The organism is Hydrogenovibrio halophilus DSM 15072, assembly GCF_000384235.1.
GTDB lineage: Bacteria > Pseudomonadota > Gammaproteobacteria > Thiomicrospirales > Thiomicrospiraceae > Hydrogenovibrio > Hydrogenovibrio halophilus.
Map to the genome: position 1 here is coordinate 1 of NZ_KB913033.1, position 115,343 is coordinate 115,343.

A 115,343-nucleotide genomic window follows, 5' to 3' on the forward strand; every position below is an offset into this window, starting at 1 on the left:
GTTCTTCGCGTTGCATCGAATTAAACCACATGCTCCACCGCTTGTGCGGGCCCCCGTCAATTCCTTTGAGTTTTAATCTTGCGACCGTACTCCCCAGGCGGTCAACTTATCGCGTTAGCTGCGCTACTAATCTTTTTAATAAGACCAACAGCTAGTTGACATCGTTTACGGCATGGACTACCGGGGTATCTAATCCCGTTCGCTACCCACGCTTTCGCACCTCAGCGTCAGTTTTAAGCCAGCAAGGCGCCTTCGCCACTGATGTTCCTCCAGATATCTACGCATTTCACTGCTACACCTGGAATTCCCCTTGCCTCTCTTAAACTCTAGACTGCCAGTATCGGATGCAATTCCTAGGTTGAGCCCAGGGCTTTCACAACCGACTTAACAGTCCGCCTACGCGCGCTTTACGCCCAGTAATTCCGAATAACGCTTGCACCCTCTGTATTACCGCGGCTGCTGGCACAGAGTTAGCCGGTGCTTCTTCTGTGGCTAATGTCACAGCACTTGATTATTAATCAAGCACCTTTCTTCACCACTGAAAGTGCTTTACAACCCTCGGGCCTTCTTCACACACGCGGCATGGCTGCATCAAGGTTTCCCTCATTGTGCAATATTCCCCACTGCTGCCTCCCGTAGGAGTCTGGGCCGTGTCTCAGTCCCAGTGTGGCTGATCATCCTCTCAAACCAGCTATAGATCGTCGCCTTGGTAGGCCTTTACCCTACCAACCAGCTAATCTAACGTGGGCTCATCCTTTAGCGATACCTTTCAAGAAGAGGGCACCTTTACTCCGTAGAGCACATCCGGTATTAGCCTGCGTTTCCACAGGTTGTCCCCGACTAAAGGGCAGATTCCCACGCGTTACTCACCCGTCCGCCACTCGACGCCCAAGATCGCCCCCCGAAGGGTTTGTTCTTGTCGTTTCCGTCCGACTTGCATGTGTTAGGCCTGCCGCCAGCGTTCATTCTGAGCCAGGATCAAACTCTTCAGTTTAATCATGATTCGACGTTTTTTAGTGAGCTCGCCGTGCTCTGTAAAACGCTCGGAATTGACGAGTAAATGCATTAACATATACTTCGTCTCGAGCAATTTATGCGGGTCACTCACCTTAGGGAGTTTCCACATAAATTGTCTCTGAATTACCTGTTTTTTAAAGATCTTGGGTCTTTCTCTTCTCAAGCAACTCGCCCTTTGACGTGTCCCTCAAGAGCTGCGTATTCTAGTGCGAGTGACCGTTGCAGTCAAGCGTCTTTTTGAAGTTTTTTTGATGTTTTTGCTTCAGGTCTGTGTCTTTCTTAAACCTTCGCTTTTCACATCGCTTCTCAGACCAAAACGGGGCGCATTAAAACCGTTTATTCAACTTGCTTCTCTGCGCCTTGTCCGGCCTGACTGGCTCACTCGCTGAGCAGGTGGCGTATTCTAGCCTTTCTGACTTGGAACGCAAGGGGTTTTTTGGAAACTTTTGGAGGGATTCTGCCCGGTGTTCTGACTCGCCCATCAGCTGAATCAGCATACGGCCATTCCACAACAAGGGGTTAGCGTTGTATTTTCGGTCTTTTTCATCTTTTCTGTGAAATCTGGCTACCATCTGACAGTAAGATAAACAGTAAAATAAACCAAACAATTTTATTATTTGGCATTGGAGGCCGGGATGAAAAGGGTTGATTCAGGACGTCGTGAACTGATTAAGAAACTGATTGCTCTGGGGCTGGCTGGCAGCCCGCTGTCTCAAGCCGCTTTGGCTTCTGACCCCAAAACCACCAGGCCTGGTCAATTTCGTACCGGGGTTGTGCTTGATCCGTTGTTTTTCAAGCACAACATGCCCGACCATCCTGAAGGGGCCGATCGTTTAAAGGCCATTGATCAGGAATTGGAGGCTCAAGGGCTCTGGGATCAGCTCACGCCCATCCAGTCGAAACTGGCCACAGAAGAGGAGTTGCTGTGGGCGCATGATCCGGGCTACATAGATGAAATCCGTGCCATGAGCAACCAGGCCGGTGATTCTGTGGACTATTATGATCCTTATGCAGGCGACACCTACATCAATGCGCACAGTTTTGATGCGGCCAGAATGGCGGCGGGCAGTCACATCAACATGAACCTGGCAGTGTATGACCGAACCATTGATCATGGCTTTTCGCTTTTACGTCCGCCCGGCCATCATGCCCTAAAAAACAAGGCCATGGGTTTTTGCATTTTCAATTCCGACATCATTGCCGCCAAAGCACTGCAAAAATACCGAGGGGTCAAAAAAATTGCGATCATTGATTTTGATGTGCATCACGGCAATGGCACACAAGATTTGTCGGATGCCGACGAAAACATCATGGCGATTTCGATCCATCAACACCCTTTCTGGCCCATGACGGGTGGCGCAGACTTCACAGGCAACGATCAGGCCAAAGGCACAGTGGTCAATCTGCCGTTTCAGGAAGGTGCGGGCGACACCACTTACCTGAATGTGTACGATGAAATCATTCACCCCAAACTTGAAGCCTTTGAACCCGAACAGATCATTGTGTTCGCAGGCTACGATGCGCATTGGCTGGATCCGCTGGCTCAGCATCGAGTATCGGTACTGGGCTTTAACCGCCTAGTCAAAAAATGTCTGGCGTCGGCCAAGACACTGTGTCAGGGCCGGATTAGCTTTTCCCTGGGCGGCGGCTACGAACTGGAACCTTTGGCCAAATGCACGGCCGGGACGCTTCATACTTTGCTGAACAACCCGGAACAGACCCAAAACCCCATCGGGCTACCTTCATTGGGCGAAGAAGATTTCAGCGAGCAAATCGCTCAACTGAAGTCCCATCACCTGGATTAACTCATGCAACGAAAACCGACGTTCCTATCCGGCGCTTGGCTGAGTACGCTTTTGCTTCTCTCAGCCAGTCCTTTATGGGCACAAACACCCCTGCCACCTTTGTTCGACAGCCATTCGCATTATTCAAAAGCCGATGCCGAGCGGTTCACACCAGAGGACATTGCCGACAAATATGAACGACTCAATATCATCGGTGCCATGATTTCGAGCACACCCACTGAAAAGACCGAGGCCCTGCACCAGGTGATGCCGGACAGAATCGCCCCCTTCCTGAGCCTTTACCCCAACAGGGCGCACAAACCCGTGTGGATGCAAAGACTGAGCACACTGGAGGACATCGAAGCCAAATTGGACCGATTTCCCTATCAGGGCATTGGTGAATTTCACATTTTCAGGCAGGAAGCCTACAGTCCGGTTCTGGAGCGTGTGGTGCGCATTGCCGAAGAGCGAAACCTGTCTCTGCAGATTCATGGGGATGCGACCATTATCAACCGGGTTTACCAGCTTGCGCCCGACCTGACGGTGATCTGGGCGCATTTGGGAACCGTACCGGTGCCGGAATATCTGGACCGGGTACTGGCTCGCCATCCAAACCTTTATATCGACACCTCGGTTCGCGACAAGCTTTTTACGGATGAACACGGCCAGCTCAGGCCAAAATGGCGGGATTTTTTCATCAAGAACCAGGACAGGTTGCTGGCTGCGGTGGACACCTACAGCACCCAGCGCTGGGAACGCCTTGACCAGGCGGTGGCCAACATACGCCAGTGGCTGAATCAACTGCCTGAGCCAGCTCGCAGCAAGCTGGCCTGGCAAAATGGCATAAAAGTGTACAAAATGCCTCTTCTCGAACCTTAAACAAAACCGTCATCCAACCAGACTGTGACCTTTATAAAAATTCGCTATAATCCCCAGCTAATTTGAACTTTTCTGAAAGGTGGGTCCATGAAAATTGCCGTTGCGGGAACGGGCTACGTCGGACTGTCTCTGGCTGTGTTGCTGGCCCAGCATCATGAGGTTGTGGCTCTTGATATCGTTAAAGAAAAAGTCGCCCTCATTAACAACAAAATCTCACCGATTGCTGACACCGAAATCGAAGATTTTCTGAAGAACAAGCCTCTTGACCTGACCGCCACGACAGAGCCGACTACCGCGTATCTGAATGCGGATTTTGTCGTGATTGCCACGCCGACCGATTACGATACCGTCACCAATACGTTTAACACCAAAACCGTGGAAAGCGTCATTGAAAAGGTCTTGTCGATCAACCCCAATGCCGTGATGGTGGTCAAATCCACCATTCCGGTCGGTTACACCCTGGACATCAAAGCCAAATTCAAAAGTGACAACATATTGTTCTCACCCGAATTCCTCCGTGAAGGCAAAGCGCTTTGGGACAATCTTTACCCCTCAAGAATTGTGATTGGAGAACAGTCTGAACGTGCTCAAACTTTTGCCAATCTGCTTATTGAAGGGGCAGCCAAACCTGAAAGCGAAATTCCGGTATTGTTTACCGACTCCACCGAGGCTGAAGGTATCAAGCTGTTTGCCAATACTTATTTGGCCTTGCGCGTCGCCTACTTCAATGAACTCGACACCTACTGCGAAACCCATGGATTGAGCACCAAACAGGTCATTGAAGGCGTCGGTCTCGATCCTCGAATCGGTGACCATTACAACAACCCGAGCTTTGGTTATGGTGGCTACTGTCTGCCCAAAGACACCAAGCAACTGCTCGCCAACTATCAGGAAGTGCCACAAAATCTGATTCAGGCGATTGTGGAGGCCAACACCACCCGCAAAGATTTTATTGCCGACCAAATCATCAAACGCGCCCCCAAAATCGTGGGCGTTCACCGATTGATTATGAAGCAAGGCTCCGACAATTTCCGCGCCAGCGCCATCCAAGGGGTGATGAAGCGCATCAAAGCCAAGGGCATTGAGGTGATTGTCTACGAGCCGGTGCTCGAACAGGACGAGTTTTTCCACTCCAAGGTTTACCATGACCTGGAAGCGTTCAAAGCCGACTCCGATGTCATCCTCGCCAACCGCCTGACCGACGACATTTTCGATGTCAAAGACAAGGTGTATACTAGAGACTTGTTTGGTAAGGACTGAGCAGGGGGTTACATGTACGCCATTCAAATCGAAAACCCAGAGTTAGAAAAACTTGCGATTGATGTCTTTGGAAAAACACCAATTCAAGAAGATTCTGATTTGTATGAATTTCTAACTCAAAAAAAGATTCAAAAAGATCTGGAAGAAAGCATGGAGCAAGCACTAAACGGCGACACCATGAGCATGGATGACGCATTTAAGAAGACTTGCCCAGAACATGGTGTTTAGTGTTTTTCAATTTCACAACCAGAGCACAGAAATCGCTCTCAGACATCGCTTATTTTTCAAACGACGTCTAATATGCATCAAAATTGAAGGGAAAGTGAAATGAGTCTACCAGATGAAATCAAAGTGGTCTCAGCCGATTATTTGGGAGATTTCGCGCTCAAAACCCATTTCAGTGATGGTCATCATCAAACTGTCCACTTTAAAAATTTTATTTTTCAACATGCCCATTCAGACATCCAAAAGTACAAAGATGAGTCCGCATTCAAAAATTTTCAGATTTCTGATGGTGACTTGATTTGGGATGATTACGAACTGTGTTTTCCGATTGCAGATTTATACGAAAACAAAAACATCGAAATCCCACACAATAAAAATGTCGCTTAAAACCGTCCAGGACAAAGACCTTAAATAAAAAGCCATGCGACTCAGAACGAACGAAATCGACACCATCAAGGGCACCATTCACGCCCTGTTACCGGACGTTACCATCAAGCTGTTTGGTTCACGGGTGGATGACGAACAAAAAGGTGGCGACGTGGATTTGCTGATTATCTCGGAACAACCGGTTGAGCGCCCAGCGTGGACAAAAGCGCAAATCGAAGCCAGATTAACCCGCGCCTTTCATGGCCGTAAAGTCGATATCGTGTTGGACGCACCCAATCTTGTTCACGGCACCATTCATCAAATCGCACGTACTGAAGGGATTTTAATCAGTTAAATGAACAGTGAAAAACAACATGAAAGGCTTGAGTTTCTTTTCCGGGTGGTTGAAAAAGAAATCCATCACCTAAAATTTGCTATGGAGCAGGTATTTTCTCAAAGGATAACACCACAAACGGTTCAGAAGCTGGAACAACTGCCAGAGCTTGCCCTTAAGATTGAAGGATTTACCAGCCGTTTCTGCCGACTTCAAGACACATTGGGAGATAAGCTTCTACCTGCCCTTTTGCATTCTTTGGGCGAGCCCAAAGCACCCTTACTTATTAACCTGGATAAAGCAGAAAAATACGGTTGGCTGGATTCAAGCGATGACTGGTTAAGCCTGCGCTCGCTGCGCAATCAAATGGTCCACGAATACATCGAAGATCCAACCCTGTTTTTAGATGCCATTGAAGCAGCAAGAGCCGCTACCCCAATGCTGGTTTCTTTCTCAGAAAAACTTAAACAAACATACACTAACCAAAGTTCCAAATGAATACACAACTAGCCCCACAATCCATTCTCGTCACTGGCAGTGCCGGCTTCATTGGTTTTTACCTGGTCAAACAGCTACTCAAGCAGGGGCACCAAGTGACTGGCATTGATAACCTTAATGACTACTATGACCCGCAACTGAAAACCGACCGTCTTGACGACCTGAAGCAGTTGATTGCAAGCGACACTCTACCGGCGTCGGCTGAGTATGCGTTTTTTGAACTGGATCTGGCCGACCGGGATGGGGTAAAAAAGTTGTTTGAGGACCATGGTTTCGACATCGCCGTCAATTTGGGCGCCCAGGCAGGCGTGCGTTATTCAATCGAAAACCCACATGCGTATGTGGATGCGAATCTGGTTGGGTTTGTGAATATTCTGGAAGGCTGTCGCCAGCAAAAGATCAAGCATTTGGTCTACGCCAGCTCCAGCTCCGTTTATGGCATGAATTGCAAACAACCGTTCAGCACGGATGACCGAGTGGATTATCCCATTAGCCTCTATGCCGCCACCAAAAAGTCCAACGAACTGATGGCCCACACCTACAGCCATCTATACAACCTGCCAACCACCGGCTTGCGCTTTTTTACCGTGTATGGCCCTTTTGGGCGTCCTGACATGGCCTATTTCAAATTCACCAAAGCCATCTTGGAAGGCAAACAAATCGATGTGTACAACAATGGCGAAATGAAACGCGACTTTACCTATATCGATGACATCATCGAAGGGGTCACACGGGTCATGGACCGGATCCCTGCGCCGACCTCTCCGCGTCACCCTGAACTGGATTCAGGGTCTCAAAAAGGCAACAACCTATCCAATGCGGTCGCTCCCTACAAGATTTACAACATCGGCAATAACCAACCCGTCACGCTCAGACGCTTTATCACAGCGATTGAAACCGCCTGCGGACAAAAAGCCAATGAAAATCTGATGCCCATGCAACCCGGTGATGTGCCCATCACCTACGCCGATGTGGATGATTTAATGGCCGATACCGGTTTCAAGCCCTCCACCAGCATTGAAGACGGGATTGCCAAATTTGTTGAGTGGTACAAAGCGTACTATCCGTCATGAACCGCACACGCTGAGCTCATCGTTTGAAACCTTCTAACACCACAATGGACAAGGCTTCCAAACAGATACACCTGAAAGACGCTGACCTGATTGGTGAGGGGCGCGACCGCTTGTGCTTCCAGCACCCGTCCGACCCCAGTTTGTGCATCAAAGTAGCCAAAAAAAAAGAAAAACAAACTGCGAGAGAAATTCGCTACCTGAACTATCTGCATAAAAAGCAAAGAGACCTAACCTACATCAGCGACTACCACCACAGCGTCAAAACCAATTACGGCAAAGGGCATGTGTTTGACTTGATCACCGATCAAAACGGTTCGGTTGCGCCTTCTCTTTACCAGTTACTTAGTGCCAACCAGCTCACCCCCGAACAACTCAACGAAGCCCTCTCCACCCTTTCAGAATATCTCAGCCGAGAAAACCTTTGCGTGTTTGACCTCAGTCCTCGTAATCTGGCCGCCAAACAAAACCAGCAGGGCCAATACCGCTTGTACATGATTGATGGAATCGGCCTTGCTTCGCCAGACCCATTTACTTTTCGAATGCCTCTTTTAACAAAGCGATTGATGGGAAAAAGATGGAGAAGATTAATAAAAAAAATAACAGTGACAGTCTCTCACTCAAGCACTGACTTATCCGTACGTAGTGACGTGAAAGACTTTTGATTTAACAAAGAGAATGCCACTAACAATGTTAAAAAAAGTCCAACATGGGCTGAATAAGTTGAATACTGAAGTGGGCTTTCTGGCATAAAAAGCAATATCGTTGCTGATGTAAAAACCAAACCCGCTACCCAAATTGCTTTACTCTCACCTCTGGATTTCTTGAGCCCCCTTAAAAAGAATCCCAACAGAAAAATAAAGATCAAAACAATCAAAATAAACGGAATTAAACCAAAATTTATCCAAGTCATCAAAAACTGGTTGTGAATTTGCGAAAAATGAAAGCCATTTGAACTAACATTATATTTTTCTGTGAGCAGCTGTGCTGTCTTCGACGTTAAATTTGATTCAAAATCATCTGCGCCATGCCCTAAAAAAGGTTGTTCTTTTATTAGATCAATGCCGACTTCATACATGACTAGGCGCCTGCCGACACTTGTCTCTACATTTTCTTCTGTCAGATATTGTTCGACATCACTCCAAGCCTGCACAACACGCTTTTGCATAACTTCGCCAACAAACGTTACCCCTATTAAAGCCAAAATTGAAACTATGCCACCGACTAAAAATAGTTTTTTTTCAAAAGAAAACTTGGCTTTTGAAATCAAATACAAATAAAAACCGCCCCAACCTATTATTGCTTCGGGCCAACCGATCCATGCGGTTCTAGACTGTGATAAAACAACAGCAAGAAAATTTATCAATGTCATAACACACCACAGCACTAAAACCTTCTTACCTTGCCGGTATGCCCACACAAAACCACCAAGCATCAAAATAAACAAAGCATTGGCATAGACACCGAATTTTATCGGATTGCTGTAGGCCCGACCTAAGCGAGCTTCTCCTTCAAACACTTTCCAACCATAATGGGTCAATTCCATCGTGATGGGCACCAACAAAACAAAACTGGAAACTAATAGAAAATACCAAAAAAAGTCTTCCGCAGGCTTCGTCAATAAAATCGCAGCCAAAACGACCAGAAACCCAATAAACAGTGCCGTTATCCTTAATACTGAACGACTTTCTTCTAATAAAGGCGCATGAAATAAACTAATAGCGAAAACCGATATGACATAACTTAAAATTAATCCCCCCCAAACCAAAACTGATTTTTGAGTCAAGTCATCCCAGCTTTCCGCTTTTAGTAAATAGACTAAAACCACCAAGAAAAACCCAAACAAAAGTTCAAAGTTGTAAGGAACTGTTCCTCTTAAAACATACCCAGAAAACAAAAGTATCATGGCTAAAAATAGCCACCAAGCTAGTTTAGGATGTGGACAAATATCACCAATAATAATTTTCATCATCTTCAACATGTATTTTTCAGACATTTAAGTGCAGGAAATAAATATCGCTTCCACTGCTTGTCAAAATTCGATTTATTAAGGCGTAAACAGACTGCCAAGACATAGCAGATTGCCAACCACATTCTCTCTTGCTCTGACCAGTTCAGCGTTTGGGCAACAGATTCCATAAAATGCCCCAGCGGCTTTTTCTGCTTGGACAAGAAGAAAGCCAAATCCCATTGACGCAGGCCATATTCAAAATACTGGCAATCGATCAGTTTGGGCTGGCCTTGAGCATCAAACAGAATATTGGCGGGTTTGAAATCACCGTGGATCAGGCCAAACGCCGATGCGTCCAAAGGCGGCGCAGACTGCAAAAAAGCCAACAACTTTGCCTGCACTTCATCAATCGAGGCAATGTTTTCAGGGCATCGCTGCTTTAGCTGATCAAAAAACCCTCGCAAAAAGGTTCGGCTTGACTCCGACTGGGGCTGTTTGACCCAATGAACCATCATATCCCGAATCGGCGTTCCATCGTTTAGCGGCGGATAATCCGTTCCTGCCCCTGCGCCAGGCTGGCCAAAAACGGAGTTCCCTAACTCGCCCATTTTCTGATATAGCCGCAACGCATCGCCCAATGTCACTTTTCCAGGCGATAACCTTTCTGTCGTCAACTGGGCCAGGGAAGTATCTGCCAATGTGCCATGACTGATCAACCTCGGCACCAACTCGGCGCCAGAAGCTTGCTGGCACACCCGTTCAAGAAAAAACCGTTCACGGTCAAGTAAAACGGGCGGTGCCAGCTTCGTCAACCATTCCTGTCGCCCGTTCAAACCGCCATAGTGCCACACAAATCCGGCATTGTTTGCCCCGCCCAGCATGCAATAAACCGAAGTCATCGCTTCCACTTCAGGCGAAACCTGCTGGATTTGTGAACGCAAAGACGGCAAGACAGACGACAGGGGTTTTTCAGTGTCACCAGACATTGCAAATCGACTCGCTGCCTTCTCTCTCTGAGCAGGTCGGTCAAGCCAGTAAACGCGCAATGAGTCGATCCAGGCACGCAAGGAAAAATTCACAAAGTCCCCATGCCTTTCGTTCTGGCCAACAAAGTTTCAACCATGGCAGCATTGTCATCACGGGCCTGGTTTAAAAACCGATCCATCGCCATCGCTTCTTCTTTGGAGAAGCTTGCCCAGTCCTGCGGATTGAGCGTCAACAATGACTTGGATGGCATCACTCGATCCGTGTGGCCAAACACCTCTTTGAGCAAAAACGAGATTTTGGGGGTATTCGACTCCAACGCCACAAAAGGAATCTTGTTTTTCAGGCACATGGTGACCGTATGATAACGACCGGTCACCACCAGTTCACAGCCTGATAAAAACGCTTCAAACTCCGCCGGATCCAGTGATTTATTTCGATCCCGAAAAAACCATTTCACGGTTTCAACAATGGTTTTTCTGGGGCGTTTCCAGAAGTTGTAATTATCAGGTCGTGCGACCACCATGGATCGGTACGGACACTGCCAGTGTTTTTTAAATTTCTTCAGCCACGGCACATCCGTCTGCATGACCGAATCAACCACACAAATGCGGCCTGACTCAGGCTGATAAGGCACAGACGGTTCAAACGCAAAGGTCAAATCCATGACCAAGCGCGCCGCAACACCCTGCTGAGTCAGTGTTTCAAAACTTGCTCTGTCACGCACATAAATCTCATCAAAATCGTTTAAATGCGCAATACAGTTGTCTTCATTGGCATAAAGCGTGGCATTGATTAAGTAACAGGGCCGTTTTAACGTCTGATGCGAAAAGGCGGCAAATTCCAACAGGGCCTGTGCCTGCCACCGGCGTGGCGCATGGTGAATCGTCCCTTCCCCGTTGACCAGAATCATGTCCACCTCTGGCATGGCTTCGATTTTGTCTTTGTGTTTGCGCCAATCCTGGCTGACAGGCCAGGTCCAGATCACTTCGGCCCCGTGCTTTTGAAGCAGTCTTTCCAAATTGCTCATCACCATCAAGCAGCCATAGTGGCGCGTAGGGCGAGTGTCGTTAATAATGGCGACTTTCATGATGCCTCGCTCTGCCGGGTCGGCACAATAGTGAGCTGCTCTCTGGGCAACGCCGCCTTGATAAACGCCGCCTCCTGATCACCATCATGCGGATGCGGCTTTTGCAGTCCCAACCAAAGCCGCAATCGTTCTAACAACGAATAGCGTTTGTGCCAACTGTCACTCTGAAAAAAATCGAACCCATAAAGCGTCAAATGCCCTTCTCCGATGACGCGACGAATCATGTCCACCGCCATACAGCCGGTGGACGGTCGCGCCCCCAGTGCTTCATGCAGTGACTGCCACCAATCGACCGGGTAAAAATACAGCTGTTGCCGCGTTGCGTCGGTGAGCAGATCACGACTTTTGGGCGACATATACATCACTCTGGGCAAGGTCGCGACCATGTCATTGATTTCTTTTTTTGCGCCCGAAACACAGAGCAAATCGGTCCGTGCGCCAACCGCCTCCTGCATCGACTCCGGCAACTGCCAGGCAAAATTCATGCGGATCACCACATCGTGCTCATCCACCGGAAAGGACTGCCCCAACACTTTCCGAGAGTTTCCGACCAAGGCAATGTTTTTATTGGCCAAAAACTCAGCCACCTGTTCAAACGATTTGGACATGCTCATCCTCTTCGGGTTCTTTGATTTCAATACCGACCTCTCGGCACAGACGCTTCATCCGTTCTGCGTTGTCGTCAAAGCTTGACGCCATCCAGCGTACGGGCTTATTGGTCAAGTATTGGGCCAACAAAATGGTCGTGGAAAAATCACCGACCACTTCACAATCTGCCAAAAAAGGCAACAGCACCTCAAAACTCAAGTTCGACGGCAACACGTCAAACCCGGCCTCTTTCAAACCAAGCAGGTCCTGACTTCCGGCCGCTGGATGATATTTTACCGCGAAGCGTTTGCCCAGTTGCACTTGGCGATTCAAGTCGGCCAGTATTTTCGTTCGATAACCATCAATGCGACTGAAAATCCGGTGATTGGGCAAAGTGAACAACCCATCCAAACGTTCAAGCCTGGCCGTCTCCCATTGATGCTCAGACAAAACCGCCCTCGCCATGGGTTCAAATGCGCGCAACCCAGCCTCTTTTTGAAGCTGATCTGTCATCAATGGCAAACAACGCTTGGACGGCAAATTACGCTGCCCCAACTCTGGGTACATCAGCCACGCTTCATCCACCCAGCGGCTGGCGCCCACCGTTTCCGGTGTGTCATACCAGCGACCAAACACCCACTTTTTGACCGCATTGTCGACCACCCTTTCGGACCAGGCTTTTGAAGCGGCCCGACCCAGATAACTGAAGACGCCGTCGTCCAGAAACACGCCTGTGCAATGAGTGTCTTGCTGTTTGGCCAACTGCTTGGCCGTTTTCAAAACAAACTGCCCCAGCACACTGCGATCATTGCCAATCAGCACCCGTGCTGGCCGGTGTTCGGCACACCAGGCCTCTGTCATGGCAAAACGTTTTTTCCGCTGTCGCCATTTGGCCCAGCCTTTTGCTTCGCGCCCGGCCAGCAATTGCCATTGGACAAACGGCGTGGTAACCCGATCCAGCAAGGGCGTAAACACCATAGGTTTTTCAGAGTATTGGTCAATCAACCACAAGTGCGCGTCACGCTCGTCTTTTTGCCGGTCGGCCAGCAACCAGGCCCAGAAAAAGTGCAGCGGTGACGACACCAAGTACAGATCAATCGGCTTGTTTGAACGGTTTTGCATCATAAATCCTGAATGGCGCCAACGGTTTTGACCCCCATGGTTTGCATCAGCGGAATAAATTGACGGGAAAAGGCATCTTCTTCGTTCAACAGCGCATAAGAAGTCAAATCGGGCCGCAACCATTTTGCCGTCAGAAGCGCTGTGCCCACATCACCGATGATGCGAGCATTCTCAGGCAAGGCAGGCAAAAGCATTTCAAACGCCAGATTTGAGGGCAAGACCATGACATTGGCATCGCTCATCAGCCCCAGTGCATCCTGCCCCGCCTGCCGCGGATGGTATTTTACCGCCACCTGCTCACCGGCATCGACCAGACGTTTGACCAACGCCTGAACTTGTTGGGCATAGCCGCGGATTTTTTTCTGATTATTGGGATGCGGAATCAAAACCAGCGTCTGCACCGTTTGCATGGACGCTTGATCCACGCCATGTTTTTCCATCAAGGCCCCGCAAAACGTCTGCACGGGTGGGGCCAAAAACAAATCTTCGCTCAACGCCTGCGTGGTTTTTTGCTGCAATGGCTTAACCGCGGCCTTCGGACGAAACAACCAGGCCTGGTCAATCCAATCGGACGCCCCCACCGTTTGCGGTTCCTGCCACCAAAAACCGTACACCAGCTTTTTCAACAGGGCATTCACCCCGTCTTTGAACCAATGATGAGGACGACCGGCATACGAATAAAGCCCATCATCCAGATACCAGCCTTGAGGACGAGCGGCCTGCTGGGTAATTCGATGCATCACATATTGAAACTCCACCCGTCGGTCACTGCCCGTGGCCACGACGTGCGGCAGCCCATTTTGAGCCTGAAACTGTGACAGCCATTGATCAATCTGGAGAAAGTTCTGTCGTCGCTCAGCAAGCTTGCCACGTCCAACCCCGTTTTTCACCAGGCCTGGTAAGATTTGAACCGAATCAAAAGGGGCATCCTCCCAGGCAAGCAAGCTTTCGTAATAAGGATTGGCGCGAGTATTGGCCTGATCAATCAACCAAAGCGCCGAGTGCGTCTCTGGCATGGATTGACGCTGATGCACCGCCAGAGCCACACTGACCAGCATATTTAAGGGAGTAGAAGGAAGGTACAAGCATGAGTGGTTCATCACGTAATCGAGCTCCATGCTCTGATATTGACCGAAGCATGCAAAACCCTCAAGATCAGAATGTTCCCCCCCCTTGCACGATAGAAAATCAAATAGTCTTCATAGATCAGCAAACGCCCGTCTATCGGTATCTGCTTACGACGACACTCAACTCCCATATCCGGGAATAGTGCCAAAAGCTCGATTTTGTTTTTCAGGTTGTTTAAAAAGGTCTTCGCATGCGATTTCTGGTCACGAGCGATATAGGCAAAAATTTTCTCCAAGTCCTGAACGGCCCGATCGGAATAGTTAATCAACATATCGTGCTTTAAGCTCAGCGAAAACCTCCTCGTGACTCTTTTCACTGACAGGCGAATGCGCACCCTCTTGAAGGGTTTCAAGCAGTTCTTCGGAAGCTTCGGAAGACGCTTTTGGCATCACAATCACTTCCACTTCTTCGTAATCAAAGCCTTCAGGCAACTGAAACTGCACAGATCGGTTTTTCACTTTTACAAATTCTCTCAACGCTTGCATCACATTTCCCTGGTTGTTTTAAGTGGCTTTTATGACAATCTAGCACCTTAGGGCACATGCCGCAATACATCTGTAACACCCAGTCTTTCCAACGAACGCTCTGCCTGACCGGGTGCAAACTGCTTGAGATATTGCGGCCCCAATGGCGACACCAACCGCGCGACTTTGGGGCCTAACGCGCCGACCAGCTTCGGGTCGGTCACCCGATAAAGCACCACCATCGGCACATCCAGCGCGGCGGCCACATGCGAAAGTCCGGTGTCTACGGAAACCACAAATTCGGAAAATTTGAGCAGCCTGGCCATGTCCGTCAGCGCCAGACGCTTCTCCGGCACCCAGGCCTGGTCAAAAACCAGATTGGCTTTTTCAACCAATCGCTTGGCACGCGCTTTTTCTTCCTCATCGCCCCAGGGCAACACCACTTTCAGGCCCTTATCGGCCTGATGACGAATCAACGCAACCCAATAACGCTCTGGCCAGAGCTTGGTGTCCCAGGTGGTGCCATGCAACCCGACCCAATAGGGCGCGTCATTCAGCTGTGTGTGCAAAAACTCAGGTTTTGACCAGGCCTGGTGGTCCAGCCCGTACTCAACTTTGGTTTCATTCAAATCAGGCAGGTCGTAACCCAGTGACTGCGCCATCAGGCATCGCAAGCGGGTAATGGCATGCTGATCTTTGGCGACTCGAACCTTGCGATCATAAAACCAGCTGGCCAAAGGTTCGCGCGCAGAGTGCCAATCGAACCCGACCTTTTCGCCCTCTGCTTTGCGCACAACCCAGGCGCTTTTCAGCAAGCCTTGCGCATCCACGACCAGATCATAATGGTTTTGCTTGAGTGCCTTAAAAAAGGCGCTTCGCTCAAGCCGGGTATCTCGCTGAAACCAGCCTTTGCGCCAACGACGCAAGCCAATCGGATACACATTTTTCACCACCGGGTGCCAAGAGGGAATCTCGGCAAACCCCTCCTCCACCACCCAGTCCACCTGCAAGTCTGGTATGGCTCGCATCGCATCGGTCAAAGCAGGAAAGGAATGAAACACATCGCCCATCGACGACATTTTGATCAGCAATATCCGCATCCAGCTATTCCACTGTCACAGATTTGGCGAGGTTTCTGGGTTGATCCACGTCGGTGCCTTTGATCAGCGCGACATGATAACTGAGCAGTTGCAGAGGGATATTAAACGTAATCGGCGCGGTAATACGTCCGACATTGGTGGTCGCCTTGACCACTTCAAAATCGCCATGCGCGTCCACACAGGACTTCTCATCCTCAAACACAATCATCTGCCCGCCTCGTGCTTTGACTTCCTGCAAATTGCTCTTAAGCTTTTCCAGCAGTTCATCATTGGGCGCGATCGCTATCACCGGAATGTGCTCATCCACCAAAGCCAACGGCCCGTGCTTAAGCTCCCCTGCCGGATAAGCTTCGGCGTGAATATAGCTGATTTCTTTCAGCTTTAACGCCCCTTCCAGAGCAATGGGATACATGGTGCCTCGCCCCAAAAACAAAGCGGAGGTTTTGTCGGCAAAGCCATTGGCAATCTTGGCAATCAGATCTTCGTTTTCCAAGGTGTTTTTGACCAGGCCTGGTAATTTTTGCAGGCCCTGCACAATTTTTTGCTCCTGCTCAGAGGACATGCGACCCTGCGTTTTGCCAACGGCCGTGATCAACAATGCCAGCGCCACCAGTTGCGTGGTAAACGCTTTGGTCGACGCCACACCGATTTCCGGGCCAGCATGGGTCAGGAAAGTCATGTCCGATTCTCGGGTCAGACTCGACTCGGGCACATTGCAGATCGTCAGAGTAGGCAGATTTTTTTCCTGTTTAAGCTGCTTGATTTGCTGCAAAGCAGCGAGGGTATCCGCGGTTTCGCCCGATTGACTGAGGGTGACAATCAACGTATTGTTACGCACGACCGGATTACGGTAGCGATATTCACTGGCCACCTCCACCTGACACGGCAGACCGATAATGTCTTCAAACCAATATCTTGCCACCAATCCGGCATGATAACTGGTGCCGCAGGCAATGATCTGCACCTGCTCAACCGATTCAAACCAGCGTTCGGCCTCATTGCCGAACGCATTGACCAGCACCGCATCCTGAGTGATGCGTCCTTCGAGCGTGTCGGTCACCGCCTGAGGTTGTTCAAAAATTTCTTTGTGCATGTAATGGCGGTGTTCGCCTAACTCGACCGAACTGGCGGTCAACGAAGACTGCTTGACAGGGCGTTCAACTACCTTCCCCTGTTTGTCATAGACGGTGATGGCATCACGACGAATTTCGGCGACATCACCGTCTTCCAGAAAAATAAACCGTTGCGTCACCGGCAAAAGCGCAGACACATCCGAAGCAATAAAGTGTTCACCAATCCCCACACCAATCACCAGCGGACTGCCCTTGCGCGCCGCCACCAGTGTCTCGGGGTCATGAATGGAAACCACGCCCAAAGCATAAGCCCCTTCAAACTGCTCAACCGCCTGCATAACGGCTTTAAGCAAACAACCGGTGTGTTCCCTGTGTCGATGAATGCAGTGCGCCACCACCTCTGTATCGGTCTGTGAGGTAAAACGGTACCCCAAATCGATCTGACGGGCTTTCAACGACTGGTAATTTTCGATGATGCCGTTATGGACGACGGCAATGCTTTGATTGCAAATATGAGGGTGGGCATTATTTTCTGCCGGCGCACCATGCGTGGCCCAGCGCGTATGAGCTATGCCAATCTGCCCCTTAAACTCGCCTTGGTCAAACGCATCAATTTTTTCTTCGAGCGCTGCGATCTTGCCTAATCCGCGTATCCTCAGAATTTCAGACTGCTGCGAAGACTCAGGCAATCCAGAATCGTTGAGAACCGCCATACCGGACGAATCGTAACCACGGTACTCCAGGCGCTTCAATCCTTCCAAAAGGATCGGAACCAAATTTCTCTCTGCCACACCGCCAACAATGCCGCACATAAACGCCATCCAAGATCGTTAAAATAATCTTTTATTTTAACAAAAAACACGGCCTGAAGCTGACTTGAAGACCACTTTCAAAAATTGGAAGCGGATTTAAGGGCGGTATGACACCGACTCAAACAAATTGGCCACATTTTCCGGCAGCCCTGTGAGCAGTTCCGCACCGGGTCGGGCCAGCAAAAAGCCTTGGGCGTAGTCAATGCCAAGTTCCTGCACCAACCTCAATGTCTCTTCGTTTTCAATGAACTCGGCCACGGTTTGAATGCCCAGCGTTTTGGCCATGGACACCGCGCTTTCCACAAACGCCAAATCAATCTTGTTTTTGGTCATGTTATTGATGAATTCCCCTTCGATTTTGATGTAATCGACCGGGAAGCGCTTGAGGTATTGGAAAGAGGAAAAGCCGGAACCAAAGTCATCGATGGCAAAGCGGAAGCCTTCGGCGCGCAATTCACCCACAAACTTTTCCAGCAGCGTAATGTTGTGCACGGTTTCGCGCTCGGTGATTTCAAACACAATGCGCTCGTGGTCGATCTGATATTTATTCGTCAGTGCCAGCACTTTCTGAATGAACTCACCAGCCACAATGGCTTTGGGCGAAAGATTGATAAACAGCCGGCCGACATAGCCTTTTTCATTCATTTCAGCCAGAGCCTTATCAATCAGAATCAGATCCATTTGATTGACCAGTCCCATGTGTTCGGCGGTTTCAATAAAACGCCCGGCACTGACCAACTCGGATTCCTGACGCAGACGCATCAACAACTCATGCACTTCCACCGAGCCGTCCTGCATATTCACAATGGGCTGATAATGCGCTTCGATCGGCTCGCCGGTTTCGATGGCGTCCATAATGAACACACTTTGATCATTGGATTCCCGATAGACCTCAACCAGATCGTCCTCTTCCGGAAAGGACAGCGCGTTTTTGCCGGTGTCCTTGGCGCGATAAAGCATGTTGTCCGCCACCATGAACAAGTCTTCCTTGTTGTCGGCATGGCCGGGATAGATCCCGACACCGATGGAGCAGGTAATGCAGACCGTGCGCCCCTGTGGTGAGGTCAGACGGATTTCCCCGGCATTTTCCAGCACGGATCTGGCCACGCGAACGGCTTCCTCTCCGTTGGTTTCGGGCAGAATCACGCAAAACTCATCACCGCCATAACGGGCAAAAATGTCGCCTTCCCGCAGTGCCTTGCGCACGACCTTGGCAAACTCAATCAGCATCTCATCCCCAAAACTGTGCCCATACTGGTCATTGATCAGCTTGAAGTTGTCGAAATCGATCATCAACAAGGCAAACTCATAGCCGTGGTTGTGCGCCCGCCCGACTTCGTAGGAAAGCATTTCGTGAAACACGCGTTGGTTGAACAAATGCGTGAGTGGGTCACGCGTGGCATAGTATTCCAGTTCTTTGGTGAATTTATTGATCGCTTTGATCGAACCGATGACATTGACCAGCGTGGTCAGAATGCTCTCAACCACAATCGAACGTGAGGAATCCCGCGGAGGAAGCGTTTCAACCCCCAGTCCGACCACACCGCCGATTTTCGGTCGGTCAAGCACCAGGCTTTTGCTCTGGGTTTTGATCTCATCGGTCACCTGCAGCTTCTGAGAGGTGGCGTAGGTGTGATTGACCTTGAACACGGAATTCTCATCAAAAATGGACACCTGTGCCAGGGTCTCCTTGGCATAAGCTTCCACTTCCTTCTTGACCTCGTCCGTGGGGTGTCCAAGCCAGAAAATCTCGATCACATACTGTTCGGAATCATCGGTACGGAATACCACAAACAGGGTGTACAGCGGCAGAATCTTGTTAATTTCTTCCATCAGAATGCTGATGTGGTGCTTCCAGTCCTTGATGATTTCCGAAGACAGCACCAGCCGATCAAGCAACTGAATTTCAAAATCCAGAATGTCGCGATCAATCGCGATGTTTTTGATCTTGTCGCCCAGCTGATTCAGGCTGATGTTCAGTTGGTTGAATTCGGCGTATTCAAAAACCGCCTGCCCATGCGAAAGGTTTTTGATGTCGTCCACCTGTTGAATCGAGAGCACGCGATCATTGAGTTCTTCCACACTGCGGACCAGACTGTTGGAAAAACGCTGTCCGACCCACCAAGCCAGTAAAATCGGGATGGGCAGCAGCAACAGCATCCAGATCACAAACTCCACTCGGGCCGGTTGCAGCACCGCGCCCAGATCCTGTTCAATCGCCATCACCCCCAGTACGTCACCGACCTCGGCATTGACATGGCATTTCAGACAGGTCTGATTGGCTTCCAGAGGCTGCAAGATACGAATCCAGTCTTCTTCTTCGACCACGGTTTTTTGGGGATTGGCCAGAACCTGATCAATGTAGGGCTGAATCGACGAAGACAGCATCGAATCCAGTTTCCCGAATTGTTCATTGACTGGTTCGGCACGATAAATCGAATAAGAAAGGCCCTGTTCGTCATAGGTTTCCCAGATTTCCTGACGAAAATCCAGCAGTTGCGAGCGACTCCAGCCCTGACTCATGATCTGGTACATATTGTCGAACGACAGTCGACTCAGAGCCTGAGCATTTTCAGCACTTTGGTTGTAGAAGGTTTTGGAGACAATCTGTGAGGCGGCCAACAGGGTCAAACCGAAAATGGTGATCGCTGTCACCATTGCCCCAATCAGCAAGGTGCGGCTGAGTTTTTTTCTGGGTTTGATATGGGAAAGTGGGGTCGGCATCTTGGCTCCAGAGTCACACTCGAAATGTTGCTGACCGCTTTGGAAGAATCACGTCCGAACAGCCGCCAGGCAAATGTTTTCAACATTCTAACGACCTTGCGCGGACATTGCATGAACGCCAGACGCAAATCCCACGGAATTTGATTTAGATCAAGCCATTACCTTTATATCAACCAAGCCATTGCGGCCAGAACTGCATCAACCGCTGCTTGAATCGATGTGGGGCCTGTTGCATCGCCACGGCTTCGGGCTCCCCTTTTTCGGTCTCGTCATTGATGCTGTGAAGCCGCTGAAAACAGTGCTTCAAAACGTCCGTATCCTCCAACCGCCCGCACAGGGCGTAGGTGGGAACCTGGAAATCTGCCGCCAATCTGGCCATCGCCACCGGCAACTTGCCTTGCAGGCTCTGCGCATCCAGTTTGCCTTCGCCCGTTATGACGCCATCAATGGGCTGTGAAGCCAGACAGGAAGCCAGCTCCAGGCGCTCGGCCAACAGTTCAAACCCCGGCACGAGCCTGGCCGACAAGGCCCCAACAAACCCACCGGCCATGCCACCGGCTGCGCCGGCACCGGCAAGGTGCGTGATCTCTTGCCCAAAGCTTTGCGCCAACACTTCGGCCAGTCTGGCAAGGCCGAATTCCAGCGCCCCAGCTGTCTCTGGCGTGACCCCTTTTTGCGGACCAAACACCGCCGTAGCACCATGGTCACCTAACAACGGATTGGTGACATCGCACGCCAAAAGCCAGTCCAGCGACTGCAGATCGGACACATTTTTTACCAGGCCTGGTAAAAAACCCACTTCCGCCAGATCCACCAATTGCGCGGGTGAGGTGATGACCTGCCCCAAGCCGTCTTTGAATTCGAACCCCAGTGCGCTCAGAGCGCCCATCCCGCCATCATTGGTGGCACTGCCACCCAGCCCCAGAACAATCGACCTGGCGCCCTTATTGATGGCGTGAGCCAGCACCTGTCCGGTGCCATAACTGCTCGCCGACATGGGATCACGCTCGTCCCGCGTCAGTCTTGGCAAACCGCTGGCCTGAGCCATTTCCACAAACGCGGTCCGGCTGGAGGCCTGCCAGCCATAGATCACCTTCACAGGCCGGCCCAACGGGTCCTGAGCATACAGTTCCTCCTTTTCTGCCAGGCCTGCATGCAAAAATGCCTCAACGAAGCCTTCGCCGCCGTCCGACATCGGACGCTCGATCAACGCCACTGGCAGTTGCAGTGCATCACGCACCGCCCGCACCTGCTCACAGAAGGCAACCGCACTGATCGAACCTTTGAACGAATCGGGCGCAATCAGCCAGGTCTGAGGCGTGTTTTGCAAAGTCACTTGCGTCATCAATCCGTCTCCGGGGCCCACAGGGCCGACACATCGTCCACGGTCTCCGGCATCAGCCACACCGATTGATAAGGTTGCATCACATAACGGGTTTCAGTGGCCGCGACCCCGCCATTGTCGAGCAGATTGACCCAGTAACTGGCTTTGTCCATGCCGTCGATCAGCGACAGATCCAGTATTTTGATCTCGGACGTCAGATTGTGAATCGCCAGCAGCGGGAAACGCAAGGCGCTTTTACCGCTCCCATCCCGCCACAAGGCAAAAAAATCCGACCCCAGATCCAGCACCGTTTGCGGCGTGTCCGGATGAAAGGCTTTGTGTTTTTTGCGGCGCTGCAGAATATTGGTCAGGCGTTTGAGCACCTCCGCATTGGAGGTGCGCCCACTTTCAATCAAGGCCTCCAACGTCTCCAGCGGCCAGCGTCGGCGATTGATCGAGCGGGTACGCCCGGTGCGTTCCACCCCTTCCTTGTCATTGGGCGTGGCCACCATGGAATGAATGTAAAACGCCGGAATCCCCTGCAACGTCATCATAATGTTCTGCGAGCAGATAAAGCGATCCACCTGCCATTGGTCCGGGCCATCCGAATGGGCGGTTTCGCGAAACGCCGAAAACAGGGCGATATTGATTTCATAGGGACTTTGCGAACCATCCGGATTGGATTTATTGGTCACAAATCCGCCCAAGCGTTTCATATTGGTGATCAGATCGTCCACTTCACGCTGAGGCAAAATCCCTTCCACCGGACGCAGGCCGATGCCATCATGCGAAGCGGTAAAATTCAAAAAGGTGCAGCCGGAGGGTGGCGGAGCCAGATTCTGCGCCCAGTCGGTCAAGTACTGGCCGTCGCCCCGATGCAGCGCATGCAGCAGCAAAGGTGCCAGGGCAAACTGATACACCATGTGCGCTTCGTCCTGCTCGCCGAAATACGACAGATTTTCCGCATGCGGCACATTGGTCTCGGTCAGCAGCAGATTGTGCGGGGCCACCAGCGTCATCACATCGCGCATCAGTTTCACCACCTCATGCGTCTGCGGCAAGTGAATGCAATGGGAGCCCAGCTCTTTCCACAAAAAAGCAATCGCATCCAGCCGGATGGTGCGCGCACCCTTGTCGATGTACAGCAACAGCACCTCAAGCATGCGCAGCAGCACTTCCGGGTTCTGAAAATTCAGATCGATCTGATCCTGGCTGAAGGTCGCCCACACCATTTTGCGTCCGCGATGAGTGTAGGCCGGCACCAGCAAAGGCGTGTTGCGCGGGCGCGTCACTTTGGACACGTCCTCATCTCCGTGCATTTCAATAAAGAATTGATCATAAGGCGGCCGATTGGCCTTGAAATCGGTAAACCAGAGGCTCTCGCGCGAGATATGGTTGATCACCAGATCAAACATCAGGTCGTAGGATTTCTCCAACCGTTCAACGTGCGACCAATCCCCCAGGTCCGGGTTGACGTGGGTGTAGTCGATCACCGAAAACCCGTCGTCCGAGCTGTAAGGAAAAAACGGCAGAATGTGCACATGGCTGATGCTTTTGCGGATGTATTTTTTCAAAAAGACCGACAACGTCTCCAGAGGCGCTTCTTTCTGTGCTTCGCCCCGACCGTCACTTTCACCGGACTCATCCCGGTAAAGGGTGTCGCCATAAGTAATCAAAAAGACGTCTTTTTGCGACCACTTGGGATGGTCCGCTTCCGACAGCGATTCGCTCGGGCACCGGCGCTTTTCAAGCAACGGTAGCAAACGTGCAAAGATTTCCTGCGCCTGCGTTTCGCCATACAAGCGTTCAAGCCGTTGCTGAATCTGGGTCAGCAATCCCTCGACCGCCTCATTTTTTGCGGTCCCGTTTTTTTTTGCGCTCATAGCCTTGATCCTTTTCCCACTGACTCACTCCGCTCGTGTCCGTGACAGGACTCAGTCCGCGTTATCGGCTTCGACGGCGGCATGAATTTCCGCCAGAATGCCCGGTTCGGCGCTGATCACCCGGTTCCAGTTGGGCATAAACGGAATTTCGCCGGGCGAAGCCATAAAATCGTCGCCCGCAGACAGAATGTTTTCCGCAAACAACTCAATCACTTTTTCTTCCGCATGCAAATCCACGCGCAACCCGTTCATTTCGGCATCAAACGCGTAAGATTCCAACTGATCCAGTGCGGTGCGATAGTATCTGGCCCTCAAGGTACGCAAGGTGGATTGGGAAAACGCATGACCGCGCACCGCCAGCTTACGGAACAAGGATTTGGCAATGTCCTGACTCATGCGCGACAGACCGGCCTGCTTATCCTCAAACGAGACGGTCTGATGCTTGTGATCGTAAACATCGGCAATGTCGACCTGACACACCCGGCGGGTGGAATAATTCTGGCGCACTTCCGACAGCACCCCAATTTCCAGCCCCCAGTCGGACGGAATGCGCAACTCCTTCAGGCACTGAAAATCCATGGCAAACTCACCCGCCAACGGATAACGAAAGCTGTCCAGATAACTCAGCAATTCGTCCTGACCCACCACGCCTTTGAGCGCGCGCAACAAAGGCGTGACCAGCAAACGCGACACCCGGCCATTGAGCTTGCCCTCGGCATAACGCGGATAATAGCCTTTGGAAAACACAAAGTTAAAGGTCGGATGCGCCACCGGATACAGCAGCCGTGCCAGCAGACCCCGGTCATAGGTGAGCACGTCGCAATCATGCAAAGCCACCACCTGCGCTTTTTCCGAGGCAAGCAAAAAACCGAAACAATTCCAGACATTGCTGCCTTTGCCACGTTCTTTCGGTGCCAGTTCCTCCGCCCGAAGGCGTTCCGTGATGGCCTGCATCCGCGGCCCGTCGTTCCAGACAATCCGCGCCTTGTCGCCCAGATCGGCAAAATAGCGCTTGGCATGGGCAAACTGTTCGGCATTGGCCTGATCCAGCCCGATCACGATCTGATTCAAATACGGCACCTGGGTCAACTCTTTGACAATGTGCTTCAACGCCGGCCCTTCCAATTCGCTGTAAAGCGAGGGCAAAATCAAACCCAAAGGTTTTTTCTGGCCGAAACGACACAATTCCGCCTCCAGCTCCTCCACAGGTCGGTCGGTGATGTTGTGAAACGTGGTCACCGTGCCATTTTGAAAAAAATCACTCATACGCTTCTCCCCGGAAGTCTAATAATACGGCTTTTACCCCTTCCACCCAGCCTTGCGGTGCCGGCTGAGTGGTGACAAACGCATGCTCGATGCCGCTCAAAGGCTGCGTTCGGCTGGGGTTGGTCACAATGATCGGCTGATCGGCATAGCGCAGCATGGCCAGATCGTTTTCACCATCGCCCAAAGCGATCACTTTGCAGGACTCGCCATTGGAAAAATAGGTACGATTCAGCCAGAAATGCATGGCATCGGCTTTGTCGTGTCGCCCCATCACGTGATAAAAGCGCCCGCCCTTCTGCAGTTGAAATCCCTCGAGTGCCAGTGCTTTTTCAAACGCCTGCAAGGCCTCGTCCGAATCCTGCCATAAAATCGGTTCACTGACCTCACGCTCCATCGCCAGCACCGCCTCACTTTCTGAAAGCCGGGTGTGATTCATGACCTCGGACACCGACCAGTCACCAAACCCTTCAAACTGCCAGGCCTGCTTGTCACGTAAAAACGTCAGCAAACTGCGAATCGCCGTGTAAGGCTGGCCAATCATCAGTGGCTGGCTTTGGTCAGGCGGCAGAATCACCCCGCCGTTTTCGCCAATCAACGGGCCGGACAACATCAGCTTGTGTTGCCACTGGCGCAGCTCGGCCAGGGTTTTGCTTGAATTGAGCACCACCGGAATCTGCCGTTTCTCAAGCTGAGCCAGCAAGGGCAACACCGATTCAAACGCATAATTATCATGGCCCAGTAAGGTGCCGTCCAAATCGGTGAAGATGATCCACTCTGACACATCCGTTCTCCTTTTCCATGCCCGTCCTCACAAGGAGGACGAACGCTCGGGCCTGATGTTCCAGCGGCCATAAAACGCCAGTGCCAGAATGATCAGGGCAATCCCAATAATCAGATACAGCGCATGCAGCATTTGCGTCGGATCATTCAGCGCAATCTTGAACACCACCATCAGGGCCTCAATCGACAACGCAATAATGATCGCAATCAAAAATTTCGACAGCAGCCTGGATTCGTCCTTTTTGTCGGCATAAGCCTTGAAAAAGACCTCGCGTTCCAACAGTGTTTTTGCCAGATCAAAAATCGCCAGGCCCATGGTCAGGGCCACTATCGGCTTGAACACGCTTTCCAGGTCATAATTGCCTTCCACCAGCCACTGCCAGAAATAATCGTAAAAGGCGTAACCGATCGACATCAGCGAGAAAAACATCAGCGACAACCCGATACCGAAATAAAAACTTTTGGTGACTTTGTTGAACAGCGGGTGCAACTCCACCAGCCCCAGACGCCGCAGAACTTCCACCACCGAAAAATCAAAGAAATAGTGGGTGTCGCCCTCCCTGATCATCATGGTGATGCAGGACTTGCCCGTGGCCGAACTGATGTAAGGCGCGGTCAGACTCACCTCCTGATCCTGGGTGTGTACGCGCGTCATCAGATACTGTCGGTTTTTGCCAATCGCCTCCTCCATGATGGCCCCGCTGTATATGTTGGGAGAAGTTTGAATGTAATTCAGGTCCGTGGTGTAAACCAGTTCCAGTGAGGGGAACACACTGTAGAACTGCTTCAGGTTCTGGACACCCGGGTTCATCAAATGACAATTGTTGCGCAAGGTCTCAACCAGAAATTTTTCAATTTCGGATTGATACTCATTGTAGAGTCGAATAAATTCCTGCATGTTTGTGCCTTTATGAGCGATTCAAGCAAATAGCTCTTCACTTAAAAAACAATGAAATATGAATGATTCTCAAATCACTATAACGCTTTGTCCTGCACCAGTGCCACTCAAATTCTGCTTTGTGCAAAACAGAAAAACCGTTGATCAAAAGGGGGTTTCTAGGTTTCGCGCGAAGGACACTCTGTGCTTTTGAGCAGATTCTGCGCAAACACCACCAGCTTCTGGCCTTCGTTCATGGCCTGACGGCGCATTAAGTGATAGGCCTCGTTTTCATTCAGCTTTTGGGTCTGCATCAACCGCCCTTTTGCCTGTTCAATCAGGGCACGTTGTTGCAATTTTTCCCTCAGCTGGGCGTTTTCCTGCGTCAATCGCTTGAGCTTTCTGTGCCCGATTTCCGCCTCGTTCAACACTTCGTGCAATCCATCGCGGCCACAACAGAAACAGACGCCTCTGGCCCTCAGGGCTTCTTTGAGCGTCGCCAGTCCATGCGTCAACCGCTCCTTCTGATACGCGCACACCACAGGGTTGGCCAGGTGCGCGTTCAAGGCTTCATGTGCGGTCGCCATGGTGGGAAACGCCTGCAAACGGTTTTGCAGCGCGACAGCCTGATCCATATTCAACTCATCCAACCGCCACAAAACCGGCTGATCGGACTGAATCTGTGTCGGTTCTGGCAAGGGGTCGAGTTCCCAGCCGTTTTGGACAAGGGTTTTATACCAGGCCTGGTCGTTTTCAGCGTCTTCGCTGTGCCACCAAAGGGGTTTCACCAATCCATTCCTCCTGCATCCATTTAACAGACAACAACAGAATGCGTACCACTCAAATCAAACAATGAAAAAACAATCACTTAAACAAAAACCGTCACAACACCAGAAACGGATTGCACCAAAATAAACTGAAAATCACCAAATATGACTTACAGGAAATCAGCCCTTTTACCCCAGAGTAACCAGTAAAGTAAAATGCTAAGATTTGAAGCGTTATCGGCGTAAAGGAATCAACATGTCAACGACATACCGTGAACATTACACTCGCCAAGACCACGAAAACTGGGAAGGTGACTGGGAGTTGATTGATGGCGCACCCTATGCGATGTCGCCGTCGCCTGGCTTTTCACACCAACGTCTTGAAAAAGTTTTGTTGATTGCCATTGATCACATTCTTAAACAATGCGACCGGTGTGAAGCCGTTTCTGAAATCGACTGGTCGCCCAATGAAGACACGGTTGTTCGACCCGATGTTTTGGTGGTTTGTGATCAGACAGGCGAATTCGTGCGCAAAACGCCGGAATTGATTGCCGAAGTGGTCTCGCCAACCAGTGCTTTTCGCGATGAAAAAATGAAATTTGAGTTGTATCAGCAGGAAGGGGTCAAAACCTATTTGCTGGTCTACCCGGAAGAGCGGCGCGTCAAAATTTTTCGCTGGCACGAAGGTCGGTTGATCAAGGACGGCGATTATGCGAATGAGAGCATCACCCTTGAAATTCAGGATTGTCAGGGTCGGGTCGATTTAAGCCAGCTCTGGCGCAAGCCGTGATTCAGATCGCGTCGATGGCCTGACGCAATTGCTTCAGTGCCAGATCCAGGGTCTGGGTGGGCACAGCAATGTTAAGACGGGCAAAACCGCGCCCGGCCTCGCCAAAGCTCAAACCGTCGTTCAAACCCAATCCGGCCTGATCCACCAGAAAGCGTTGAATGGCCGGATGGTCGGGAAACACCCGCGAAAAATCCAACCAGATCAGAAACGATGCTTGCGGTCGCATCACCCGAACGCGCGGCCAGTAAAGCGCAAAAAACGCTTCCACGCGTTCGATATTGGCCAGCAGATGCCGTTGCAGATGCGGCAGATAATCCCGCCCGGCCTGCGAATAGGCCGCTTCCAACGCCACCAGGGCAAACAGGTTCAAATCCGTCATCGAATGCTGTTGCAGCACGCGGAGATAAGCCGCACGCCAATCCGGGTTGGCCATGATCGCATAGCCGATTTGCAGTCCTCCCAGATTAAAGGTTTTGCCGGGCGAACTCAGGGTGACCACACTCTGCGCCACCTCCGCGGACAAACTGGCGATCGGCACATGGCTGTCCGGGACATACACCAGATCGGAATGGATTTCATCACTGACGATTTTGACCCCGTGACGCAGACAAATCTCTGCCAATCGCGCCAGTTCGTCCTGCTTCCACACCCGTCCGGAGGGGTTTTGCGGATGGCAGAACAAAAACAGCGCCACCTGGTGTTCAATGACCAACCGTTCAAATTGTTCAAAATCGATTTCGTAACGGCCATTTTCGAGCACCAGCGGCGCTTCCACCAACTGACGATCATTCAAGCCGGGAGCCTGTCGAAATGGCGGATACACAGGCGTCTGCACCAAAACCGCATCGCCCGACTGGCTGAGCGCCTGTACCGCCAGCATAAAACCATTGGCCACATTGTGAGTCCATAATATCTGCTCAGGCTCAACCGACAACCCTTTGTCGGCCTGCCAATCGATCACGGCCTGATAAGCCGATGTGGGCGTTTGCACATACCCCAGAAGGGGATGGGACAGACGTTTGTTCAGAGCCGCAACAATGAAATCCGGGGTGGGCAAATCCTGATCGGCCACCCACATCGGCAGCACATCCGCCCGACCGAACAGTTTTTCACGCAGATCGTATTTTTCGGAAGCGGTGCCTTCGCGATCAATACGGTATTTGAAAGCGTCCTGATACATTTTTACCCCGACTCTTATCGTCTAAGCCCGTTTTTTCCAGACCGTCACTTGCGACAGGGTGTGCTGGAATCGACGTGCGGTTTCGCGAATCACAAAAGGCAGATCCTGCGGTGCGCCCACCGGATCAAACTCCGTCTCCAGAATCGCGTGCAAGCCTTCCAGGGTGGTGACGTTTTCCCCCGAGGCCGCATCCTTGTAGCCGCCCAGCCAGTGCGCCTTGTCGGTAAAGGCTTCCGACCAGGTGTAAGGCGATCCGATCACCAACAGGCCATTGGGATTCATGCGTGAGCCGATTTCGTTCAGGAACTTGGCTGGCTCGTACATGCGGTCAATCAGGTTCATGGCCACCACCAGATCGTAACCGTTGAAAATCGGTTTCAGATTGGCCGCATCCTGCTGCAGAAACTCGCAACGATCGGCGTTTTCTGACAGGCCCAGTTCTTCCAGAACCCGTTCTTTGAATGCCATGATTTCCCCTTCCCTGGGGATGGTATAAAGCAGGTGGCCCCGGTTTTGCATTTCGATGGCTTTTTGAATGAAACGCGCCGAAAAGTCCAGACCGGTGACACGGTCAAAGTGTCTGGCCAGCTCAAAACAACCGCGCCCCACCGAACAGCCGACTTCCAGCACGTTCAAATCACTGCGGCCACTCAGGTCATCGTCCCGTTGGGCCGCATTCACGGCCAGTTGTGCATAGGCTTTGGGGAAATTATCGACATCAAAATAACGATCGCCATAATGGAATTCGCAATATTGCGCGACCTGAGTGTCGGTCTCATAGGTGGAAAATTCGGTCTGTACCGGCGCATCGGAGGCAATGTAGCGAAAACCGGCATGTTGGAAAAAATGGCGGCGAAACGCGTAACGCGAATGGCCGTTGATTTCATTGCCGGTCGAAATCCAGCAGCCGCCTTTGAACAGGTTGTGTTCGTTGTCAAAAGTCGGCGTGGTGAAATCGTCATACAAGGGATGCACCTCAAAACCTTCGTACGGATACATCGGCGTGAGCGTCCATTGCCAGACATTGCCCACCACATCGTAAAAACCGTCGGTTTCAAATTGATCCACCGGGGTTGAAGACGCGTATTGCTGCAAGTTCAGGTTCGCTTTGTGCTGATGCGCCAGCGCATTGGTTTCATCGCGCAAACGCACATACTCGTCTTCGCTGGGCAGACGAATCGGCTTGCCGGTTTTTTCCGCTTTCCAGTTGCAGAAGGCCTCGGCTTCGTGAAAGTTGACTTCCACCGGCCAGTTCCAGGGCATGGGAATTTCGCGGGTCATGCATCGCAGGTGCCAGTCGTCGGCCTTTTTCACCCAAAAGGTCGGATGCTTGTCCGGAGTGAATTCACGCCAACGGTTGCCTTCTTGCGACCAGAACCGGCCCTGTTCATAGCCGCCATCTTCGACAAAAGCCAGAAATTCCTGGTTGGAGGTCAGAAATCTGGCGGCCTGAAACCCAGACACGTCCGCCTGATGAAAACCGTATTCGTTGTCCCAACCGTAAGTCTCAGCGGGGTCGTGATGATCGATTTTGACCAGGCCTGGTGAAATCGGCAACAGCGTATTCTCGGGGGCTTCGCCATGATGCGGACACACCGGAAACAGCTCGTGGTCCCTGACCGAACTCAGTGGCAGCTGGCGAATCAGCACCGAAGAGGTTTCGATGTGGATTCGCTCATGCTCGATCCCCATCATCACTGGCCACATCGGGCTTTGCCAGTCGATGGGCATCGAAAAAGGCACGCGATCGATCAAATCATTGACCGCCTGTCTGACTTGGGCGCGGTAGGTACGGACCTCTTCCACGCTCGGCCAATCATAATGGGCCTCATTCAAGTCATCCCACGACATCTCATCCACACCGATCGCGCACATGGACTCAATCTCCGGATTGATACGCTCAGGCAGGAGCCCGGCCAGCACCAGTTTATTGGTGAAAAAGGTGGCGGTGTGACCAAAATAGAAAATCAACGGATGGCGCAAAGAACAGGGGCGCTGAAAAAAGACGTCATCCGAAACCAGGGTGTCAAACAGGGTTTCGTAAGCTTCCCAGGTTTCATTGAAATAGGTTTTGATTTCGGCCCGTTTGGCCTCGACTTCGCCCCGGGTCAGGATCACCGGTTTGGAAATGAGTTGCTGTGGCGATAGCATAAAGGAACCTCTTCTGTTCATTTTTATGCCAATTGTATAGCATACGTATAATAAATTCCCGGCTTTTTGAACGGGGTTCGGCCGCGTCAGGGACGATCAAAGCCCAAGCAGAACCCCGGTTTTATCAAGCGCTCGCTCTTGCGGCTGACACAACGTCATATTGCCGGCAGACACCCCCTCTGTTTTCATCAAATAGGTTTCCACCTGCTCCTGCCGCCTTTTGGCCAGTTGCATCAATTTCTGTTCCAGCGCTTCGCCGCTCAGATTTTTCTGCGTCCAATAGGCGCGGTCCGTCTCAGTGAAGTAACCACAGACGTTCAACAACAAGTCAGACTGTTTTTGCACCACCTCGGCCACCTGCCCCAGATATTGGCGCATGGCCTCACTCAAGCCGGGCTTGCCGGGTTCGAACACCACCGGCTCGAAGGTGATGGCCGTGGCTTTGTCAAAGGCGTATTTCGCCGCCAGATAGATGGCGCCATAGGGTTGGAGCGTCAATGTCAACATGGTTTTGGTACCACTGCGGACCGCTTTGAACAAAGCGGTCTGAATCACGCTGTTCAGACGAAATTCGGGGCTGTCCAAACGTCCATGGATAGGCATGTTCAACTCGACCCGGTTATTTTTGTCTTTTAACAAATTCAAACCGACTTTTATGCTGCTGAATCCCGAAATGCTCTCAGCCGATCCCATCTGAAAACCGTTCAAACGCAGCGTGTTCTTGGATTCCAGTTCGGCCTTCTGAATACGGCCTTCGGATTCCATGGACAAACGGCCGCGTTGCACCGGCAACCCCAGACCTTGTTTGATCAACGGAGAATAAGGATACAAATCCAGGTCATTGAATTCAAACTGGTAACGGGTTTCTTGCAGTGGCGCCAGCAACGTCATCTCAGACGTGCCATCAAACAATGCCTGTTCATTCAGTTTGCCGGAGAGGGCAATGGCCGTGGTGAGGTCGGGATGCGCCTGATCAACAGGCCCCACACTGATCCGGTCAAAACGGGCTTTCGTTGGGATGGGTGAGCCATCCACCCAATGACGGAGCGTGACGTTCAGATCGATGACCTTTGCCCCTTCGGCCCTCCATGACAGGGTCTCTGACGAGGACTGCGATCCATCAGTGGCTTCGGCGTTTTCAGGCTCTCCCCCCTTTTCTGAAGAAGGGGACAGACCCAACAAAGGCCGCAAGCCGCGCCACTGCGCCAACTGATTACCTTCGTGAAGATCCAGCGTCACTTTTCCACCTTTTAGCGTCGCGGTCTCTGTCCGAATCTGCCGGGTCTGATCGGCCTGATGGAATTCGGCCTTTGGCAATGAAAAGGCGTTAAGCGTCAACCAGGTCTCAAGCTTGTCGGTATTTTGGGCGGCATCGGGGTTTTTCAGTGCCGAAAGGCTGAGTGCCTGCGCCTCGATTTGCGCCAACGATCCCTTCAGGCTGGAAGCGGTTTCGCCCAAGGAGAATTCAATGTCGTAATCCGAAGCAAGGCTGTCCAGGCTGGCCCAGACAGGCCCCGTTTCGGCTGAGGCATCGTCTGTCTGCAATCGGGCCGCCTCCATCACACTGGCCAGTGTCAGGCGAGTCATCGACAAATGCCCGTTTGAGATAATAGGTGATGGCGCCGACTGGTCGGTGGCAAAACCGCCCGAAACCCGGCCTTGCCAGTGTAGTTGTTCGAACTGCGGCTGAAACGTCGCCGCCAGTGCGGAAAAGCGGGTCACCGTGGCGTCACCCTGAGCCTGCCATTGGCCGCCCGCTTCGGGGTCGGTTTCATTCGGCGCCAGACCCATCCTGCCCTGCCAGTTCAAACGTTTGAGAGCAACCTGCGAAGACGACGGGTCCGTGAAAGCCAACCCGTCCAACTGCAGCGTTTGCTCCGAATCGAGCTGTGGTTGTTCTGTCCCCAGACTGGCTGAGGCCTGGCCTTCCCAGCGCACCCCTTTCAGATCCAGTGTCAATGGGGCTTGGCTGGCCTCCACCCCAGAAAGGTCGATGCGAGTCTGATCGATTTCCAGCGACACAGCATCCGCTTCCCGACTTGCCAGCGAAAGTTGCCCTTCATAATCCATTGCATCCCAGCGCAGCTTCTGACCCGGATCCGACTGTAGATCGCCCTGTTTGATCTCAAGCCGATGGTCGGCATGGAACTGCCATGACAGAGCCGAAGACGAAGCATCCGCGTCCGTCTGCCAGCTGCCCTGCCAGTTTAAACTGCGCCACGCCAGTGTTTGCGAGGCACGCTTCGCCATGCCTTCTCGCAAGGACAGTTGCCCCTTGCCTGTGATCTGTGGTTGGGCACTGTCCAAAATGGTTTCGATTTTTCCCGACCAGTTCAACCGATCCAGGGTCAAAAGCAGCGGCTGGGCGATAAGGCTGTCCGAAGCGAGCCGAAGTTGACCCAGTGTCAGATCGCCATCCCAGTCAAATGACTGCGAGGCTCTCTGCCACGCAAAGTGCCCATCGGCACTGACCAGCCCTTCCAGCGTTGAGACATCGGGCGAGAGAAAGCCTTGCCAGAGTGACAGGTCCAGACCGGACAGATCCAGTGTGCCTGACACAGCGGGCAGGGTTGCAAAAGGCGTGGCGACCAGTTCCAGACTGATATCCGCGTCCGATGCCTGAGCTTGCGTCAGGCTCGCGTCCATCGTCAAACGGGCAGCGGAATCGGGCGTCCAGGTTTGCAGGCCGCTCAAGTCAATCTGATGCAGATGAAAAGTTCTGGAAGCGGACTCCGTGTTTATGGTCACACGCAAGCGATCGATGTCCAGATTTTGCACTCCCAGTCCCCACTGGCTGAAAAAAGACGCCGCTTTCTCGCCCGGAGCTGGCTCTGCCTCAGCGTCTTTTTCCGCAATGGGCACGCCCGCGACACGCACCAGCCGGGAAGCAGAACCCAGCTCAATCACCAGCTCCGCATTTTGCAGACGCAATCGTTGCAAAAGCCAGTTTTTATCCCACAGATCGCCCCAACTCAGATCCATATGCAAGCGTTCAAACGACAGGGAAGGCGTTTCGTCGGTTGTCACAGACAAACCCGAAACCGTAACCCGACCATCCCACCAGGCCAATGCCACCTGCTCGATGGCCACCTTGGCCTGCGTCTGCTGCTGCAGCTTCCAGATCATGGCATGCTTGAGCGCCCAAGGAGCCAATGCCCAAAGCAGCACCAGCACGGCCAGGCCGAGCAGCCAGCCGCGTTGTTTGTTGATTATTTGCCAAAGATGGCTCATGAAATATCACCAGACCTGGTTGTTTTCAGTGCTGTTTCAGTGTAATTGAGGGACGTCTTTTGCACAAAGCAAAAGACGCAAGCGGTTCACGGGGTGTAATAAAACTCATAATCAGCCGCCCGCCCGGACTGATCCGGCCAGGACTTCAGCAAAGTACGGGCTTTCATCGGCTGTACCGGTCGGGCGTTGTTGCCCAGATAATCCTGCAAACGTTGAAGCTGGCTGACCGACGCCTCAAGCGGCTGGTCAAACACCATCCAGTAAACCCCTTCATCGCAAGGCGGGTGGGTCAAGGAACCGTGATATTTGTAGAATTTGCGCGCGCCGGGAATGAAATTGGCCGGTGGCAATTTGACCGATTGGTTGACCTTTTCCTGATTGATCTCACCGGGCAAATTCTCCAACACAGTGGCCAGATGCTCATGTTCGTCGCCTTCACGGAACAGAACGGCCACCACCACATGGTTGCCTTCCCCGTCCTTGTGCACCAGTTGCAATTCTGCCGGATAGGCAAAACCGTCTTTGTGATGCTCCGAAGGCGTGTGGAATTCGTAATGAGTCAGTTCATAACGCCGATTCTGCAGACGAATATAACTGCCCACCGGAATATTGACCTTGAGGCGTTTGCCATCAAATTCGGTTTTCAACACGGTTTCGCGGTAATGAATGTCAAACCCGGGCAACCCGGTGGTCCCAACCGCTCCCTGCCGTTTGATGTCGATGGGCGACTGAGCCTGGCCCGAGCCACACAGGGCATAAGCCTCTGACAGTTCGGCCCAATGGCGCGGTGCCTTGTCATCATGGTAGCCCCATTCCGGCGGGGCCTCGTTTTCGGCGTTTTTCTGATCCTGGTCTGCATCCCCGTTTTTGCCATCGTTGGGCATGCCGCCCTTGTCCACCTCAGGCTGGTCTCGCGAAGGGTCATTTTCATCGCCACGCTCTTCGCCCTGGCTCTGCCCTTGCGCCTCGGCGCCAAGGTTCAGCAGCGACTCTTCGGCCGCGACCCCACCCGAAAACCCGAGCAGGCCGACCAGACTCAGAGCCAGCCAGTCAGATCGAGCAGATCGATAAACAGATAACCGTGTCCAACTCAACGTCATGAGCGATTCCTTTTACGATTTCCTTCAGACATCCGGGTAACAGCCAGGTGCTTTTCTGGCCTGCAGAACGGCTTCAAACGCGTCCAATTCCGATTTCTGCAACGCAAACACCCCTTCGCCACCCTGTTCAAACTCGAACCAGTAAAATGGCAATTCCGGGTACGCCTGCTGCAAATAATACTGACTGACGCCCACCTCGACAATCAAGGTACCATCCTCGGTCAGATGCTGGCTGGCCTCGGCCAGAATACGCCGAGCCAGATCCAGCCCATCCTCTCCGGCCGCCAATCCCAGTGTCGGTTCCTGCTGAAATTCCGGCGGCAGATGTGCCATTTCAATCGCATCCACATAGGGCGGATTGGAAACAATCAGATCGTACTGGCGTCCGGCCAACGCCGAAAACAGGTCCGATTCGATCACGGACACCACGTCTTCCAGCTGATAACGGGCCACATTGCGCCGGGCCACGGCCAACGCCTCCGGGGATATGTCGGCCAGATCCACTTCTGCCTGGGGACAGGCCTGCAGGCTGGCGATGCCAATGCAACCGCTGCCGGTGCACAGATCCAGAATTCGTGTTACCTGATCCGGATCGACCCAGGGTTGATAGCGCTCGGCAATCAATTCGGCAATCGGCGAGCGTGGAACCAACACCGATTCGTTGACATAAAAACGCAACCCGGCAAAGTTGGCTTCACCGATCAGATAGGCCGACGGTTCTCGGCTTTCAATCCGATGACGAAACAGATCGGTCACCTGCTGTTTTTCCTGCAGCGTGAGCCGCGCATGATAATAAGCTTCGGGCAAATCCCAGGGCAAAGCCAGGGTATGAAACACCAACAGTTTTGCTTCGGCAAACGCGTTGTCGGTGCCATGACCAAAAGACAGTTCCGCCCGTTGAAACAGGGTCGCCCCCCAGCGAATGAAATCATTGACGCTTTCCAGGGTTTCGGATTGATACAGAAAATTGGTCATAACCCGCTCAGTCACCCATTGTTTGGTTTTTTGGCGTGTTTGGGCCGGAAGGCTTTGCATACCCGCTCGTCGGTTTCCAGATAGGCCCCTTCGATCAGGTCAATGCAATAAGGCACAGCCGGGAACACGGCTTCCAGACACTCGGCAATCGCCGACGGCTTGCCCGGCAGATTGATGATCAGGGAGTGGCCCCGAGTGCCCGCGATCTGGCGTGACAGGATGGCCGTGGGCACATATTGCAATGACACGGCTCGCATCTGTTCAGCAAACCCATCCAGAATTTTGTCGCAGGCGGCGGCCGTGGCTTCGGGCGTGACATCGCGTTTGGCCGGGCCTGTACCGCCAGTGGTCAGAATCAGATCGCAACCGATTTTGTCGGCCAGCTTTTTCAATGTCGATTCAATCAGTGCCTGATCGTCCGCAATCACATGCGAGTATGGCTCCCAGTCACAGGTCAACGCCTTTTGAATCCATTGTTTCATCGCCGGGCCGCCCAGATCCTCGTATTCACCTCGGCTGGCGCGATCCGAGACAGTGACAAAGCCGATTTTCGCAACTCGGGGTTCGGTCATAGTGCCTCCATATAACCCGAACATTTCACAAATTTGCACCGATCTCGCTTGCCCCTTGATTCCACAAGAAATATTTTCTCAGTTGGTCGTAATCACGGATACGACGCGCCTTCGAAAATTTCCTTGTGCAAACAAGTTCCTGCGCGACCTCAGCACAAATTCATGAAACATTCGGGATAAATACCGATCATTGTAACGAGACCGCCCCGCCTTTGCTCGGTTTTTTCCATCCCCCTCTCCTCAATCCCCCGCACGGGGTTGAAAGCCGCCGAATCTCCCCCATATACACAACATTGCAATCGACAACAAGAAAATTGGACTTATGGCGGATCAGGATCACAACAACCCCAACCCTGAACACAACCCGGATCAGGCAAACGATCACACGACGGACACGTCATCGGAAAACACCTACAAAAACGGTTCGGCCTACCAGCAGGAAGACATGGAAGTCGAGTTCACCGAATTTTACGATGGCATTTCCGAAGCCATCCCCGAGCTGGCGCCGGAAGACGGCTCCGGGATGTCCGACTCGGCTGACTCCGAAGAGGAAGTCCTGGACGACGACGCCATTCAAGGCGAACACATTGCCCATGACGACGAGGCAGAAGAAGCCGAAGAGATCGACACGGATGAACAGCGTGTGTTTGATCAGGGATCGTTACAGGAAGCGGCCAAAGCCATTACCAGTCTGGTTGCGGCCAACCGTTCCCGTCCGGGAAGACTGTTTCTGCTGCCGATCAAGGAGCGTCCATTTTTCCCCGGCCAGACACTGCCAATCGTCCTTGACCGCGAAGCCTGGGAAGAAACCCTGCACCAGGTCATGGACGCCGGCCAGCATTACATCGGGGTCATCTACGTGGACACCGACGACCACCACAAAGCCCTGGCCCAGGATTTTGCCAAAACCGGCACCCTGGTTCGCATCCATGACCCCAAGGTGCGCGATGACTACATCCAGCTGGTCGCCGAAGGCATCTGCCGTTTTCAGGTGGACGAATGGGTTCAGGACAAGGCCCCTTATCAGGCCTATGTGACTTACCCCAGAGACATCCGCAGCGGTCGCAACAAAGAATACAAGGCCTACGGTCTGGCGATCATGAATGCGTTCAAGGAACTGTTGCCGCTGAACCCGCTTTACAGCGAAGAACTCAAATATTTCCTCAATCGCTACAGCGCTTCCGATTCCGAACATCTGGCGGACTTTGCTGCCAGCCTGACTGCGGCCAGCAATGAAAAGCTGCAGGATCTGCTCGACACCCTTGACTTGAGCGAGCGCCTGGAAAAAGTACTGGCTCTGTTCAAGCACGAGATCGAAGTCACCAAATTGCAATTTAATATTCGCGAGCGGGTCGAAGAAAATCTGAGCCAGCAACAGCGTGAATTTTTCCTGCACCAGCAGCTCAAGGAAATTCAGAGCGAGCTGGGCATGGTCAAGGATGACCGCACGGCCGACGCTGACCTGTTCACAGAGCGCATGAAAAAACTGGTCCTGTCGGAAGAAGCTCAGGCCAAAGCCGACGAAGAACTGGACAAAATACGGATGCTCGATCCCCAGTCACCGGAATACGGTGTCGCCCGCAACTGGCTGGACTGGGTAACGCAACTGCCCTGGGGCCAATACAGCAAAGACAAACTCAATCTGAAACGCGCCCAGAAAATTCTGGACAAAGGCCATGATGGCCTGGACGACGTCAAAGACCGGATTCTCGAATTTCTGGCCGTCGGGGCACTGAAAGGCGAAATTTCCGGCTCCATCATCTGCCTGGTCGGCCCGCCAGGGGTGGGCAAAACCTCCATCGGCAAATCCATTGCCGAAACACTGGGTCGGCAATTTTACCGTTTTTCCGTCGGGGGCATGCGCGATGAGGCCGAAATCAAGGGCCATCGCCGCACCTACATCGGCGCCATGCCGGGCAAATTTGTGCAAGCGCTGAAAGACACCGGTCGTGCCAACCCGGTGATCATGCTCGATGAAATCGACAAAATCGGGGCCTCCTACCAGGGGGATCCGGCATCGGCCTTGCTGGAAGTGCTCGATCCCGAACAGAACCACGATTTCATGGACCACTTTCTGGACGTCCGCTTTGACCTGTCCAAAACCCTGTTTGTGTGCACGGCCAATACACTGGACACCATCCCCGGTCCATTACTGGACCGGATGGAAGTGATCCGCTTGTCGGGTTACATCACCGAAGAAAAAATCCAGATTGCCAAACACCACCTGTGGCCGCAATTGCTGGAAGACGCCGGGCTGACCAAAAAAGACATTCAAATCACGCCAGCCACCTTGCGCCACGTGATTGAAGGCTATGCCCGTGAAGCTGGGGTGCGCAATCTGAAAAAACAACTGGCCAAGCTGATCCGCAAGCTGGCGATTCGTTTTGTCAAAGGCGAAATGGACCACTACAGCATCCATGTCAACGATCTGGAAGAACTGCTGGGACAACCGCGCTTTACCCCGGAAAAAACCCAAGAGACGCTCGGCACTGTGACCGGACTGGCCTGGACCTCCATGGGCGGTGCCACCCTGACCATTGAAGCTTCGCGCGTGCATACCCACAACCGCGGGTTCAAGCTCTCAGGGCAACTGGGCGATGTGATGCAGGAATCAGCCGGGATCGCTTACAGTTACATTTCCTCCAATCTGGACACCTTCAAAGCCGACCCGGAATTCTTTGACAAGGCCTATGTGCATTTGCATGTCCCCGATGGCGCCACACCCAAGGACGGCCCCAGTGCCGGGGTGACCATGGCCACCGCCCTGCTGTCACTGGCCCGCAACGAGCCGATCAAAACCTCACTGGCCATGACCGGAGAACTGAGTCTGACCGGGCAGGTTCTGCCGGTCGGCGGCATCCGTGAAAAAGTGATTGCGGCCCGTCGGATTGGCATCAAAACCGTGATTTTGCCGGATGAAAACCAGAAGGATTATCACGAACTGCCGGATTACCTCAAGGAAGGCATGACCGTGCATTTCGCCAAACAATTCGAAGACGTGGCCCGGCTGACTTTTCACATTCGCAGCAAATCCAATGCGCTGAAAAAGTACGAACAGCGATTGATCGACCAGGTGGAACAACCGAAAGACTGAAATCACCAGGCCTGGTCAAAAACCGTCTTAATATCCAAAAGAGACCCGCCTGATACGAATCTGATTGATCGAACAGGCGCGCAGCGACTCATTCGTCGGTTAACGGATCTATGTTCAACATTGTTTTCTCCCATAAAAAAACCGCTCACAAAGGAGCGGTTTTTTTATGGAGTGACCGCCATCGCGGCGGTCATTGAGCGAAAAGGCTTAAGCCAGTTCACCATCATAGTCGGCCAAACCTGGGTTGTCTTTGACGCCCACCAGTTTCGGATGGTTCACTTTGGTGATTTTCTTCTCACCTTTGTGGCGACGCAGATAATCCGCCACCACGTCCCAGATTGGGCGACCTGGACCGGTGGTGTCAACCTGAGCCCAGCCAGAGACGGTGTAAGATGTTTCTGGATCAACCGGTGTGCCGTCATCCAGGCGGATGTCGGAAATTCGGTTGCCGAATTCCGCATTCGGCGCACAGGTGTAATCCAGACCACCGATACGCACCATGTCACCGCCAGACTGCAGGTAAGGGTCTTTCTGGAAGATGTTTTCACAGATGCCTTCCATCATGTCCTTGATCTGGGCGCCGGTCATTTCATTGGCGTAGGTTTCACCATAGGTCATGGAAGTTTCGTCCATAACGCGTTCCATGGTGATGGTTTCCCCTTCCAGAATCGACGTACCCCAGCGCACACCAGCGGACAGGGCGATGTCGGTGTCATACTCTTCACGCAGCGCATTCACGATGATCTGATCCCAGGTCCCCATGAAGTTGCCACGACGGTACAGGACTTCGTCGGCCTTGCCCAGATCTTCTTCCAAAATTTCCTGATACGTTTTGCCCAAACGGTCTTTGTTGACCGCAAATTCCGGATTGCGCGACTCGACAACGGTGTTGTCATAAACGCTGTTGTACAGCTCATCGATGTACGTCTGCATTTCCGGATCGGCTGGCAAGGCATTGGAGAAAATCGGCAGCAGGTTGTAGTTCACGCCCTGCAGCTTGCCGTTTTGAATGTCCAGATCCATCACACCGATGAACTTGGCGTTGGAACCGGCGTTGGTGACGTGACAGACACCACCGTCAGGACGCTTCACATCAATCGTGGCCGGGATGCCATCATGCGTGTGTCCGCCAAAGATGGCATCAATGCCTGGTACCTGACCGGCCATTTTGATGTCCACGTCCATGCCGTTGTGAGACAGCATCACAATCGCCGCCACGTTTTCCGTGTCCTGAATATTCTTGACCGTGTCTTTCAGTTCTTCAACACGCAAACCAAATGACCAATCCGGGAAGTTTTCCTGCGGGTTAGCATTGGCGGTGCGTGGGAAGGCCTGACCGACAATCGCCACACGCTCACCGTTGATCTCTTTCACGGTATAAGGTTTGAACGCACGCAACTCGTCTTCGCTGTACATGCCCAGACCATCATGGCGATCGACCATCTCATAATAAGAATCTGAGAACAAGGCATCGTCCTTGATCCGCACGTTCTGCGCCAGGAATTCACCGTTGAAACGGGCCTGGTTGGTCAGCACTTCGTCCTGCTTGTAAGTGAATTCCCAGTGGCCGACCATGGCGTCGACACCCAAAATATTGGACGCATCCACCATGCACTTGCCACGTGTCCACAATGCTGTGGCCGAACCGTGCCACAAGTCACCGCCGTCCATCAGAACCGTGTTCTGTTTACCACCGGCCGCTTCACGCAAACGGTCCACAGCGGTTTTCATATGAGCAAAACCACCGACCTTGCCATACTGCTCGGCCGCTTCCTGGAAATTCAGGTAGGTAAACGCATGCGCTTCTGGCGTGCCTGGCTTGATGTCCAGTTTTTCCAGCAGGTTTTCGCCCACAACGTGCGGCAGTTTGCCAAACGCAGGACCAATCCCCAGGTTCACATTGGGTTCACGGAAATAAACCGGCTTCAACTGCGCGTGGCTGTCCGTCATGTGCAACAGACGCACATTGCCTTTCATCGGCAATTTGTACATTTCATCCGACAATTCACTTCCGGGCTTACCAGACATGGCTTTGGCGGCACCCGGCAGCATACCCGCTGCGGCGGCCATTGACATGACATGAAGAAACTCACGACGATTTAGAGACATAGTGTCCTGCTCCGTTAGGTTTAATAAAATCAATTAATATAATTTTTTACTGATCGCGGACATTGGCACGCGAATAAAGTGGGCTATACATTAAGTTTGAGCGAGCCAAAAGTCAAATAAAGCCCGATTATGTTGCACTAAGTTTCCTTTATCGAAACAATGCCCTCATAAATTTTTTCAATTCTTGTGCGCCTCTACCCAAACCCGGGCATTGCGGAACAAGCGCATCCAAGGGGCGTCTTCACGCCAATCGTCCGGATGCCACGAATTCTGTACCGTCCGGAACACCCGTTCCGGGTGCGGCATCATAATCGTGACCCGCCCGTCTTCGGTGGTCAGGCCAGTCAAACCATCGGCGGAACCGTTTGGATTATACGGATAGGCCTCAGTCGCCTGTCCGACCGGATCGATGTAACGAAGGCTGGCAAGGGCCTGTTCGGACTGACCGTCTTCAAAACGCACCCGACCTTCGCCGTGCGCGACCGCGACCGGCAATTTGGAACCGGCCATGCCCTTGAGCAGGATCGAGGGCGATTCGGTGATTTCCACCTGTGAAAAACGGGCTTCAAACTGTTCGGAACGGTTGCGCACAAACGTCGGCCAGTGCTGAGCGCCGGGAATGATCTCTTTCAGATTGGACAGCATCTGACAGCCATTGCAGACCCCCAGTGTAAAGGTGTTTTCGCGCGCAAAGAAACGCTCAAAGGCGTCTCTGGCCACCGGATTGAACAGAATGGAGTTGGCCCAGCCTCGCCCGGCACCCAGCACATCGCCATAGGAAAAGCCGCCGCATGCCACCAGACCGCGGAACTCGGTCAAATCGGTGCGACCACTCAGCACATCGGTCATGTGCACATCCATGGCATCAAACCCGGCCAGATCAAACGCGGCGGCCATTTCCTGCTGGCCGTTCACACCCTGTTCGCGCAGAATGGCCACTTTGGGCCGATCGCTCAGATCGCGGGTGACGTCCTCCGCCGGATCAAACGTCAATTCCGAAAACACGGTCGGCTGCGTCTGATTTACGCTGTTTTCATACTCTTCGCGTGCGCAATCGGCGTTGTCACGCAACGCCTGCATGCGATAACTGGTCTCAGACCACCAGGCCTGGTAAGTTTTGCGTTGCCCGGACAGACAAACCTGCCCGTGAGACAGCACTTCAAAACGATCCTGATCATTGGGCTGACCGATCCAGTGTGCCATGTCACCCAACTGGTGCGTTTTGATCAGGGCCTCGACCGCTTCGACATCGCTTTCACGGATTTGCAGCACCGCACCGGGTTCTTCGGCACACAGCACGGACACGGGCTCGTTGCCGAGCTGACTGATGTCAACCGACACACCGCAATGACCGGCAAAGGCCATTTCCAGCAACGTCACCAGCAGGCCGCCATCGGAACGGTCGTGGTAGGCGACCAGTTTGTCATCGCCCAACAGCGTCTGCACCAAGGCAAAAAACCGGATCAAAGCCTGAGGATCATCCAGATCGGCCGGGGTCTCGCCCACCTGATTGTAAACCTGTGCCAGACAACTGGCCCCGATCCGGTTCTGACCCTGGCCCAGATCCAGCAACAGCAAGCGGGTGGGCCCCAGATCGGTTCGCAGCTGCGGCGTGACGGTTTTGCGCACGTCTTCCACCGGCGCAAACGCGGTGATATTCAATGACACCGGCGATGTGACCGACTTGGCCTCACCGTCCTGTTCCCACACGGTTTTCATGGACATGGAATCCTTGCCCACTGGCACCGCAATGCCCAGGGTCGGGCACAATTCCATCCCCACGGCTTCCACCGCCTCATACAACGCGGCGTCTTCGCCGGGATGCCCGGCTGCGGCCATCCAGTTGGCCGACAGCTTGATCTCGGAAATTCGGTTGATTTTCGCACTGGCAATATTGGTAATGGCCTCGGTAATCGCCAGGCGTGCCGACGCTTTGGGGTGAATCAACGCCACCGGCGGACGTTCGCCCGTGGCCATGGCTTCGCCGGTGACACCGCAATAATCGGAACAAGTCACCGCCGCATCGGCCACCGGGACCTGCCAGGGGCCCACCATCTGATCGCGGGTCACCATGCCGGTAATGGTGCGATCGCCAATGGTGATCAGAAACTGCTTGCTGGCAATGGTCGGCAACTTCAACAGGCGTTCCGTGACCTCTTCCAAAGGCAATACGGACGGATCAAACCCCGGTTGCGGCAATGAACGTGACGTCACATCCCGGTGCATTTTGGGCGGCTTGCCCAGCAACACGTTCAGTGGCATGTCCACCGGATTGGCCTCAAATTCGGTGTCATTCACCCGCAGTGTCTGTTCCTGGGTCGCTTTCCCCACCACGGCATAGAGGCAGCGTTCACGCTGACAAATGGCTTCAAAAGCGGCCAAACGCTCGGCATGAATGGCGATGACATAACGTTCCTGGGACTCGTTGCACCAGATTTCCATCGGCGACATGCCCGGCTCGTCATTGGGAATCGCCCGCAGCTGAAAATCGCCGCCGCGTCCGGCGTCATTGACCAGTTCCGGAAACGCGTTCGACAGGCCACCGGCCCCCACATCATGAATGGACGCAATCGGAGACTCGGCCCCCAGATAGGTGCAACGATCAATCACTTCCTGGGCGCGGCGTTCCATTTCTGGGTTTTCACGCTGCACCGATGCAAAATCCAGATCCTCGGAACCGCTGCCACTGTCGACCGATGAAGCCGCACCGCCGCCCAGACCGATCAGCATTGCCGGACCGCCCAGCACCACCAGTTTGGCTCCTGTGGGAATGTCGCCCTTTTCCACGTGCTGCTCACGAATATTGCCCAGCCCGCCAGCCAGCATGATCGGCTTGTGGTAACCGCGCAATTCGCTGCCTTCATGGGTGATCAACGGGGTTTCGTAGGTACGGAAATAACCATTGATCGCCGGACGACCGAATTCATTGTTGAAACCGGCGGCCCCCAATGGGCCGTCCAGCATGATCGACAAGGGCGAAGCCATGCGATTGGGACGCCCATAAGGCTGCTCCCAGGGTTGTTCAAAACCGGGGATCTGCAGATCGGAAACGGTAAACCCTGTCAGCCCGGCTTTGGGCTTGGAGCCGCAGCCAGTAGCACCTTCGTCCCGAATTTCCCCTCCGGCCCCCGTGGCCGCACCCGGCCAGGGCGAAATCGCCGTCGGGTGGTTATGGGTTTCAACCTTAATCTGAAACGGCACCGCTTCCTGCGAGGTTTGATAACGCCCCGTCCCCGGTTCGGGGAAAAAGCGGGTGGCCTCCGACCCGGCCAGCACAGCGGCGTTGTCGCTGTAGGCCGACAGCACCCCTTGAGGGTTCTGCTGATAGGTATGACGGATCATCCCAAACAGAGACATGGGCTGGTTCTGTCCATCGATGGTCCAGTCGGCATTGAAAATCTTGTGGCGGCAATGTTCGGAATTGGCCTGCGCGAACATCATCAGTTCCGCATCGGTGGGGTTGCGCTGCAATCCGGTAAAGGCCTCAACCAGATAATCGATTTCATCGTCCGACAGCGCCAGACCCATCTGATTGTTGGCCTCGTGCAGGGCTTGAGCGCCCGCGCCGATCACATCAATCCGAGTGACGGGTCTGGGTGTCTGGTGTGAAAACAGATCCGCCATGGCTTCCGGGCCGGGCAATACCTGTTCGATCATGCGGTCGTGCAGCTGGGCCTGCATGGCCTGACGCGTCGCATCCTCTGTGCCGATCAGCCGATAGACAATGCCTCGCTCAATCCGTTCGATCTGGGTCAGACCGCAGGTATGAGTGATGTCGGTGGCTTTGGACGACCAGGGAGAAATGGTCCCCAGGCGTGGCGTGACCAGAATGGACGCATCGGTCCAGGCGGGTGCCGGGGGTTGGGCACAGTCATTCAAAAGCTGGCTCAGACGTTCGGTCTGCTCGGAACTGAGTGACTCCGCAGATTCGGTCAATTCGAAGGCATACACAAAACGGGCCTCAATGCCATCAATCTTGCCGATGGGTTTCAAAGACTGCAACAACTGATCCAGACGATACGATGAAAGCGCGGCCTTGCCCCACATTAACTGCATAATTTTATCCTTCAAAACGAAAAAAGCCCTGTTTGAAACCCGTACTGCGTCTCAGACGGGTTCCAAATAAGGGCGTGTTGATAGCATCACACATTCGGGTCGCTGGCGATTATTCGGTCACCAACCCCAAACTTTTGAAAATGTATTCCCGGTTATCGGCATTCAGCGGCGTCTCATCTTCCAGGGCTTCGACCGAGACCTGAGTCTGACCGCTGTCGTCTTCGTCCGCGATCACGCGGAAACGCACCTGTTTGGGAATGATTTTTTCACTGCCCGATTGCCAGAACGCCAGACTGTCGAGGAAACCACGATCTTCTCGTGCTTTCTCGGGCACCTGAACCGTCACCGTTCGCAGGGCATCCGAAATCTCTTCACTGAACCAGCCAGCACGGTAAAGCATGGCCTTGAGGTGGTTCCAGGTTTCGTCCGGTCCGGCCTGGAACGCCAAACCGTCAAATTCTTCGCCACCGACAATCTCCACCTGGGTTTCACTGGCTTCGATCTGAGTCAGAGCCTGTGCCTGATTGGCACCAAAAAACACCATGGCCTGATACAAGGCTTCGGCTTCAAACTGCGGGTTGTAAGGTTGAATCTTCCAACCGGAGCTGACTACGCCCCCATCGTCGGTGGCCAAAGAAGGGTCATGCACTTCAAAATGGCGGAAATAAACGCGCGTCAATTCGGCTTCCGGATCGTATTCGACCTGGGCCACGATCCGGTCATACGCCCCCTCGGCGATTTCCGGACGCCAGCTGTTGAAAAGCCGGGTCAAAGGCCCCTGATCATCCAGCGGCACCACTTCCTGTCGAGGCACAAATTCGGTTTTGATCACGCCGATGTCTTTGCGCGCTTCCTTGACGGGCATTCCCAGCGTCTGCAAAAAGGCTTCCACCCCGGCAAACACCTGCTGACTGTCCATGTCTTTGATCGTCAACCAGCGTTGAGACAGATTGCGCTCAATCGACAGATTTTCAGACTCATAGGTCGGCACCGTGGATTTGCCCTGATTGGCACCTTCGGTCTCTGCCAGCACGTCACTCAGATCTCGCTGCTGGCGGCCTGCCATCAGCAGGTCCGGCGGCATCTCCAGACGTTCGGCCAGTTTGTCGTCCGTGTCGCGATAGCTGGTATCGGCGTCGTAATCCAGAACGCTGCTGGCGTTTTCCTGGGTTGAGGTACAGCCCGTCAGGCCGATTGCCAGGGCAAGCAGACTGATACGTGGCAAGGTAATCATTTCAAATTTCATGAATCAGAGAACTCCAGCGGATTCCAGGGCCTGACGGACCGTGGTATGGTATTTTTCAGACAGCGGGGTCATAGGCAGACGAATGGCACCGTTGATCATGCCCATCTCCGCCATGGCCCATTTTACGGGAATCGGATTGGTTTCGACAAACAACGCCTGATGCAGAGACATCAGCTGCTGATCTTTCAGGCGGGCTTCTTCGCCCTGCCCGGCAATCGCCAGGTCGTATATTTCGGATACCAGTTGGGGCGCCACATTGGCGGTCACGGAAATGCCGCCATGGCCGCCCGCGAGCAGAAACTCCACGGCATTGGCGTCTTCGCCTGTGTAAAGCGCAAAATCGTCACCGGCCAGCGAACGGATCTGTCCTACCCGCGACACATCTCCGGTGGCTTCTTTGATGCCGACAATGTTGTCGATTTCCGCCAGGCGTCCCACCGTTTCCGGCAGCAGATCGCAAGCGGTACGGCCGGGCACATTGTACAGAATCTGGTCAATTTCGACCGTCTCGGCAATTTTCTTGTAATGTTGGTAAAGCCCTTCCTGAGTCGGCTTGTTGTAATAAGGCGTCACCAGCAAACACGCATCCGCACCTGCTTTATGTGCGTACTCGGTCAGCATGATGGCTTCGGAAGTCGAGTTGCCGCCGGTGCCGGCAATCACCGGAATCCGCCCGGCGGCTTTTTCAATAATGAACTTGAGCACCTGCTCGTGCTCATCAAAATCCAACGTCGCTGACTCGCCCGTCGTGCCGGTCGCGACAATGGCTTTGGTTTTGGCCTGGATGTGGAATTCCACCAGGCGTGCCAGGGCATCAAAATCCAGCGATTCATCTGCCTTCATCGGCGTCACCAAAGCGACCATACTTCCTTTCAACACTCTGACACCTCGTTGCTTGCGTTGCCTTGATCCCGTTCAGGCCAGACCTCTGCATGAAAGGGGTAATATTAACGGCTAAACAGGCATTGTTCAAGCGATTATTACCGCCAAATCACCGCCTTCCCTTTCAGCTTGAGCCGGCTCACCGGGCTGGCATTGGCCGAACCCGTTTTTGACTTTTTTCAATTGCAACCACTGGTAAAAACGGGCATACTCAACCCAAAAAAGGAGGCACGATGGACGAAAACCTTTCCTCGATACTCAACGTCATTCCCGCCGACCACGGCATCGAATGGACCCGAGACACCCCTTTTGATTTTGCCGCTCTTCGAAACACCTGGACGATTCTGTATTTCTACCCCCGTGACAACACCCCCGGTTGCACCACAGAAGCACAAGACTTTGCCGAACGCCACGACCGCTTTGGTTCGCTGGGAGCTCAGATTCTGGGCGTTTCCAAAGACTCGCTGCGCAAGCATCGCAATTTCATCCAGAAACACGACTTCCCCTTTGACCTCATCTCTGACCCGAACGAACACCTCTGCCGGGCGTTTGACGTGATCCAGCTCAAAAAGAATTACGGCCGCGAATACCTGGGCATTGAGCGCAGCACGTTTTTGATTGACCCCAGGGGGCATATTCACCAGGCCTGGCGAAAAGTCAAAGTCAAAGATCACGCCGAAACCGTTTTGCAAACGCTGATCGACCAACAGCAAGCCTGAACACGATACACTCTTCTCAACCCAAAGGATCTGTATTCATGACCGATCAAAAACGCCTGTTTATTCTCGACACCAATGTTCTGATGCACGACCCCATGTCGCTGTTCAACTTCGAAGAGCATGACATTTTCATCTCCATGACCGTGCTGGAAGAATTGGATGCCAGCAAAAAAGGGATGTCCGAAGTCTCACGCAATGTGCGCGAAACCAACCGCTTGATCGACCAGATCATCAGCAACGCCACCTTTGAACAGATCAAGGCCGGGCTGAACCTGGAACGCATTCATCCCAGCCGGGAAGAAAAAAATCTGCGTCTGGGAAAACTGTTTTTTGAAACCGAATTCATGAAGGCCGAACTGCCGGCGCTGTTGCCCAGCCACAAAGCCGACAACCACATTCTGCAAACGGGCCTGGCACTGCAAAAACTTTTCCCCGAGCGCGGAATCACGCTGGTCACCAAAGACATCAACATGCGGATCAAATCTTCGGCGGTGGGTCTGCACTCCGAAGACTATTACAACGACCGGGTTCTGGAAGACGCCGACCTGCTTTACACCGGCTGGGAAACGCTGCCGGAGCATTTCTTCGAAGAAAACTTCAGCCAGATGAAATCCTGGCAGGAAGAGGACAAGACCTTTTATGAGATCGATGTGCCGGAAGACATTCACTGGTACCCCAACCAGTGCCTGTTGAGCCTGAACGACTCCGGTTTCAGTGCGATCGTGCGCAAGATCGATCACCACAAAGCCACGCTGGAATACATGCAGGACTTTGAACAGAGCCGCCACAGCGTCTGGGGCATTACCGCCCGCAATCAGGAACAGAACATGGCCCTGAACTTTCTGATGGACCCGGACATCGATTTTGTCAGCCTGCTGGGCGTGGCCGGTACCGGCAAAACCCTGCTGGCACTGGCAGCCGCACTGGAGCAGACGCTGGACCAGAACCTGTACAACGAAATCATCATGACAAGGGCCACCATCCCCATCGGCGATGACATCGGCTTTCTGCCCGGCACCGAGGAAGAAAAAATGACCCCCTGGATGGGCGCGTTGATGGACAACCTGGAAGTGCTGACCGAATCGGATGGCCACACGTCCGAATGGGAAAAACAAAGCACCCAGGAATTGCTGAACAAACGCATTAAGATCAAGTCACTGAACTTCATGCGCGGTCGCACCTTCCAGAAAAAATTCATCATTCTGGACGAGGCGCAGAACCTGACGCCGAAACAAATGAAAACCCTGATCACCCGATCCGGCGAAGGCACCAAGATCGTCTGCCTGGGCAATATCGGCCAGATTGACTCGCCCTATCTGACCGAAACCACTACCGGCCTGACCTACATCGTCGATCGTTTCAAAGAATGGGAACACAGCGCCCACATCACCCTCAGCCAAGGCGAACGTTCGCGCCTGGCCGAATACGCTTCGGACAATTTGTAAGCGCGACAGGCTGCTAGGCCTAGTGGTTTTTGGTGATGTTAGGTTACAAAAAAGCCGCTGCCACCCTGAGAGGATGGCAACGGCTTTTTTCATGGCGACGCACTCGCGGAATCAGCTGGCGTCGGTTGAGCCTTTGCGCGAAGTGTATTTTTTCATGTCCGCTTCGGAAGGCAGTTGAAAGCCCTGTTCAATGGCCTTTTCTTTGCAGTAGTCCACCGCAAAATCAAGCAACTCACCCACGGCGCGATGCCGGAACTTGTGCTTCTGCCGCACATGCGAGAAGGGTCGCTGCAATGGCGGGTCCAGCGTAATGGCTTTGATTGAGCCCAGCTTCAATTCCTTGACCGTGGTGGTGCGGGACACAATCGCAATCCCCACCTCGGCTTCAACCGCCATCTTGACCGCTTCCGGGCTGCCCATTTCCATCACCACGTTCAAATCGGAGTAGCTCAGCCCTTGCTCACGAATATACTGGTCGATCACAGAGCGGGACCCGGACCCTTCTTCGCGGGAGATATAAGGGTACTTGCGAATTTCCTCGATACTGACCTTGTCACGATTGGCCAAAGGATGATTCTGCGGCACAATCACCACCATTTCATCCAAACGACAGACTTCCACTTCCAGGTTTTTGTTGTAGACCGGCGCTTCGACCACGCCCAGATCGATCATGTTGTTTTCAACCATGGCCACGATGGCATCGGTATTGCCAACCTGCAGACGGATATTGACGTCTTCGAACTGCTTTTTGAAAGCCCCAAGCAGACTGGGCAGCATGTATTCGGCAATGGTGGTACTGGCCCCAATCAACAGACTTCCAGTGACTTCACCAGTCAACTCACGGACTTCGCTGTTCATTTTTTCATAATGATCGAGGATTTTTTCCGCGTACTGGTACACGATTTTGCCGGCGTCGGTCAGGGTGATTTTGTTGTGTGTGCGGTCAAACAAGCGGGTATTGAAAAACTCTTCCAACTGCTTGACCTGAAAGGTGACCGCTGGCTGGGTCATGTGAAGGGTTTCAGCCGCTTTGGTAAAGCTGAGTACTTTCGCAACGGTATAGAATACTTGAAGGCGTCTGTCAGCCATAATTCAAAAAGCCTTTGTCGTCCGTTAAGCTGCGTTAATGTTCCGGTGACCAGTTTTGCCATCGGCCCGAGCGCAGAACATTTCATATTATTGTCACATCAACCAAACGTGACTATAGTGATATCGTCAAAAAATGTCAAAAATTAATTTATACAAGCCAATAATTTTACTTATAGCAATGGCTTATGATGTTTGCCCTTTATATTGGGGCTGACAAGCCCTGGGCAAACGGCCTCGTCCGTGAAGCGCCTGCTGCATCAACCAGTGTTTCATCCCGCTGAAATGATCGGCCAGCGGCAGAACCCGGCGCCGCAGACCCTTGGCCAGACCCTCGTCTGTGGTATACAGCCAATCAAAGCCTTCCATCGCCCGTTGCACCACCAGATTGTCACCCCGGCGCCAACGCTCGTAACGACGTAAAACAGTCCGACGCCCCCAGTCCAATCCGTGCGAGGACTTGGCCTCGGTCAACACCTCGGCCAGAGCCGCAGCATCAAGCAAACCGAGATTGACCCCCTGACCAGCCTGAGGATGAACGGTATGCGCCGCATCCCCGACCAGCACCACACGCGGTCTGACATAGTGCTGGGCGTGACGCCGGATCAACGGGAAGGCGGCTCGCGCGCCCACTTCGGTCACTTCCCCTAGAAAACCATTCGAAGCCTGCGTCACCGCCCGGGCAAACTCGGCATCGTTCAGCGACAGCGCCCAATCCTGCTGTTCCAGCGGCAGATACCAGGCAATGGAACTCACATGATCTCCCAAGGTCAAAAAGGCAAAAGGACCGCTGGCCTGATAGCGCTGCCAGCAGGCCTGATGATTTGAGCGCTCGGTTCTGACACAGCCGACAATGGCCGCTTGCGCGTAATCATGGGTATCCAGCCCGATCCCGGCCAGTGTCCTCACGGTTGAAAACGCACCGTCGGCACCCACCACCAGTTGTGCCTGCAGGGATGTCCCGGAGGTCAAGGTCACGTGGACCGCGTCTTCGGTTTCTTCCAATTGGGCAATGCCGTCTGCATAGACGCGAATCAAAGGCTGCGCCATCACCTGATCCCACAGGGCCGCCTGCACCACCGAATTTTCCACCACATGCCCCAAATTGGGTTCTCCAATGGCGGCCGCCTCCAGATCAATGCGTTTGGGCGCGTCTTCCGCCCATACGTGCATGGCGGTAAAAGGCTGCAATCGCCGGGCCTCAATGCCAGACCAGGCATTGAGGGAAGCCAGAAAATTTTCCGAGGCCCGGGTCAAGGCACTGACCCGAGGATGGTAAGGCGACTCGGCTGACCAGCTCAAATCCGGCGGTCGCTTTTCCAACAAACAGACCTCAAACCCGGATTGCGCCAGCGCCAGTGCGGTGGCAGCACCGACCATGCCACCGCCGACCACCAAAATCTGCGTCTGTTTCATCGCCGCTTCCCCATTGCCAGTTCGGCCAGACGCCGACGTACCGGCCCTGCCACTTCCATCGCCATCAAGCCCAATCCCCGGGCATGCCCCAATAAAGACGATGGCTTCTGAAACCAATCAATCAAACCATCGGTCAACCCCATGATCCGCTGATAATGCGGAGCGCGGTTTTCGGCGTAGCGACGCAGACGAACCGCCTCGCCCCAGTCATTACCGAGCATTTGCTGCAGCATTTTCAACCAGGCCTGCACATCGTCCATGCCCAGATTCAGGCCCTGGGCGGCCACCGGATGCTGGGTGTGCGCGGCATTGCCCATCAGCAGCACCCGTTCGGCGTAAAGCTGTGGACACTGAGTTTCCGCCAGAGGATAGGCCACGCGTTCAGAAGTGGCTGTATAGGCCCCAAAACGCTCACCCATCCGCTCTGCAAATGCCTGAATGTACTCCGCATCCGACCAGGTTTGAACCTGTTGCCATTGCTCGCCCGGCATCACCCAGACCGCTTTGGCACTCTGGCCCTCCGGACCGTCCATGGGCAACAAGGCCATCGGACCGGTTCGGGTAAAACGCTCATACGCCCAGCCCTGATGCGGCTGTTCAAAATGCAGTTGCGTGATCACCGCCATCGCGTCATACGCCTTGCGCTCAATCGGCAGGTCATAGAGCCGACGCACTTTGGATTCGGTGCCATCGGCCCCGATCAACAGTTTGGTCTGCAGCGTCTCACCGTCGGACAATTCGCACGTCACCTGTTCCGACGTTCTCCGGGCATGCACCAGTTCAGCCGGACAAATCACACGGATCGCCGGGTGTGCGTCCACCGCCTGCCACAAAACCTGCCCCAGATCCTTGCCCCGAACACTGACTCCCAGCGCGGGCACCCGCATTTCGGCTGCCGACATGCGGGTGATGCCCATAAACCCTTTCTGCGAGACGTGGACGTGTTTGATTTGCGTCAGATAGGGTGCCAGAGCGTCTTCCAGACCGAGGGTCTTCAAAAAACGGACACTGTCATAGGTCAAGGCCAGCACCCGACCATCAAACCCATTGTCCGTTGCATCGGAGGGTCTGGCGCGTTCCACCAGCGTCACCTGGCCATGCTCGGCCAGTGCCAGGGCAGCGATCAGACCGACCGGCCCGCCGCCGACAATCAGGGCATCACAAACATTCAGGTTATTTTCCGGCATTGGCCTGCATCCATTGCTCAATCTCGGTCACGGTTCTGGGCAAGCCCAGCGTCAGATTCTCATGGCCGTTTTCGGTCACTACCACATCGTCTTCGATTCGGATGCCGATGCCCTGATAGGCTTCGGGCACTTCGCTGTCGGGCGCAATGTACAGACCCGGTTCGACCGTCAACACCATGCCCGGTTCCAGCTCTCGCCAGACGCCGGATTGCTTGTAAGCCCCGACATCGTGCACATCCATGCCCAACCAGTGACTGGTGCCATGCATGAAATACGGTTTGAAGGCCTCGGCCTCAATCAGCTCGTCCAGGTCCCCCTGCAGAATGCCGCAGTCCACCAGACCTTCCACCAGAATCCGCCGCGCGGTTTCGTGGACTTTGAAGTACGAAACGCCGGGCGCAATGCAATCGATCGCCGCCCGCTGGGCTTTCAGAACCCAATTGTAAAGCCGGGCCTGAGGCGCACTGAAATGGCCGTTGGCCGGAAACGTGGTGGTAATGTCCCCGGCGTAACCTTCGAATTCGGCCCCGGCATCGACCAATACCAGATCGCCCTGCGCGATGGCCGCCCGGTTTTCGGTGTAGTGCAACACACAGGCGTTCTCACCGGCGGCGACAATGGTGGCAAAGGCTTCTCTTTTGGCACCGTGACGCTTGAAGGTGGCTTCCATATCGGCCTGAAGCTGGTACTCAAACCGTTGCGCTGCCACCGACTGCATCGCCGCCAGATGCCCCTGCACACTGACCTGCGCCGCTTTCCTGATCAGCGCCACCTCTTCGGAGCTTTTGATCAAGCGCATCTCATGCAGGATCCCATCCAGATCCCGCAGTTGCGTGGGCGCGACCTTGCCTTTTCGGGCCTGGGCTTTCAGAGAACGGATGATCGGTTGCAGGATGGGTTGCCAGACGTCCAGCTGTTCGAAACTCAGCCAGATGCTGTCAATGCCCTCCAACCACTGCGGTAAGATCTCATTCAGCTCCTGTTTTGACCAGGCCTGGTCAATTTTGAGGACGTCCGGGGCCATGTCCACGCCCAGACGTTTGCCTTCCCAGACTTCCTGCTGCGGGTCTTTGGGACGCAGAAACATCCCCGTGCGCTGCGCCATTCGATTTTCCGCGTCCGGCTTTTTGCTCATCAGCAAACACGCTTCCGGCTCGTCAAACCCGGTCAGATAGAAAAAATCCGACGCCGGCCGAAACGGGTACTCCACATCCCGGTTACGGATGGCTTCGTGGCCCGATCCCACCAGTACCAGCGCATTGTCCGGCATGGCATCAAACAGTTGTTGGCGCTTCTGACAGGCCAGTTCAATCATGTCTTGTCCTTTTTCTTGCGCCGACTCAATGCAGCGTGTCGGTCGGCGGCGCATCCATCGGAATCGGTTTGCGTTCGGCCGGATTCAGGGTTTCATGTATGGTGAGCACTCCCACTTTGACGAATTCGACCAGCTCAACAAAGTTGGCCTCGTCTTCGTCATCGGTTTCCGCCAGTTCGGTGGTATCCAGCTGCGCGATCTGGGAGAAGTCTTCCAGCAACTCAGCCGGGTCCCCCGCCAAAGCCTCCGATTTCCCCGCCGTCAGCCCCATACCGTACAAGAATCCCTCGCAGAACTGCGACAATGACCGCGCCCGCCAATCCAGCCCGACCTTTTCATCCGGCAGGCACAAGTCCAGCTCGAAACCGTCCCCATTCAACCCCTTCAGGGTTTCGCCGTAAAGCGCATGCAAGGCCACCAGAAACCCTTCCTTGACCGAACGGGTATCGGCTTCTTCCAGCAAGCGTTTGATCCAATCCGTCTCGGACGTCTGACTGTCGCCACACACCATGCCGGCCAACAACCCCTGAATAAAGGCTGGCGACTCCAGCTCCGGGTGCGCCTTCAGCATCGAGTCCAGTGTTTCAAAATCCACAGCCACCAATCGTTCCCTCTGTCATCCATTCAAAGATCCCAATCATACCATGCCACGCCCTTTGCCCCAATCGGCAAACAGCGAAGAGTGACAACCTCTGCGACTTCTCTTAAGATAGTAGGCAACAACAACCTCATTGCAACCATAAGGCCCCGCCATGAACACACAATTAAAATTGACCTTGATGAATCACAGCTTTGAAGTGCCATGCAAACAGGAAGACAAAGACAAGCTGATTGAAGCGGCCACGCTGGTGGAAGACAAGCTGGATCAGGTCACAAGCCTGAAAGGGGAAAGCAAAGTCCTGATGGTGGCGCTGAACCTGTGTTACGACTATCTGAGCCTGAAGCAGGACACCGAACAGTATTGTCTGCGTCTGGAAGACCAGGTGGACGACACCTTGTTGCAACTGCAGAAAACAGAAACAGCCGGAAACAACAAACCTGGAAAACCCTGAACAGCGATTGACCCTGAATAATGGTTGACTGGATGTCCTTGGTTGTTACAATTGAAACATACGGGCCAGGCTTCATGTCCCCTGCCGATACGATCTATCTTGGGGCCAGAAGCGTCAGTGGTGAGGATCCCGCTTATGTCCGGGAACCCTAAGCTTTCGTGGAGGCTGCCACCTGAACTAAACGGTTCAGGGATAACAGCCTGGCTCGTATATCATTTCCCTGTTTTTTATGCCCAATCATCCCACTGACTTACGCCAACAATGCCGGCAACGACGCCGTCAGCTGACACCTCAACAGCAAATCGAACATGCTGGAGCGGCCAGCCGCATCGCACTGCGGACCCGATGGTTGCAACGTCCGAAACGCATCGGCCTGTTTTTGCCTCAGGATGGTGAGTTGGACACCCATTTTCTGCTTGAAGCACTGCTCAAACGCGGACACCGCCTGTATCTGCCGGTACTGCAAACGCTGCGGGGACGCCCAATGGCGTTTGCACCCTACACCGCTGCCAGCATTTTAACCCCGAACCGCTTCCGCATTCACGAACCGATCACACCGCACGGCGACCACATCAACGCCCACCAACTGGATGTACTGTTTGCCCCACTGACCTGTTTTGATCACGCCGGGCACCGGCTGGGAATGGGCGGCGGCTTTTACGATCGCAGTCTCGCGTTCAAACAGTGGTTCCCAAACGTGCGCCCGGTGGTCATCGGCTGGGCACACGAATGCCAGTATCAGCCCGAGCTGCCGGTCGAACCCTGGGACCAACCGCTGGATGCGCTGATCACCGAAACCCGTTTGTACGAATTTCGAAACATCCAGGCGCCGACATAAACGCCGCTGAAACAAGCGGAAGTCGACCCACGCCTACACCGGCTTCAGAAACAGCTCATAACCGATGTTGTTCTGTTCGGATTCAAACGGATAGTGAAGACAGTTCAAGTACTCTTCAAACTCGGACTGCTGGTCGGGCGGCACCTGAATGCCCACTAGCACCCGGCCGTAAGCCGCGCCGTGATTGCGATAATGAAACAGGCTGATGTTCCAGTCCTCGCTCATCTGTGACAGAAACTGCAACAAGGCACCGGGACGTTCCGGAAACTGAAAACGATACAGACATTCGTTGGTCACGCCTTTGGCATGACCACCCACCATATGGCGCAAATGCAACTTGGCCATTTCATTGTCCGACATGTCATGGACGGTATAATCTTCCGCCTTCAACTGCGCGATCAATTGATCCTTTTCCGCCACACCGGCTTCGGTCCGCACACCGACAAACACCACCGCCTTGCGGTCATCGGCATAACGGTAGTTGAACTCGGTAATGGCGCGCTTTGCGCCCAGCAATTCGCAAAAGCGCTTGAAGCTGCCGGGCCGTTCGTCGATGACAACGGCAAAAATGCCCTCACGGCGTTCGCCGATTTCGGTACGCTCGGAGATGTAACGCAAGCTGTCAAAATTGATGTTGGCCCCACTGACAATGACGCCCATTGATTGCCCGCTGACACCGGTCCGGGCAATGTACTTTTTCATCCCGGCCAGACCCAGCGCCCCCGCCGGTTCCGAGACCGCCCGCGTGTCTTCAAAAATGTCCTTGACCGCTGCACAGATTTCGTCGGTGGTCACGGTGATCATCTCATCAATGCACTGACGTGCGATGCGAAACGGCGCCTCCCCTACCTGTGCCACCGCCACGCCATCGGCAAAAATCCCAACCGTATCGAGTTTGACCCGTTTGCCGGCTTTCAACGCCGCGGTCATACTGGCCGCGTCTTCGGGCTCCACGCCAACAATCCGGGTTTCGGGCGACACCTGTTTCATCACCGCCGACACGCCGGCAATCAGACCGCCACCACCCACGCAGACAAACATCACATCCAGCGGTTTGTGTTGACGCAGAATTTCCAGCGCGATGGTGCCCTGGCCGGCAATCACCGCTTCGTCATCGTAAGGCGGAATAAAAGCATAGCCATCGCGCTCACACAAAAAGCGGGCATGCTCGGCGGCCTGATCAAACGCATCGCCGTGCAGGATGACTTCGCCGCCCAGATTTCGCACGGCATTGACCTTGATCATGGGGGTGGTACGAGGCATCACGATCAGTGCCTTGATGCCCATTTTACTGGCCGAAAGGGCCACACCCTGAGCGTGATTGCCTGCCGAGGCCGCGACCACGCCCTTTGCTTTTTCCGCATCCGAAAGCTGCACCATCCGGTTGTAGGCACCGCGCAGCTTGAAAGAAAACACAGGCTGAAGGTCTTCCCGCTTGAGCCAGACATCGTTGTTGGCTTTTTTCGAAATCAGCGACGCCCGTTCAAAAGGCGTTTGAATGGCCACGTCGTAAACAGGGGCTCTCAGCACCTGGCGCAAAATCTGATGCGGCATGAAGAATCCTTAATCGTTCAAAAAAATCATTATAACAAAGCGCGGCTTTTCCTGTCGGCCTGGCATTATAAGACGATGACAAACCACCTGGGCAAAGGTTCACAAGCCTGTCTCAAGAGTTTGGTAGGAATCTGGCCAATCAGGCAGACTCTCTTAATTCTGTGTGGCAAAAACCTCTCTAAAATACGCAGCGTTCAGTCACCAAAATAAGGAAAAATCATGCAACTCAAGCCTTTGTCCTTCGCCATTCTGTCCACACTGGCTCCGACGTCACTGGTTCTGGCCGCAGAACCGACCCAGCTTCCCCCGCTGACCGTTGAAACCTCAGCGCCACAGGCCGCACAAACCGAAAACCGCGCCACAGCCGATTTATTGCAGAACGGCAACAGCGAATCGGGCGATGTGCTGCGCCAACTCAATGGGGTGGCTGCCACACGCAAGGGCGGACACGGTCTGGACCCTCAGATTCGTGGCCAACAGTATTCTCAATTGAACATTCTTATGGATGGCGCCAAAATTGCCGGTGGTTGCCCCAATCGGATGGACCCGCCTACGTCCTATTCTGAAATCGCATCTTATGATGAGATCGAAGTGATTCGAGGAGTGACCAGTGTGACTCACGCAGCCGGTGGCTCTGGCGGCACCCTGCTGCTGAAGCGCCAGCGCCCGGATTTTGATCCGGACAAACCGGTTCGGGGTGAACTGAACCTGGGCAAATCCCACCTGATGAACTACGACGCCCACGGCGAACTGACGGCCGTTGGTGAGAAAGGTTATGTGGTGATCCAGGGCGCTCAGAAAGAAGCGAACAACTATCAAGACGGCAATGGCGATACGGTCGGTGCCAGTTACCAGACACGCCAGGGGCACATTGACCTGGGTTGGACACCAAACGAACACCATCATCTGAAACTGTCCGCGGAACAGAGCCGTACCGAAGATGCGCTGTATCCGGGTGCCATGATGGACGCCCCTGAAACCGAGGGCAATACCCTGCGCCTGCAATACGAAGGACGTGATTTAAATGATTCGATCCGGGACATGGACGTATCGGTCTATCGTTCTACGGTGGATCACACTATGAACAATTTTGATCTGCGCAACCCACCAAGCCCAATGATGCTTAGAGAAACCCCGACCGAAACCGAGACCAAAGGGGCCAAAGTCCAATTGACATCGAACATTGCGCAAACGGAAATCGATTACGGGGTGCAATTTGAAAACGTCAATAAAGATGCCACCCTATGGGACAGATATTCGTCGCCCAACGAATCTCTTAACTTTATGTGGCCCGATGTCACCAACACAACCAAAAGTTTTTTTGCTGAAACCACTACCAGCTTGAATGACCGAAGCCAACTGATCGCCGGGTTGCGATTCGATGATGTCTATGCCAAAGCAGATAAGGTGAATGATGCACCCGATAAAACAGTCAACAAACCATCACTGGTTTACGGTAAGGCGCACACAAATTACAACGGCGAAACTAGCGCCAGCGAATCCAACTGGAACGGGCTGATCCGTTTCGAGCAGTCGTTTTCAGACACTTACCAATGGTATCTGGGAGCCAGCCGCACCATGCGTACCGCAGACGCCACCGAGCGCTTTATGTCTAAATGGGCCAAGGACATGAAAACCGGTGAACAAGCGGCATGGGTCGGCAACCCCAATATTAAACCGGAAGAGCATAACCAGATCGATCTAGGCCTGGGCAAAGCCTCATCAAACTACAGTTGGAATCTGGGCGTCTGGTACGACAAAGTCAACAATTACATTCTTAGAGATTTGGCGGTCAATCAATACGACAACGGTGTAGCGAATACCTTAAAAGACAAAAGTGAAACCTATGTCAATGTGGACGCAAAGCTTTACGGCCTGGATATGGATGGTTCCATGGCACTGACAAAGCAATTGGACGTTGGTGGCCAATTCAGCCTGACCAAAGGGCGCAATACCAGCGACAGTCGTGACATCGCAATGATTTCTGCCCCCACTGGCAACCTCTTTGCCAAATGGTCTCAAAATGCCTGGCACTTGGGCGGACGCTTTAATTTTGCATTGGAACAAACCGATGTGGATGAAGCGTACACAACCGCAGCAGGATTTGACGAAACGCCCGCATGGGGAACACTCGATGTTTTTGGCGGCTATCAGATCAATCGAACCTTCAGTGTTCAGGCCGGTATCGACAATGTGTTTGATCACGCTTATTATGATCACCTGAGCTATGACCCTGTGGCCGCAGACATCTACAAAAACAATGAACCGGGGCGCAACGTCTGGGCAAAAGTGAACGCAACCTTTTAACGCTGAGATCGACTTATGACCTTACCCTTTAAAAAAGCAAAATGGTTATTGCTTGCCCTTTTGGTCGTGGCGGTGGCCATGGTTGTCTTCTGGCCAACCCAGCCACTGCAGGTGACCACCGATTCCGAACGGGCTGCGGCCCGCTCGCTGATCAGTGAACAGCCGCCTGGCGGCGACTTCACCCTGGCGACCGTTGAAGGCGAACGTTCGCTCAGCGACTATGAGGGCAAACTGGTGTTGCTGTATTTCGGTTACACCTTCTGTCCCGACATCTGCCCGACCAACCTGAGCAGTCTGAGCCAGGCCTGGCAGAATTTGACACCTGCCCAACAGGAACAGGTCAAGATTCTGTTTGTCTCGGTTGACCCGGAACGTGATACTCTGGAACGGTTGCAGAATTACAGTGATTATTTCCACAGCGACATCACTGGCATGACCGGAACCCCGCAAACGCTGGCCGAAATCGCACAACGCTACGGCGTGGTCTACCAGTCACACCGTTCCGAAGAGGACGACCAGTACTATGCGGTGGACCATTCGGCGTTCACATACGTGATCAAACCCAATGGCGAACTGGCCGAACAACTGCCTCATGCCACCGCACCACAGACCATTACCCAAACCGTCCGCAAACATCTGGACTGACCAACCCAAGGAGCTTCCATGCAAACCCATCCTTTGAAACAACTTGCCCTTTCCGCCACTCTGGTGCTCAGCAGTGTGATCACTCTGCCTGCGATGGCCAGCGACGCCGATCAGATTACGGTTCAGGATCCGTATGTGCGCGAAGTCCCGCCTGGTGCCATGGCCACCGGCAGCTTCATGCAGTTTCACAACCAGAGCGATCAGGCCATTTCTCTGGTCAAAGCTGAATCGGATACCGCCAACCGGGTCGAGCTGCATACTCACACCCATGACAATGGCGTGATGAAAATGCGTGAAATCGAACAAATCGAGATCCCTGCCAATGGCACCACGGAACTCAAACCCGGTGGTTTGCACATCATGCTGATCGATCTGCCCCGGATCCTCCAGGCCGGTGAAGACGTCACACTCACACTTCAATTTGCCGACGGCAGTGAGAAAACCATAACGGCCCCGGTCCAGTCCCTTCGCGGCGGCCAGTCAGGTCAGCAAGGCAACATGGATCACTCAATGCACTGATGCCAGAAACGGCCCGCCGAATCAGGCGGGCTTCACACTTTATCCACCCTTCATGCTTGAAACCCGCCCGGCAATCCTTATAGTTATGTCAATAACGTCGGTGCACCTCAACAGGTCGCTCTCACATCCCCGGATCCCAATCAAACAAACCAGGTGTATTTGCATGATGCCAACATTTGCCAAACTTCGCCCTCTTCTTCTTGCCGCCAGTCTGGGCGCACTGGCTGTGCCCAGTGCCTATGCCAGTGATGGCGCCAGTGACACGGATTTGAGTCAGGAAAAAACCCTCAAACTGTGCCTGGCCTACAACGGTTTAAGCGACGCAAGCGAAAAAAAGCGGTACCTGAAGGAACTGGATCGCCGGGCGCAACTGAGCGTGACCGATCACGACAACCTGGACACGGTCAATGTGGAACCCGGAGCCACTGCCTGCGGCATGTACATGGCGCTGGGCAAACCCTTGCAGGAAGAAGGCCGTCAGCTGCGCCCGATGGTCTACAAGGTGGTGCACGTTTACCCTGACCATTATTATGTGACCCAATCCGGTCTGGTGATGGAAAAACTCGAACGCATTGAAGGCGAATTGCCGCCCAAACTGACCGAAGAAAAACCCCGTCGTGAAGGCCCGCCGATTCAGTTCAATGCGCCCGGCGGCACACACTGAACACCGCACGGCATGCCCTTAATGCCTGATGCAAAAAATTACCAGGCCTGGTAAAACAGGTCGGGGGTTTTCACTCCCGCCTATACTTTTTCCCGCCAAATAACTAAAATGTCCGGATATTCCAAGGTTCGCCCACGCATTCATGCGCTTTCGCATGCTTGATGGTGCGCGCAACAAGAACAAACTGATCCAAATTCGTGAGGGCTGATTATGACACAGAACGAACTCAAACAAGCCGTGGCCAAAGCGGCCATTGACTATGTGGAAGCCGATACCTACATCGGTGTGGGGACCGGTTCCACCGCCAATTTTTTCATTGATGCACTGGCTGAAATCAAAGGCAAGATCAAGGGTGCGGTCGCCAGTTCCGAAGCCACCGCAGAGCGCCTGAAAGGCCACGGCATTCCGGTACTCGACCTCAACAGCGTCGACGAAATGTCGGTCTACATTGATGGCGCGGACGAAGCCAACCCGCATCTGCACCTGATCAAAGGCGGCGGCGGCGCCCTCACGCGTGAAAAAATCGTACTGGCCGTGGCCAAAAAATTCGTCTGTATTGCCGATGACAGCAAAAAAGTCGACATTCTGGGCAAATTCCCGCTGCCGGTCGAGGTCATTCCCATGGCGCGCAGCTATGTGGCGCGCGAAATCGTCAAACGTTTTGGCGGCGAGCCGGTGCTGCGGGAAGGCTTCACCACCGACAACGGCAATGTGATTCTTGACATTCATGGCCTCCAGATTACCGATCCGGTGGCGATGGAAAACGAACTCAACTCCATTGTCGGCGTGGTCACCAATGGCTTGTTTGCCGCCCGTCCGGCGGACGTATTCCTTTGCGGCACGGCGGAGGGCGTCGAAACCCTCACCGCTCAGTAATCATCCATTTCATACGGATAAGGAAAGGCATTATGCAGCAGCTTGGACGCAAACTTTTTGTCTTCGTGGTCGTGGCCTTGCTGGGGACCTTGATCTATTTGACCCTGTTTTCCCAGGGTCTGGGCAAAGCCCCCGCGATCACGGTCAAGACCAACAGCGGTGAAGAACTGGCTTTGAACCAGCCTAAAAAGCCGGTGCTGGTCAACTTCTGGGCCACCACCTGCCCCGGTTGCATTGCCGAAATGCCGCATCTGGCCGAAATCAAACGCGACTTTGGTGACGACTTCGAGCTGGTCGCCATTTCCATGGATTACGACCCGGCCGAACAGGTGCAGAAGTTCATCGACAACAACCCTTATCCGTTTTCCTATGTCATGGATTCGGACGGCAAGCTGGCTCAGGCTTTTGGCGAGATCCAACTGACGCCGACCAGCTTTCTGATCGCGCCCAACGGCAACATCGTCTATCAGAAAATCGGTGAGGTCGACTTTGATCTGGTTCGCAATAAAATCGATCAAATGACCCCCGACCTGTAACGTACAACGACTGTCATCGGGTTTTGACCATAAAACCCTTCCCTTCTAAACCAACAGGACTCTTTATGAAACGCTCCCACACTCTTTTTGAAAAAGCTCAGATTCACATCCCCGGCGGCGTTAATTCGCCAGTGCGCGCCTTCAAAGGCGTCGGCGGCGATCCGGTTTTCTTCAAAAAAGCCACGGGACCTTACCTGATTGACGAAGACGACCGTCAGTACATTGATTACGTCGGTTCCTGGGGACCGGCCATTGTCGGCCACGCCCACCCGGAAGTGATCAAAGCGGTGCAGGATCAGGCCGAAAACGGTCTGTCCTTCGGTGCGCCCACCGAAATCGAAACCACCATGGCCGACAAGATGTGTGAACTGGTGCCTTCCATGGACATGGTGCGCATGGTCAACTCCGGTACCGAAGCCACCATGACCGCCATTCGACTGGCACGCGGTGCCACAGGTCGTGACAAAATCATCAAGTTTGAGGGCGATTACCACGGTCATTCCGATTCGCTTCTGGTCAAGGCCGGTTCCGGTGCCTTAACCCTGGGCGAACCGTCTTCGCCGGGGGTGCCCGAATCCCTGGCCAGTCTGACCCTGACCCTGACCCACAATGACAGCGATCAGCTGCGCCAGGTCTTTGCCGAAATCGGCCATGAAATCGCCTGTGTGATTGTGGAGCCGGTGGCAGGCAACATGAACTGCATCCCTCCCGAGCAGGGCTTTCTGGAAACCCTGCGAGAAGTTTGTGACGAATCCGGCGCGGTGCTGATTTTTGACGAAGTCATGTGTGGTTTCCGCGTGGCGCTGGGCGGCGCTCAGGAACGTTACGGCGTGACCCCGGACCTGACCACCTTTGGCAAAGTCATCGGTGGCGGCATGCCCGTGGGCGCTTTTGGCGGCAAAAAATCGGTCATGCAGCACATTTCGCCTCTGGGCCCGGTGTATCAGGCCGGCACCCTGTCCGGCAATCCCATTGCCATGGCGGCGGGTCTGAAAACCCTGGAACTGATTTCCGAGCCGGGCTTTTTTGACGATCTGGAAGCCAAAGCCAACCGACTGATGCACGGTTTTGCCGCGGCCGCGCAGGAAAACGGCGTGCCTCTGGCCACCAACACCGTGGGCGGCATGTTCGGTTATTTCTTCACCGACGATGCCAATCCGATCCGTCGCTTTGCCCAGGTCAGTCAGTGTGACCTGGAACGCTTCAAGACTTTTTATCACGGCATGCTGGACGAAGGCGTGTATCTGGCGCCGTCGGCGTTTGAAACCGGGTTTGTTTCCGCCGCCCACAGCAACGAAGACATCGACAACACCATCGTGGCGGCACGCAAAGTCATGGCCAATCTGTAATCCCTTTCCAATCCGGCCCGGTTTTCCGGGCCGGCACTTGCCTTGATCCCATGTCAGAAACGCATTCAGCCGACGACTTGATCCGTTTGTTCAACCAAACCTTTTCCCTGTCGGAAAACACCCGACTGGTCTGTTGCGAACCCGAACCCATTTACCGACCCGCCGATAATGACACACCCTATCATCGCATTGTTTTCGCGCACGGCTTTTTTGCCAGCGCCCTGCATGAGATTGCGCACTGGTGTGTGGCCGGCAAAGCCCGGCGTCAGCTGGAAGATTTCGGCTATTGGTATCAGCCGGATGGGCGCACGAACGAGCAGCAGGCTTTATTTGAGAAGGTGGAAGTACGACCTCAGGCGTTTGAATGGATTTTTTCTCAGGCGGCGGGATTTCGGTTTCACTTCAGTGCCGACAATTTGGAAGGCGACGCCGGGCCGTCAGACGCCTTCAAAGACCATGTCTGGCAAACGGTGCAGCGGATGCTGACCGACGGATTGCCCGCTCGTGCACATCAATGGGCTCAGGTACTGGCGACCACCTATTCGCAAGGCCGGTTTCCAGTCACCACGGACTTTGATCGTCCGCTGCACCCTGACAACAACCAGGCCTGGTAAAATCTGGGTTATTTTCGCTTGGATTGAGACTTTTTCGGCGGCCTGATCGCCCAGACGATCAGGACGACAATCAGCAGCAAAAGCCCCACTTCAATCAAGGCAAACACCCGGTTCAGTCCTCCACAGAATCGATCTGCACCATTTGCAGGTGGTCATCGTCTTTGAGCTTTTGCAGCCCCAGATGGATCTTATCTCCAACGGTACGGCCTTCGTCATACACAAAGATCTGCACAATCACCGCGTTCAGTTCGATGTTTTTGATCGCCTGATCGGTGCCCTTGACCATGATTTTTTTCTTTTTGATCGCCGAAATGATGTTTTCAATATAGTCGGGTAATTGATGCCCCGGCACACTGGCGGGTGGCAGGACCGCAATGGCGTCTTCTTCGTAGCGCATCATTTGCCAGTCTTTCAGCGTTTTGGCTTGAATCATCTTCACCACCAGACGGATGATGCTGTCGCCCAGCAGCCAGGAATATTTGTCGTTGTAATAACGGAGTTGCTTGATATCAAACACCACCAGCTGACGTTTACTCACCACCCCGGACATGGACTGATCGATCACATCCACCAGGGTCTTTTCAAAATAGTCCTTGTCCGGCAGACCGGTCAAAAAGTCGCGGGTCAGGCTTTGCTCGATTTCAATCACTTCCTGACGAATGGTTTCCAGGTCTTCCAGGTTCTGTTGCATCCACAGCGTGGTTTCGACCGAATTGTTTTCCACCGATTTCAGCTCGCCCACCGCTTCGGCCAGGATGATTTCCACCGATTCCCGGGTACTGGCCAGTGACAGACTCTCACGCATGTCGCCCAGATTGACCTGGTGTTGCTGAACCAGCTCCACAAAATCGTGAATTTTGCTCTTCAGATCCTTGGCCCGGTCGATGATGCTGGAGGTTTGCTGGTCGATACCCAGGCTCTGATTGAAATGCGCCTTGAGCACAAAATTTTCATACAGTTTTTCATAAGCCGATTCGGAAATGGGCTGGCCGGTGGACATCAGAGATTTCAGGCGCGCATTCAAAGGGCCATTGGTCCCGGCAAAATACAGATACCAGATGGTGAGGGTCACATGCGACAGCGTGATCCCCTCCTGTTCAATGGTTTCCATGGCCTTTTGCACAGCCGCCGCGTTGTTCATCTCAGACACGGTCTTCACCTTGTTGTTTCAGTTCGTTTAAAAGTTTCTGCGGCAATCCGCCAAAACCGCCGTTGCTCATCAAAACCACCTGATCTCCCGGCTGGAGCATGGTTGTGAGCTGAGCCAGCAGCCCTTCGTAACTGTCGGCCACCGAGACGCTTGCCTGAAAGTCGTCCTCAGGCAATGACCAGCCCCAATCCGGGTCAATAAAAGCCCATACCGCATCGGCGGCATCAAACGACCTGGGCAGACGCGCTCGGTGCATCCCCAATCGCATGGTGTTGGAGCGAGGCTCAAACACCGCGACCAGCCGCCCGTTCAGGCCAGACGCCTGCATACGGGCACGCAAGCCTTTCAGGGTGCTTTCGATCGCGGTGGGGTGATGCGCAAAGTCATCGTACACCCGAATGCCCCGAACCTCACCCAAATCACTGAGCCGACGCTTGACCCCGCCAAATTGATGCAGGGCATCGATGGCGACCTTGACCGGGACCCCGCAATGCTGTGCCGCCATCACCGCGGCCATGGCATTGCGCATATTGTGTTGGCCCGTCAGGGACCAGTGCACCGTGCCCAACGACTGCCCGGCCTGGTGCAAAGCAAAAACGCCGCCATCTTCACGAATTGGCTGATAGGCCCAGGTCGAATCGTTCTCAATGCCATCGTCATTCTGTGCCGAAAACCGGCTGATTTGAGACCAGCATCCCTGTTCGAGCACGGCGTCCAAAGCGGCCTCATCGGCCGGAGCAATCAGCAAACCGTTGCCCGGCACGGTACGCACCAGGTGATGAAACTGGGTCTGAATGGCCGCCAGATCGGCAAAAATATCGCCATGATCAAACTCAAGGTTATTGAGAACACAGGTTCTGGGGCGGTAATGCACAAACTTGGAGCGTTTATCAAAAAACGCCGTGTCGTATTCGTCTGCCTCAATCACAAAAAACGGCGACTGACCCAATCGGGCCGAGACCCCGAAGTTTTCCGGCACGCCGCCGATCAGAAACCCGGGGTTCAACCCGGCGTATTCCAGAATCCAGGCAATCATGGCCGAAGTGGTGGTTTTGCCATGGGTGCCGGCCACCGCCACCACCCAGCGATCCTGCAAAAGGTGGTCCGACAGCCATTGCGGCCCGGAGGTATAACGCTGTTGCGTGTTGAGCACGGATTCCACCGACGCATGGCCGCGACTGAGCGCGTTACCGATAATGACCTGATCCGGCTCGGACTGCAAAGGGTCCTGAGCATAGTCGCTGACCTCGATACCGGCCTGCGCCAGCTGGGTACTCATCGGCGGGTACAGCGCCTGATCTGAGCCGCTGACGTCGTACCCCATGGCTTTGGCCAATTGCGCCAATCCGCCCATAAAGGTGCCGCCCACGCCCAGAATATGCAGTTTTGAATGATCGCTCATACTCGCGGAGTCATGCCTTTGACTGAGTGTTAACCAGGCCTGGTAAAAACAGACCAAGCACAAATTTTATGAAATCTTCGGGCTAGAAATTCGCCCAATATAAACGAAAATGCCGCCCTTCGCCAATAAGTTCGCTCTATGAGGCCAGTGGCCTTCCCTGTGACAAGGATGGCTTGTCAATCCATGCCGGGTCGAATAAACTGCGTTCATGACCCAACCTATCACCACGATTCCTGAGATCACCACCCCCGAGGCGCTCACCGACTTTTGTGCGAGCTTGCACCAGACCCCATGGATTGCGGTGGACACCGAATTCCTGCGGGTCAACACCTATTATCCCAAACTGTGCCTGATTCAGATCGCCACCCCGGAAGGAAATGTGGCCCTGATCGACCCACTGGCTTTTGACGACTTAAGCGCGTTGTGGGCGCTTTTCAAGGATCCCGATCTGGTCAAGGTCTTTCACAGCGCCCGTCAGGACCTGGAGGTGCTGGCACTGCACGGCTGTCTGCCAACGCCGATCTTTGACACCCAGATTGCCGCATTGTTTCTGGGCTACGGTCACCTGGCCGGTCTGGCCAGAGTGGTGGAAGCCGAACTGAACTGGCCGATGACCAAAGATCAGACCCGGACCGATTGGTCGCAGCGCCCGTTGCAGCCCGACCAATTGCGCTACGCGCTCGAAGACGTGACCAGCCTGGCGGAACTTTACCCTCGCATACTGGCGCAGCTGGACCCAGAGCAAAAACAGGCTCTGGAAGAAGATTTTGCGCTGTTGCTGGACCCGTCCTTATACCAGAGCGCACCGGAAAAAGCCGGTTACCGTTTGAAAGCCCTGTCCAAACTGGGCGCCAAAAATCAGGCGATTGCACTGAAACTGGCCGACTGGCGCGAACGTTATGCGATCGAGCACGACCGTCCCAGACGCTGGGTACTCGGTGACGACACCCTGATTGCCATCGCCAAGCGACCGCCCAAAACCGTTCAGGCACTCTACAAGGTGCCACAGATCAAACCCTCCAGTGTTCGTGAATTCGGCGACAGTTGGATCGCATTGATTGACGAGGTGTTTCAAGCGCCCGACACCTGGCCGGTGAAAGCGCCCAAGCCCCCACCAGCATTGCCACAGGAAGAAGTGGCACTGACCCTGGCTCTGGCCTGGCGCGACCAGGTCACCCAGGCCTATGGCCTCAACACAGGCAACTGGGTGGGCAAGGCCGAACTGCTGACGCTTTTGCGCGACCCAACGCCTCCCACCCTGCTCGGCTGGCGGCGACTGTTGCTGGAAGTGCCCTTGCGCCGGTTTTTCGATCAGAAATCCACGTTCAAGTGGACCGACAAAGGGTTGCAGGAAACCCTCTCCTGAGACAACGTTGTCGCTCTTAAAAAATTTGTCATGCACGCGCGCTGCAGGCTTTTTACAATAACGTCACCCATCCGATGAACGGATTTCCATGCACAATAAAAGGTTCAAAATGACTGATATGCCGCGTAATGTGATTTATGCCCAAGCTGGCGGAGTCTCCGCTGTGATCAACGCCAGTGCCGCGGGCGTGATTGAAATGGCCCGCCGCCACCCGGAAAAATTCGGCACCATCTATGCGGCCGTCAATGGGGTGGTCGGGGTGCTCGAAGAGTCTCTGATCAACGTTTCGGCCCTTTCCGAAGACGTGCTGGACCGCCTCAAAACCCAACCCGGTGCCGCGTTTCAGGCCTGCCGCTTTGATCTGGACGGGCTGGAGGAAAATCCGGCGCAATACGAGCGGGTGCTGGCCGTCTTCAAACATTACGACATTGGTTATTTCTTTTACAACGGGGGCAACGGTTCCATGGTCACCGCGCAGAAAGTGGCCGACTACTGCTCATCCAAAGGACATCCGGTGACCTGCATCGGCGTGGCCAAAACCATTGACAACGATCTGGCTCTGTCTCATTGCAGTCCGGGGTTTGGCAGCGCGGCCAAGTATCTGGCCACCAGTCTGCTCGAAGCCACGCTGGACCTGTATTCCATGCACAACACCTCCACCCGGTTTTTCTGCCTGGAAGCCATGGGGCGCAATGTTGGCTGGCTGGCGCTGTCCGGTGGGCTGATCAAAACCATCATGCCGGACGTTCCCCTGATGATTCTGCCCGCAGAGCGCGCCCTTGACCGCCAGCGCTTTCTGGACCGGGTGGAAAGCCTGATTGAGGAAAAAGGCTATTGCGTGTGCGTGGTCTCCGAGGGGTTGAGAGATGAACAAGGCCAGTACGTTTCCATTGAAAACGTCGAACACACCCACAATCACGATTACACTCAGCTCGGCGGCGTCGCTAATACGCTGGCCCATCTGGTGGCCGATACCCTGGGTTACAAAACCCATTTTGCGGTCCCGGACTATCTGCAGCGTTCGGCCAGCCACATGGTGTCACAAACCGACTGGGAAATGGCGTACCGTGCCGGAAAAGCCTCGGTTCAAGCGGCACTGGACGGCCGTCACGGGGTCTTGCCGGTGATCGAAGTCATCGGTCACAACCCGCTGGTCTGGCGCTATCGCAATGTGGACCTGCTGGAAGTCGGCGATCTGGAAAAATGCGTTCCCGATGAATTCCTGACCGACGACGGCATGGACATCACTCAGGCGGCCATGGATTATCTGCAGCCCCTGATCAAGGGCGAAAGACCCATCCCTTACGATCAGGGATTGCCTGCGATACGGCCCTTGGAATTTAGCACAGAGCCCAAAGCGCTGACGCCCTACAAAGTGGTGAAATAAACCACAGTGCCGCCATGGATTCAATGGCGGCACAATGTGAAACAACCTGTCAAACCCTTACTTTGATTCGAAAATATTTGCCTCGTTTTTGCCATTTCTGCTATTCTTTTGGACCGCTTTTAATTACGCTCAGCAATCTTTTTTTATCAAACAAGGACGTTTCATGAACTGGAGCACCGACCAACTTGACGCACAAACCCTCTGGGAAACCATGATTCTGCCCTGGGGCACCAACATTCTGTTTGCCATTGGCATCTTTGTGATCGGTCGCTGGGTGGTCAAAGGTTTGAGCGGGCTGCTCACCCGTGCGCTTGACCGAAGCAAACTCGACCAGATGCTGACCCGGTTTGTGGTCACCATTGCCCGCACGGTGATGACCCTGTTTGTGATCATCGCAGCGCTGTCCCAGCTGGGCATCAACACCACGTCGCTGGTGGCACTGGTCGGTGCCGCCGGGCTGGCCGTCGGGCTGGCGTTAAAAGACTCGCTACAGAACTTTGCCGCCGGGGTGATGCTGCTGATCAACAAGCCTTTCAAGGTCGGGGACTATGTCGAAGCCGCAGGCACAGCGGGCATTGTCGAACACATAAGCATTTTCAACACGGTGTTTCGCGCCACCGACAACAAGGAAATCCTGATCCCCAACGGCAACATCTATCAGGACAACATCGTCAACCACTCCACGCGTCCGACCCGTCGGGCCGACATGGTGTTTGGCATCGCCTATGGCGACGACATCCGTGTGGCCAAACAGGTACTGGAAAAACTGGTGGCCGAAGACGAGCGCATTCACAAAGACCCGGCCCCCACCGTCTTTATCAGCGAACTGGGTGACTCCAGTGTCAATTTTGCGGTGCGCCCCTGGGTGGACACCGACGATCTGTGGCCAGTCAAATGGGACATGAACGAGAAGGTCAAACTGGCCTTTGATGAAGCCGGGTTGTCGATCCCTTTTCCACAAATGGACTTGCATCTGCACCAGCCTGTGCCGTCCAACGACTGATCTCACCCCTTTTTAAACGCCGTTGACCGACATGCCATGGCATCCGGCTCACACGGCTTTTTGTCGCTTTTTTACACTTTCCATCGATTCAACATGAGGTATTTCATGAAAAAAACACTGCTTTTTTCCAGCCTGTTTGTGGCCACCGGTCTTTCTCCCGTATTGGCCGAAGACGTTGACACTGGCCTGAGCGGGTCGGGCGAAGCCGGTTATTCACAAACCACCGGCAACACCGAAACCGAATCCATTTATGGCGCCCTGAAGTTGAACTATCTGCAAAAAGCCTATGAGCTCAAAGGCCTGGTGGAAGGGTCCAACAAGTCCGAAGACGGTGATACCACCCAAGAGCGCTACCTAGGCGACCTCCAGGCCAACCTGTTTTTCAACAGCCACCCCAAAGCCTATGGCTTCGGTCAGGTGCGTGCCGAGCAGGACCGCTTTGCGGCGATTGATCTGTCCACCTACTATTTGGCAGGTCTGGGTTACAACTTCTACAAACAGAAACATCTGATTCTGCAAGCGGAAGTGGGTGCCGGTTACCAAAGTATTGACTACACCTCAGATTCGGGAGAAGAAGACGCCGATCAGACCATCGGCAAATTTTATGGCAACTTTGAATACGCCCTCAATGACCGGGTAAGATTTCTGCAGGACCTGTCCATTTTCTCCGGTGGCGAACAGACACTGTATGAAACCCATACCGGGCTCAAGGTGAATCTGAATGGCAGTCTGAACCTGCGTCTGGCCTACAAATACCGCTACAACGACAGTCCGGCCGGAGATAAGGAAAACGAAGACACGGAAACCGTCATCACCCTGCTTTATGACTTTTAACGGCTAAAGCGGCCTTTCAGCTCAACCATCGCAACGCCCGACCCGATTTTGACCAGGCCTGGTCAAAATCGGGTTTTTTTATGGCCTGAGCCAACTCATCACTTTTATTTATTAGCCAATAAACAGATTTGAGCCATGCCGCAAAACCTGCATAATGGTAGGAACGAAAAAAGGAGTGACCCATGCAAATTCGACAACTGTTTGACGCCGACACTTGGACTTTCACCTATTTGCTTTGGGACGAACAGAGCAAAGAAGCCGCCGTGATCGATTCGGTATTGGAACAGGTAGATCGGGACGAAACCCACATTCGGGAACTGGGGTTAAAGGTAAAATATCTGCTGGAAACCCACATTCACGCCGACCACATTACCGGCGCTGGGCCATTGCGCAAACGCATTGGCGGTGAACTGGTGGTACACAAAAACTCCGGATCGGAATGCGCCGACATTCTCGCTGTGGACGGCGACGTGTTTTCTCTGGGCGAACAGAAAATCGAAGTGGTCCACACCCCCGGACACACCGACAACGACATCACCTACAAAATTGATGGGGCCGTCTTTACCGGCGACACGCTGATGGTCAGGGATTGCGGGCGCACAGACTTTCAACTGGGGTCCAACGAAGCCATGTACCATTCCCTCACCGAAATCCTGTTCAAACTGCCCGAAGACACCATGGTGTTTCCGGCCCATGACTACAAAGGCTTTACCCAGTCCACCATCGGCGAAGAAAAGTACTTCAATCGACGGGCGGGCGATCGAAAATCCTATCAGGACTTTTCAACCATCATGGACAGCATGAACCTGCCCAACCCAAAACGGATTGACATTGCCGTGCCCGGCAACCTGAAATGCGGCGATCTGGACGACTGAGACCAGTCGTTTTCAGGGAATAAACCCGCCGCCAGCAGAACACTGACCGGTCCTTCCGGTCAGCTTCACACTGTGCACTGTCAGGCCACTTCCATGATTTCCACTTTGTACTGCAACGACTGATCGGCCAGGGGATGATTGCCATCCAGATAGACCTTATCTTCGTCGATTTCAATGATTCTGAACTGAACCAACTGCCCCTCCGGGTCTTCGGTTTCCACCACTTCGCCAATTTCCAGGGTCACATTGTCATCAAAATTTTCCGGCGACGCATAGACTACCAGTTCTTCCTGACGCACACCGTAGGCCTCTTCGGGTGACAGCGTAACCTTGGCTTCGAACCCGGGCTCTTCCCCCTCAAACAAGTTTTCAAGACCGCTGACAATCTCGCCTTCGCCATGCACATAATGGACCGGGTCGCCACCGAACGTGGTGTCAACCAGCTCACCCTTGTTGTCTCTGAGTTCGTAATGAAACGTCACCTGACTGCCATTTTTGATTCGCATGCGTTTTCCTTCGTGATTGGTTTAAAATGGTCACAATATTTTACGCGCACGCGACAGGAAAGGACAGCCCATGCGACAGATTATGCTCGACACCGAAACCACCGGTTTCAACCCGGAAACCGGCGACAAAATCATTGAAATCGGCGCGGTGGAACTGGTCAAACGCAAATTGACCCACAACAACTATCACCAGTATGTTCACCCGGAAAGGAGCGTGCCGGCCGATGCGATTGCGATCCATGGTATCACCGACGAATTTCTGCAGGACAAACCGGTTTTCGCCGAGATCGCAGACGATTTTATGAACTTTGTTCAGGGCGCCGAACTGATCATTCACAATGCCCCGTTTGATCTGGGCTTCATCAATCACGAGCTGTCACAACTGCCCGACAACCGTTGGGGCAAAATCGAAGACCATTGCCAGATCACAGACACTCTAAGACTCGCCAAAAAACATTACCCCGGCCAACGGGCCTCACTGGACGCCCTGTGCAAGCGACTGGAAATCGACAATTCCAACCGAACCCTGCACGGCGCCCTGCTCGATTCGGAAATTCTGGCGGATGTGTATTTGAGAATGACCGGTGGGCAGACGGATCTGGGGTTGAATCAGGACGATGCCAGCGCCAACGCCCGCTCGGAAGAGGTTCGCATCCAGCGTCAGCAACCGCTCAGAGTTGTGCGCGCCAGTGAAGACGAGATGGCCGCCCACAACAGCAAGCTGGCCGAAATCAGGGAAGCCAGCGGCAAGGATCTGGCGTTTTAACCAAGCTGTTATTTTAACCAGGCCTGGTGTGATCGTTCAACGCGTCCATGGCTTCGTTGGCCAGATCGTCTGCCAGCTCGTTTTGCGGGTGTCCGGCATGGCCTTTGACCCACTCCCAGGTCACCTGATGACGCCCAACGGCTTGATCCAGCGCCTGCCAGAGTGACCGATTCTTGACCGGTTTTTTCGCCGCCGTACGCCACTGATTACGCTTCCAGTTGGCCAGCCACTGAGTGATGCCGTTTTTGACGTATTGTGAATCGGTGGTCAGCACCACCTCGCAGGGTCGTTTCAGCGCTTCCAGCGCTTCAATCGCTGCGGTCAATTCCATCTGATTGTTGGTGGTTTCGGGGGCACTGCCTTTGAGGCATTTCCGGTGGCCGTCATACTCCAGCACCGCACCCCAGCCACCCGGCCCGGGATTGCCCCGACAGCCGCCATCGGTATAAATAAACACTTTTTTCATTCAAACAGCTTCTTTTTTTGTTCGCATCGGGCACCATCGTAACCTTCCCGACTGGGGTTGGCCGCCACAGGCCCCGGTCGTTTCAGCCCCAGCCAATCCGTCAATCGCCAGTTCAGCCCCACTGGTGTGGGCGCCGACACGCGCTTTTTGGCGTGCAGACAATACAGATTGCCCAGACTCTGCCCCGGTTTGCGCTGGCCTTGATCGAGACCTTGCTGCCACGCGGTCACCCGTTTGTCGGACGGCTTGCCGAAACAGGTGACAGGCGTGTAATTGATCCACTCGATGTCGTAGCCCAGCAAACTCAGCCAATCCACCAATCGATGTGCCCGAATCAGGTTGGCCCGGCCAAACGCCTGACGATGTTCGCCCAACCGGTGGCGCAGGGTCAGACAGCCCCAGGGGTTGAAACCGGTCACAATCAAGTGCCCTTCCGGAATCAACACCTGATCAATCTGACGCAACAGATGATAAGGGTCCAGCACCGATTCCAACGTATGCGGCAGCACCACCGCATCCACACTGTCCGGTTTCAACGGCAGGTAATCGATGTCGGCCTCAATCCCCATCAGTTTCTGACCGGCATTCCGTGTCAGGGACTGGTCCATCAGAATGTGATGACGCGCCCGATTGCCTTCCAGCATCGAATGCGGGCAAATGCGCCCCAATTGCACCAGATAAAGGCCGAACACATGCGACAGTGCCTGCGAAAGCAGAATCTGCTCTTGACGCAAAAGCGACCGGTTGTTTTTAAGCTGAAACCAGCGCAGCAAAAAGCTCTGAAAGGCCGTATTCGTCATACCCAATCGCGATTGTTTTGTTAGAATACAGCCATTATAACAACATCACTTCATCGCGTATGCACATCCATCGACTGCCGACACGCTCCGACAATTACACTTGGGTCATCACTCAAGCCGATCCGGCCCGAACGCCACAGACGCACTGTTACGTCGTGGATCCGGGCGAAGCGGCTCCCGTGCTGGATCATTGCCGCGAACACGGTCTGTCGGTGACCGGCATTCTGATCACCCACCACCATTATGATCACGTCGATGGGGTTGCCGGTTTGCAACAGGCTTTTGCCAATGCCGCCGTGATCGGCTTCGGCCAGGGACCGTTCGGCGACCGAATTACCCAGCCAGTCAAGGACGGCGAGACCCTTTCCGTTCTGGGTGAGTCCTTCAAGGTGATCGAAACCCCCGGTCACAGCGATGACCATGTCTGTTTTTACCATCCTCAGGCGCTGTTCAGCGGCGATGTGCTGTTTGCCGGAGGCTGCGGCAAGATTTGGGATTTTCCGCCGGAAAAAATGCACCGCTCGCTGATGGCACTCAACGCCTTACCGGGGGACTGTCTGGTGTATTGCGGCCACGAATACACCTACGCCAACCTGATGTTTGCGCACATTGCCGAGCCCGACAACCAGGCCATCAGCGAGCGGCTGGAGCGGGTGCGTACTCTGCGCCAGAACGACCGATGCACCGTGCCCTCCCTGTTGTGCGAAGAAAAAGCAACCAACCCCTTTCTGCGCTATCTGAACACGCCTCTGGAACGCATTCTGATCGAACGATTCCCGGCATTGGCCCACCTGTCCCAGGACGAACCCGAAGCGTTTTTCGCTCAACTGCGCGCCTGGAAGGACCAACTTGATGCCACCGACGAACTGGAAAAAGGACTGACCCTCTAAATGAAACGGCGAGTAACTGGCTTTTTGCAATGGATGCCCCGACCCTTGAAATGGTCCGGTCTGGTCGTGGCACTTTCTGCCATGACGGGCTGCGCACAACTCTCATCGGTGCAGTCATCCGCCTCGGACAACCCAACCGCCGACGCTTCCGCTGCGTCCGCCACAGGCAAGTTGCCCATTGAGGATGCGCCCTTTGAAGCGGCTTATCAGACCCTGTCCATCGAAACCCTGGAAACCCTGACCCTTCAGGGGCTTTACCGTTTGCAGTCACTGACGCTGGATTCGGACGACACCACCGGCCTTGATCAGCTTTATGTGTTTTCCGACCCCAAGCCGGTGTACGACAACCTCTGGGACACGATTGGCGACCACCTGTTTCTGACGCCCGCCAACACCCACAATTATCAGGACTACATTCAGTCCTATCTGAACAAAAAAGCCTATCTGCAACGGGTTTCCAAGCGCGCCAAGCCCTATCTGTATTTCATCCTGCAGGAAATCCAGAAACGCCAGATGCCATTTGAAATGGCCCTGCTGCCGATTGTGGAAAGTGGCTATTACCCTTATGCCCGTTCCTACATGAGTGCGGCCGGCTTGTGGCAGTTCATGCCGGCCACCGGTTACATGTATGGCCTCAAACGCAACTGGTGGTATGACGGCCGCCACGATGTTTACCGAAGCACCCTGGCCGCTCTGGATTACCTTCAGTCGCTGTACAAACAAAACAACTACGACTGGCTGCTGGCACTGGCGTCCTACAATGCCGGTTATGGCAATGTGCGAAAAGCCACCCGGAAACTGCATCGTGTCCGCCCGGATGCCCCCGTCACTTTCTGGAACCTGCAGCCCTATCTGCCACGGGAAACCCGACACTACGTGCCCCAGCTTCTGGCCATCTCCCACATCATCGGTCAGCGTGAACGTTATCAGGTACCGCTCGAACCCGTCGCCAACAAGCCTTTTCTGGCTGCGATTGACATCAGAGGGCAGGTTTCCCTGCAAAAAGTGGCTCAGCAGACCGAGGTGTCGACCAAGTTGTTGAAAAACCTCAACCCCGGTTTTCTGCGTCAGGCCACCCCGCCGGATGGTCAGCACAAACTGGTGTTGCCTCTGACGGTGGCCGAACGCTTCAATAACGATTACCAGCAGGCCCCGGACAAATACGCGGTCAACTGGCGGCGTCACCAGATTCGCAACGGCGAAAACCTGGGCGTGATCGCCCAGCGTTATGGCACCCGCGTGGCTTTGATCAAGCAACTCAACAACATGCGCTCCGATTTCATCCGCGCCGGAAAAACGCTTCTGATTCCGGTACCGGGCGGCGAAAGCGGCACCCAACTGGCCAGCCGCAGCGGCTCTGACAGCTACCGCCACACCGTACGCCGTGGTGAAAGCCTCTGGACCATTGCCCGCACTTACGACACCTCCATCGACCAACTGGCCAGATGGAACGGTCTGTCCCGCAATGACACTCTGCGCCCCGGACAGAGACTGCGCATCCAAATGGACGGGTCGTCGTCGCGTAAGATCTCCTACACCCTGAAAAAAGGCGAAAGTCTGTGGGTCGTAGCCCGAAAATATCAGGTCACCACCGATGATCTGTGCAAATGGAATGGCGTCAGTGCCAACGATGTCCTGCAACCCGGCACCGAACTGCAAGTCTGGATCAAAAGTTAAACTTCATGATGCGCAAATGGGCTTTTTTTACCAGGCCTGGTTACCATGAGCATTAACGTTCAGCGAATTCTGTCAGCACTGATTCTGAACCTGTTACTCGGCGTTTCGGCGAACGCGGCCATCGACCGGAGTCAACTGAGCGATCCGCAAAGAGGCTTTCTTGAAGCCTACGAAGCGATCAAAGCCAACGACCGCCCCTTGATCGCCCGCTACAAACAGTCTTTAAAGGACTATTCCTTATACCCTTATATTGTCTATCTGGATTACAAATACCACCTGTCGGTCACCCCCGATCGCCTGGTCGAATACTTCATTGAACGTCACTCCCCTCAAAGCCCCTTGCCCCGACGCCTCAAAGACGACTGGCTCAGAAAACTGGGCAAGCAGAAAAACTGGGCGCTGTATCTCAAGCACTTTGAGCCGGATGAATACCGGGCCAAGGACCTGCAGTGCTATGCCTTTCAGGCCCGCCTGGCCAAAGGTCAGACCCAAACACTGAATGACGATCTGCTCGCATTCTGGCAAGCCAATCTGACCTTGCCACGGTCCTGCCAAAAGCCGCTGACTTACCTCAGACAAAACGACTTGATCACCGGCGCCCGAGTCTGGGACAAGGTTGCCCGCGCCATGCAGAAGGGCCACACCAAAACGGCCCGTCGCCTCGCCAGAGACCTCTCGGCCGCCGATCAGAAGCAACTGGATTTCTGGATTGCGGTCTACCGACAGCCGAAAAAGATCGAAAACGCCATGCCGGACCACATCACCCCGGTCATTCGCAAACAGATTTTCAAGCAGGCGCTGCACCGCATCAGCTACAGCGATCCGGAAAAGGCTTTGTCCGCGCTTGCCCTGCGCACCGAACAATACGGTCTCGGCCAGAAAGAACACGACACCCTGCACACCCGCCTGTCACTGCGCCTGGCTTATCGCCATCACCCCAAGGCCAAAGCATTTCTGAAGCAGGTTGACGCGCAGAACAAAAATCTGGATGCGATCCATTGGGAAATGCGCGTGGCCATTCGTGAAGGCGACTGGGAACACTATCTGTCGTTGTATGAACAACTGCCATTAACAGATCAGAAAGACGCTCGTTGGCAATACTGGCTGGCCAGAGCACTGGACGTGCTGAACAAAGACCCTGCTGCAACTAGAATCTGGGAAAACCTGGCAAAAACCCGCAGTTATTACGGTTTTTTGTCGGCCGACCGACTTAACCTGCCTTACCAGTTCAATCCGGCCGCTTCCACACCGACGCCACTGGCTGACCTGAAACAGAAGTACCCTCAGATCGAAGTCATGCAGGAGCTCAAGGCCATTGGCTGGCAAAGCAATCTCAAGCGTGAGTGGTACCACCTGCTGGATCAGCTTGACGAAGCCGATTTTGAAGGCGTGGCCAAACTGATGTCGCAGTGGAACCACCATTCACTGGCCATTCAGACCGTTTCCCGGGTTCAGAAATGGGACGATCTGGCTCTGCGCTTTCCCACGCCCTACAAAAAACCGATCCTGCAGGCGGCCAACGACAACCAGATTGATCCCGCCTGGGTGTATGGCGTCATCCGCCGTGAAAGCGCCTTTTCCGCCGACATCAGTTCACCGGCCGGTGCCATTGGCTTGATGCAACTACTGCCCAGAACCGCGCGTTACATCGGTCGCCAGAATGGCTTCAAAAAACGGGCCTATACCCATCTGACCCAGCCGGAATCCAACATCGCACTGGGCAGCGCCTATCTGCGCTATCTGATTGACAAATACCAGGGCAATCGGGTATTGGCCACCGCCGCCTATAACGCCGGCCCCAAACGCGTCGATGCCTGGTTACCGCAAGATCGCCCCCTGCCGGCGGATCGCTGGGTGGAAACCATCCCCTTCAATGAAACGCGCAAGTACGTCAAAGCGGTATTGGAATACACCACCATCTTCAAATCCAGCCTTCAGGATCGTTACGACCGACTTGAAAACGTCATGCCCATCATCCCGCCCAAACAATAAAGACAACCAATTTCAGACAAAAAAAAGCCCCGTTCAAAGACGGGGCGGAACATTACTTCAAATTTGAAATAATCAGAGGAGGATACTCATGAAGAAACATGAATGTCCGTATATTATTAGGAAGACCTAATATTGTCAAACCTTAATATAAATAAAATCATTGAGAAAGTCTGCGCTCATTGATTGCTTTTATGGCTAAACCCGCCGCCAGCGGGTGCCTTCCGGCCCATCCAGCAGTTCAATACCCGCCTCCAACAATTGATCCCGCACCGCATCGGCTCGGGCAAAATCCTTGTTTTGACGTGCCTGCGCCCGTTCCTCAATCAACGACTCAATCCGGGCTTCATCCAGAGCTGAGTCATCAGACTCACACGCTTGCGGCTGCCATTTGAAAAAAGCTTGCGGGTTTTCTGCCAGCAAGCCCAGCCGGGCACCCAGTTCCCGCAAACAATTCAGCAAAGGGGTACTGGGAGTCTTGTTGAGGGTTTTGGACAAATCAAACAACACCGCCAGCGCCTGGGGCGTATTGAAATCGTCGTTCATGGCCGCCTCGAATGCCTCGACCCAGTGCTTTCCATTGTCCGGATGGCCTTCTCCAGACTCTGGCTCGGTGTCAGGCACCGTATCCAGAGCCGTGTACAATCGATCCAGACTGGCTTTGGCCGACTCCAGCGTTTCTTCGGAGTAATTGACCGGACTGCGATAATGGCTGGCCAACAGAAAATAGCGCACCACTTCAGGATGATAAAGCTTGAGCACTTCGCGGATGGTGAAAAAGTTGCCCAATGATTTGGACATTTTTTCGTCATCAATGCGCACAAACCCACAGTGCATCCAGGTGTTGACGTAATGCTCGCCGGTGGCGCATTCGGATTGGGCGATTTCGTTTTCATGATGGGGAAAGCTCAAATCCAAACCGCCGCCATGAATGTCAAAATGCTTGCCCAGACAGTGCGTGGCCATGGCCGAGCACTCAATGTGCCATCCAGGTCGCCCGTCGCCCCAGGGCGATGGCCAGGCGGGTTCTTCCGGCTTGGAGGCCTTCCAGAGCACGAAATCCAGCGGGTCCTGTTTGGCGCTGTTGACTTCCACTCGTGAGCCGGACACCAGTTCATCCAGCGTTTTGCCAGACAAACGACCGTAATCGGGGTCGGACTTGACGTGAAAATAGACATCGCCATTGTCGGCCGCATAGGCATGCCCCTTCTCAATCAGGGTCGCAATCATCTGTTCGATCTGATCCATATACGCCGTGGCTCGGGGTTCCTGATCGGGGCGCAGGACATTGAGCGCGGCTTCGTCTTCGTGCATCGCCTCAACAAAACGTTCGGTCAGAGCCTGAACCGACTCTTTGTTTTCCAGCGCCCGCTGTATGATCTTGTCATCAATGTCGGTGATGTTGCGCACATAGGTCACATCATAGCCCTGCGCCCGCAGATGGCGCACCACCGTATCAAAGACCACCATGACCCGGGCATGACCGACATGGCAATAGTCATACACGGTCACGCCGCACACATACAGTCCGACTTTGCCGGGTTCAATCGGTTCAAATTCGGCTTTTTTCCGGGTTTCGGTATTGTAGATTTTCAGGCTCATGCTTTCTGGCTCCAGGTATCGCGCAATCCCACGGTTTTATTGAACACCAGCGCCTCGCCATTGTGGTTGTCCCGACAGAAATAGCCTTCCCGTTCAAACTGATAAGCCTGCTCCGGCTTGGCTGAAGCCATGTCCGGCTCCACAAATCCCCGCCGAATGGTCAGAGAATCGGGGTTCAGCACCGTTTTGAAATCGTCCTCTCTGGCCGGTTCCGGTACCTGAAACAGTCGGTCGTATTCGCGAAATTCCGCCGCCACCGCGCTTGAAGCTTCCACAAAATGAATCACGCCTTTGACCTTGCGCCCGTCCGCCGGATTCTGGCCCAGGGTTTCCGGGTCATAACTGGCATAAACGGTGGTCACCCGACCGTCTGCGTCGGTGTCCATGCGTTCGGCTTTGACCACATAAGCATTGCGCAACCGCACCTCTTTGCCCAGTGCCAGACGTTTCCACTTTTTGTTGGGCGCCTGCTCGATAAAGTCGGCACGGTCGATGTACACCTCCCGACCAAATTGAATGCGGCGCGTGCCCATGGCGTCATTTTGCGGGTGTATCGGTGCTTCCAGGGTTTCGGTCTGTGCTTCCGGGTAATTTTCAATGACCAGCTTGATCGGGTCCAGCACCCCCATAGTTCTGGGCGCGACCACATTCAGGTCGTCGCGGATCGCCGCTTCCAGAATCGCCATTTCGGTCAGCGAATCCACTTTGGAAATGCCGATCCGCTCGGCAAAGTCACGGATTGCGGCCGGGGTCACGCCCCGACGACGCAGGCCGGACAGGGTCGGCATGCGCGGATCGTCCCACCCGGAAACAATTTCTTCATTCACCAGCTGTTGCAACCGGCGTTTGGACATCATGGTATAGGCCAGATTCAGGCGCGAAAATTCATACTGATGCGGCCGGTCGGGACGGTTGAAAGCGTCCAGATGTTCCAGCACCCAGTCATAGAGGCGTCGGTTGTCCTGAAATTCCAGCGTACACAAGGAATGGGTGACCCCTTCAATCGCATCGGAAATGCAATGGGCAAAATCGTACATCGGATAGATGCACCATTCATCGCCCGTCTGGTGATGATGGGCAAATCGCACCCGATAAAGCGCCGGATCACGCAGACAGATGAAACTGGAAGCCATGTCGATTTTGGCACGCAACACGCACTCGCCTTCAGCGAATTCGCCTTTTCGCATGCGTTCAAACAGCGCCCGGTTTTCTTCGGGCGAGGTGTCACGGTAAGGGCTGTCCTGACCCGCTTCGGTCAGGGTGCCGCGATAGGCCCGCGTCTGCTCGGCATCCAGAAAACAGACATACGCCAGTCCCTTGTCAATCAGTTCACAGGCGCTGTCGTAAAATTTCTGGAAATAGTCCGAGGAAAATCGCGGGGCACCGGCCCATTCAAACCCCAGCCACTCTACGTCCGCTTTGATCGCATCGATGTAATGGGCTTCTTCCTTGATCGGATTGGTGTCATCAAAACGCAAATGGCAGTCGCCCTGATAATCCTCGGCCAGACCGAAATTCAGACAGATGGATTTGGCGTGACCGATGTGCAGATACCCATTCGGCTCCGGCGGAAAACGGGTCACAACACGCTGGTGCTTGCCCTGCGCCAGATCCGCGTCAATGATATTGCGAATGAAATTGGTGGTTTTGACCGTCTCGGTGTCAGCCGCTTCTTGTGTCATGAATGGGTCCTGTGTTGATCGCTCTGTGATTTGTTCTATGGTTCGTTCCGTGAATCAAAGATCGTGTTTTTGAATGAGCGAATTATAGCACAAAGCGCCGATGGCAAAACCGGCTGGCAGTGATCAACTCGCCTAGACACGGGAGAGCATGCCTTTGTCACCAGACGAATGCGAACATGCTAAAATAAGCTTCGTTTCCATGAATCATGGTTGCCACAACCCATGTTTTTCAATGACCGGGAGAGTCGCATGCGTACCATTTTGACCGTTTTTACCCTATTTCTGACCAGCATCCTGCCCTGGCAGGCCCAGGCTGCGGACAAGCCACAGGTGTTGATTGAAACCAGCCAGGGCAACATTGTGCTGGAACTCTACCCCGAGAAGGCGCCCAAATCGGTCGAGAATTTTTTGCGCTATGTGAACGAAGGCTTTTATGACGGCACCATTTTTCACCGCGTGATCTCGGATTTCATGGTTCAGGGCGGTGGTTTCACCCCCAACCTGCAAAAGAAACTGACCCACAGCCCCATTCAAAACGAAGCCGACAACGGACTGCTTAACCGGGTCGGCACCGTGGCCATGGCACGCACCAATGACCCGCATTCGGCCACCTCGCAGTTTTTCATCAACGTGGCCAAAAACACCTTTCTCGATTTTCGGGAAAAAACCCCTCGTGCTTACGGTTACGCCGTCTTTGGCCGGGTGATCAAGGGCATGCGCACGGTCAACAAAATCCGCAGCACCCGCACCGGCTTTAAAAACGGCATGGGCGATGTGCCCCTGGAACCGATCGTGATGGAAAAAGTCGTCCAGATCAAATAATCTCACCCCTTTTTACCAGGCCTGGTGATTTCTGCCAGGCCTGATTGTTTTCTTTACCCAGACGGATGAAACCGCTATGTCAACGATCGTTTTTGAAACCTCAATGGGCCACATCACCATTGAACTCGACCATGAAAAAGCGCCCATCGGCGCGGCCAACTTTCTGCAGTACGCACAGGACGGTTTTTTCAACGGCACCATTTTTCACCGGATCATCCCCGGCTTTATGGTGCAAGGCGGCGGCATGCTGCCGGGCATGGAACCCAAACCCACAGGCGATCCGATTGAAAACGAAGCCGACAACGGCCTCAAAAACGTGCGCGGCAGCCTGTCCTATGCCCGCACCATGGACCCGAATTCCGCCACCACTCAGTTTTTCATGAACCTGGTCGACAACGACTTTCTGGACCATCGCAGCAAGGACATGCAGGGTTGGGGCTACGCGGTATTCGGTCGGATCACAGACGGGCTGGACGTGATTGACCGCATGGCACAGGTGGACACCACCAGCCGTCGCGGTCATCAGGACGTGCCGGTCGAAGACATTGTGATCGAAAACACACGTATCGAAAACGCCGAGGACTCGTGACTCAGGCGCACAGCATCCGCTTAACCGCCGATGTGCATTTGTTGCCCGAAACCACGGCGATCTCCTCCATCAACCGGTCATTCCACCGGTTTCTGGACGACTGCCGTGATCGGCGCATCGACGCCTTGTATGTCTTGGGCGATCTGTTTGAAATGTGGGTGGGCGATGACATCGGCCTGCACGACTACGCCGTCAGCATCGAGAAGCTGCGCCAACTGAGTGACTCCGGCACCCGGATTTATCTGCTGGAAGGCAATCGTGATTTTCTGATGCGCCGGGCCTTTTATCAGGCCACCGGCATCCGGCAGATCAAGCCGCCATACCCTTTGCTTATGAGTGGAAAACACTGGTTATTGCTGCACGGCGACGAACTTTGCACCGACGACCGAGCCTTTCAGCGCATGCGCCGTATTTTGCGCAATCCGCTGGTGATGTGGGCGTTTCTGCGTTTGCCGGGGCCCACCCGTCAACGCATCGGACGGGCAATGCGGGACCAATCCCAAAAACAGGGCAGCAACAAACCGCAAAACATCATGGACGTCAGCCCGCAAGCGGTCGAACGCCTGTTGCAAACACACCCGCAAACCGATTGGATTCTACACGGCCACACCCACCGGCCCGGCATTCATGGCCGGCGCTGGGTACTGGGCGACTGGCGTCCCCAGGCCTGGTACGTGGAAGGAAGGACCGATCACGGATCGGCGTCATGGCATTATTGGCGATAAGCCTGCCACTGCCGGACGCTTTCAATCCAGCTTGAGGGGAAGCAACGCCAACGAGCCTGACACGCAACGAAAGCGCATGGATTCGGTCACCGTCCCGCTGCCGGTTTCACCGGCACAGTTCCAGTTCAGCGCCCAATCATACTGATACCGCAATTTGAACCGATCCTGCCCCAGAGACGTCACTTCCAGCAGCGTCAGCCCGCCATCAAACTGGGCAAAGTGGCTGATGTGAGACAAGTCCTGCATCAAGGACGGTTGCAGTGCTGTCTGATACTGGCGCAGCAGGTTCAACAACTGGCCGGACTCGGGCGGAGACGCGAGAGCCGATAACTCAGGCCACTCAAACAACGTCTGCATCAGAAGACCTTGGAGGTCAGCACCGAAGACTCGCCTTCGGAACGGGCAATGACCACGGCACCGACCGAGTCGCTGAACACATTCACCGTGGTGCGCATCATGTCGAGCAAACGGTCCACCACCAGCAACAGGCCAATGGCCTCAGCCGGCAGGCCCACGGCCACCAGAATGATGCTGATCGCCACCAGACTGGCCGACGGAATCCCCGCCACCCCAATCGACGTGGTCAGCGCAATCACCACGATCAACAGTTGCGTGCTCCAGTCCAGCGGCACCCCGAACAGCTGAGCAATAAAAATGGCCGCCACGCATTCGTACAGGGCCGTGCCGTCCATGTTGACGGTGGCCCCCAATGGCAGCACAAAACTGGAAACCCGGTTGGAGACCCCGGCCCGCTTTTCCAGCGCATTCAGGGTCACGGGCAAGGTGGACGACGACGAACTGGTGGAAAAAGCCGTCAACAGCGCCGGGGCCATGGCCTGATAATGCAGCCAGGGATTTTTGACCCCGCCCAGAAAATACAGAATCAGCGGCATCACCACCAGGGCATGCACCAGCAACGCCAGGGTCACGGTCGCAAAAAACAGGGCCAGATTGCCAAACTGATCAAAGCCGGTGTTGGCAATCGAGGCGGCCACCAACCCAAACACGCCGATGGGGGCAAACTTCATCACCAGTTGAGTGATCAACATCATTACCTCAAACACCCCTTCCCAGAAACGGGTCAGAGTCTGGCGCAGCTCGCCCTGCAACCGGGTCATGAAAAAGCCGAAAAGCAGACTGAAAAAGATCAATCCCAGCATTTGTCCCTGGGCGGCGGCATCGACCACATTGACAGGGATCATACGCAGAAACACCTCCACCACATCGCCCGCGCCCTTGCCTTCCACCGCAGCCATGACTTCGTGGTTGGTTTCCAGCACCGGTGCCGGACCGTCTGACACCCCCGGCTGCAATGCATTGACAAAAAACAACCCAATCAAAACCGCAATAAAACTGGTCAGCAGATAATACCCCAGCGTCTTACCGCCCAGCCGCTCAAACCCGCCGGCAGAACCGACCTTGCTGACCCCGGTCACAATCGCCGAAACCACCAATGGCACCACGATCATTTTGAGCGCATTGAGAAACAAGGTGCCGATGAAGGTCAATACCGCGACCACCGAGATCCCGGCGACCACGGTATCCGGCCCCACTGAGGCACCGACCAGTGCGGCCAGAGCCAATGCGATCAAAATTTGCCAATGCAATGCCAGTTTCATAGGGTTGCCTGCTATCCAGTCAATCAGAAAACGATGGGAGTCCTTTACACGAAACAAAGAACTCGGCGAATAGCCGGGAAATCCAACACGGCTAAAACGGTTCCATCACAAATCAATCTTCGCATTGATACCAGGCCTGGTAAGGCCCCATGTTGTACACCGCATCGAAGCCCATCTGATTCAACATCTGCGTCGCCATCTGCGAGCGCGAACCAGAGCGACAGAACACAATCACCGGGCGGTCCTTGCTCAATTCTTTTTCCGCCGTCTGCTGCAGAGTCTGCAAAGGCAGATTGATCGCGCCCGGCAACCGGCTCATTTCAAATTCCTCTGGGGTGCGCACGTCCACCAGATAGGCGTTGTGGTTTTTAATCAGCGCTTTGCATTCTTCACAAGGGGTAAACATCTTGATTCCTTTGAATAATCATCCATTAAACGGCGGCGGCCAGCCAGATCACGGCCAGAGCCATCGCGGCCGCCAGCACATCGTCCAGCATAATGCCGAATCCGCCATGAACCTGTCGATCCACCCAGCGAATGGGCCAGGGTTTGACAATGTCAAAAAAACGAAAGCCGACCAACGCCGCCAGCCACCAAATCCAACTTTGTTCCGGCAACGCGATCAGCACCAGCCAGATACCAACGAATTCGTCCCAGACAATGCCGCCATGATCGTGCACGCCCGCCCAGTCGGCGGCGCGCTGACACAACCAGCTGCCCGCCAACAGTCCCGCCACCAGCAAAGCCATCGCCAGCACAGGATAGGTGAGCCACAAGGGAATAAACAGCAACCAGCCGACCAGCGTGCCGAACGTGCCAGGCGCTTTGGGGGCCAGTCCGCTGCCAAACCCGAACGCCAGCCACAGATCGGGCCGACGGAAAACGGCGCGCGTTGAGGGCAAGGGGTGCGCCATGGGGTTAACGACGTTTTTTCGCAGCGGTGCGCAAACGCAGGGCGTTGAGTTTGATAAAGCCTTCGGCGTCTTTGTGGTCGTAAGCGCCGCCGTCTTCTTCGAAGGTGGCAATCGCCTCATCAAACAGACTGTTTTCGGACCAGCGACCTACCACGGTCACATTGCCCTTATACAGCTTGAGCCTGACCGTGCCGCTGACGTCTTTCTGCGACTGATCAATCAATGCCTGCAGCATTTCCCGTTCCGGGCTGAACCAAAAACCGTTGTAAATCATTTCGGCGTATTTGGGCATCAGTTCGTCTTTCAGATGCGCCGCGTTGCGATCCAAAGTCAGCGATTCCATCGCCCGATGCGCTCTAAGCATGATGGTGCCGCCTGGCGTTTCATAACACCCGCGTGCCTTCATCCCCACAAAGCGGTTTTCTACCAGATCGTCGCGACCGATGCCATTGGCACCGCCCACCTTGTTCAAGTGTTCCATGACTGTGGCCGGAGACATGGCCTCACCGTCGATGGCCACAATGTCGCCATGCTCGTAACTCAATTCCATATAGGTCGGCGTGTCGGGGGCGGCTTCCGGAGCCACACTCCACAACCACATGGCTTCTTCCGGTTCATTGGCCGGGTCTTCGATGATCCCGCCTTCGTAGGAAATGTGCAGCAGATTGGCGTCCATCGAATACGGCGACTTTTTGCCTTTTTTGTTTTCGATTGGAATATTGTGTTTTTCGGCATAGGCCATCAGCTTTTCGCGGGACAACAGATCCCATTCCCGCCAAGGCGCGATCACTTTGACGTCCGGCATCAAGGCGTAAGCGTTCAATTCAAAACGCACCTGGTCGTTGCCTTTGCCTGTGGCCCCGTGCGCGACCGCATCGGCACCGGTTTCCTGAGCAATTTCCACCAGACGCTTGGAAATCAGCGGACGGGCAATGGAAGAGCCCAAACGGTACTCGCCTTCGTAAATCGCGTTGGCGCGCATCATCGGAAACACGAAGTCGCGGGCAAATTCTTCGCGCAAATCTTCGATGTAGATTTCCTTGATCCCCATGGCCTGCGCTTTGGCACGGGCCGGTTCGACTTCCTCTCCCTGGCCGATGTCGGCGGTAAAAGTCACCACTTCACAGTCATAGGCGTCCTGCAACCATTTGGCGATGATCGAGGTATCGAGTCCGCCGGAATAGGCCAGCACCACTTTCTTGATTTGCGACATTGTTCATCCTTTGCATTCAAAGCTGTAAATCTGCGCGATTATACCTTAAAATCAACCCACTTTAGAACAACTCTGAGCGTTGAGACCCCTAACCATGCCCTTGAGACTGACCGATCTGATCAAAGTCCTGCCCCAGTACCTGATCCCCAAACACTGGCTTTCACTGGGCATGCATGCGTTCATGCGCATCCGGGTGCGCTGGGTCAAACTGGCCACCATGAAGTTGATGGTCCGCCTCTATCACATTGACCTGAGTGAGGCCGAAGAAACGGTGCTCGACAACTACCCCCACTTCAACGCACTGTTTACCCGTGCGCTCAAGCCCGAAGCCCGACCAGTGGATAGCACTCCCGACAGCTGGTGCAGCCCGGTCGATGGCGTGGTCAGCCAATCGGCCCGCATTCAGGGCGACACTCTGATTCAGGCCAAATGCCATAACTATCACCTGCCGGCCCTGCTGGGCGGCGACATTGGCTACGCACAACAGTTTGAAGACGGGGACTACGCCGTCATTTACCTGGCGCCGCGCGACTACCACCGCATCCACATGCCCAAGGCCGGACGCCTGGTTTCGATGACGTATGTGCCGGGCGATTTGTTTGCCGTCAACCCCGCGACCGTTCGCCAGATTGAAGGCCTGTTTGCCCGCAACGAGCGCGTGATTTGCCGGTTTGAAACGTCCGACGGGCCTTTTTGCATGATCTGGGTCGGTGCCATTTTTGTCGGCAGCATGGAAACCGTCTGGCAGGGCAAAGTCACCCCGCCTTATGGCACAATGATCGAACATTGGAATTACCGCGATCAGAGTCTGAACTTTGAAAAAGGCGAAGAGCTGGGCCGGTTCAACATGGGGTCCACGGTGATTCTGCTGTCGCCTGAAGGCCAGTGCCCGGATCTGGGCAAGCAAACGTCAGATCGGCGGGTAAAAATGGGCGAACGCCTGACACAGTCGGCGGACCCGGCCGAAACCATGTTCCGGCCAGCCTCCGACGATTCGGACAACGGGCAAGCGGACCACAGCCCGAAAATCACATTGTAAACAACCAAAAACGCACGAAGAACGAACCAACCATCAAAAAGGATCGACACTATGAAAATGATCACGGCAATCATCAAGCCCTTTAAACTGGACGACGTTCGCGAAGCCTTGCACGACATTGGCGTACACGGCATGACCGTGATCGATGTGAAAGGTTACGGTCGCCAGAAAGGTCACACCGAAATGTATCGCGGGGCCGAGTATGTGGTGGATTTCCTGCCCAAACTCAAGCTTGAAATCGCCGTCAGCGAAGAGCAGGTGGATCAGGTGGTCGAAGCGGTCGTCGATGCCTCACAGACCGGCAAAATCGGCGATGGCAAAATCTTTGTGACCAACATCGAACAGACCATCCGCATTCGTACCGGCGAAACCGGTCCCGAAGCCCTGTAAAGGCCAAAAGGTACTAGGCCTGGTTAAAACCTGCCAGGCCTGGTTAAAACCGATCTTTTCTGGCCTCTCTCTCCTCCTGCATTTATCTCACGAGCCTCTCCATAAAATGTACCAAAAAGGTGCTTTCTTAACTCGATCTATTCTAGCTTTTGTGTACCAGGGTGATCAAAAGAAAGACAGACGCAGACGAGACATGAAGCATTGAGGCAAACAGTGAAAAGCGTGCTAGCCGGATTCAGGAGCAAACGAGATGGAACAGGCTGAGGACGATGGCGTCAGTCAAAGACGTTGTCGTTTTCCAGGTGGTCGGCGATTTCCTGCAACTGAACAAACGTCTTGTCATCGACTTGATTGAGTTCAATGGACAGTGTGATTCTGTCAACATAACCATGCAGTTTCAGATATTTGTCCTGCCGCAATAAATAATTTCTGAGGCTGGTTTCCAGCGAATCCAAACCGCGATGGTGCTGATGATCCAGCCAGTGTTCTGGAAGCTGAAAGCTTGCTTCAATATGACGGGCCAGTTTTTCGCCGATGTTGCGGGTCGGATTTTTACCAATCAGTCGGCTAACCTGCGTTTGCGCACGCTGAATGCGGTGTGCAAATTCGGCCATGGTGCCGCTGTACTCGCAAAGCAACTGGGCATTGAAACGGCGGATGTCATAAATGCTTTTCATGACGCTCATTCTCGCTGATCAATGAAAAAAAATATATACCCATTTTGCTACAAATGACTTTAAAAACATCACTTTCCTGGAACTAGGCGGCATTAAAATCGATGGGCAGTTTATCCGCAAACTGGGCGAACACCTATTCGATCTGTTTGTGATCAAAAGCAGCATCGAGCTGGCCAAGGAAATGGCCATCGAAACCATTACTGAATTTGTCGAAACCCAGCAGATTGCCGACAAACTGAAAGCATGGGACAGACTGGCAACAAGGACATCACTGCGATCGGCCCTGCCTAAAAAAACAGACGGTTGTTGATCACCAGATAGAGGCACCGACCCGGTGAATGCGCTCATTATGGGGCGCTTCGGCCGATTCCCCGAAAGGAATCACGGTCCAGCCCCATTCCCTAACGGTGGATGGCAACGCCACATCCCAGGCCGGATCCAATTCGTCCACCAGTCTGGCATCGGCGCGGCGTTCTTCCACCCAGCGATCGCAAATCAGGCAGCGCACCCCGGAAAAACGCGACAAATACGCCAGATGCGCTTCGATCAGTTCTTTCCCCAGTGTTTCCAACTGGGCATCATGGTTTTTCGATGACCGCTTGAGGCGGCTTCGGACCGGCACCATCGGCAACTGGGTAAGCAGATTCAGCGACACCACACAATCCACCGGCTGATCCAGCCAGCGCCGGGGCCTGGCCACGTCATCCTGTCCGTTTGCGAGGGGGGTCAGGGATTCGGTGATGTCGGCCTCAATCAACCGCACATTGGCAAAAGCCGCAGCCCGGCGTCGGGCCTTGCGCAAAAACACCATGTCCACCAACCACACCTGCTCAAAGCGTTCCGACGCTTCCGCCAAGGGAATGTCTTCCAGCAAGCCCGCGCCCATAATCAGCAAAACCCGTTGTTGCCCGGCCTGTGCCATGGCCTCGCGAATCACCTGCTGACATCGTTGGTAATGAGGCTGCCAGGCGCTTCGGCAGCGCTGAAACCGCGCCTGCATCGCAATGGATTCCTTGAGAAACCCCAAACGCCTGGCCTGAGATGTGGCCGGCGTGGTCAGCCACTGCCAGGCTTCGGCGATCATGGTGCGTCTTTGTCCAGCCCCAGTGCCTGGGTTTTGCGGGTGAGGGTATTGCGCCCCCAGCCCAGCAAAGCCGCCGCCTTTTGCCGATGATTCAGGCTGTAACGCAATGCCTCTTCGATCAGGACTTTTTCAAACAACGGTTCGGCCTGAGTGTGCAACCCTTTCTGACCAGACTGCAGAAACTCGGCGGCCCATTGACGCAATGGTGCCTGCCAGCCGACGCCCTCAGTCGTCTGCTCCGCCATCTGGCCACTGTGCGCCATGGCTTCCAACATCATCGAATGCTCCTTGCCCTGTTGCAACTCCAGCGGCAGATCGTCCATTTGCACTGTCTTGTCCGGTGCCATAATGGTCAACCAGGTACACAGACTCCGAATCTGGCGCACATTCCCCGGCCAGGGTTGATGCACCAGGTATTTTTCCACTTCCCGGCTCAGGCGCTTTTCTTCCAGATCATACAGTTTGGCTTCTTCGGCCAGGTAGTAGCGGACAATCGGCAAAATGTCTTCGCGTCGTTCACGCAAAGGCGGCACCTTGATCCGAATCACATTCAAACGATACAACAAATCTTCCCGGAAGCGCCCCTGACGAACCAGCTCCGCCATATTCTGGTGGGTCGCGGCGACAATGCGCACATTGGTTTTGATCGGTGTTTTACCCCCCACCCGATAAAAGGTGCCGTCATTGAGCACCCGCAGCAGCCGCGTCTGCAGGTCCACCGGCATGTCGCCGATTTCGTCCAGAAACAGGGTGCCGCCGTCTGCTTCTTCAAAGCGCCCCATGCGCTGGGTGTGGGCACCGGTAAACGCCCCTTTTTCGTGCCCGAAAAGCTCGGACTCAAGCAAATCTCGGGGAATGGCGGCGGTATTGATCGCCACAAAAGGGCCGCTGGCACGCGTGCTTAACTCATACAGGGCCCGCGCCACCAGCTCCTTCCCGGTCCCGGTCTCGCCGGTAATGAGCACGGTCACATCCAGTTGCGATACCCGCCCCAGAATCCGAAACACTTCCTGCATGGCCGGTGCCGAGCCGATGATGTTCAAAGGTTGTTTGGTCTGGCGGCTTTTACGCGGACGTTTGCCACCGGACAGATGCCGTTTGATCGCCCGATCAATCAACGACAGGGCCTCATCGATTTCAAACGGTTTGGGCAGGTACTCAAACGCCCGGCTCTGAAAGGATTTGACCGCGGTGTCCAGATCGGCGTGGGCGGTCATAATGATCACCGGAATGTGCGGGTCGACGTCGTGAATGGCTTCCATGAATTCGAGCCCATCCATTTCCGGCATCCTCACATCCGAAATCACCGCCGAAGGCTTGACGCTTTTGAGTTCGCGCAAGGCTTCCAGAGGCGAGTCAAAATCTTCCACCTCATAGGGGCGGTCATCCAGTGCTTCGCGCAACACCCATCGAATCGAGGCATCGTCGTCGACAATCCAGATCAAAGGAATGTCCGAAGTTTCAGGGGTTTCATTCATCGTTTCGCCTTTCCTTGGTGTTGTTTTCGGTAACGTTTGCGCTGACCCGGCTGGCGATTGTGGTCGAACGGCAGATAAATATTGAACACCGTCTGCCCCGGTTCGCTTTCCGCCACAATCAAGCCGCCGTGCTGCCGCACGATGTTCTGCGACACCGGCAATCCCAGCCCGGTGCCGGATTCCTTGCTGGTGACCATCGGGTAAAAAATGGAGTCAAACACATCCGGCGGAATGCCTTCGCCCTCATCGATCACGCTGATCACCGCCACCAGCGGGTAGGTTTTGGTTCCCAGCGTAAATTTGGATTCCACCCGGGTTTTCAGTGTCAGCAGACCGCCATGCTCGACCATGGCCTCGATCGCATTTTTGACCAGATTCAACAGGGCCTGCACCATGGCTTCAAAATCCATGGAAATTTCCGGAATACTGGGGTCGTAATCCAGCTTGATGTAGACGTTCTCCGGCTTTTCCCCGCGCACAATGTCCAGCACGTAGGCGATCAGGGCATGAATGTTAAACGGCGATTTTTCGGCACCGCCCTTGGGGCCCAGCATCCGGTCCACCAGATTCTGCAGGCGTTTGACCTCTTTGGAAATCACCGACAGATAACGATCCGCCTTGTCGCTTTCCTGAAAGCGTTTCTGCAGCAGTTGCGTGGACCCGTAGATGCCGGCCAGCGGGTTCTTGATTTCATGCGCCAGGGTGCGCACCAGCAGATTGCCCGCCTCATATTGGTGCCAGCGCTCATCTTCTTCCACAATGCGGTGATGGCGCTCGGTGTCATACAACTCGATCAGCCAGCCGTCGGCCTCGTCCATTTCGTAATAGGAAATGGTACAGGTCACATGCAACTTTTGCGTGTCCGGCAGGCGGATGCTGTACTCGTGAATGGTCAGACGACCGGTACCACAGGATCGAATGTCGTCCAGAAGTCGCGGCAGAATGTAACGCCAATTGACCCCGATCACCCGCTGGGCGCTCAGCTGCAACAGCTCTGCGGCCGACAGATTGATGTAACCGATGTTTTCATTGTGGTCGATCCAGACCACGGCGGTGGTCAAACCGTCCAGAATTTCTTTTTCGCTGACAAACGGCGTCTGGGTCTTTTTCTGGGTCATGGTCGCTGGCTCATTCGGATTGAAGGTATTACGCATTCATCATTTCACGCACCACATCCGGGTCGGGAAACGCGAAAACATACAAAATGGCAAACAGGGCCAGAAACACCCCACGGGTCAAGCCTTTGAACGGAATCACCGGATGGCACAGAATCGCAAACGCAAAGCCGCTGACCATGGCCCCCCACGCCGCCAGCGTGGCAGCCATCAACCCGAGCAGAACGCCCAGAGCCATCGCATAATAATGCCAGCTCATTCTGGTTAGTTTCTCCGCCATAGTGCCCCTTTTTCTTTGTGTCTTGAGTTCTTTTGCACTATTTTAACCCGAATGTTTCATGAATATGTGCTGAGGTCGCGCAGAAACTTGTTTTCACAAGCAAACTTTCGAAGAAGTGTCGTATCCATGATTACGACCGACTGAGAAAGTATTGCTTGTGGAATCAAGGGGCAAGCGAGATCAGTGCACATTTGTGAAATATTCGGGTCAATGCATTAGCGCCATTTTGTTGCATTCTTATTTTTTCAGGCTTTGGTACAATTCTTTTCATTGGTATGAAAAAGAAAAAGGAAACCATTATGCAACACCCAATCATCGTAATCGGCATGGGCGAACTCGGCAGCGTGTTTGCCAGAGGCTGCCTGAAACTGGGGTACCCGGTACAGGGCGTGCGTCGTCAGGACTCATTGCAACAGATGGCTCAGGCCATCCCCAACCCCCGGGCCGTGATCGTTGCCGTCGGCGAGGCCGATCTGCATTCGGTGATGCAAAACTTTCCCGCCGCCTGGGCCCATGACGTGGTGTTACTGCAAAACGAACTGCTGCCCAGAGACTGGCAGGCGTCACAGATTCCCCGCCCCACCGTCATCAGCGTCTGGTTTGAGAAAAAACCCGGCATGGACACCAAAGTGGTGGTGCCGTCCCCGGTTTACGGCAAACACAGCAAGCTGATTTTCGATGCCCTGGCGACACTGGACATTCCTGTGGTGCAACTGGATTCGGCCGAGGAACTGCTTTTCGAACTGGTGCGCAAGAACGTATACATTCTGACCACCAACATTGCCGGGCTGGAAGTCGGCGGCACCGTGCGCACCCTGGCCGAGGAACATCCGGCGTTGATGAAAAGCGTGGCCAGTGATGTCCTCGACATTCAGGACTGGCTGACCGACAACGACAACGATCGCGACCAGCTGACCGACGGCATGCTGGCCTCCTTTGAAGGCGACCCGGAACACAAATGCATGGGACGTTCCGCCCCCGCCCGCCTCAAACGCGCGCTGAGCTTTGCCGACGAAGCCGGTCTGGCCGTGCCGCAACTGCGTAAGATCGCTCAAGCCCACCTGTAATCCCCATCGGATCGCTCTGCCAGACAAGCCGGGCGATCCAACGCCGTCCACATCCCGCACTCACAAAGGCTTCAAAACCGATTCCGCTGCATACGACCTTATCTGGTTCGGTTTGATCGCTTTCAGAATAAAACAAACTTAACCCGAAAAATTCATAAATGATGCAGCATCTCGCTTGCCCCTTGATTCCACAAGAAATATTTCTTCAGTCAGTCGTAATCATGGATACGACACTTCTTAGAAAGTTTGCTTGTGAAACAGAGAACTCGACGCCCGAAGGGGTAAGTCGAGAAAACAAGTGCCTACGCGATATTGGCGCAAATTTATGAATCGAAGAAACCGAAGGTAAATTTCCGGGTTAAAAACGTTTATCGCTTACGAATGGCATTCACACCGGATGACAATGGCACAAGGCACTGCTGGACTTCCAGCTCGGCCTGTCCCAGAGAATTGATTCCGAGATAAGTGGCTGGCTGACTGTCACCGTTGGACAGCCACAGCACGGACTCCCCTTTCTGAAACCAATCATTGCTTTGCCAGTAAGCCTGCTGATCCGGCTGCCAGGGCAGGGAAAAGTCGAGTGGTTGCAGCCCGGCCATCAGGTCGGCGATGAGGTCATGGGTGGAGAAATCCGGCAGGGCACTGGCCTGATACCCACCCGACAACAGTTCAGAAGTGTCTGGGCCCCGATTGATGCCCATTCCGATCACCAAACAGCGGCTCTGCGGCGACAACGCCTGCTCGATCAGAATGCCAGCCACTTTGCCGTGTGCGTCATAAAGGTCATTGGGCCATTTCAAAAACAAGGGAATCGACAATTGTGACTGCAGAGACTGATGCAACAGGCTCGCAAGCTTGAGACTGGCATGACCGGAAAGCGTCAGAGCGCGATCAATCGGATAGGCAATGGAAAAAATCGCTGATTGGTCATTGCTGTGCCAGACTCGATTCTGCTGACCGTAACCCGCCGTCTGTTCGTGTGTCATGCAGACCAATGGTCGATCGATGGATTGATCCGAGAGACAACGTTTCAGATATTGACTGGTGGAATCGACCGTTTCCAGTTCGATGAGATCATAGGTTTGAGTCATCACAATCCATTGACCCAACGTAAGGTGAAAGGAAACCGACAAAAAATGGTGGGTCGTGCGCGATTCGAACGCGCGACCAATTGGTTAAAAGCCAACTGCTCTACCAGCTGAGCTAACGACCCATAAGAGAGTTATAACAGGAAAGACATCCAAAATGGTGGGTCGTGCGCGATTCGAACGCGCGACCAATTGGTTAAAAGCCAACTGCTCTACCAGCTGAGCTAACGACCCCTTTCGGAATGGGGCGTATTATACAATTTGTGACCGGTTACGCAAGCCGTTTTTGGGATTTTTTAGGTTTGGGCGCTGACATAAACCGTCGGGTCTGACACACCGGCCTGTTCAAACCCGACTTTCCGCAAACGACAGGCATCGCATTGACCACAGGCCGCGCCATCCGAACGGGCCTGATAACAGGAGACGGTTTGGGCATAATCCACCCCCAGACGGTCTCCAGTCTGAATGATTTCGGACTTGCTCAGGGTCAACAAAGGGGTTTGAATGCGCAAGGGCTGCCCTTCCACCGCACGCCTGGTGGCCAGATTGGCCATGGTTTCGTACGCAGCGATGTATTCTGGCCGACAGTCCGGGTAACCGGAATAATCCACGGCATTGACCCCGATAAAGATGTCATCGGCCTCCACCACTTCTGCCAATCCCAGCGCATACGACAAAAACACGGTGTTGCGCGCGGGCACATAAGTCACCGGAATTTCGCCTTCCTCGCCCGCCTGAACCGGCACGGCAATGGCGTCGTCGGTCAGTGCCGACCCGCCAATGGCCTGCATATTCATTTGCATGATCCGGTGACTGGCCACCTGCCGGGCATCGGCCAAGCGTTTTGCCGCCAGTAATTCGGCCTTATGCCGCTGACCGTAATCAAAACTGAGGGTGTGACAGTCGTAGCCCTGCGACTGGGCAATGGCCAACACTGTGGCCGAATCCAGTCCGCCCGAGAGAAGCACCACCGCCTTGGGTTTTTCAGTGAGTCCTGACATCACGCGCAAACCTTATTCCATGGCCTTGAGACGGCTCTGCGCCTTTTCGGCTAAGCGGGTGTCGGGATAGACTTCCATCAGGGCTTGGTAGCGCTCCCGGGCCGCCTCTTTCCGATCCAGGTTGTCCAGCGTATCGCCGGAACGCAGCATGGCATCCGCCGCTTTGCTGGATTCAGGAAAAGTTTCATAGCTGTGTTCAAACGCCTTGAGCGCTTCGGCTTTTTTGCCCAGGACGGATAACGCCTCGCCTTGCCAGTAGGCCGCATTGGCACTCAAAGGATGGTCAGGGTGATCATCGATAAACGTCTCAAATGCGGTGACCGCCGGTTCATACTTGGACTCTCTCAGCAAAGCGAAAGCGTCATCATACGCCTGTTTGAGCTTTTTCTGATCGACGTCCGGTTTGCTTTCTTCGCTCGGCGGTTCGGCCTTTTCTTTCTTTTTGCCGTTGCTGGATTCGGCAGAGGCGGGTTCGTCACTGGCGTCGTTTGACGAAGCCGATTCGTCATTTGATGAGACCGAGCCGGATGTCGCTTCTGCGCCAACACCGTTCAGAGCGCCTGCCGGCAGCAGAGACCTGGCCTGTTTTTGCAGTGCCTTGAGCGACGTTTCCAGTTCGCTGATCCGGGCTTCATTATCCTGATAGCGCAGGGTCTGAGTGTCTTTGAGTTCATTAATGCGGTGTTCCAGCAAATCCAACTGGTTAAAAATTTCCTGAATTTGCGTTTGCTGCTGACCGAGTTTGCGGCTCATTTGCACCAGGATCGGATTATTGGCCTTGCGCTCCAGCCGTTCCACCCGCTCTTCCAATGTCTGAGCGGATGCCGCGACCGGTGACAGCACCAAACCGGCGCTCAACAGCGCAACAGCACACAACTGGCCCTGGCGTTGACTGTGGAACCGAGTCGGCTTACTCATTGTCGGGCTCAATTTCAACACGACGATTCAAAGCCCAGGCCTTTTCGGTCTGCCCTTCTGCGGCCGGTTCGGTTTCCCCCATGGAGATGATTTCCATGCGCACATCGCTGACCCCGTACAACATAAAGGCCTCGGCTACCGCCTGAGCACGTCGCTCGCCCAAGGCCAGATTGTATTCCTGAGAACCGCGCTCATCGGTATGGCCGATCAATTTGATCCGTTCATCGGGATTGTCCACCAGAATGTTGGCAAAATGCTGCACCGTCGCCATTGAGGCCTCATCCAGCTGGGACTGGTCGTAACCAAAGTAGATCACCGGGTCATAGGTTTCGCCCATGGCCTGCTCAAACGGCGACAACTCCCCTTTATTCAGCGAATCGGCCTCGGTCAAATCTTCCTCGGCCAGAGCCGAATCCGACTCTTCTGCGGACGTTTCCACCGAACTTTCATCCTGTTGCGATTGACGTACCAGATCATCCACATCCCGATAATCGCCTTCCCCTTCCGGAATACGCTGATCTTCCGGCACCGTCGGCGCACTGCTGCACCCGCCCAACATGACCATGGCCAGACTCAGGCCGATCCAATTCATCCGCGTCATAATGCTTCTCCTGTTGTGTTCTTAATCCAGATAAGGGCCCCATGAAGGCGAACGGACTTCCCCTTCCTTGACGCTCAGCACCTGGGTCACATTATTGTCCACCGACACCACCGCCAGCTTACCACGCCCGTCCTGGTTCATCGCATACAGCAGCATTTCGCCATTGGGCGCAAAAGTCGGGGATTCATCCAACTGGGTTTGGGTTTTGATGCTCAACTCATCCTTGATCATGTCCTTGACCGCGATATGAAACCCGCGGTTGGCATGGACCATGGCCAGATAACGCCCATCCGGCGAGATCGCGGGGTTGGAGTTGTAGCGTCCATCAAACGAAATGCGCCGGGTCTCACCGGTATCCAGAAACAACTGGAAGATTTGCGGCTGACCACGACGGTCGGAATTGAAGTACAGCGAGCGCCCGTTCGGTGCCCAGACGGCTTCGGTTTCGATGGCCCAGTGACGGGTCAAACGCTCGATTTTTCGGGTCGCCATCTGCATGCGATACAGGTCGGCCGACCCTTCCTGGGAATTGGTAAACACCAGGGATTCGCCATCCGGGGACCAGGCCGGTGCCCCGTTAATGCCTTTGAAACTGGCAATGATTTCACGATTGGAGCCATCCAGGTGCTGCAACGCGATTTCAGAGCGTCCGTTTTCAAAGGTCACATAGGCCAGTTTTTCACCATCCGGTGACCAGGCGGGCGACATAATCGGATCAAACGATTTCAGGATCGACTGGGCACCGTACCCGTCCGAGTCTGCCACTTCCAGCGTGAAAACCCTTTCTTTATTCTGATTGCGCTGGGTCACATAGGCGATCCGGGTATTGAAGGCGCCGCGCTTGCCGGTCAACTCTTCGTAGATCAGATCGCTCATTTTATGGGCCACCCGGCGCAGGGCCTCTCCGTTGACCTTGCGCCAGCGTTTGCCGATGACCTGTTTTTGACGCAACAGGTCCACAAAACGCATTTCCACGGTATAAGTGCCTTCTCCATCTGCTTCAACACGCCCCATCATCAGATTGTCAACGCCCTCCGCCAGCCACTGGCCATAATCGACCTCTTCCAATGCCTGAGGCCGCGCCGGCAACTGTCTTTCCGGCAAGGCACGGAATTTGCCACTGCGAAACAGGTTGGCCGCAATGACTTCCGAGGGCCGGTGTGGCAGCACCGTGTCCGCGTCCACTTCCAGCGGCAATATCGCCACCGGAATCGCCATGTCCGAACTCTGGTCGATTTCAATGGTCAAATCCGCCAGGGTTGCACTGGCGAAAAGACCGAAGGCCAATGCCATCAGCGTTCGGGTAACGGTTTGCCACATCATAGTCGTCTGCTTCATGGGGTTCCTGTTCGCTTAAAATTAAGGCTTGAAGATGAATTCAATATTGCGTTCAAACAATTCTTCCACTGGCGGTTGAGGCAACGGCTGTGCGCGCAGCACCGCTCGTTCGGCGTCCTTTTTGAACTGTGCATCCGCCGCATCGTTGCAGCTTTTGACCGACACCTTCGACACCATGCCCTTCGGTGTCTGAGTGATCGCGATCACACACTGCGCCTCGTCCGAAACTTGTGCGGCGGTTCGCCAGTTGTCCTTGACCGCAGCGGTAATCGAAGAAATATAGGTTTCACGCAGATCCTGCATCTCTCTGGCTCTGGCCGCAGCCCGTTGTTGAGATTCCGCTTCAGCCAACTGTTTGGCCAGTTCGGCTTCGGCCTGTTCCTGCTCACGCTGCAAACGCGCCTGCAACGACTCGGCTTCAATACGCCGCTTGTCGGCTTCGCGCTGTTGAATTTCGGCCTGAAGCGCCAGACGCTCGGCTTCCTCTTTTTCCTTGGCCTGCTTGGCCTGTTCCAACAGCTGCTGGGCCTGCTGCTGCTGTTTTTGCGCCTCCTCGGCCGCCTGTCTGGCTTTTTCTGCGGACTGTCGGGCGACTTGAATCTTTTCGCGTTCGGCCTCGGCTTTCTGACTGGCCTGCTGCGCCAGTTTTCGGGCCTCTTCGGCTTTCTGGCGCTGTTGTTCGGCCTGGCGCTTGGCTTTTTCGGTCAACACCAAGGCTTCTTTCTGTTCGGCTTTCAGCTTTTCCAGCCGGGCTTTTTCTGTCTGAGTCTGCTCTTGCAGGCGCTCGGCTTCGCGCTTTTTGGCCGCTTCCTGCTGTTTGATTTTTTCAAGTTGCGCCTGCACCTGTTCGGCGTCCACGGCAAAGGTGCGCATGGGTGCCATTTTGGCGGGAGCGGTCTTTGGCGTCTCCGTCTCAGCTTTCGGCTCGGTTTCAGAATCCGTTTCTGCCGTCGGCTCGGCCACCGAAACCGGGGTCGAACGCTCAAAATCACTGAAACGGTTGGTGGCCATCAGAAAAATCAGAACCGCATGCAACACCACCGCAATGGCAAAGGCAATGGGGTGACGGGCAATAAAATGGATCATGCGCCCTCCTGATTACGGGGCTGCGCGGCATCCGGTTCGGTCATCAGAGACACCTTTTGCACGCCATTGTTTTTAAACAGGGTAAACAAATGCACCACCTTGCCATAGGCCGCCTGGCGATCCCCTTGAATGTAAAATTCCTGATCCGGATGCAACTGGGCTCTGGCCACGACTTCTGCGACCAGTGTGGCCAGGTCCTTTTGCGAGAGCACCCGATCCGGGTTGGCCGAGGTTTTGTAGAACCCTTCCTGGGTGACCGTCACCACAAACGGCGGCGGGCGGTCTTTCACTGCCTCACTTGCGTCATCGACCACTTCGGGCGTCTGCGGCAGATCCACCGTCACCGCCTGCTGCACAATCGGGGCGGTGATCATAAAAATGATCAGCAGAATCAGGGTCACATCAATGTAGGGCACCACATTGATCTCTGCGAGCAGTTTTTTCCGGCCATGGGGGCGAAAGTTACTTTGCATCATAAGCGACCCCTCTCATCCTAGCGCGACAACTGCGATTCTTCCACCGCGTGTGCTTGGCGCTGGATAATGGACAAAAACCCTTCGGCGAAATTTTCATACTCGGAGGTCACCTGTTCCAGCTTGACCGTCAGGCGGTTGTAGGCAATCACCGCAGGAATCGCGGCAAACAAACCGATCGCGGTCGCGATCAAGGCTTCCGAAATCCCGGGGGCCACCGCCGCCAGGGTCGCGTTTTTGACATCGCCCAGTGAAGTAAAAGCGTGCATGACCCCCCAGACGGTACCGAACAGGCCGATATACGGTGCAGAGGACCCCACCGTCGCCAGCATCGGTATGTGGTTTTCCAGGTGCCCAACCTGTTTGCTGAAGGCCACCTTCATCGCCCGTTGTGTGCCAGAAATCAGATCGGTCGCCGCATCCACACCCTGCTTTTTCAGGCGCACAAATTCACTGAAGCCGGCATCGAAAATCGCCTGATTGCCCTGGGTCGGCCCTGTTTGCTGGCTGATTTCATGATAGAGCGAAGTCAGTTCACTCGACTGCCAGAAACGCTGATCAAAATCCTGTGCATCGCGTTTGGCGCGGCGCAGTTGCACACTTTTGGCAATGGTCACGGTCCAGGCCATGATCGACATAATCAGCAAAAGGATCATCACCGCTTGCACCACCGCACTGGCCGAAAGCACCAGTTGCATCAACGATTCGTTTTCCATGCGTTTTCCTTCAATTTAAAGCGTTATTATTGGTTTTTGACCAGGCCTGGTAATCCCTGCAGCCTGTCGGGCTTAAATGATCGCAGCGAAAAAAGTCTGATTTGAGTCAGTTTTTGTCCAATTTTAAGGCGAATAGCCTCGCTATTTAACGAAAAATTGGACAAAAAATGGCCAAACTCAGGATTTTTGCAGCCGATTGGCTTAAGTCCGACAGGCTGCCAGGTGTTGGTAGGCCATATCGGTGACCACGCGCCCTCTGGGCGTACGCACCAGAAAGCCTTCCTGCACCAGAAACGGCTCGATCACGTCCTCAATGGTCCCGCGTTCTTCACCCAGCGCCGTGGCAATGCTGTCGATCCCGACCGGACGGTTTTCAAATTTGTGTATCAGCAATTCTAATAGACGCCGGTCCATTTTATCCAGTCCGGATGGGTCCACCTCCAGCATGTTCAATGCGGCATCGGCAATGCTGGCGGTGATCACCCCGTCGCCGCGAACCTGGGCGTAATCGCGCACCCGGCGCAACAGACGGTTGGCGATGCGCGGTGTCCCGCGTGCGCGCCGGGCAATTTCGGTCGCACCGGCCAATTCGGCTTCCAACCCCAGAATCAAGGCGGATCGAGTCACGATTTCCGTGAGTTCTTCAATGGTGTAAAACTCCAGCCGCTGAACAATCCCGAAGCGGTCACGCAGTGGCGAGGTCAGCAACCCCGCCCGGGTCGTGGCTCCCACCAGGGTAAACGGCGGAATGTCGATTTTGACCGTCTGAGCCGCCGGGCCTTCCCCAATGATGATGTCGATCTGAAAATCTTCCATCGCCGGGTACAGCACTTCTTCGACCACCGGACTCAAGCGGTGAATTTCATCGACAAACAGCACATCATGCGGTTCCAGCCGTGACAGAATCGCCGCCAGATCGCCCGGTTTTTCAATCACCGGCCCCGATGTCTGGCGCAAAGTCACCCCCATTTCCTGGGCAATGATGTTTGACAGGGTGGTTTTGCCCAGACCCGGCGGCCCATAGAGCAGCACATGATCCAGATGTTCCTGGCGCTGGCGGGCCGCACGAATCGACAATTCCAGCTGCTCGCGCACCGACTGCTGACCGATGTAATCCCGCATCAGGCTCGGACGGATCGACGGCATGACCGCCATGTCCTCTTCGGTTTCCACCCCTCCTACAATGCGGTCGGTTTCGATCATACGTTTCTGCGGTTCCAGTTATTCAAGCATTTTAATCCACTGACCCCGTGATTATAGTGGTCTGAGGTAAGGGCGCAAGCGCGAAACAATGACAAGACCCTGTCCCTGCCGATCTGCCGCTCAGAGTTTGACCGATTTCAGCGCCGCGCGGATGGTCTCTTCCAGCGTCAGGTCGGCCGCAATCGGCTTGAGCATTTTCTGCGCCTGAACCGGTTTGTAGCCGAGGGACTCCAGTGCGGCCTGAGCCTGATCCTTGTTGGAACTCGCGTCCACCACCGTCACCGAAGCGGTCGCCGGTTCGCCATTGACCAACGACCAGTCCTTGAGGCGGTCGCGCATCTCGATCAACAGCCGTTCAGCGGTCTTTTTGCCCACGCCGGGAATCCGGGTCAGCGACTGCGCATCATCGCTTTCCACACAACGCACAAATTCGTCGGCCGACATGCTCGACAGAATGCCAATCGCCATGCGGGCACCAATGCCGTTGACCTTGATCAATGAACGAAACAGGTTTTTTTCCACACTGGTGGCAAACCCAAACAGCAACATCGCGTCTTCGCGCACATGCAAATAGGTCATCAGGGTCACGGTTTCGCCCACTTCCCCCAGGGTGTAAAAGGTGGACATGGGCGCTTCCAGCTCATAGCCCACGCCCTGAACATCCAGCTGAATCAGCGGTGGCTGTTTGGCATGCAATCGTCCGGTCAGAAACCCGATCATAGTGTGTCCTTTAAAAACGGCAACGAAATCAAAAGCGTGTCCCCTTGGCCATGGCCTGCGGGTCCAGCCCCAGGGAGCTGTACCGATCGTGGCACAAGGCCGCAGCCAAAGCATCGGCGGCGTCTTCCTGCGGCGATTCGGTCAGTTTCAACAGGGTCTGTACCATGTATTGTATCTGGTCTTTGTTGGCGTGACCGTGACCGACAATGGTGCTTTTGATCTGGGTGGGGGTGTATTCCATAATGGGGATGTCGCGCAACGCCGCCGCGCAAATGATCACGCCCCGGGCCTGACCCAGCTTGATCGCCGAATTGGGATTTTTGTACACAAAGACTTTTTCTATCGCCATCACCGAGGGCTGATATTGATCCAGCAACTGGCAGACCGATTCGAAAATGGTTTTCAGCCGTTGTGAGCCGGTCAGCTTTTCAACCCGAATCACGCCACTGACCAGATACACCGGGTGATAACGCCCGGATTCAATCAGCCCGAACCCCGCCTTGCGCGACCCCGGGTCTATGCCCAGAATACGTTGTTTGATTGGCATTTTTCGCCCTCAGTTGTTCTGGAACAAACGTGCTCGACAAGCTTTTGACCAGGCCTGGTAAGTTTTGCCTCAGCGGGTTTTCACCAACCCCTTCTTCCGGGAAAATTCAAGCATCCGATTGACCGACGCCAGGGCCTTCTGGCGCACCGACTCCTCCAGCACGATTTCACCACTGAAATCGCGCAGACACTGGGCCAGATTGTCCAGTCCGTTCATGGCCATCCAGGGGCAATGGGCGCAACTGACGCAACCGCTTTGACCGGCCCGATGCGAAGTCGGCGCCACGATCAGCTCCTTGTCCGGTGCCGCCTGCTGCATTTTGTAGAAAATGCCATAATCGGTGGCCACAATAAAGGTGTGATCGGGCAGAGTCTGCACCGCGTCGATCATCACCCGGGTTGATCCGACCACATCGGCCAGATCGACCACTTCGGACGGCGATTCGGGGTGTACCAGCACCTTGGCATCGGGGTGCTCGGCCATCATCTGCCTGAGTCCGTGGCTTTGAAATTCGTCGTGCACAATGCAGTGCCCCTGCCAGCGAATCATTTCCACGCCGGTTTCCTGTTCAATCCAGTGTCCCAGATGACGGTCCGGTGCCCAGATGATTTTTTTGCCCTGCTCCTTCAGGTGGCGCACGATTTCCAGCGCATTGCCGGAGGTCACCACCCAATCGGCAATGGCTTTGACTTCGGCCGAGGTATTGGCATACACCACCACCGTGTGATCGGGATGTTGGGCACAAAACTCGGCAAATTCTTCGGGTGGACAGCCTTCGTCCAAAGAACAGGTGGCGTCCAGATCGGGCATGAGCACGGTTTTTTCAGGGCTGAGCATTTTGGCGGTTTCGCCCATAAAGCGCACCCCACAGACTACCAGCACATCGGACTCGCTCTGCGCACCGAAATTGGCCATTTCCAGCGAATCGGCCACTTTGCCGCCGGTTTCTTCGGCCAGCGCCTGAATGTCGGCGTCCACATAGTAATGGGCAATGATCTGGGCATGATGCTGGCGCAATAACGACGCAATCTCGGTCTTTAACGCCTGTTTGCGCGCGTCAGACAAAGGCGGGGCCGGCGGCGCGTTTTCGGCCAGCCGGTCAATGCGCTCAATCAATCCCACAGGAATGGTCTGCTCGGGTTTACCGGTCATATAACGTCCTTTTGTGCGCAGCGGTTCAGGTGCTTTCACCCGGCTTTTGCCCAAGCGGTTTGCGGAACCGCAAATCCAGTTCCTTGAGCTGTGCGTTGTCCACCCCGCCAGGGGCATCGGTGAGCATACAGGCCGCCGACTGCGTTTTCGGAAACGCAATCACATCCCGAATGGAATCGCGACCGGCCATCAGCATCACCAGCCGGTCCAAACCAAAGGCCATGCCCGCGTGTGGCGGACAGCCGTATTTGAGGGCATTGAGCAAAAAGCCGAATTTCTCGTCAGCTTCTTCCTGATCAATGCCCAGCAGTTTCAGAACCGCCGACTGCATCTCTGTGTCATGAATCCGCACCGAACCACCGCCGACTTCGATCCCGTTGATCACCAGGTCGTATGCCCGCGACAGCATCTGATGCGGCGCGTCGTGATTGAGAATTTCTTCCGTGGTGGCTTTGGGCTGAGTAAAGGGATGGTGAATCGCGGTCATGCGCGCGGTCTCTTCGTCCATTTCGAACATGGGGAAATCCACCACCCAGACCGGGGCCCAGTCCTTTTCAATCATGCCCAGGTCTTCGCCCAGCTTGCAGCGCAGTGCGCCCAGTGCTTCGTTGACCACTTTGGCCTTGTCGGCACCGAAAAACACGATGTCGCCATCCTGAGCACCCACACGCTGCATGATCTCCATGGCCTGATCCGGAAAGAACTTCACAATCGGAGACTGCAAGCCCTCGAGACCGGCAGAAAGGTCATTGACCTTGATGTAGGCCAGACCTTTGGCTCCGTAAATGCCGACAAACTTGGTGTACTCATCAATCTCTTTGCGGCTCAGCTTGCCGCCGTTGGGCACACGCAAGGCCGCCACGCGCCCCATCGGATCTTTCGCGGGCGCGGCAAACACCTTGAATTCGATGTCCTGCAACAGATCGGCCACATCCACCAGTTCCAGCGGAATGCGCAGATCCGGACGGTCGATGCCGTATTTTTCAATCGCCTGGGCATAGGTCATGCGCGGAAAGTCGCCGTCAAACTGCACATCCACCGCTTCGCGGAAAATGGTTTTGGCCAGCCCTTCCATCACCTGCATCACCTCTTCTTCTTCCATGAACGAGGTTTCGATGTCAAGCTGGGTGAATTCCGGCTGACGATCGGCCCGCAAGTCTTCATCACGAAAGCAGCGGGTAATCTGATAATAACGGTCAAAGCCCGACATCATCAGCAACTGTTTGAACAGCTGTGGCGATTGCGGCAAGGCAAAAAACCGATTCAGGTGAGTGCGGCTCGGCACCAGGTAATCACGGGCACCTTCCGGCGTGGATTTGGTCAGAATCGGCGTTTCGATGTCCATAAAACCGTTGTCATCCAGAAAACGGCGCATGGAACGGGTCACTTTGTAACGGGTGCGCATCGCCAGTTGCATCGGCTCACGGCGCAAATCCAGATAGCGGTAGGTCAGGCGCACTTCCTCGGACACATGCGGGTCGTCCATTTGAAACGGAATCGGTTCGGAGCGGCTCAGCACTTCCAACTGGCTGGCCACCACTTCGATTTTGCCCGTGGTCATTTTCGGGTTGACGGTTTCGGGCGTGCGCAAAGTCACCTGACCGCTAATTTTGAGCACAAATTCGGAGCGCACACGCTCGGCAATTTCAAACATGGCCGCATCCGTGGGATTGACCACTACTTGCACCAGCCCTTCCCGGTCGCGCAGGTCAATAAAAATGACCCCGCCATGATCCCGTCGGCGGTGAACCCAGCCGGACACGGTGACAGTCTGCGCTTCCAGCGCTTCGGTTACCTCTCCACAATAGTGCGTGCGCATCATCGATCGCTTTCCTTTTTATTTCGATTTCGAGTCGTTTCGTTGATCAGTGTCTGAGGACGTTTCATCCGAGGGCGTTTCAAACACCTCTGCTCTGTTCTCATTCAGACGCTGACTGATTTGTTCAAATTGCTGCTGCATCTGCTGCTGCGTTTCCCTTTCAGGGTGAATCGGGTGATTCAACCCTCCTTGCGGCCAGGGTGGCACCACTACGCCGCCGGAAATGACCATCTTCAAGGCATCGTCAATGGTCATATCCAGCTCGAACACTTCGTCCCGATCCACAATCAGGAAAAACCCGGAGGTCGGGTTGGGGGTGGTGGGCACAAACACATTCACCACTTCCGCAAAGCCGGTTTTGATCTGGGCCTCGCCAATGGTTTTGCTGGTCTGAAAACCCACGGTCCAGAGTCCCTTGCGCGGATACTCGATCAGATAGGCTTTCTGAAACGTCTGCGCCCCTTCGCCGAACAAGGCTTCGGAAATCTGTTTCACCGCCAAGTAAATCGAACGCACCAGTGGAATGCGCGAAAGCATTTTTTCCCACCAGCCAAACAGATACCGGCCAAAAATGTTCGCGACCAGCATCCCGGTGACGAAGATGATCACCAGTGACAAAATGATGCCCAGCCCCGGAATGTCTTGCCCCAGCCACTGTTCCGGGCGCAAGGACGACGGCAACAGCAATAGACTGCGATCAAACAGATTGATCAGAAAGATCAGGGCCGCAACCGTTATCCCCAGCGGTAACCAGACCAGCAGCCCGGCGATCATATAGCGTTTGATAAACCCCATCTCGCCCCTCCAACTCTGCCCCGAACACCCGTTAGACGCCTGTTCGATTCAAACCCGGTATTATATCGGATTCCGTTGTATTTGTGGGCGTTTGTGGTCGTGACGCTTTCCTGGCGGGTCGGCCAAAAAGCGATTCAAACAAACCCCGCATTCCATGCCAGGTCTTTGTTAAAATGCACAAACCGTTACGCCTTAAAACCATCCATTCCAGAGTCCTGACATGCCCATTGATTCCAAAACCGTTCTCATCACCGGCTGCTCCAGCGGCATCGGTTACCATGCCGCCGTGACGCTTTCCCGGCAGGGCCACAAGGTGATTGCCACCTGTCGACGTTACCAGGACGTACAGCATCTGGAACAGCAGGGATTGCGCGCGGTGCTGATGGACCTGTCATCGACCGTCTCCATCCACAACGGCTTTTCCAAAATCCGCGCCATCAGCCAGGGCCGCATTGATCTGCTGTTCAACAACGCCGCCTTTGCCATTCCCGGCGCGGTGGAAGACCTGAGCCGTGACGCGCTGGGGTATCAATTCGACACCAATGTCTTCGGCACCCAGGAACTGACCAATCTGGTCATTCCTCTGATGCGCCAACAGGGACGCGGAAAAATCGTCTACAACAGTTCGGTTCTCGGATTCGCGGCCATGGCCTATCGCGGTGCCTACAATGCCAGCAAATTTGCGATCGAGGGTCTGGCCGACACGCTGCGTCTGGAACTCAAGCCGGCCAATATCCACGTCAGCCTGATCGAACCGGGGCCGATCCGCTCACGCTTTCGCGCCAATGCCTACGAGCAATACCTGCGCTGGATCAAGGATCGACCCAGCGCCCACAAACAGAATTATCAGGCCATGGAAGCGCGCCTGGAAAACGAAGGCGATGCCGCCCCCTTTACTCTGGGGCCGGAAGCCGTAACCAACGTCTTGCTGAAGATCCTCTCCAGCCCCCGCCCCAGTGCCCGTTACCGAGTGACGTTTCCAACCAAACTGTTTGCCCTGCTCAAACGCCTTCTGCCCACTCGGTGGCTCGACGCCATCTTGCTCAGAGCCGGTGGCAATGGCCGTCGCTAAAAGATTCCTGATTACAGGCCTGCTCAGCCTGAGCGGTGCGGGCGGCTCGATGCTTTTTCCGGCCAGCCTTCTGGGCGCAGAAGATCGCCCGGCCAACAGCCCGTGGGATACCGACTGCCTGATTCAACAGATGGAACACGCCGACGACTCAACCAATGTGCAGACCCTGCGCGAACGTTGTCGAAAAACGGACACGCAAACTTCTGATGCCGAGACCCGGTCGCCTGCCAGTGAGACTCCCGTTGCCCGGCCCGAAGACACCAAACTGGGCCAGCGCCTGGCGGAAGAGGACCGGCAAAAACACGACCAGTTTTCAGTGCTGTCGCACCGCCCCAACTATCTGATGGTGGGCGCCTACAACTTTTCCGGCACCTCAGACAAAGCCGGGCTGGTCAATGACGCGGAACAGCTGGACGACCTCGAAGTCGAAATCCAGCTCAGCTTGAAAGTGGCACTGGGCGAGGACTTGCTGGGACTGAACGACCACCTGTATGTGGGCTACACCAACCGCTCTTTCTGGCAGGCCTACAACCAGGACATGTCTTCCCCGTTTCGGGAAACCAATCACGAACCGGAAATCTGGATCGGCTTTGAAAATCGCTGGGACATTCTGGGCTGGCGCAACCGCATGATCGATGTTGGGCTGTCGCACCACTCCAATGGTCGCTCGGACCCCTACTCCCGTTCCTGGAACCGGGTTTACCTGCGGGCGGTGTTTGAAAAAGAAAATTCGACCATTGCGATCAAACCCTGGCTGCGCCTGCCGGAACGCACCGCTCAGGACGACAACCCCGACATCACCCACTACATGGGCCACAGCCAGTTTCGGTTTGTCACCAATCAGGATGACCATCAGTTAAGCGTGATGGCGCGCAACAACTTCCGCTTTGACGGCGACAAAAACAAAGGCGCGGTCGAACTCGGTTACAGCTACCCGATTCATCGCAACGTCAATGCCTACGTCAAATGGTTTTACGGGTATGGCGAAACCCTGATTGACTACAATGTGCGCAACAACCGATTGAGCTTCGGCATACAACTGGGCGGCTGGCTTTAAAACGCCGGTTTCATTCAAAGAACAGCGAATATGGCCGCTCGATGGCCGACAGCACCTCGCCCACACTGAAGGTACGGACCGCTTCAAAGGTTTTCTGCCCACCCACATACACGGCCACCACCGGCAAGCTCATTACCCCGGACTGGGCACACAATGCGGTATGAGTCTCACAATCCACATAAACACGGTCCAGCTTGGGAAAATGCTCGGCCAGCGCCTGATCCAGCTTGGGTTTGAGCACCTGACACACCTGACAGTTCGCACCACCATACAAAACCACCAGGCCTGGTGCATTTTGCATCATGCTTTGCCACTGCTCGTCACTCTCAAGGGTTTTCATATTTGTTCCTTTGGTTATTCCCAAGCGGTTTCAGCTTATAGCCAGGCCGCGCCGCGTACGCCACTGGCGTCGCCCCATCTGGGCGGCAACAGCCGGGTGACCACCTGATCCGAGAACACATAGTCCGACCAGATTTGCGGCACCCGTTCGTACAGATAACGCATCTGCGACAAGCCCCCGCCCAGCACAATGGCATCGGGGTCCACCACATTGATCACCGTCGCCAGCCCTCTGGCCAGCCAGTGCGCATACGCCTCCAGACAGGTCTTCGCCTTTTCATCGCCCTGACCGGCCAGAGAAACCAGCTCCGGCGGCGTCAGTGCCCGTCCCAACCGATGACTGGCCCAGCCGGAAAAACCGGGGCCACTGAGGTAGGTTTCCACGCAATGCGTTTTGCCACAATAACAGGGTCGGTCAAAGTGCTGTTCCGACGGCGTCAGCCAGGGCATGGGGTTGTGTCCCCACTCGCCGGCAATGGCGTTGGCGCCGTTCACAATCTGCCCATTGATCACCAACCCGCCACCGCAACCGGTTCCCAGGATCACACCAAACACCACCGCCACATCCCGAGCGGCGCCATCGCTCGCTTCCGACAACGCAAAACAGTTGGCATCGTTGGCCAGACGCACCGGGCAGCCCGTCACCGACTGCAAATCCGCCGCCAGATCCTGACCGATCAGACAAGTGGAGTTGGCGTTTTTAATTCGCCCGGTCAGAGCCGATACCGATCCGGGAATGCCAACGCCCACATGCGAAAAGCCAAGCTGCGAAAAACCAGAGGACGAAAACGGCCCGGAAATTTGTTCACGGGCCTGATGCACCAGTGTGGCCACCGTGGCCACGGTCTGATCGTAATCGCCTTGCGGGGTCGCCAGACGTTTCTGCCAGTGCAAATCTCCGGCGGGCGAAAGCAAAGCAGCCTCGATTTTTGTCCCGCCCAGGTCAATGCCCAACTGCCAGTGCTGCGTCATGGCTCACCCACCGTTGGGCACCGGCTGTTGTGCCGCCTGAGCGTCCACCTGGCGCAGCCAATCGAGTTCTTCGTCACTGAAACCGGCTTCTTTTCGTGCCTCGAAATTAAACGGCCCGCGCAGGTCGCCATGAAAGTATTCACCGATCAGATCGGTAAAGGTGGT

108 protein-coding genes, 2 tRNA genes and 1 rRNA gene (1 of these 111 running past the window's edge) are annotated in these 115,343 nt (G+C 54.3%); 41 read left to right on the plus strand and 70 right to left on the minus strand.

What is annotated here, in order from left to right; all coding sequences use genetic code 11:
- Positions 1 to 994 (minus strand): 16S ribosomal RNA (locus A377_RS0100005); the annotation flags it as partial.
- Between the two features lie 658 nt (positions 995 to 1,652).
- On the opposite strand from A377_RS0100005, the gene A377_RS11420 reads away from it, so the two are divergent.
- From A377_RS11420 to A377_RS12570, 9 genes are all read left to right on the plus strand, one after another.
- Positions 1,653 to 2,822 (plus strand): histone deacetylase family protein, encoded by a 1,170-nt coding sequence (locus tag A377_RS11420; RefSeq protein ID WP_019893990.1) that lies wholly within the window; start codon positions 1,653 to 1,655, stop codon positions 2,820 to 2,822.
- 3 nt (positions 2,823 to 2,825) lie between these two features.
- On the plus strand, positions 2,826 to 3,680 hold the full coding sequence (locus A377_RS0100015) for an amidohydrolase family protein (protein WP_028485132.1): 855 nt from the start codon (positions 2,826 to 2,828) through the stop codon (positions 3,678 to 3,680).
- An 87-nt stretch (positions 3,681 to 3,767) separates the two neighbouring features.
- Positions 3,768 to 4,940, plus strand: a complete 1,173-nt coding sequence (locus A377_RS0100020) for a nucleotide sugar dehydrogenase (protein WP_019893993.1) — start codon at positions 3,768 to 3,770, stop codon at positions 4,938 to 4,940.
- 12 nt (positions 4,941 to 4,952) lie between these two features.
- Positions 4,953 to 5,168 carry a hypothetical protein gene (locus A377_RS0100025; protein ID WP_019893994.1) on the plus strand — a complete coding sequence of 72 codons (216 nt, stop codon included), beginning with the start codon at positions 4,953 to 4,955 and terminating at the stop codon, positions 5,166 to 5,168.
- A 99-nt stretch (positions 5,169 to 5,267) separates the two neighbouring features.
- Positions 5,268 to 5,552 carry a DUF2442 domain-containing protein gene (locus tag A377_RS0100030; protein ID WP_019893995.1) on the plus strand — a complete coding sequence of 95 codons (285 nt, stop codon included), beginning with the start codon at positions 5,268 to 5,270 and terminating at the stop codon, positions 5,550 to 5,552.
- Between the two features lie 34 nt (positions 5,553 to 5,586).
- Positions 5,587 to 5,886, plus strand: a complete 300-nt coding sequence (locus A377_RS0100035) for a nucleotidyltransferase domain-containing protein (RefSeq protein ID WP_019893996.1) — start codon at positions 5,587 to 5,589, stop codon at positions 5,884 to 5,886.
- Positions 5,887 to 6,363 (plus strand): hypothetical protein, encoded by a 477-nt coding sequence (locus A377_RS0100040; protein WP_019893997.1) that lies wholly within the window; start codon positions 5,887 to 5,889, stop codon positions 6,361 to 6,363.
- Complete coding sequence (locus A377_RS0100045) at positions 6,360 to 7,436, plus strand: NAD-dependent epimerase (protein ID WP_019893998.1); 1,077 nt, start codon at positions 6,360 to 6,362, stop codon at positions 7,434 to 7,436. The genes A377_RS0100040 and A377_RS0100045 overlap by 4 nt, the downstream gene beginning before the upstream one ends.
- Positions 7,437 to 7,459: 23 nt before the next feature.
- Positions 7,460 to 8,098, plus strand: coding sequence for a YrbL family protein (locus tag A377_RS12570; protein WP_157760642.1), 639 nt, complete (start codon positions 7,460 to 7,462; stop codon positions 8,096 to 8,098).
- On the opposite strand, the gene A377_RS0100055 is transcribed toward A377_RS12570, so the two are convergent.
- The 17 genes from A377_RS0100055 to A377_RS12575 all read right to left on the minus strand — a co-directional run bounded on the left by A377_RS0100055 (position 8,050) and on the right by A377_RS12575 (position 27,387).
- The gene (locus A377_RS0100055; RefSeq protein ID WP_083919040.1) at positions 8,050 to 9,429 is read right to left on the minus strand and encodes an O-antigen ligase family protein; all 1,380 of its coding nucleotides are present in this window, start codon (positions 9,427 to 9,429) and stop codon (positions 8,050 to 8,052) included. The two genes, A377_RS12570 and A377_RS0100055, sit on opposite strands and share 49 nt — an antisense overlap.
- On the minus strand, positions 9,408 to 10,463 hold the full coding sequence (locus tag A377_RS0100060; RefSeq protein ID WP_019894002.1) for an aminoglycoside phosphotransferase family protein: 1,056 nt from the start codon (positions 10,461 to 10,463) through the stop codon (positions 9,408 to 9,410). The genes A377_RS0100055 and A377_RS0100060 overlap by 22 nt, the downstream gene beginning before the upstream one ends.
- A complete protein-coding gene (locus A377_RS0100065) occupies positions 10,460 to 11,458 on the minus strand; it encodes a polysaccharide pyruvyl transferase family protein (protein ID WP_083919041.1) in 999 nt (332 codons plus the stop codon). Before A377_RS0100065 ends, A377_RS0100060 begins: the two co-directional genes overlap by 4 nt.
- Entirely contained in the window at positions 11,455 to 12,066 is a 612-nt protein-coding gene (locus A377_RS0100070; protein ID WP_033422811.1) for a hypothetical protein, read from the minus strand. The genes A377_RS0100065 and A377_RS0100070 overlap by 4 nt, the downstream gene beginning before the upstream one ends.
- Positions 12,050 to 13,168, minus strand: a complete 1,119-nt coding sequence (locus A377_RS0100075) for a hypothetical protein (RefSeq protein ID WP_157760644.1) — start codon at positions 13,166 to 13,168, stop codon at positions 12,050 to 12,052. The genes A377_RS0100070 and A377_RS0100075 overlap by 17 nt, the downstream gene beginning before the upstream one ends.
- Positions 13,168 to 14,268 carry a polysialyltransferase family glycosyltransferase gene (locus A377_RS11430; protein WP_083919042.1) on the minus strand — a complete coding sequence of 367 codons (1,101 nt, stop codon included), beginning with the start codon at positions 14,266 to 14,268 and terminating at the stop codon, positions 13,168 to 13,170. The genes A377_RS0100075 and A377_RS11430 overlap by 1 nt, the downstream gene beginning before the upstream one ends.
- Positions 14,268 to 14,567, minus strand: coding sequence for a type II toxin-antitoxin system RelE/ParE family toxin (locus A377_RS11435; RefSeq protein WP_019894007.1), 300 nt, complete (start codon positions 14,565 to 14,567; stop codon positions 14,268 to 14,270). Before A377_RS11435 ends, A377_RS11430 begins: the two co-directional genes overlap by 1 nt.
- A complete protein-coding gene (locus tag A377_RS0100090) occupies positions 14,557 to 14,781 on the minus strand; it encodes a hypothetical protein (protein WP_019894008.1) in 225 nt (74 codons plus the stop codon). Before A377_RS0100090 ends, A377_RS11435 begins: the two co-directional genes overlap by 11 nt.
- Positions 14,782 to 14,828: 47 nt before the next feature.
- Positions 14,829 to 15,860, minus strand: coding sequence for a lipopolysaccharide heptosyltransferase I (waaC, locus tag A377_RS0100095; RefSeq protein WP_019894010.1), 1,032 nt, complete (start codon positions 15,858 to 15,860; stop codon positions 14,829 to 14,831).
- Positions 15,861 to 15,864: 4 nt separating this feature from the next.
- On the minus strand, positions 15,865 to 17,745 hold the full coding sequence (gene glmS, locus A377_RS0100100; RefSeq protein ID WP_028485133.1) for a glutamine--fructose-6-phosphate transaminase (isomerizing): 1,881 nt from the start codon (positions 17,743 to 17,745) through the stop codon (positions 15,865 to 15,867).
- 96 nt (positions 17,746 to 17,841) lie between these two features.
- Entirely contained in the window at positions 17,842 to 20,469 is a 2,628-nt protein-coding gene (locus A377_RS0100105) for a putative bifunctional diguanylate cyclase/phosphodiesterase (protein ID WP_245546743.1), read from the minus strand.
- Positions 20,470 to 20,638: 169 nt separating this feature from the next.
- Positions 20,639 to 21,814, minus strand: a complete 1,176-nt coding sequence (locus tag A377_RS11440; RefSeq protein ID WP_019894013.1) for a glycerate kinase — start codon at positions 21,812 to 21,814, stop codon at positions 20,639 to 20,641.
- On the minus strand, positions 21,814 to 23,676 hold the full coding sequence (locus A377_RS0100115; protein WP_019894014.1) for a sugar phosphorylase: 1,863 nt from the start codon (positions 23,674 to 23,676) through the stop codon (positions 21,814 to 21,816). The genes A377_RS11440 and A377_RS0100115 overlap by 1 nt, the downstream gene beginning before the upstream one ends.
- Before the next feature lie 51 nt (positions 23,677 to 23,727).
- Positions 23,728 to 24,942, minus strand: a complete 1,215-nt coding sequence (locus tag A377_RS0100120; protein WP_019894015.1) for a glycosyltransferase family protein — start codon at positions 24,940 to 24,942, stop codon at positions 23,728 to 23,730.
- The gene (locus A377_RS0100125) at positions 24,935 to 25,723 is read right to left on the minus strand and encodes an HAD-IIB family hydrolase (RefSeq protein WP_019894016.1); all 789 of its coding nucleotides are present in this window, start codon (positions 25,721 to 25,723) and stop codon (positions 24,935 to 24,937) included. The genes A377_RS0100120 and A377_RS0100125 overlap by 8 nt, the downstream gene beginning before the upstream one ends.
- Positions 25,724 to 25,750: 27 nt before the next feature.
- On the minus strand, positions 25,751 to 26,620 hold the full coding sequence (locus A377_RS0100130) for a hypothetical protein (RefSeq protein WP_019894017.1): 870 nt from the start codon (positions 26,618 to 26,620) through the stop codon (positions 25,751 to 25,753).
- A gap of 158 nt (positions 26,621 to 26,778) precedes the next feature.
- Complete coding sequence (locus tag A377_RS12575) at positions 26,779 to 27,387, minus strand: ANTAR domain-containing response regulator (RefSeq protein WP_245546833.1); 609 nt, start codon at positions 27,385 to 27,387, stop codon at positions 26,779 to 26,781.
- A 235-nt stretch (positions 27,388 to 27,622) separates the two neighbouring features.
- Here A377_RS12575 and A377_RS0100140 point away from each other — a divergent pair, with 235 nt between their 5' ends.
- A complete protein-coding gene (locus A377_RS0100140) occupies positions 27,623 to 28,156 on the plus strand; it encodes a Uma2 family endonuclease (RefSeq protein WP_019894019.1) in 534 nt (177 codons plus the stop codon).
- A gap of 1 nt (position 28,157) precedes the next feature.
- On the opposite strand, the gene A377_RS0100145 is transcribed toward A377_RS0100140, so the two are convergent.
- From A377_RS0100145 to mog, 6 genes are all read right to left on the minus strand, one after another.
- Entirely contained in the window at positions 28,158 to 29,336 is a 1,179-nt protein-coding gene (locus A377_RS0100145; protein ID WP_019894020.1) for a MalY/PatB family protein, read from the minus strand.
- 21 nt (positions 29,337 to 29,357) lie between these two features.
- Positions 29,358 to 31,487 (minus strand): 5-histidylcysteine sulfoxide synthase, encoded by a 2,130-nt coding sequence (ovoA, locus tag A377_RS0100150; RefSeq protein ID WP_019894021.1) that lies wholly within the window; start codon positions 31,485 to 31,487, stop codon positions 29,358 to 29,360.
- Positions 31,488 to 31,583: 96 nt separating this feature from the next.
- Positions 31,584 to 34,718 carry a DUF748 domain-containing protein gene (locus tag A377_RS0100155; RefSeq protein ID WP_019894022.1) on the minus strand — a complete coding sequence of 1,045 codons (3,135 nt, stop codon included), beginning with the start codon at positions 34,716 to 34,718 and terminating at the stop codon, positions 31,584 to 31,586.
- A gap of 86 nt (positions 34,719 to 34,804) precedes the next feature.
- Positions 34,805 to 35,818, minus strand: coding sequence for a carbonic anhydrase (locus A377_RS0100160; protein ID WP_019894023.1), 1,014 nt, complete (start codon positions 35,816 to 35,818; stop codon positions 34,805 to 34,807).
- Positions 35,819 to 35,842: 24 nt separating this feature from the next.
- Positions 35,843 to 36,793: a 50S ribosomal protein L3 N(5)-glutamine methyltransferase gene (gene prmB / locus A377_RS0100165; protein WP_019894025.1), complete on the minus strand. Its 951-nt coding sequence runs from the start codon at positions 36,791 to 36,793 to the stop codon at positions 35,843 to 35,845.
- Positions 36,794 to 36,804: 11 nt separating this feature from the next.
- A complete protein-coding gene (mog, locus tag A377_RS0100170) occupies positions 36,805 to 37,365 on the minus strand; it encodes a molybdopterin adenylyltransferase (RefSeq protein WP_019894026.1) in 561 nt (186 codons plus the stop codon).
- A 322-nt stretch (positions 37,366 to 37,687) separates the two neighbouring features.
- Between mog and lon the strand changes: the two genes are divergently transcribed.
- A complete protein-coding gene (lon, locus tag A377_RS0100175; protein ID WP_019894027.1) occupies positions 37,688 to 40,459 on the plus strand; it encodes an endopeptidase La in 2,772 nt (923 codons plus the stop codon).
- A 207-nt stretch (positions 40,460 to 40,666) separates the two neighbouring features.
- On the opposite strand, the gene A377_RS0100180 is transcribed toward lon, so the two are convergent.
- The 4 genes from A377_RS0100180 to dapA all read right to left on the minus strand — a co-directional run bounded on the left by A377_RS0100180 (position 40,667) and on the right by dapA (position 48,749).
- Positions 40,667 to 42,568, minus strand: coding sequence for a 5'-nucleotidase C-terminal domain-containing protein (locus A377_RS0100180; RefSeq protein WP_028485136.1), 1,902 nt, complete (start codon positions 42,566 to 42,568; stop codon positions 40,667 to 40,669).
- A gap of 177 nt (positions 42,569 to 42,745) precedes the next feature.
- The gene (purL, locus tag A377_RS0100185; protein ID WP_028485137.1) at positions 42,746 to 46,624 is read right to left on the minus strand and encodes a phosphoribosylformylglycinamidine synthase; all 3,879 of its coding nucleotides are present in this window, start codon (positions 46,622 to 46,624) and stop codon (positions 42,746 to 42,748) included.
- Between the two features lie 109 nt (positions 46,625 to 46,733).
- Positions 46,734 to 47,870 carry an outer membrane protein assembly factor BamC gene (bamC, locus tag A377_RS0100190; protein WP_019894030.1) on the minus strand — a complete coding sequence of 379 codons (1,137 nt, stop codon included), beginning with the start codon at positions 47,868 to 47,870 and terminating at the stop codon, positions 46,734 to 46,736.
- A gap of 3 nt (positions 47,871 to 47,873) precedes the next feature.
- A complete protein-coding gene (dapA, locus tag A377_RS0100195) occupies positions 47,874 to 48,749 on the minus strand; it encodes a 4-hydroxy-tetrahydrodipicolinate synthase (RefSeq protein ID WP_033422812.1) in 876 nt (291 codons plus the stop codon).
- 236 nt (positions 48,750 to 48,985) lie between these two features.
- Here dapA and A377_RS0100200 point away from each other — a divergent pair, with 236 nt between their 5' ends.
- Positions 48,986 to 49,471 carry a peroxiredoxin gene (locus tag A377_RS0100200; RefSeq protein WP_019894033.1) on the plus strand — a complete coding sequence of 162 codons (486 nt, stop codon included), beginning with the start codon at positions 48,986 to 48,988 and terminating at the stop codon, positions 49,469 to 49,471.
- A 38-nt stretch (positions 49,472 to 49,509) separates the two neighbouring features.
- Positions 49,510 to 50,916, plus strand: a complete 1,407-nt coding sequence (locus A377_RS0100205; RefSeq protein ID WP_019894034.1) for a PhoH family protein — start codon at positions 49,510 to 49,512, stop codon at positions 50,914 to 50,916.
- 111 nt (positions 50,917 to 51,027) lie between these two features.
- Here the strand turns inward: A377_RS0100205 and A377_RS0100210 are convergent, their stop codons facing one another.
- The 5 genes from A377_RS0100210 to A377_RS0100230 all read right to left on the minus strand — a co-directional run bounded on the left by A377_RS0100210 (position 51,028) and on the right by A377_RS0100230 (position 56,521).
- On the minus strand, positions 51,028 to 52,005 hold the full coding sequence (locus tag A377_RS0100210; protein WP_019894035.1) for a LysR family transcriptional regulator: 978 nt from the start codon (positions 52,003 to 52,005) through the stop codon (positions 51,028 to 51,030).
- 183 nt (positions 52,006 to 52,188) lie between these two features.
- The gene (locus A377_RS0100215; protein WP_019894036.1) at positions 52,189 to 53,418 is read right to left on the minus strand and encodes a UbiH/UbiF/VisC/COQ6 family ubiquinone biosynthesis hydroxylase; all 1,230 of its coding nucleotides are present in this window, start codon (positions 53,416 to 53,418) and stop codon (positions 52,189 to 52,191) included.
- Entirely contained in the window at positions 53,415 to 54,605 is a 1,191-nt protein-coding gene (locus A377_RS0100220; protein WP_019894037.1) for an FAD-dependent monooxygenase, read from the minus strand. Before A377_RS0100220 ends, A377_RS0100215 begins: the two co-directional genes overlap by 4 nt.
- Positions 54,592 to 55,920 carry a Xaa-Pro aminopeptidase gene (gene pepP, locus A377_RS0100225; RefSeq protein ID WP_028485139.1) on the minus strand — a complete coding sequence of 443 codons (1,329 nt, stop codon included), beginning with the start codon at positions 55,918 to 55,920 and terminating at the stop codon, positions 54,592 to 54,594. The genes A377_RS0100220 and pepP overlap by 14 nt, the downstream gene beginning before the upstream one ends.
- Positions 55,921 to 55,945: 25 nt before the next feature.
- Complete coding sequence (locus A377_RS0100230) at positions 55,946 to 56,521, minus strand: UPF0149 family protein (protein ID WP_245546744.1); 576 nt, start codon at positions 56,519 to 56,521, stop codon at positions 55,946 to 55,948.
- A gap of 151 nt (positions 56,522 to 56,672) precedes the next feature.
- Here A377_RS0100230 and A377_RS11450 point away from each other — a divergent pair, with 151 nt between their 5' ends.
- Entirely contained in the window at positions 56,673 to 56,972 is a 300-nt protein-coding gene (locus A377_RS11450) for a cell division protein ZapA (RefSeq protein WP_019894042.1), read from the plus strand.
- Positions 56,973 to 57,201: 229 nt separating this feature from the next.
- Positions 57,202 to 57,810 (plus strand): 5-formyltetrahydrofolate cyclo-ligase, encoded by a 609-nt coding sequence (locus A377_RS11455; protein ID WP_019894043.1) that lies wholly within the window; start codon positions 57,202 to 57,204, stop codon positions 57,808 to 57,810.
- Positions 57,811 to 57,843: 33 nt separating this feature from the next.
- Here A377_RS11455 and ilvA read toward each other — a convergent pair whose 3' ends face one another.
- Positions 57,844 to 59,364: a threonine ammonia-lyase, biosynthetic gene (ilvA, locus tag A377_RS0100245; RefSeq protein ID WP_019894044.1), complete on the minus strand. Its 1,521-nt coding sequence runs from the start codon at positions 59,362 to 59,364 to the stop codon at positions 57,844 to 57,846.
- A gap of 219 nt (positions 59,365 to 59,583) precedes the next feature.
- On the opposite strand from ilvA, the gene A377_RS0100250 reads away from it, so the two are divergent.
- The 8 genes from A377_RS0100250 (at position 59,584) to A377_RS11460 (ending at position 66,874) form a co-directional block, all read left to right on the plus strand.
- Positions 59,584 to 61,671, plus strand: coding sequence for a TonB-dependent receptor domain-containing protein (locus A377_RS0100250; RefSeq protein WP_019894045.1), 2,088 nt, complete (start codon positions 59,584 to 59,586; stop codon positions 61,669 to 61,671).
- Between the two features lie 15 nt (positions 61,672 to 61,686).
- Positions 61,687 to 62,316: an SCO family protein gene (locus A377_RS0100255; RefSeq protein ID WP_019894046.1), complete on the plus strand. Its 630-nt coding sequence runs from the start codon at positions 61,687 to 61,689 to the stop codon at positions 62,314 to 62,316.
- 18 nt (positions 62,317 to 62,334) lie between these two features.
- A complete protein-coding gene (locus A377_RS0100260; RefSeq protein ID WP_019894047.1) occupies positions 62,335 to 62,835 on the plus strand; it encodes a copper chaperone PCu(A)C in 501 nt (166 codons plus the stop codon).
- A 163-nt stretch (positions 62,836 to 62,998) separates the two neighbouring features.
- Positions 62,999 to 63,499 carry a hypothetical protein gene (locus A377_RS0100265; RefSeq protein WP_019894048.1) on the plus strand — a complete coding sequence of 167 codons (501 nt, stop codon included), beginning with the start codon at positions 62,999 to 63,001 and terminating at the stop codon, positions 63,497 to 63,499.
- Between the two features lie 210 nt (positions 63,500 to 63,709).
- Positions 63,710 to 64,375, plus strand: a complete 666-nt coding sequence (gene rpiA / locus A377_RS0100270; protein WP_019894049.1) for a ribose-5-phosphate isomerase RpiA — start codon at positions 63,710 to 63,712, stop codon at positions 64,373 to 64,375.
- Between the two features lie 32 nt (positions 64,376 to 64,407).
- Positions 64,408 to 64,911, plus strand: a complete 504-nt coding sequence (locus A377_RS0100275; protein WP_019894050.1) for a TlpA family protein disulfide reductase — start codon at positions 64,408 to 64,410, stop codon at positions 64,909 to 64,911.
- 65 nt (positions 64,912 to 64,976) lie between these two features.
- Complete coding sequence (hemL, locus tag A377_RS0100280) at positions 64,977 to 66,260, plus strand: glutamate-1-semialdehyde 2,1-aminomutase (protein WP_019894051.1); 1,284 nt, start codon at positions 64,977 to 64,979, stop codon at positions 66,258 to 66,260.
- A 50-nt stretch (positions 66,261 to 66,310) separates the two neighbouring features.
- Positions 66,311 to 66,874: an elongation factor P hydroxylase gene (locus tag A377_RS11460; protein ID WP_033422813.1), complete on the plus strand. Its 564-nt coding sequence runs from the start codon at positions 66,311 to 66,313 to the stop codon at positions 66,872 to 66,874.
- A gap of 112 nt (positions 66,875 to 66,986) precedes the next feature.
- Here A377_RS11460 and A377_RS0100295 read toward each other — a convergent pair whose 3' ends face one another.
- Together A377_RS0100295 and mpl are read right to left on the minus strand one after the other, a co-directional pair.
- Positions 66,987 to 68,015 carry a GGDEF domain-containing protein gene (locus A377_RS0100295; protein WP_019894054.1) on the minus strand — a complete coding sequence of 343 codons (1,029 nt, stop codon included), beginning with the start codon at positions 68,013 to 68,015 and terminating at the stop codon, positions 66,987 to 66,989.
- Between the two features lies 1 nt (position 68,016).
- Positions 68,017 to 69,426, minus strand: coding sequence for a UDP-N-acetylmuramate:L-alanyl-gamma-D-glutamyl-meso-diaminopimelate ligase (mpl, locus tag A377_RS0100300; RefSeq protein WP_019894055.1), 1,410 nt, complete (start codon positions 69,424 to 69,426; stop codon positions 68,017 to 68,019).
- 208 nt (positions 69,427 to 69,634) lie between these two features.
- Here mpl and rnd point away from each other — a divergent pair, with 208 nt between their 5' ends.
- The 5 genes from rnd (at position 69,635) to A377_RS0100330 (ending at position 74,891) form a co-directional block, all read left to right on the plus strand.
- The gene (gene rnd / locus A377_RS11465; RefSeq protein WP_051083129.1) at positions 69,635 to 70,792 is read left to right on the plus strand and encodes a ribonuclease D; all 1,158 of its coding nucleotides are present in this window, start codon (positions 69,635 to 69,637) and stop codon (positions 70,790 to 70,792) included.
- Positions 70,793 to 70,901: 109 nt separating this feature from the next.
- Complete coding sequence (locus A377_RS0100310) at positions 70,902 to 72,179, plus strand: 6-phosphofructokinase (RefSeq protein ID WP_245546745.1); 1,278 nt, start codon at positions 70,902 to 70,904, stop codon at positions 72,177 to 72,179.
- A 163-nt stretch (positions 72,180 to 72,342) separates the two neighbouring features.
- On the plus strand, positions 72,343 to 73,182 hold the full coding sequence (locus tag A377_RS0100315) for a mechanosensitive ion channel family protein (RefSeq protein WP_019894057.1): 840 nt from the start codon (positions 72,343 to 72,345) through the stop codon (positions 73,180 to 73,182).
- 105 nt (positions 73,183 to 73,287) lie between these two features.
- Entirely contained in the window at positions 73,288 to 74,016 is a 729-nt protein-coding gene (locus tag A377_RS0100320) for a DUF481 domain-containing protein (RefSeq protein ID WP_033422814.1), read from the plus strand.
- 182 nt (positions 74,017 to 74,198) lie between these two features.
- Positions 74,199 to 74,891: an MBL fold metallo-hydrolase gene (locus A377_RS0100330; RefSeq protein WP_019894063.1), complete on the plus strand. Its 693-nt coding sequence runs from the start codon at positions 74,199 to 74,201 to the stop codon at positions 74,889 to 74,891.
- A gap of 80 nt (positions 74,892 to 74,971) precedes the next feature.
- Here A377_RS0100330 and A377_RS0100335 read toward each other — a convergent pair whose 3' ends face one another.
- Positions 74,972 to 75,397 (minus strand): FKBP-type peptidyl-prolyl cis-trans isomerase, encoded by a 426-nt coding sequence (locus A377_RS0100335; protein WP_019894064.1) that lies wholly within the window; start codon positions 75,395 to 75,397, stop codon positions 74,972 to 74,974.
- 70 nt (positions 75,398 to 75,467) lie between these two features.
- Between A377_RS0100335 and dnaQ the strand changes: the two genes are divergently transcribed.
- The gene (gene dnaQ, locus A377_RS0100340; RefSeq protein WP_019894065.1) at positions 75,468 to 76,163 is read left to right on the plus strand and encodes a DNA polymerase III subunit epsilon; all 696 of its coding nucleotides are present in this window, start codon (positions 75,468 to 75,470) and stop codon (positions 76,161 to 76,163) included.
- A 13-nt stretch (positions 76,164 to 76,176) separates the two neighbouring features.
- On the opposite strand, the gene rnhA is transcribed toward dnaQ, so the two are convergent.
- Both rnhA and A377_RS0100350 read right to left on the minus strand, forming a co-directional pair.
- Positions 76,177 to 76,629, minus strand: a complete 453-nt coding sequence (gene rnhA / locus A377_RS0100345; RefSeq protein WP_019894066.1) for a ribonuclease HI — start codon at positions 76,627 to 76,629, stop codon at positions 76,177 to 76,179.
- Positions 76,626 to 77,429: a methyltransferase domain-containing protein gene (locus A377_RS0100350; protein ID WP_019894067.1), complete on the minus strand. Its 804-nt coding sequence runs from the start codon at positions 77,427 to 77,429 to the stop codon at positions 76,626 to 76,628. Before A377_RS0100350 ends, rnhA begins: the two co-directional genes overlap by 4 nt.
- A gap of 59 nt (positions 77,430 to 77,488) precedes the next feature.
- On the opposite strand from A377_RS0100350, the gene gloB reads away from it, so the two are divergent.
- Genes gloB through A377_RS0100365 form a run of 3 tightly spaced genes read left to right on the plus strand, consistent with a single transcriptional unit; the run spans position 77,489 to position 81,988 of the window.
- Positions 77,489 to 78,319, plus strand: coding sequence for a hydroxyacylglutathione hydrolase (gloB, locus tag A377_RS0100355; RefSeq protein ID WP_019894068.1), 831 nt, complete (start codon positions 77,489 to 77,491; stop codon positions 78,317 to 78,319).
- Positions 78,320 to 79,996, plus strand: coding sequence for a lytic transglycosylase (locus tag A377_RS0100360; RefSeq protein WP_157760646.1), 1,677 nt, complete (start codon positions 78,320 to 78,322; stop codon positions 79,994 to 79,996).
- A gap of 45 nt (positions 79,997 to 80,041) precedes the next feature.
- A complete protein-coding gene (locus A377_RS0100365) occupies positions 80,042 to 81,988 on the plus strand; it encodes a lytic transglycosylase domain-containing protein (protein ID WP_019894070.1) in 1,947 nt (648 codons plus the stop codon).
- Between the two features lie 195 nt (positions 81,989 to 82,183).
- Here the strand turns inward: A377_RS0100365 and cysS are convergent, their stop codons facing one another.
- Together cysS and A377_RS0100375 are read right to left on the minus strand one after the other, a co-directional pair.
- The gene (cysS, locus tag A377_RS0100370; RefSeq protein ID WP_019894071.1) at positions 82,184 to 83,587 is read right to left on the minus strand and encodes a cysteine--tRNA ligase; all 1,404 of its coding nucleotides are present in this window, start codon (positions 83,585 to 83,587) and stop codon (positions 82,184 to 82,186) included.
- The gene (locus tag A377_RS0100375) at positions 83,584 to 85,269 is read right to left on the minus strand and encodes a glutamine--tRNA ligase/YqeY domain fusion protein (RefSeq protein WP_019894072.1); all 1,686 of its coding nucleotides are present in this window, start codon (positions 85,267 to 85,269) and stop codon (positions 83,584 to 83,586) included. Before A377_RS0100375 ends, cysS begins: the two co-directional genes overlap by 4 nt.
- A 249-nt stretch (positions 85,270 to 85,518) precedes the next feature.
- On the opposite strand from A377_RS0100375, the gene A377_RS0100380 reads away from it, so the two are divergent.
- The 3 genes from A377_RS0100380 to A377_RS0100390 all read left to right on the plus strand — a co-directional run bounded on the left by A377_RS0100380 (position 85,519) and on the right by A377_RS0100390 (position 87,405).
- Positions 85,519 to 86,091: a peptidylprolyl isomerase gene (locus tag A377_RS0100380; protein WP_028485140.1), complete on the plus strand. Its 573-nt coding sequence runs from the start codon at positions 85,519 to 85,521 to the stop codon at positions 86,089 to 86,091.
- Between the two features lie 76 nt (positions 86,092 to 86,167).
- On the plus strand, positions 86,168 to 86,680 hold the full coding sequence (locus tag A377_RS0100385) for a peptidylprolyl isomerase (protein ID WP_028485141.1): 513 nt from the start codon (positions 86,168 to 86,170) through the stop codon (positions 86,678 to 86,680).
- On the plus strand, positions 86,677 to 87,405 hold the full coding sequence (locus tag A377_RS0100390; protein ID WP_019894077.1) for a UDP-2,3-diacylglucosamine diphosphatase: 729 nt from the start codon (positions 86,677 to 86,679) through the stop codon (positions 87,403 to 87,405). The genes A377_RS0100385 and A377_RS0100390 overlap by 4 nt, the downstream gene beginning before the upstream one ends.
- A gap of 21 nt (positions 87,406 to 87,426) precedes the next feature.
- Here A377_RS0100390 and A377_RS0100395 read toward each other — a convergent pair whose 3' ends face one another.
- The 5 genes from A377_RS0100395 to A377_RS0100415 form a co-directional block, all read right to left on the minus strand.
- Positions 87,427 to 87,762 (minus strand): hypothetical protein, encoded by a 336-nt coding sequence (locus A377_RS0100395; RefSeq protein ID WP_019894078.1) that lies wholly within the window; start codon positions 87,760 to 87,762, stop codon positions 87,427 to 87,429.
- Positions 87,762 to 89,024 carry a dicarboxylate/amino acid:cation symporter gene (locus A377_RS0100400; RefSeq protein WP_019894079.1) on the minus strand — a complete coding sequence of 421 codons (1,263 nt, stop codon included), beginning with the start codon at positions 89,022 to 89,024 and terminating at the stop codon, positions 87,762 to 87,764. The genes A377_RS0100395 and A377_RS0100400 overlap by 1 nt, the downstream gene beginning before the upstream one ends.
- Positions 89,025 to 89,136: 112 nt before the next feature.
- Positions 89,137 to 89,430, minus strand: a complete 294-nt coding sequence (locus A377_RS0100405; protein WP_019894080.1) for a rhodanese-like domain-containing protein — start codon at positions 89,428 to 89,430, stop codon at positions 89,137 to 89,139.
- 25 nt (positions 89,431 to 89,455) lie between these two features.
- Entirely contained in the window at positions 89,456 to 89,938 is a 483-nt protein-coding gene (locus A377_RS0100410) for a phosphatidylglycerophosphatase A family protein (protein ID WP_019894081.1), read from the minus strand.
- Positions 89,939 to 89,942: 4 nt separating this feature from the next.
- Positions 89,943 to 91,151, minus strand: coding sequence for an argininosuccinate synthase (locus A377_RS0100415; RefSeq protein WP_019894082.1), 1,209 nt, complete (start codon positions 91,149 to 91,151; stop codon positions 89,943 to 89,945).
- A gap of 94 nt (positions 91,152 to 91,245) precedes the next feature.
- On the opposite strand from A377_RS0100415, the gene asd reads away from it, so the two are divergent.
- Complete coding sequence (gene asd / locus A377_RS0100420) at positions 91,246 to 92,190, plus strand: archaetidylserine decarboxylase (RefSeq protein ID WP_019894083.1); 945 nt, start codon at positions 91,246 to 91,248, stop codon at positions 92,188 to 92,190.
- A gap of 51 nt (positions 92,191 to 92,241) precedes the next feature.
- On the plus strand, positions 92,242 to 92,580 hold the full coding sequence (locus tag A377_RS0100425) for a P-II family nitrogen regulator (protein ID WP_019894085.1): 339 nt from the start codon (positions 92,242 to 92,244) through the stop codon (positions 92,578 to 92,580).
- Positions 92,581 to 92,855: 275 nt separating this feature from the next.
- On the opposite strand, the gene A377_RS12580 is transcribed toward A377_RS0100425, so the two are convergent.
- On the minus strand, positions 92,856 to 93,257 hold the full coding sequence (locus tag A377_RS12580; RefSeq protein WP_157760648.1) for a hypothetical protein: 402 nt from the start codon (positions 93,255 to 93,257) through the stop codon (positions 92,856 to 92,858).
- A 67-nt stretch (positions 93,258 to 93,324) separates the two neighbouring features.
- Here A377_RS12580 and A377_RS12890 point away from each other — a divergent pair, with 67 nt between their 5' ends.
- Complete coding sequence (locus A377_RS12890; protein ID WP_407635291.1) at positions 93,325 to 93,567, plus strand: EAL domain-containing protein; 243 nt, start codon at positions 93,325 to 93,327, stop codon at positions 93,565 to 93,567.
- Here A377_RS12890 and A377_RS0100440 read toward each other — a convergent pair whose 3' ends face one another.
- Genes A377_RS0100440 through A377_RS0100455 form a run of 4 tightly spaced genes read right to left on the minus strand, consistent with a single transcriptional unit; the run spans position 93,568 to position 97,214 of the window.
- Positions 93,568 to 94,341: a hypothetical protein gene (locus A377_RS0100440; RefSeq protein ID WP_019894088.1), complete on the minus strand. Its 774-nt coding sequence runs from the start codon at positions 94,339 to 94,341 to the stop codon at positions 93,568 to 93,570.
- Complete coding sequence (gene ntrC / locus A377_RS0100445; RefSeq protein ID WP_019894089.1) at positions 94,338 to 95,819, minus strand: nitrogen regulation protein NR(I); 1,482 nt, start codon at positions 95,817 to 95,819, stop codon at positions 94,338 to 94,340. Before ntrC ends, A377_RS0100440 begins: the two co-directional genes overlap by 4 nt.
- On the minus strand, positions 95,816 to 96,937 hold the full coding sequence (gene glnL, locus A377_RS0100450; protein WP_051083156.1) for a nitrogen regulation protein NR(II): 1,122 nt from the start codon (positions 96,935 to 96,937) through the stop codon (positions 95,816 to 95,818). Before glnL ends, ntrC begins: the two co-directional genes overlap by 4 nt.
- A gap of 28 nt (positions 96,938 to 96,965) precedes the next feature.
- Positions 96,966 to 97,214, minus strand: coding sequence for a hypothetical protein (locus A377_RS0100455; RefSeq protein WP_033422815.1), 249 nt, complete (start codon positions 97,212 to 97,214; stop codon positions 96,966 to 96,968).
- Positions 97,215 to 97,513: 299 nt separating this feature from the next.
- On the opposite strand from A377_RS0100455, the gene A377_RS0100460 reads away from it, so the two are divergent.
- The gene (locus tag A377_RS0100460) at positions 97,514 to 98,281 is read left to right on the plus strand and encodes a hypothetical protein (RefSeq protein WP_028485142.1); all 768 of its coding nucleotides are present in this window, start codon (positions 97,514 to 97,516) and stop codon (positions 98,279 to 98,281) included.
- Between the two features lie 368 nt (positions 98,282 to 98,649).
- Here A377_RS0100460 and A377_RS0100465 read toward each other — a convergent pair whose 3' ends face one another.
- The 16 genes from A377_RS0100465 to A377_RS11480 form a co-directional block, all read right to left on the minus strand.
- Positions 98,650 to 99,372, minus strand: a complete 723-nt coding sequence (locus A377_RS0100465) for a biotin--[acetyl-CoA-carboxylase] ligase (RefSeq protein ID WP_019894093.1) — start codon at positions 99,370 to 99,372, stop codon at positions 98,650 to 98,652.
- A gap of 46 nt (positions 99,373 to 99,418) precedes the next feature.
- Positions 99,419 to 99,494 (minus strand) — tRNA-Lys (locus tag A377_RS0100470).
- A gap of 33 nt (positions 99,495 to 99,527) precedes the next feature.
- A tRNA-Lys gene (locus tag A377_RS0100475) sits at positions 99,528 to 99,603 on the minus strand.
- Positions 99,604 to 99,665: 62 nt separating this feature from the next.
- Positions 99,666 to 100,370, minus strand: a complete 705-nt coding sequence (gene queC / locus A377_RS0100480; protein WP_028485143.1) for a 7-cyano-7-deazaguanine synthase QueC — start codon at positions 100,368 to 100,370, stop codon at positions 99,666 to 99,668.
- A 12-nt stretch (positions 100,371 to 100,382) separates the two neighbouring features.
- Complete coding sequence (ybgF, locus tag A377_RS0100485; RefSeq protein ID WP_019894096.1) at positions 100,383 to 101,288, minus strand: tol-pal system protein YbgF; 906 nt, start codon at positions 101,286 to 101,288, stop codon at positions 100,383 to 100,385.
- Entirely contained in the window at positions 101,281 to 101,889 is a 609-nt protein-coding gene (locus tag A377_RS13225; RefSeq protein ID WP_083919044.1) for an OmpA family protein, read from the minus strand. The genes ybgF and A377_RS13225 overlap by 8 nt, the downstream gene beginning before the upstream one ends.
- 21 nt (positions 101,890 to 101,910) lie before the next feature.
- Complete coding sequence (tolB, locus tag A377_RS0100495) at positions 101,911 to 103,227, minus strand: Tol-Pal system beta propeller repeat protein TolB (protein WP_245546746.1); 1,317 nt, start codon at positions 103,225 to 103,227, stop codon at positions 101,911 to 101,913.
- Positions 103,228 to 103,248: 21 nt separating this feature from the next.
- Positions 103,249 to 104,313, minus strand: a complete 1,065-nt coding sequence (gene tolA, locus A377_RS0100500) for a cell envelope integrity protein TolA (RefSeq protein ID WP_019894099.1) — start codon at positions 104,311 to 104,313, stop codon at positions 103,249 to 103,251.
- Positions 104,310 to 104,789, minus strand: coding sequence for an ExbD/TolR family protein (locus A377_RS0100505; RefSeq protein WP_019894100.1), 480 nt, complete (start codon positions 104,787 to 104,789; stop codon positions 104,310 to 104,312). The genes tolA and A377_RS0100505 overlap by 4 nt, the downstream gene beginning before the upstream one ends.
- 17 nt (positions 104,790 to 104,806) lie before the next feature.
- Positions 104,807 to 105,502 carry a protein TolQ gene (gene tolQ / locus A377_RS0100510; RefSeq protein WP_019894101.1) on the minus strand — a complete coding sequence of 232 codons (696 nt, stop codon included), beginning with the start codon at positions 105,500 to 105,502 and terminating at the stop codon, positions 104,807 to 104,809.
- A gap of 201 nt (positions 105,503 to 105,703) precedes the next feature.
- Positions 105,704 to 106,705, minus strand: coding sequence for a Holliday junction branch migration DNA helicase RuvB (ruvB, locus tag A377_RS0100515; protein WP_019894102.1), 1,002 nt, complete (start codon positions 106,703 to 106,705; stop codon positions 105,704 to 105,706).
- 120 nt (positions 106,706 to 106,825) lie between these two features.
- Complete coding sequence (ruvA, locus tag A377_RS0100520) at positions 106,826 to 107,425, minus strand: Holliday junction branch migration protein RuvA (RefSeq protein WP_019894103.1); 600 nt, start codon at positions 107,423 to 107,425, stop codon at positions 106,826 to 106,828.
- A gap of 28 nt (positions 107,426 to 107,453) precedes the next feature.
- On the minus strand, positions 107,454 to 107,972 hold the full coding sequence (ruvC, locus tag A377_RS0100525; protein WP_019894104.1) for a crossover junction endodeoxyribonuclease RuvC: 519 nt from the start codon (positions 107,970 to 107,972) through the stop codon (positions 107,454 to 107,456).
- A gap of 69 nt (positions 107,973 to 108,041) precedes the next feature.
- Positions 108,042 to 109,124 carry a quinolinate synthase NadA gene (gene nadA / locus A377_RS0100530; protein WP_019894105.1) on the minus strand — a complete coding sequence of 361 codons (1,083 nt, stop codon included), beginning with the start codon at positions 109,122 to 109,124 and terminating at the stop codon, positions 108,042 to 108,044.
- Positions 109,125 to 109,149: 25 nt separating this feature from the next.
- Positions 109,150 to 110,946, minus strand: a complete 1,797-nt coding sequence (gene aspS / locus A377_RS0100535; RefSeq protein WP_019894107.1) for an aspartate--tRNA ligase — start codon at positions 110,944 to 110,946, stop codon at positions 109,150 to 109,152.
- Positions 110,947 to 110,961: 15 nt separating this feature from the next.
- Positions 110,962 to 111,738 carry a DUF502 domain-containing protein gene (locus A377_RS11480; RefSeq protein ID WP_157760649.1) on the minus strand — a complete coding sequence of 259 codons (777 nt, stop codon included), beginning with the start codon at positions 111,736 to 111,738 and terminating at the stop codon, positions 110,962 to 110,964.
- A gap of 220 nt (positions 111,739 to 111,958) precedes the next feature.
- Between A377_RS11480 and A377_RS0100545 the strand changes: the two genes are divergently transcribed.
- A complete protein-coding gene (locus tag A377_RS0100545) occupies positions 111,959 to 112,810 on the plus strand; it encodes an SDR family NAD(P)-dependent oxidoreductase (RefSeq protein WP_019894110.1) in 852 nt (283 codons plus the stop codon).
- The gene (locus A377_RS0100550) at positions 112,797 to 113,867 is read left to right on the plus strand and encodes a phospholipase A (protein ID WP_019894111.1); all 1,071 of its coding nucleotides are present in this window, start codon (positions 112,797 to 112,799) and stop codon (positions 113,865 to 113,867) included. The genes A377_RS0100545 and A377_RS0100550 overlap by 14 nt, the downstream gene beginning before the upstream one ends.
- 10 nt (positions 113,868 to 113,877) lie before the next feature.
- Here the strand turns inward: A377_RS0100550 and A377_RS0100555 are convergent, their stop codons facing one another.
- The 3 genes in view from A377_RS0100555 to A377_RS0100565 are tightly spaced (at most 35 nt apart) and all read right to left on the minus strand, a layout consistent with a single transcriptional unit that may run on beyond the window.
- Positions 113,878 to 114,207 (minus strand): thioredoxin family protein, encoded by a 330-nt coding sequence (locus A377_RS0100555; RefSeq protein WP_019894112.1) that lies wholly within the window; start codon positions 114,205 to 114,207, stop codon positions 113,878 to 113,880.
- A gap of 35 nt (positions 114,208 to 114,242) precedes the next feature.
- Positions 114,243 to 115,178 carry an ROK family protein gene (locus A377_RS0100560; RefSeq protein WP_019894113.1) on the minus strand — a complete coding sequence of 312 codons (936 nt, stop codon included), beginning with the start codon at positions 115,176 to 115,178 and terminating at the stop codon, positions 114,243 to 114,245.
- A gap of 3 nt (positions 115,179 to 115,181) precedes the next feature.
- Positions 115,182 to 115,343, minus strand: partial view of a ferritin-like domain-containing protein gene (locus A377_RS0100565; RefSeq protein ID WP_019894114.1) — the 3' end only. 687 nt of this gene lie beyond the right edge of the window; only the last 162 of its 849 coding nucleotides appear in the window; its start codon lies beyond the right edge, outside the window — the gene reads right to left on this strand; its stop codon occupies positions 115,182 to 115,184.

Coding starts and splice junctions, on each gene's coding strand:
- A377_RS11420 (WP_019893990.1), top strand. CDS start 1,653: ATGAAAAGGGTTGATTCAGGACGTCGTGAACTGATTAAGAAACTGATT.
- A377_RS0100015 (WP_028485132.1), top strand. CDS start 2,826: ATGCAACGAAAACCGACGTTCCTATCCGGCGCTTGGCTGAGTACGCTT.
- A377_RS0100020 (WP_019893993.1), top strand. CDS start 3,768: ATGAAAATTGCCGTTGCGGGAACGGGCTACGTCGGACTGTCTCTGGCT.
- A377_RS0100025 (WP_019893994.1), top strand. CDS start 4,953: ATGTACGCCATTCAAATCGAAAACCCAGAGTTAGAAAAACTTGCGATT.
- A377_RS0100030 (WP_019893995.1), top strand. CDS start 5,268: ATGAGTCTACCAGATGAAATCAAAGTGGTCTCAGCCGATTATTTGGGA.
- A377_RS0100035 (WP_019893996.1), top strand. CDS start 5,587: ATGCGACTCAGAACGAACGAAATCGACACCATCAAGGGCACCATTCAC.
- A377_RS0100040 (WP_019893997.1), top strand. CDS start 5,887: ATGAACAGTGAAAAACAACATGAAAGGCTTGAGTTTCTTTTCCGGGTG.
- A377_RS0100045 (WP_019893998.1), top strand. CDS start 6,360: ATGAATACACAACTAGCCCCACAATCCATTCTCGTCACTGGCAGTGCC.
- A377_RS0100055 (WP_083919040.1), bottom strand. CDS start 9,429: ATGTCTGAAAAATACATGTTGAAGATGATGAAAATTATTATTGGTGAT.
- A377_RS0100065 (WP_083919041.1), bottom strand. CDS start 11,458: ATGAAAGTCGCCATTATTAACGACACTCGCCCTACGCGCCACTATGGC.
- A377_RS0100070 (WP_033422811.1), bottom strand. CDS start 12,066: ATGTCCAAATCGTTTGAACAGGTGGCTGAGTTTTTGGCCAATAAAAAC.
- A377_RS0100075 (WP_157760644.1), bottom strand. CDS start 13,168: ATGCAAAACCGTTCAAACAAGCCGATTGATCTGTACTTGGTGTCGTCA.
- A377_RS11430 (WP_083919042.1), bottom strand. CDS start 14,268: ATGAACCACTCATGCTTGTACCTTCCTTCTACTCCCTTAAATATGCTG.
- A377_RS11435 (WP_019894007.1), bottom strand. CDS start 14,567: ATGTTGATTAACTATTCCGATCGGGCCGTTCAGGACTTGGAGAAAATT.
- A377_RS0100090 (WP_019894008.1), bottom strand. CDS start 14,781: ATGCAAGCGTTGAGAGAATTTGTAAAAGTGAAAAACCGATCTGTGCAG.
- waaC (WP_019894010.1), bottom strand. CDS start 15,860: ATGCGGATATTGCTGATCAAAATGTCGTCGATGGGCGATGTGTTTCAT.
- glmS (WP_028485133.1), bottom strand. CDS start 17,745: ATGTGCGGCATTGTTGGCGGTGTGGCAGAGAGAAATTTGGTTCCGATC.
- A377_RS0100105 (WP_245546743.1), bottom strand. CDS start 20,469: ATGCCGACCCCACTTTCCCATATCAAACCCAGAAAAAAACTCAGCCGC.
- A377_RS11440 (WP_019894013.1), bottom strand. CDS start 21,814: ATGACGCAAGTGACTTTGCAAAACACGCCTCAGACCTGGCTGATTGCG.
- A377_RS0100115 (WP_019894014.1), bottom strand. CDS start 23,676: ATGAGCGCAAAAAAAAACGGGACCGCAAAAAATGAGGCGGTCGAGGGA.
- A377_RS0100120 (WP_019894015.1), bottom strand. CDS start 24,942: ATGAGTGATTTTTTTCAAAATGGCACGGTGACCACGTTTCACAACATC.
- A377_RS0100130 (WP_019894017.1), bottom strand. CDS start 26,620: ATGCAGGAATTTATTCGACTCTACAATGAGTATCAATCCGAAATTGAA.
- A377_RS0100140 (WP_019894019.1), top strand. CDS start 27,623: ATGTCAACGACATACCGTGAACATTACACTCGCCAAGACCACGAAAAC.
- A377_RS0100145 (WP_019894020.1), bottom strand. CDS start 29,336: ATGTATCAGGACGCTTTCAAATACCGTATTGATCGCGAAGGCACCGCT.
- ovoA (WP_019894021.1), bottom strand. CDS start 31,487: ATGCTATCGCCACAGCAACTCATTTCCAAACCGGTGATCCTGACCCGG.
- A377_RS0100155 (WP_019894022.1), bottom strand. CDS start 34,718: ATGAGCCATCTTTGGCAAATAATCAACAAACAACGCGGCTGGCTGCTC.
- A377_RS0100160 (WP_019894023.1), bottom strand. CDS start 35,818: ATGACGTTGAGTTGGACACGGTTATCTGTTTATCGATCTGCTCGATCT.
- prmB (WP_019894025.1), bottom strand. CDS start 36,793: ATGACCAATTTTCTGTATCAATCCGAAACCCTGGAAAGCGTCAATGAT.
- mog (WP_019894026.1), bottom strand. CDS start 37,365: ATGACCGAACCCCGAGTTGCGAAAATCGGCTTTGTCACTGTCTCGGAT.
- lon (WP_019894027.1), top strand. CDS start 37,688: ATGGCGGATCAGGATCACAACAACCCCAACCCTGAACACAACCCGGAT.
- A377_RS0100180 (WP_028485136.1), bottom strand. CDS start 42,568: ATGTCTCTAAATCGTCGTGAGTTTCTTCATGTCATGTCAATGGCCGCC.
- purL (WP_028485137.1), bottom strand. CDS start 46,624: ATGCAGTTAATGTGGGGCAAGGCCGCGCTTTCATCGTATCGTCTGGAT.
- bamC (WP_019894030.1), bottom strand. CDS start 47,870: ATGAAATTTGAAATGATTACCTTGCCACGTATCAGTCTGCTTGCCCTG.
- A377_RS0100200 (WP_019894033.1), top strand. CDS start 48,986: ATGGACGAAAACCTTTCCTCGATACTCAACGTCATTCCCGCCGACCAC.
- A377_RS0100205 (WP_019894034.1), top strand. CDS start 49,510: ATGACCGATCAAAAACGCCTGTTTATTCTCGACACCAATGTTCTGATG.
- A377_RS0100210 (WP_019894035.1), bottom strand. CDS start 52,005: ATGGCTGACAGACGCCTTCAAGTATTCTATACCGTTGCGAAAGTACTC.
- A377_RS0100215 (WP_019894036.1), bottom strand. CDS start 53,418: ATGAAACAGACGCAGATTTTGGTGGTCGGCGGTGGCATGGTCGGTGCT.
- A377_RS0100220 (WP_019894037.1), bottom strand. CDS start 54,605: ATGCCGGAAAATAACCTGAATGTTTGTGATGCCCTGATTGTCGGCGGC.
- pepP (WP_028485139.1), bottom strand. CDS start 55,920: ATGATTGAACTGGCCTGTCAGAAGCGCCAACAACTGTTTGATGCCATG.
- A377_RS11450 (WP_019894042.1), top strand. CDS start 56,673: ATGAACACACAATTAAAATTGACCTTGATGAATCACAGCTTTGAAGTG.
- A377_RS11455 (WP_019894043.1), top strand. CDS start 57,202: ATGCCCAATCATCCCACTGACTTACGCCAACAATGCCGGCAACGACGC.
- ilvA (WP_019894044.1), bottom strand. CDS start 59,364: ATGCCGCATCAGATTTTGCGCCAGGTGCTGAGAGCCCCTGTTTACGAC.
- A377_RS0100250 (WP_019894045.1), top strand. CDS start 59,584: ATGCAACTCAAGCCTTTGTCCTTCGCCATTCTGTCCACACTGGCTCCG.
- A377_RS0100255 (WP_019894046.1), top strand. CDS start 61,687: ATGACCTTACCCTTTAAAAAAGCAAAATGGTTATTGCTTGCCCTTTTG.
- A377_RS0100260 (WP_019894047.1), top strand. CDS start 62,335: ATGCAAACCCATCCTTTGAAACAACTTGCCCTTTCCGCCACTCTGGTG.
- A377_RS0100265 (WP_019894048.1), top strand. CDS start 62,999: ATGATGCCAACATTTGCCAAACTTCGCCCTCTTCTTCTTGCCGCCAGT.
- rpiA (WP_019894049.1), top strand. CDS start 63,710: ATGACACAGAACGAACTCAAACAAGCCGTGGCCAAAGCGGCCATTGAC.
- A377_RS0100275 (WP_019894050.1), top strand. CDS start 64,408: ATGCAGCAGCTTGGACGCAAACTTTTTGTCTTCGTGGTCGTGGCCTTG.
- hemL (WP_019894051.1), top strand. CDS start 64,977: ATGAAACGCTCCCACACTCTTTTTGAAAAAGCTCAGATTCACATCCCC.
- A377_RS11460 (WP_033422813.1), top strand. CDS start 66,311: ATGTCAGAAACGCATTCAGCCGACGACTTGATCCGTTTGTTCAACCAA.
- A377_RS0100295 (WP_019894054.1), bottom strand. CDS start 68,015: ATGAACAACGCGGCGGCTGTGCAAAAGGCCATGGAAACCATTGAACAG.
- mpl (WP_019894055.1), bottom strand. CDS start 69,426: ATGAGCGATCATTCAAAACTGCATATTCTGGGCGTGGGCGGCACCTTT.
- rnd (WP_051083129.1), top strand. CDS start 69,635: ATGACCCAACCTATCACCACGATTCCTGAGATCACCACCCCCGAGGCG.
- A377_RS0100310 (WP_245546745.1), top strand. CDS start 70,902: ATGACTGATATGCCGCGTAATGTGATTTATGCCCAAGCTGGCGGAGTC.
- A377_RS0100315 (WP_019894057.1), top strand. CDS start 72,343: ATGAACTGGAGCACCGACCAACTTGACGCACAAACCCTCTGGGAAACC.
- A377_RS0100320 (WP_033422814.1), top strand. CDS start 73,288: ATGAAAAAAACACTGCTTTTTTCCAGCCTGTTTGTGGCCACCGGTCTT.
- A377_RS0100330 (WP_019894063.1), top strand. CDS start 74,199: ATGCAAATTCGACAACTGTTTGACGCCGACACTTGGACTTTCACCTAT.
- A377_RS0100335 (WP_019894064.1), bottom strand. CDS start 75,397: ATGCGAATCAAAAATGGCAGTCAGGTGACGTTTCATTACGAACTCAGA.
- dnaQ (WP_019894065.1), top strand. CDS start 75,468: ATGCGACAGATTATGCTCGACACCGAAACCACCGGTTTCAACCCGGAA.
- rnhA (WP_019894066.1), bottom strand. CDS start 76,629: ATGAAAAAAGTGTTTATTTATACCGATGGCGGCTGTCGGGGCAATCCC.
- A377_RS0100350 (WP_019894067.1), bottom strand. CDS start 77,429: ATGACGAATACGGCCTTTCAGAGCTTTTTGCTGCGCTGGTTTCAGCTT.
- gloB (WP_019894068.1), top strand. CDS start 77,489: ATGCACATCCATCGACTGCCGACACGCTCCGACAATTACACTTGGGTC.
- A377_RS0100360 (WP_157760646.1), top strand. CDS start 78,320: ATGAAACGGCGAGTAACTGGCTTTTTGCAATGGATGCCCCGACCCTTG.
- A377_RS0100365 (WP_019894070.1), top strand. CDS start 80,042: ATGAGCATTAACGTTCAGCGAATTCTGTCAGCACTGATTCTGAACCTG.
- cysS (WP_019894071.1), bottom strand. CDS start 83,587: ATGAGCCTGAAAATCTACAATACCGAAACCCGGAAAAAAGCCGAATTT.
- A377_RS0100375 (WP_019894072.1), bottom strand. CDS start 85,269: ATGACACAAGAAGCGGCTGACACCGAGACGGTCAAAACCACCAATTTC.
- A377_RS0100380 (WP_028485140.1), top strand. CDS start 85,519: ATGCGTACCATTTTGACCGTTTTTACCCTATTTCTGACCAGCATCCTG.
- A377_RS0100385 (WP_028485141.1), top strand. CDS start 86,168: ATGTCAACGATCGTTTTTGAAACCTCAATGGGCCACATCACCATTGAA.
- A377_RS0100395 (WP_019894078.1), bottom strand. CDS start 87,762: ATGCAGACGTTGTTTGAGTGGCCTGAGTTATCGGCTCTCGCGTCTCCG.
- A377_RS0100400 (WP_019894079.1), bottom strand. CDS start 89,024: ATGAAACTGGCATTGCATTGGCAAATTTTGATCGCATTGGCTCTGGCC.
- A377_RS0100405 (WP_019894080.1), bottom strand. CDS start 89,430: ATGTTTACCCCTTGTGAAGAATGCAAAGCGCTGATTAAAAACCACAAC.
- A377_RS0100410 (WP_019894081.1), bottom strand. CDS start 89,938: ATGGCGCACCCCTTGCCCTCAACGCGCGCCGTTTTCCGTCGGCCCGAT.
- A377_RS0100415 (WP_019894082.1), bottom strand. CDS start 91,151: ATGTCGCAAATCAAGAAAGTGGTGCTGGCCTATTCCGGCGGACTCGAT.
- asd (WP_019894083.1), top strand. CDS start 91,246: ATGCCCTTGAGACTGACCGATCTGATCAAAGTCCTGCCCCAGTACCTG.
- A377_RS0100425 (WP_019894085.1), top strand. CDS start 92,242: ATGAAAATGATCACGGCAATCATCAAGCCCTTTAAACTGGACGACGTT.
- A377_RS12580 (WP_157760648.1), bottom strand. CDS start 93,257: ATGAAAAGCATTTATGACATCCGCCGTTTCAATGCCCAGTTGCTTTGC.
- A377_RS0100440 (WP_019894088.1), bottom strand. CDS start 94,341: ATGATCGCCGAAGCCTGGCAGTGGCTGACCACGCCGGCCACATCTCAG.
- ntrC (WP_019894089.1), bottom strand. CDS start 95,819: ATGAATGAAACCCCTGAAACTTCGGACATTCCTTTGATCTGGATTGTC.
- glnL (WP_051083156.1), bottom strand. CDS start 96,937: ATGACCCAGAAAAAGACCCAGACGCCGTTTGTCAGCGAAAAAGAAATT.
- A377_RS0100455 (WP_033422815.1), bottom strand. CDS start 97,214: ATGGCGGAGAAACTAACCAGAATGAGCTGGCATTATTATGCGATGGCT.
- A377_RS0100460 (WP_028485142.1), top strand. CDS start 97,514: ATGCAACACCCAATCATCGTAATCGGCATGGGCGAACTCGGCAGCGTG.
- A377_RS0100465 (WP_019894093.1), bottom strand. CDS start 99,372: ATGACTCAAACCTATGATCTCATCGAACTGGAAACGGTCGATTCCACC.
- queC (WP_028485143.1), bottom strand. CDS start 100,370: ATGTCAGGACTCACTGAAAAACCCAAGGCGGTGGTGCTTCTCTCGGGC.
- ybgF (WP_019894096.1), bottom strand. CDS start 101,288: ATGAGTAAGCCGACTCGGTTCCACAGTCAACGCCAGGGCCAGTTGTGT.
- A377_RS13225 (WP_083919044.1), bottom strand. CDS start 101,889: ATGACGCGGATGAATTGGATCGGCCTGAGTCTGGCCATGGTCATGTTG.
- tolB (WP_245546746.1), bottom strand. CDS start 103,227: ATGAAGCAGACGACTATGATGTGGCAAACCGTTACCCGAACGCTGATG.
- tolA (WP_019894099.1), bottom strand. CDS start 104,313: ATGATCCATTTTATTGCCCGTCACCCCATTGCCTTTGCCATTGCGGTG.
- A377_RS0100505 (WP_019894100.1), bottom strand. CDS start 104,789: ATGATGCAAAGTAACTTTCGCCCCCATGGCCGGAAAAAACTGCTCGCA.
- tolQ (WP_019894101.1), bottom strand. CDS start 105,502: ATGGAAAACGAATCGTTGATGCAACTGGTGCTTTCGGCCAGTGCGGTG.
- ruvB (WP_019894102.1), bottom strand. CDS start 106,705: ATGATCGAAACCGACCGCATTGTAGGAGGGGTGGAAACCGAAGAGGAC.
- ruvA (WP_019894103.1), bottom strand. CDS start 107,425: ATGATCGGGTTTCTGACCGGACGATTGCATGCCAAACAGCCACCGCTG.
- ruvC (WP_019894104.1), bottom strand. CDS start 107,972: ATGCCAATCAAACAACGTATTCTGGGCATAGACCCGGGGTCGCGCAAG.
- nadA (WP_019894105.1), bottom strand. CDS start 109,124: ATGACCGGTAAACCCGAGCAGACCATTCCTGTGGGATTGATTGAGCGC.
- aspS (WP_019894107.1), bottom strand. CDS start 110,946: ATGATGCGCACGCACTATTGTGGAGAGGTAACCGAAGCGCTGGAAGCG.
- A377_RS11480 (WP_157760649.1), bottom strand. CDS start 111,738: ATGGGGTTTATCAAACGCTATATGATCGCCGGGCTGCTGGTCTGGTTA.
- A377_RS0100545 (WP_019894110.1), top strand. CDS start 111,959: ATGCCCATTGATTCCAAAACCGTTCTCATCACCGGCTGCTCCAGCGGC.
- A377_RS0100550 (WP_019894111.1), top strand. CDS start 112,797: ATGGCCGTCGCTAAAAGATTCCTGATTACAGGCCTGCTCAGCCTGAGC.
- A377_RS0100555 (WP_019894112.1), bottom strand. CDS start 114,207: ATGAAAACCCTTGAGAGTGACGAGCAGTGGCAAAGCATGATGCAAAAT.
- A377_RS0100560 (WP_019894113.1), bottom strand. CDS start 115,178: ATGACGCAGCACTGGCAGTTGGGCATTGACCTGGGCGGGACAAAAATC.